Here is a 113,134-nt window from a genome sequence, read left to right as displayed (position 1 = left end):
TCGCGGACCTCCACCGACGAGTCGGCGTGCAGCACGATGTCGATGCGGTCGCCGTGGCCGGCCAGGGCCTCGTCGACCGAGTTGTCGATGATCTCCCAGAGGCAGTGCATGAGGCCCCGGGAGTCGGTGGAGCCGATGTACATGCCCGGGCGCTTGCGGACCGCCTCGAGCCCCTCCAGCACGGAGAGGTGACGGGCGGTGTAGCTGGACTCGGCGGAAGCGGTCGACACGAGTCCCGAGGGTAATCGCTCGGGCCGACACATCCGCGGCACCATGCCGCACCCGGACGCCGTTCCTCAGGACGCCGTGCGCGCGCGGTCACGATCCGGTGTCGGTCGCGTGACAGGTCGATGACGTCGGGTGATCCGGCGTACGCGGTGAGCGAACCACCCGCCCTCGACGGGAAGGATCCCGGCCCGGGATGGTTGTATGTCAACGTGACGGAGACGATCGAGACCACGAACCCGCTGACCGCAGCCGACCGCTGCGACCGCTGCGGCGCTCAGGCCTACGTCCGCGTGCAGCTGCCCGTGGGCGAGCTCCTGTTCTGCGCGCACCACGCGCGCGAGCACGCGCCGAAGTACTCGCAGGTCGCCACCCACGTGCAGGACGAGACGGACAAGCTGCTCGCCGAGCACGGAGCCGGGGCCGGCGCCGCTCGCTGAGCCGCGCCACCAGACGGGCGGCGCACCGCGGACCGGTGCCGCACGCCGCGACGACACGAAGGAAGGGGCCCGTCCGGCTGCAGCCGGACGGGCCCCTTCCGCGTGCGGTCACCGCCGCAGGACGACCTTGAGCGCGTCGTGCTGCCCTGCGGCGCCGAACACCTCGTACGCCTCGTGCATCCGGTCGAGCGCGAACGTGTGCGTCCCCATCGGGCGGATGTCGAGGGAGCCCTCCGCCACGAGGTCGAGCAGCATCGGCGCCGTGACGCCGTCGACCAGACCCATCGTGATCGTGATGTTCTCGATCCACAGCCGGTCGATCGGCAGCGTGACCGGGTGCCCGTGCACGCCGATGTTGGCGACGTGGCCGTACGGGACCACGAGGTCGAACGCGGCCTCCAGCGTCTGCGGGAGGCCGACGGCCTCCATCACGACGTCCGCGCCGCGACCGCCGCAGAGCGCCCGGACCTCGTCCTGCCAGCCTGCGGCGCCCGAGTTCACGGCGTGCGTCGCCCCGAAGTCCTGCACGGCCCGGTCGAGCCGGAACGGGTCGAGGTCGACCGCGACCACCCGGCGGGCGCCGTGCAGGTGCGCGGTCGCCATGGCCGCGAGCCCGACCGGGCCGGCGCCGATGCAGACCACCGCGTCGCCGGGCGAGACCGCGCCGTTGCGCACGCCCATCTCGTAGCCGGTCGGGAAGATGTCCGACAGGAAGATCACCTCCTCGTCGGACAGCCCCGCCGGCACGCGGTGCAGCGACGTGTCGCCGAACGGCACCCGGACCAGCTCCGCCTGGGTGCCGTCCACCAGGTGCCCGAGCACCCAGCCGATCCCGCCGACCGACTGGCAGTGGCTCGCCCGGCCGACCCGGCAGTAGCGGCACGTGCCGCACGACGTGATGGCCGGCACCACGACGCGGTCCCCCACCGCGAACTTCCCGACGCTCGCACCGACCTCGACCACGGTGCCGACGGCCTCGTGGCCCAGGACGCGCCCGGGCGTGACCGCGGGGACGTCGCCGAGCAGGATGTGCAGGTCCGTGCCGCAGATCGTGGTCGTGTCGACCTGGACGACCACGTCGGTCGCGTCGACGACGTGCGCGTCGGGCACGTCCTCCCACTCCTTGCGTCCCGGGCCGTGGTAGACGAGTGCCTTCATCGCGGGACCTCCTCCGGCGGGCACCGGCGCCCGCCTGCCTGGGTCGCCTCGCCGTCGAGGTGACCTTCGTCCCCCATCCACCTCCGGCGCGCACGGCCCCGAGTGGGACGGAGGTCCCGATCCGGACATCCTGCCCGCCCCCGGGTACGACGAAGGGCCCACCCCGTGCGGGATGGGCCCCTCGTGGAACCGGATCAGTCCAGGTAGTCGCGCAGCACCTGGGAGCGGCTCGGGTGGCGCAGCTTGGACATCGTCTTCGACTCGATCTGGCGGATCCGCTCACGGGTCACGCCGTAGACCTTGCCGATCTCGTCCAGCGTCTTCGGCTGGCCGTCCGTGAGTCCGAACCGCATCGAGACGACGCCGGCCTCGCGCTCGGACAGGGTGTCCAGCACCTGGTGCAGCTGCTCCTGGAGCAGCGTGAAGCTCACCGCGTCCGCGGGCACGACGGCCTCGGAGTCCTCGATGAGGTCGCCGAACTCGCTGTCGCCGTCCTCGCCGAGCGGGGTGTGCAGGGAGATGGGCTCGCGGCCGTACTTCTGGACCTCGACGACCTTCTCGGGGGTCATGTCGAGCTCCTTGGCGAGCTCCTCCGGCGTGGGCTCCCGACCGAGGTCCTGGAGCATCTGCCGCTGCACGCGCGCCAGCTTGTTGATGACCTCCACCATGTGCACCGGGATGCGGATGGTGCGGGCCTGGTCGGCCATCGCGCGGGTGATCGCCTGGCGGATCCACCACGTGGCGTACGTCGAGAACTTGTAGCCCTTGGTGTAGTCGAACTTCTCGACCGCGCGGATCAGACCGAGGTTGCCCTCCTGGATCAGGTCCAGGAACAGCATGCCGCGGCCGGTGTAGCGCTTGGCGAGCGAGACGACCAGGCGGAGGTTGGCCTCGAGCAGGTGGTTCTTGGCGCGGCGGCCGTCCTGCGCGATCCACTGGAGCTCGCGGCGCGCCTTCGGCTCGAGGTCGTCGCCGATCGCGGCGAGGCGCTCCTCGGCGAACAGGCCGGCCTCGATGCGCTTGGCGAGCTCGACCTCCTGCTCGGCGTTCAGCAGCGCGACCTTGCCGATCTGCTTGAGGTAGTCCTTGACCGGGTCGGCGGTGGCGCCCGCGGTCACGACCTGCTGCGCCGGGGCGTCGTCCTCGTCGCGGTCGGACACGACGAAGCCGGTGTCCGTGGTCTCCTCGGCCGCGGGGGCCTTCTTGGCGGCGGCGGCGGCGGGGGTCTCCTCGGACTCGCCGTCCTCCGTGGTCTCCTCGGCGTCGTCGCCGGCCTCGAGCTCGGCGTCGTCGATCTCGACGTCCTCGAGCTCGACGTCCTCCTCGTCGCCGTCCTCGTCCGACTTGGCCTTGGTGGCCTTCGTCGCCTTGACGGGCTTGGCGGTGGCGGCCTTGCCGGCGGTCGCCTTCTTGGCGGCCGGCTTGGCGGCGGCGCGCGTCTTGCGGGCAGGCTTCTCGGCCGCCTCGTCGCCGTCCTCGGCCGCGACGACGGCCTTGGCCGACGGGCGCGCCTTGGCGGTGGTGGCCGCGACGGCGCGGGCGGGCGCGGCGGTCGGCTCCTCGATGGTGATGCCGGCGTTGGCCAGACCGCGCACGACGGCCTTCAGCCGCCGGGCGTCCTCCACCTGAGCGGCCTCGCACGCGTGACGCAGCGCAGCGGCGTCGACGCTGCCGTTGGTGCGCCCGGCGCGCACGAGGTCCTGCAGGGCGGGGTGCTCGAACTCACGCGGGAGTGTGGGGGTGGGAGTCTGGGGCGTCACGAATGACCTTTCGGCAGCAAGGGACCCGGTTCGGCGCATCGGGTACCTCGATATTGTACCGGCCCGCACCCACCTCGGGATGCCCCCGGACGGGCGGCGAGGCCTCGGTCCGGCAGGCCGGATGACCTGTCGTAGGTGCTCAACGCACGACGCCCGCCACGGATTCCCGTGACGGGCGTCGGAGGTGCGCGGGTCGCAGGTCCCGGCGTGTCCCGGGCACCCGGGCGTGTCGGCAGCGAGGGGCCGGGGCGCGGCCGGACCCGGGTCAGCTCGGGTCGGGCTTGACCGCCAGGACCGGGCACGGGGAGTCGAGCAGGATGCGCTGGGCGTTGGCGCCGAGGATGAGCTTGCCCACCGGGCTCCGCCGGCGCAGGCCGATGACGATGAGGGTGGCGTCGGTCTCCTCCGCGGTGCCGATGAGCGACTCCGCGACGTCGCGCCCGCCGGTGATGACGCGGACGTCGTGCGGGACGTCCTCCGACTCGAGCGACGCGCGGACCTCGTCGAGCGCGGTGGCGAGCTCGGCCCGCTGCTCGTCGGTCTCGTCCCCGCGCTCGCTCACGACGACGACCAGCGGCTCGGACCGCCGGACCGCCTCGCCCGTCGCCGCGGCGAGGGCGGCACGCCCCTCGACGGTCGCCAGGTACCCGACCACGATGCTCATGTGTGCTCCTCGCACGTGCGCTGTGCGTCCTCGGGCGCGCACCGGAGCGCCGTCGCGCGGGTGCGGGCCGTGGACCGTGGTCCGACCGTACCCGAAGGGGTCGGGGGCGCACGACCGGCCGCGGGGCGCTCAGCAGCGGCGACGCACCCACCCGGGCGGGAGCCCCGCGCCGAGGGCCCGGTCGAGCAGCTCGGCGAGCCGGTGACCGGGGTCCTGGTCCAGCGCCCGCTCGACCAGGACCGAGGCCCGGACGGCGTCCCCGTCCCACCACGCCAGCAGGGCGAGCACGGTGAGCGCGGGCGCCTGCTGGTCGCGGCGCCCGTGCGCGACGACCTGCTCGAGGACGGTCCGTCCCGCCGCCGTGACGTCCTCGCGGGGCTCACGGCCCCGGGCGGGGTCGACCACCAGGTCGAGCGCGGCGCGCACCCGGTCGGACACGTCGGTGGCGTCGGGATCGGATCCGCGGTCGGCGCCGTCCCCGACCCGTCCGCCCTCCGCGCCCGGGACCCGGTCGCCGTCCTCCTCGGGCCACCGGTCCTCGCCCGGCCCCCGGGCCGCCCGGGAGGCCCGGGCCCGTCACGCCGGTGCGGAGCACCGCGTCCGGCAGCCCGGCGTCGTCCGGGTCGACGAGGGTCAGCACGACGGCGTCGCGCACGACGGGGTCGAGCAGCGCGGCCTCGAGCCGCCCGAGAACGGCGGCGGACGGGCGCGACGCCCGGAAGTCCTGGCTCGTGCCGGTCGCGGTCCGCCACGCGTCGAGCGACCGCTGCCGCCAGCGCAGGACGGCGTCCGGCCCCTCGGCGCGCAGCAGGGCGTCGAGCCAGCGCGACCGGGCGGCCGCGGCGGACCGGCGCGGGCCGGGTGCCGCCGGGCGCACCAGCCCGAGCTCCTCGCGGGAGCCGGCCATCCCTCCGCGCGCGCCGACCAGCCGACCCGCGAGCTCCCCGCCCGACAGGTCGGCGAGCGGGTGGCCGCCCACCGGGCAGCAGCCCGGGTCCCGGCAGTCCAGCCCGACGTAGCGGTCGTCGTCGACGGACCAGACGGTGAGGGGCGCGACGTCGGCGACGGCGCGCCGGAGCAGGTCCGCGGCGCGCCCGGCGCGGGTGCCGCGGGCCACCCGCAGGCCGCGGTCGGGGTCGCGCGGGTCGCCCTCCCCCGCGTGCAGCACGACGACGACCTCCGCGGCCCCGTCCGCCCGCAGGTGGCCCGCGAGCCCGTCGGCGAGCAGCGCGCCGTCCGGTCTCAGGAGGTCGTCCAGGTCGGTGCGCACGACGACCCCGAGCCGGCGGCCCGGCGGCCGGAGCGACACGAGCACGGCGGAGGCCCGCGGCGGGAAGCCGAGCAGGTACGGCACGAGCGCGAGCAGCTCGCGGGGGTGCCCGAGCCGGAGCGTGGCGCGGGGGTCGGAGGGGCCGGCGGCGGGGGCGTCGGCGGGAAGGTCGTCGGGCCGGGAGCCCGGCCGGGGCGTCGTGGTCGTCATGGCCCCACCCGATCGCACCGCGGGCAGCACACGCCGCGCCGCCGGCCCCGCCCTGGGGACGGCGCACCACCTCCGTACCTGTGGAGGGCTCGGCACCCGCTCACCGGGCGGCGCTACTGTGGCGCCCGTGCTCCGCCGCCCCCTCGCCGTCGTCCTCCTCGCGCTCGTGGCGCTCGGCACGGCGGGCTGCACCGGCGACGACGACGCCGCCCGGCCGACCGGCACCGCCGCGACCGGGACCGCTACGGCACCGGCGCCCACGGAGTCGCTCCTGCCGAGCCCGACGTCGACGGGGTCCGCGGTCGGCGACCTGGCCGCCGGGTTCCCGTCGGACCTGGTGTCCCCGCCCGAGGGCAGCGAGATCCTGGTCTCGAGCGCCGACACCGACGCGGCGACCGGGCTGACGACGATCAGCCTCAACCTGCGCAGCCCGCTCGCGACGGACCAGCTGGTCCAGGCGGTGCGGGACCAGCTGGTCGCGGCCGGCTTCGCCGAGACGGTGCTCGACCCCGGCTCCACCGGCCTGGCGGCGACGTCGACGTTCGTCCGCGGCGACGGCGCCGCGGAGCTGCTGACGCTCGGCGTGCTCGACCGCGACGGCGTCCCGCACGCTCACGCTGGGCGGGACCGTCCGGCTGTGAGGCCCTAGGCTCGCCGGGTGAGCACCGCCCCCGCACTCGTCGACGCCGAGGACCTCCGCACCCGGGTCGACGCCCTGCTCACGGAGCACGTCGAGGCGCTGCTGCCCGAGCTGGTCCGGTCGGGCGCGGGTGCGGCGCCGCTCGCCGAGGGCCTGAGCCACATGCTCGGCGGCGGCAAGCGGCTGCGGGCGGCGTTCTGCTGGTGGTCGTGGCGCGCGCACGGCGGCGACCCCGACTCCCCCGAGGCGGAGGTGGTGCTCCGCGTCGGGGCGGCGCTCGAGCTGTTCCAGGCGGCGGCGCTGTTCCACGACGACGTGATGGACGACTCCGACACCCGGCGCGGGCAGCCCGCGGCGCACCGGCTGTTCGCCGCCCGGCACGCCGAGCAGGGCTGGTCCGGCGACCCCCGACCGGTTCGGCGAGTCCGCGGCGATCCTGCTCGGCGACCTCGCCCTCGTCGCGAGCGAGCGCGAGTTCGCGCGCGCCGTGGCGGACCTGCCGGCGGACCGGCGCGTCGCCGCGCACGCGGTGTTCGAGCGGATGCGGACCGAGGTCACCGTCGGGCAGTACCTCGACCTGCTCGCCGAGGTGCTGCCCTGGGGCGAGGACCCGGCGGCGGACGAGCAGCGCGCCCGCGAGGTCATCGTCGCCAAGGCGGCGCGCTACAGCGTGGAGCACCCGCTGCTGCTCGGCGCCGTGCTCGCCGGCGCCGACGAGGGCGCGCTCGCCGCCACCGCCGCGTACGGCCTCCCGCTCGGCGAGGCGTTCCAGCTCCGGGACGACCTGCTCGGCGTGTTCGGCGACCCCGCCACGACGGGCAAGCCGGCGGGCGACGACCTGCGCGAGGGCAAGCGGACCGTGCTGGTGGCCAGGGCGATGGCCCGCGCGCTGGCCACGGGCGACGCGGGGCTCGCCGACGCGCTGCACGCCGGGCTCGGCGACCGCACGCTCGACGACGAGGCGTGCCGGTCGCTCGCCGCCCGGATCGAGGCCAGCGGCGCCGTGGCCGAGGTCGAGGGGCTCATCGCCGAGCTCAGCGCGCGCGGGTTCGCCGCGCTCGCCCGGGCGGAGCTCACCGAGGACGGCCGGGCGATGCTCGTCGCCCTCGGCCACGCCGCGGTCGACCGCCGGGCCTGAGCCCGGCGGCCGGCGCTGGCGTCAGAGCAGCGCCTGCGCCCGGCGGCGCACCTCGGTCTTGTGGCCCGCGCGCAGCGCGTCCACCGGCCGCCCCGGCAGCGACTCGTCGGGCGTGAACAGCCAGGCGATCGCCTCGGCGTCCGGCATGCCGACGTCCCCGAGCACCGACAGCGTCCCCTGCAGCGAGGCGAGCACCGCCGAGCGCGCCTCGGGCGCCTCCTCCGCGTAGCCCTCGGGCGCGGTGGCGGGGTTGCGCGCGTCGACCGGCACGAGGAAGGCGGCGGGGATGCTCAGCACGGGCGGGTCGCCGCGGCGGACGCCGGCGAGGCGGCGCTCCTTGAGCAGGCGGCGGACCTTCCCGGCGTCGACGCCGAGCTCCTCCGCCACGTCCGGCACGGTCAGCCAGGAGTCGACCAGGTCATCGGGGGTCTGCGCAGTCACGCGGGCCAGCGTACTGACGTGCGGGCCCGGCGCGCGCACCGCGGCGCGTTCACCCTGGTGGTGCAGCGCGCTCGCCCGGGGGCGTGAGGAATGCGTCCGAAATGTCCTGGTCATTGCACCAAATGGCGCCCCTGACTTCCCACGCCACAGGACGTGCACTACCGTCGCACTGGTCACTCCAGTCACACGAGTCACACCAGTCACGCGCCGCCGGCGCGTTCCGCCACCGCACCACGCCGTCTCAGCACCAGGGGTCCCCACCATGTCGCAGCCCGCCCTCGCCCTCACGGACCAGGCCGCGCGCGCCCTCGGCGCCCCGGCCCGCGCCGCGGGCCGCCGCGGTCGGCGCCTCGCCACCAGCACCGGCGCGCTCGCCATCGCCGCGGTCGCGGCCACCGCCGCGGCCCCCGCCGCGCACGCCGACGAGCAGTACACGGTGCGCTCGGGCGACACCGTCAGCCACATCGCCGCGAAGTACGGCACGAGCGTGACGGCGGTGCGCAGCGCCAACGGCCTGAACGGCAGCGCCTTCATCCGCGAGGGCCAGCGCCTGACGATCCCGACCGCCGGCGGCGCCGCGGCCACCACCACCGCCGCGCCCGCCTCCGCGGGCGGCGCGCACACCGTCGCCTCCGGGGAGACCGTCTCCGCCATCGCGAAGCGCTACGGCACCACCGTCGCGGCGATCACGTCCGCGAACGGCCTGGACTCCCGCGCGTTCATCCGCGTCGGCCAGACCCTGACGATCCCCGGCGCGTCCGGTGCCGCCGCGACGACCGCCGCCGCCCCGGCCGCGACCGGCGGCGCGCACACCGTCGCCTCCGGCGAGACCGTCTCCGCCATCGCGAAGCGCTACGGCACCACCGTCGCCGCGGTCGTCTCCGCGAACGGGCTGGACTCCCGCGCGTTCATCCGCGTCGGCCAGACCCTGACGATCCCCGGCGCGTCCGGCGCCGCCGCGACGACCGCCGCCGCGCCCACCTCCGCGGGCGGCAGGCACACCGTCGCCTCCGGCGAGACCGTCTCCGCCATCGCGAAGCGCTACGGCACCACCGTCGCGGCGATCACGTCCGCGAACGGCCTGGACTCCCGCGCGTTCATCCGCGTCGGCCAGACCCTGACGATCCCCGGCGCGTCCGGCGCCGCGGCGGCCGCCGCCCCGGCCGCGACCGGCGGCGCGCAGCTGGTGGGCAACACGTTCCTCGGCCGCACCTACGCCCCGACCGTCGTCGCCTCCGCGAACGCGAACAAGGCCGCGCTCATCGCCATGGGCGTGCCGTCCAAGGCCGCGATGCAGGCCAAGGTGGCCGCGACGGCCCGCTCGATGGGCGTCGACCCGGCGCTCGCGCAGGCGATCGCGTTCCAGGAGTCCGGCTTCAACCACACCTCGGTCTCCCCCGCGAACGCCATCGGCACGATGCAGGTCATCCCGAGCTCCGGCGAGTGGGCCTCGCAGCTCGTGGGCCGCGACCTCAACCTGCTCGACCCGGACGACAACGTCGTGGCCGGCGTGGCGATCATCCGCCAGCTCGTCCGCACGTCGCCCGACCTGTCGACCGCCGTCGCGTCCTACTACCAGGGGGCGTCCTCGGTGAAGCGGAACGGCATGTTCAGCGACACCCGCCGGTACGTCGCGAACGTCCAGACGCACATGGCGCGCTACTGACCGCGGGCCTCCGGGGTCCGGGGCGTCCTCGCCCGTAGAATGCCGCCCGTGGGAGCCACCGTCACCGATCCGCTCGTGGGCCGCCTGGTCGACGGGCGCTACGAGGTCGTCCAGCGCATCGCGCGCGGCGGCATGGCGACGGTGTACCTCGCGGTCGACCGGCGCCTGGACCGCGACGTCGCGCTCAAGGTCATGCACCCCCACCTGGCCGAGGGCCGGGCGGGCGCCGACTTCGTCGCGCGGTTCCGGCGCGAGGCGCGCGCCGCGGCCCGGCTCACCCACCCCGGCCTGGTCGGCGTGTACGACCAGGGCCTCGACGGCGACACCTCGTACCTCACGATGGAGTACGTCGACGGCGTCAACCTGCGTCGGCACCTGTCGGAGCGCGGCTCGCTGACCGTGGGCGAGGCGCTCGGCGTCGCCGAGCAGGTCCTCGACGCCCTGGGCGCCGCGCACCGCGCGGGCCTCGTGCACCGCGACGTCAAGCCCGAGAACGTGCTGATGGCGACGGACGGGCGGATCAAGGTCGCCGACTTCGGGCTGGCCCGGGCGGTCACCGAGGTCACGTCGACGACCACCGGCACGGTGTTCGGCACGGTCGCCTACCTGTCGCCGGAGCTGGTCGTCCGCGGCGAGAGCGACGCCCGCACCGACGTGTACGCCACCGGCGTCCTGCTCTACGAGATGCTGACCGGCGCGCAGCCGTTCACCGGCGAGACGCCCATCCAGATCGCGTTCCAGCACGTCAACAACGACGTCCCCGCGCCGTCCGACGCGGCCGACGCCTCCTGGCTGCCGGTCGAGGTCGACGAGCTGGTCGCCGCGCTCGCCGCCCGCGAGCCCGAGGACCGGCCCGCGGACGCCGGCGCCGCCCTGGCGCTGCTGCGCCGCACCCGCACCGCCCTGGACGACGCCACGCTGGCGCGCCGGGTGGACCGCGAGCCCGTGGTCTCGCTCCCCCAGGCCACCGACCCCGACCAGGACACCGGCTCCTCCGCGGTCGGCGCGCGCGCCGCCGTCGACCCGGCGGACGAGCCCGCGGAGCCCGGCGACGCCACCACCCGGATCGAGACGCCCGGTCGCACGGTCGCGCTGCCCATCGGCGCGGTGACCGTGTCCGGCTCCCCCGCCGCGGCGACCGCCCGGCGGCGCCGCCCGTGGCGCTGGGTCGTCGCGGCGGTGCTGCTGCTCGCCGCGGTCGGCGGCGGGACCTGGTGGTACCTGGCCGTCGGCCCGGGGGCGTACACGACGGTGCCGGCGGTCTCCGGCCTCGCCGAGGACGACGCGCTGGGTGCGCTCGACGCCGCGGACCTCGCGTCCGACGTCGTCCGCGCCTTCGACGACACCGTGCCCTCCGGCGACGTCGTCTCCGCCGATCCGGGGGACGGCGAGCGGGTCCGCAAGGACGGCACCGTCACGCTCACGGTGTCGAAGGGCGTCGACCTGGTGGCGATGCCCGCGGAGACCCTGGTCGGGAAGCTGCAGGCCGACGCCGAGGCGCTGCTCACCGCGGCCGGGCTCGACACGGACTACGTGGAGGGCGACCACTGGGACGACGCCGCCGCCGTCGGTGCCGTGCTCGCCGTGACGGAGGCGGACGGCACACCGGTGGAGCCGGGCCAGGCGCTGCGGCGGGGCTCCACCGTGCTGCTCACCCTGTCCGACGGTCCGGAGCCCGTCCGGATCGTCTCGGTCGTCGGCGCCACGCTCGACGAGGCGACCGCCCAGCTCCAGGGCCTCGGCCTGGTCGTCGCCCCCGAGGAGGCGTTCAGCGACACCGTCGAGGCCGGCCGGGTCATCTCCCAGAGCCCCGAGGGCGGCGCCCAGGGCAAGCGCACGGACACCGTCACGCTCCAGGTGTCGAAGGGCCCCGAGACCGTGGCGATGCCGAACCTGACCGGCAAGCAGTACGGCGAGGCCGCCGCCGCGCTGGAGGCGCTCGGTCTGAAGGCGGAGCGGCGCAACGTGCTCGGCGGCCTGTTCGGCACCGTCCGGGACCAGAGCGTCCCGGCCGAGCAGCAGGTGGCCAAGGGCACGACGATCACCCTGACGGTCGTCTAGACCCCCGCAGCGGCGAGCGAGGAGGCGCGGCGTGCCGAACCCGTCCCTGGACGACCTGGTCCGGCTGCGCCGCGCCCGGGACCGGATGGACCGCGACTACGCCCAGCCGCTCGACGTCCCCACGCTCGCACGCGAGGCGCTGATGTCCGCCGGCCACTTCTCCCGGTCGTTCCGCGCCGCGTACGGCGAGACGCCCTACGGCTACCTGATGACCCGGCGGATCGAGCGGGCCAAGGCCCTGCTCCGGCGCGGCGACCTCAGCGTCACCGACGTGTGCGTCGAGGTCGGCTGCACCTCCCTGGGCTCCTTCAGCGCGCGGTTCTCCGAGCTCGTCGGGATGAGCCCGTCCGCCTACCGCGCGCAGCAGCACGACGCCGGCGCGGCGGTCCCCGCGTGCGTCGCGAAGGTCCGCACCCGACCGGTCAGGAACGGAGAAGCGCCGCGCGACCCGGTCCCTCTAGCGTGACGGCCATGGACATCACGCTGCAGCAGTGCTTCATCGCCGTGCACGACCACGACCTGGCCCTGGCGTTCTACCGGGACGTCCTGGGCCTCGAGGTGCGCAACGACGTCCGGTTCGAGGGGATGCGGTGGCTGAGCGTCGGCCCGCCGAGCCAGCCGGACGTCACGATCGTGCTCGAGCCGCCGCTGGCGGACCCGGGCGCGTCCGACGCCGACAAGCAGGCGATGGCGGAGCTGCTCGCCAAGGGCCTGCTGCGCGGCGTCATCTTCCAGACGGACGACGTCGACACGACCTTCGAGCACATCCGCGCGGCGGGCGGCGAGGTGCTCCAGGAGCCGATCGACCAGCCGTACGGCGTGCGGGACTGCGCGTTCCGCGACCCGTCGGGCAACATGCTGCGGTTCAACCAGCGCGCGGCCTGACGCCCGCCCCGCACGACGACGGCCGCCGCCCCTCCGGAGGGGCGGCGGCCGTCGTGGTGCGCGGGGGTCAGGAGCGCCGGAGCAGCTCCACGACCTGGAACGCGAGCTCCAGCGACTGCTGGTGGTTGAGCCGCGGGTCGACCAGCGTCTCGTACCGGCGCGCCAGCCCGGCGTCGTCGATCTCCTCGGCGCCGCCGAGCACCTCGGTGACGTCGTCCCCGGTGAGCTCGATGTGCAGGCCGCCCGGCACGGTGCCGAGCGCGCGGTGCACCTCGAAGAACCCGGCGACCTCGTCCATGACGTCCGAGAACCGGCGGGTCTTGTAGCCCGAGGCGGACGTGATGCCGTTGCCGTGCATCGGGTCGCACACCCAGGTGACCGGGCGGCCGTCGGCCGTGACCTTCTCCACCAGCGAGGGCAGCAGGTCGCGGATCTTGCCGGCGCCCATGCGGGTGATGAACGTGATCCGGCCGGCCTCGGCGCTCGGGTTGAGCTTGTCGATCAGGCGCAGCGCGTCGTCCGCGGTGGACGTCGGGCCGAGCTTGATGCCGATCGGGTTGTGCACGCGGCTGAAGTAGTCGACGTGCGCCCCGTCGAGCTGCCGGGTGCGCTCCCCGATCCACAGGAAGTGCGCCGAGCAGTCGTACGGCAGGCCGGTCCGCGAGTCGATGCGGGTGAGCGGCCGCTCGTAGTCGAGCAGCAGCCCCTCGTGGCTCGCGTAGAAGTCGACGGTCCGCAGGGCGTCGAAGTCGGCACCGCACGCCGCCATGAACCGGATGGCCCGGTCGATCTCGGCGGCGATCTCCTCGTACCGGGCGTACGCCGGGTTGGCGGTGAAGCCCCGGTTCCACTCGTGCACCCGCAGCAGGGACGCGAAGCCCCCGGTGGTGAACGCGCGGATGAGGTTCAGCGTCGACGCCGACGTGTGGTACGCGTCGAGCAGCCGCTCGGGGTCCGGCGTGCGGGCCTCGGGGGTGAACTCGAAGCCGTTGATGATGTCGCCCCGGAACGCGGGCAGCGTGACGCCGTCGCGGGTCTCCGAGTCCGACGACCGCGGCTTCGCGTACTGCCCGGCCATCCGGCCCATCTTGATGACGGGCAGGCTGGCGCCGTACGTGAGCACGACCGCCATCTGCAGGACCGTCATGATCTTGCCGCGGATGTTGTCCGCGGTGGCCTCGGCGAAGGTCTCGGCGCAGTCGCCGCCCTGCAGCAGGAACGCCTCGCCGCGCCCGGCGGCCGCGAGCTGGCCGCGCAGCGCGTCGGCCTCCCCCGCGAACACCAGGGGCGGCAGCCCGGCGAGCCGGTCGGTCACGCGCTGGAGCGCGTCCCGGTCCGGCCACGCCGGCTGCTGCGTCACGGGCAGGTCCCGCCAGGCCTCGAGGCCCTGCAGGACCCGCGGGTCCGCCTCGACGCTCATCAGTGCGCCGTCGCGGGCACCAGGGGCTGCCCGATGCCCTCCAGGATCGCGCCGAACCACGGCTGCGAGACGTCGAACGCCTTGCCGCCGGCGATCCGCGGGAACGCGATGGCCTTGAGGCGGTCGCCGTCCTCCTCGTCGTGGCCGATCACGCCCGACTCGTTGCGCAGCGCGCACTCCACGGCCAGGTCGGTCATCGACTTGATGAGGCGCAGGTCCTCGGCGTTCGCGGCCGCGGCGCGCGAGTAGTAGCCGGACTTCTGGACCATGACCTTCTCGGCGCCGAGCTTCTCCGCGAACTGCTTCGCGAACCACTGGCCCGGGTTGATCGTGTCGAGCTTGACGTGGCCGAACGGGTCGCGCGGCACCTCGGCGCCGGACGCCTCGAGCTGCTCGACGATCTCGTGCATGCCCGCGCCCTCGGACAGGAAGATGTTGACGTTGCCCTGGGTGTCCATGATCGCCTTGAGGCGCGCGGCCTCGGCGTCGATGTCGAGCGCCAGCTCGGGCAGGAACACGGCGTGGACGTCCCAGCGCTCGCGCGTCAGGCCGAGGGCCGGGGCCCACTCCTGGCGGTCGAGCCACTTGCGGTACTCGGCGGCCGCGGCGGCGGTCAGCCACCCGCAGTGCCGGCCCATGACCTCGTGCACGATGAGCATGCGCGGGCCGGAGCGGTGCTCGCCGATGACGTTCGCGGCGAAGCCGGCGGCCTCCTCGGCGGCGGTCCACGCGCCGAGCGACTGCTTGATCGGCACCACGTCGTTGTCGATGGTCTTCGGCAGGCCGACGACGGTCAGGCCGTAGTCGTTGTCCGCCAGGTACGCCGCGAGGTCGGCCGCCGTGGTGTTGGTGTCGTCGCCGCCGATGGTGTGCAGCACGTCGACGCCGTCGGCCTTGAGCTGCTCGGCCGCGACCTGCAGCGGGTCCTGGCCCTCCTGGACCAGCCCGCGCTTGACGCAGTCGGCCGCGTTGGTGAGCTTGACCCGCGAGTTGCCGATCGGCGAGCCGCCGAACCGGTGCAGCAGGTGCGCCTGCGCGCGGCCCTCGGCGTCGATCACGATCTTGTCGCCGCGCAGGAGCCCGTGGTACCCGTGCTGGTAGGCGATGATCTCGACCTCGGGGGCGATCTCGGTGTAGCGCTCGATGAGGCCACCGACGGCCGAGGACAGGCACGGAGCGAAGCCACCCGCGGTCAGGAGCGCGACGCGACGAACCGACATGAGACACACCTCTCGATAGAACAGCACAGCTGGGTCATCCCAGCCCCGGGGCCACTGAAGGGCACCCCGCGGGACCGGACCCGGGACCGAGGTCCTCGGGTCGCGCCGCGCGGTGCGCGACGGACGCGGCTCATCCTACTGAGCCGCGGACTCCTCCTCCGGCGGGACCGGAGGCTGGACATCGGGCACGGCCCGGCCGCCGGGCGCGGTCGGCTCGGGGGCCGCCGGGCCGGTCGCCGCGGGGTGCCCGGTGGCGATCCGCGCCTTCTGGGTCGCGGCGTAGATGTCCACGTACTCCTGGCCCGACAGGGCCATGAGGGCGTACATGATCTCGTCGGTCACCGAGCGCAGGATGAACCGGTCGTTCTCCATGCCCTTGTACCGGCTGAAGTCGAGCGGCTCGCCGATGACGATGCCGATGCGTCGCGGCCGGGGCAGGCGCTGGCCGAGCGGCTGCGCCTTGTCCGTGTCGACCATCGCGACGGGGATGACCGGGGCGCCCGACTCCAGGGCCATGCGCGCCACGCCGGTCTTGCCGCGGTAGAGGCGGCCGTCGGGGCTGCGGGTGCCCTCGGGGTAGATGCCGAACAGCTTGCCCTCGGCGAGCCGGTTCAGGCCGGTGCGCAGCGCCGCCTCGGAGGCCTTGCCGCCGGAGCGGTCGACCGGGATGGTGCCGACGCCGCGCATGAAGCCTGCGGTGAGCCGGCCCTTGAGCCCGCGGCCCGTGAAGTACTCGTTCTTGCCGATGAACACGATCTCCCGGTCCAGCACCAGCGGCAGGAAGAACGAGTCGACGACCGCCAGGTGGTTGCTGGCCAGGATCGCGGCGCCGCTGCTCGGCACGTGCTCCGCGCCCCGCACCCACGGGCGGAACAGCAGGTGCAGCAGCGGGCCCACCAGGACCCGCTTCATGAACCAGTAGAACAACCTGCCACCTCTCGCCCTCGTCGTGCGGGCCGTCGGGCACCCGTCGGGTGCCCGGCGCTCCTAGCCGACTCTAGAGTGCTGCCATGGCTCCGCGTCCCGACCGCCCCGACCCGTCGCCCGACGGCGACGAGCCCGACGGCCCGCGCGCCGACCGGCAGCACGGCCCGTCCGGCGACCGCGTCACCGACGAGCAGTGGGCCGCCATCGTCGCGGAGCTCCGCGGCGACTCGGACCCGACCGGGCCGGCGGAGCCGCCGCCGGCGGCCGCCGCCGCAGGCCAGGACGACCCGCGGACGTCGTCCGGTCCCGCCGTAACCTACCCCGTCGCGCCGTGGGTGACCGACCGGCGCGTCGTGCGTCCCGCGCGTGAGGAGCCCGCGCCGCCCGCCGAGGCCGGTCCCCCGGACCCCGGCACGCCGCCGCCGCTGTCCGGCCGTGACTGGGACGCGACCGACCAGATGGACGAGGCCGAGCGGCGGGTCGACGAGGCCGAGCACTTCCGGCCCCCGGACCCGGGCCCGGTGCTGGGCGGCGACCCGCTGCTCACGATGGCGTGGCTGGCGATCGCGCTCATGCCCGTGGTGTGGCTCGTCGTGCTCGTCTTCTGGCGGGACGCGCCGCCCGTCGTCATGCAGGCGTCGGTGGTGACGTTCGTGCTGGGCCTGGTCGTCCTGCTCTGGCGGATGCCGCACCGGCGGGACACGGAGCACGACGACTCGGACGGCGCGGTCGTCTGACGCACCCGGACGCGCGACGGGCGCGCCGGACGCGGGGTCTCCCCCGGCTCCGGCGCGCCCGTCGCGGACGTGCGGGTGGCCTCAGCGGCGCGCGAGGTCCGCCGCGCCCACGATGCCCGCGTCGTTGCCCATGGAGGCGAGCGCGAACGTCGCCTCCGGGCGGTGACCGCGCGCCGACAGCTGGTCGAGGAACGCCCCGGCGGGCCGGCGCCAGCAGCAGGTCGCCCGCCGCGCTCACGCCACCGCCGATGACGACGATCGACGGGTCGAGCAGCGCGGCGACGGACGCGGAGCCCTCGCCGATCCACCGGCCGAGCTCGGCCAGCAGCTCGACCGCCAGCGGGTCGCCCTCCTGGGCGGCCTGGGTGACGTGCGGGCCGGTCAGCGCGTCGGCGTCGCCGCCGGCGAGCTCGAGCAGCCGGGTGCCGCGGGCCGGCTCGGTGATGAGCGCGGACTGCGCGTCGCGCACCAGGGCGCTGCCGGAGGCGTACTGCTCCCAGCAGCCCTCGTGGCCGCAGCCGCAGTAGTGGCCGCCGGGGACGACGCGCATGTGGCCGACCTCGGCCGCGACGCCCCAGGCGCCGAGCACGAGCTCGCCGTTGACCACGATGGCGCCGCCGAGACCGGTGCCGATCGTGAGCAGCAGCATGTCCTGCTCCTCGCGCGCCGCACCGAACCGGAACTCGGCCCAGCCCGCGGCGTTGGCGTCGTTCGCCACGACGATCTCGACCTCGTCGCCGAGCTCCTTCGCGACGATGTCGCGCAGCGGGTGCTCGCGCCACGGGAGGTTCGGGGTGAACAGCACGGTGGCCTGGTCGGTGCCGATGAAGCCGGGGGCCGCGAGACCGATCGCGCCGATCTCGTACTGCTCGGCGAGCTCCTGGCAGGCCTCGATGACGCCGCGGTCCACGCTCCCGGAGTCGCGGGGGTCGGTGTCGCGACGGGTCTTCGCGATGATCCGGCCGTCCTCGTCGACCAAACCGGCGGCGATCTTCGTCCCGCCGATGTCCACACCGATGGCGTGCATGCTTCCCTGCTTCCGCGTGAGATCTCTGCGTGGCGCACCCGCGAGGACCGCCGGACCGGGACGCTGCACCGGTGCCGCGGCGGCGACACTGCGCGCGTGCGCCCCCACGCTAGCGTGCTGGGCGGCCTTCTCTGCACACGCTCCCAGCGCGCGGGCGGTTCGGGTGGCCGGCGCCGGCGCCGGCCACCCGCTCGGGGGACGTGTCGGGCGCCGCGACCGGGACGAAAGTCCCCTATGCTCCTGACACCCTTCCGACGCCTGACAACGGAGCCAGCCATGGAGGAGTTCAGCACACCCCTGCTCATCGAGGCGGGGCCGCGGGAGAACCTGCTCGACCTGCTCGCCACACGCGTGGCCGAGACCGGCGACGGCCCGCTGATGGAGTACAAGACGCCCGGGACGACGTCCTGGCGCACGGTGAGCGCCGCGCAGTTCGACCGCCGGGTGCGCGACGTGGCGCGCGGGTTCGTCGCGCGCGGCGTCCGCCCGGGCGACCGGGTCGGCATCATGTCCCGCACCCGGTACGAGTGGACCGTCCTCGACTGGGCGCTGTGGAGCGCCGGCGCCGTCCCGGTCCCGGTCTACGAGACCTCGTCCGCCGAGCAGGTGCACTGGATCCTCACCGACGCCGCGGTGACGCTGCTGGTCGTCGAGACCGCGGAGCACGCCGCCACGGTCGCCGAGGTCCGCCCGGAGGCGCCGCTGCTGCAGGACGTGCTCGTGATCGACGGGGGCGCGGTGGACACCCTGGCCGCCGAGGGCGCCGCGGTGCCCGACTCGGAGGTGGACCGGCTGCGCCGGCACGCCGGCCGGGACGACCTCGCGACGATCATCTACACCTCCGGGACGACCGGCCGCCCCAAGGGCGTCGAGCTGACCCACGGCAACTTCGCGGTGCTCGCCCGCAACGCCGTCGAGGGGCTGCACGAGGTGGTGGCGACCCCCGGCGCCCGGACGCTGCTGTTCATGCCGCTGGCGCACGTGTTCGCCCGGTTCGTCGAGGTGCTCTGCATGCCCGCCGGCGCCGTCCTCGGGCACACGCCGGACACCAAGCAGCTGCTGCAGGACCTGGGCGAGTTCCGGCCGACGTTCATCCTCTCGGTGCCCCGGGTGTTCGAGAAGGTCTACAACTCGGCGGAGCAGAAGGCCGCCGCCGGCGGGAAGCTGAAGATCTTCCAGTGGGCCGCGCGCACCGCGATCGCGTACTCGAAGGCGCTGGACGCCGGCGGGCCGTCCCTCGGACTGCGGGTGCAGCGGGTCGTCGCCGACCGGCTGGTGTTCCACAAGCTGCGCGCCGCGATGGGCGGGCAGATCGAGTGGGCGATCTCCGGCGGCGCCCCGCTCGGCGAGCGGCTCGGGCACTTCTTCCGGGGCATCGGCGTCCGGGTGCTCGAGGGCTACGGCCTGACCGAGACCACCGCCCCCGCCACGGTGAACATGCCGGGCAAGACCCGCATCGGCACCGTCGGCCCGCCGCTGCCCGGCACCGCGGTCCGGATCGCCGCCGACGGCGAGGTCGAGGTCCGCGGCCACCAGGTGTTCGGGCGGTACCACGGCAACCCGGTCGCGACGGACGAGGCCTTCGACGACGGCTGGTTCCGCACCGGCGACCTCGGGTCCCTCGACGAGGACGGCTACCTGCGGATCACCGGGCGCAAGAAGGAGATCATCGTGACCGCGGGCGGCAAGAACGTCGCCCCCGCGGTGCTCGAGGACCGGCTGCGCGCGCACCCGCTGATCAGCCAGGTGGTCGTGGTCGGCGACGGGCGGCCGTTCATCGGGGCGCTCGTCACGCTCGACGCCGAGGGGCTGCCGGGCTGGTGCGCGGCGCACGGCCTGCCGGAGCTGTCCGTGGCGGACGCCGCCGCGCACCCGGACGTGCTCGCGTCGATCGACGAGGGCGTCGAGCGGGCCAACCGCGCGGTCTCCCGGGCGGAGTCCATCCGGCGTTACCGCATCCTCGACCGGGACCTCACGATCGCGGGCGGGTACCTGACGCCGAAGCTGAGCGTCCGGCGGACCCACGTCCTCAAGGACTTCGCGACGGACGTCGAGGCGATCTACGCGGGCGACCAGGCGGGCTGAGCGGGCGGCCGGTCGGCTGGTGACGACCTCACCGGCCGGCCGGGCGCGGTGCCGTCAGACGCGGCCGAGGCGGGCCAGCAGGGTCGCGGACGGGAGCACCCGGGCGCCCGCCGCCTCCAGGTCGGCGCCCAGCGCCCGGTCGCTCGTCACGGCCACCACCACCCGGCCCGGCGGCTCGGCCCGGACGAGGCGGCGCAGCAGGTCGTCGGCGATCTCCCCCTGCGAGAACAGCACGCGCACGCCGCGCGGGGCGGCGGGGGCACGCCCGGACGCCTCGGACTCCCGCCCGTCGAAGCAGCACGTCACCTCGGCGCCGGTGCGGCCCGCGAGCGTCGCGAGCCGCTCGGTCAGCCGGCGGCGCTGCTCGGTGAGCGGCTGGTCCGGCCACGCCAGCTTGGACACGTTGTAGCCGTCGACCAGCAGGTGCGCGCGCGGCATCGCGAGCAGGTCGTCGAGCAGCGCGGGGTCGTCCGCGAACCGGCCGCGCGACGTCGGGCGGGGCGCCGCTCCCCCGGGCGCCGGCACGGGCGGCGCGACCAGGTCGGCGGGCATGCGGCCGGCCGGCGGCAGCGCGAGCTCCTCGCGCAGCGCCGACCCGGCCTCGACGAGCGTGTCGAGCAGCAGCCGGACCCGGACCTGGGCGAGCTCCCGCAGCGCGGCGGCGTCCTCCCGGGCGACTCGCGCCAGGTCCTCGGCGCGGCGCCGGTCGTCGTCGGCCGACGCCCGCACCTTGGCCGTCTCGGCGTGCACGCGCTCGGCGGCGGCCGCGACCTCGGCGGCGTGCTCGGCGGCGCGGCGGGCCTCGGCGCGCGACCGGTCGGCGTCGGAGCGCAGCCGGCGCAGCTCGCGGCGCAGCGAGACCAGCTCCGCCTCGGCGCCGTCCGCGCGCTCGGTCTCGGCGGTCAGCCGGGCGGCCAGCCGGCGGACCTCGGCCTCGGCGCGGTGGGCGCGGTGCGCGTGGTCGGCGTCGGGCTGCGCCGGCTCGTCGTCGCCGGCGGGCGGCGTGCCGAGCGCCGAGAGCCGCGCCTCCCAGCCGTCGGGGCGCAGCAGCGCGGCCCCCACCGCGAGGTCGAGCCGGGCCTCGGGCACGCCGGGCGCGGGCGGGTCGGCGAGCAGGTCGGCCGCCAGGTCCGGGTGCGCGTGCGACCAGGCCCGCGCGACGCGGGCCCGGAACGCGTCGTCGCGCTCGACGGCGAGCCACAGCGGTCCGGCCCCGGCCGTCACCCGGCGGCGCGGGGCGAACCGGCGCACGGCGGCGAGCGACGCCGGGACGGCGCCCGGGTCGAGCGCCCCCAGCACCTCCGCCGCGAGCGGCAGCACGGCGGCGCGCACGGCCTCGGGCACGGCGTCGGGGGCGGGCTCGGGCATGCGCGTCACCCTACGGGGCCGCAGGTGGGGGGCGGGACCGCCGGGGCGTGTCGGAGGGCGCGGCTAGCGTGCGGCGCATGGTCCACCGGTCTCCCGTCCCGCCCCGACCCGACCTCGCGGCGCCGCAGACCGGCCGGCCCGTCCAGGTGACGCTGGAGGACATCGGCACCCCGCTGCACGACGTCACGTTCGTGGTGGTCGACCTGGAGACCACCGGCGCCGCGCCCGGCGCGTCCGCCATCACCGAGGTCGGCGCGGTCAAGGTCCGGGGCGGCGAGGTGCTGGGCGAGTTCCAGACGCTCGTCGACCCGGGCGGCCCCGTGCCCGCGCAGATCCAGGTGCTCACCGGGATCACGACGGCCATGGTGATCGGCGCCCCGAGGATCGCCGAGGTGCTGCCCTCGTTCCTCGAGTTCGCCCGCGGCTCCGTCCTCGTCGCGCACAACGCGCCGTTCGACGTCGGGTTCCTCAAGGCCGCCGCCGCGGAGACGGGGCACGCGTGGCCGGGCTTCCCGGTCGTCGACACCGTCCGGCTGGCGCGCCGCGTGGTGACCCGCGACGAGGCGCCGAACCACAAGCTCAGCACCCTCGCCGGCCTGTTCCACGCGACCACGACCCCCGAGCACCGCGCGCTGGCCGACGCCCGCGCCACCGTCGACGTGCTGCACGCCCTGCTCGGCCGGCTCGCGCCGCTCGGCATCACGCACCTGGAGGACCTGGCCACCGCCGCGGACGCCGTGCCGGCCGACGTGCGCCGCAAGCGCACGCTCGCCGACGGCCTGCCCGACCTGCCCGGGGTGTACCTGTTCCGGGGACCGAAGGACGAGGTGCTGTACGTCGGCACCTCGACGTCGCTCCGCAAGCGGGTGCGCTCGTACTTCACGGCCGCCGAGAAGCGGACCCGGATGCGGGAGATGGTCCGCATCGCGCAGGCGGTCACGCCCGTCGTGTGCGCGACGCCGCTGGAGGCGCAGGTGCGTGAGCTCCGGCTCATCGCCGAGCACAACCCCCGCTACAACCGCCGGTCCCGGTCCCCCGAGCGGATGCCGTGGGTCCGGCTCACCGCCGAGGCGTTCCCGCGGCTGTCCGTCGTGCGCGAGGTCCGGGACGACGCCACGCACATCGGTCCGTTCGCGTCGCGCGCGGCCGCGCAGTCGGCGGTCGAGGCGCTGCACGACGCGTTCGCGATCCGGCGGTGCACCGCGCGGCTGCCGCTCGTCCCGGCGCCCGGGGCCAGCGCGTGCCACCTCGCCGAGATCGGCCGCTGCCCCGCCCCGTGCGTGCGCCCGGAGGCCGCCGCGGAGTACGCGGAGACCGTCGCGGCCGTCCGGGACGCGATGCTGGCCGACCCGGCGGCGGTCGTCGGCGCCCACACCGCCCGGATCGACGCCCTCGTCGGCCGGGAGCGGTTCGAGGAGGCCGTCACGGTCCGCGACCGGCTCGCGGCGTTCCTGCGCGGCTCGGCCCGGTCCCAGCGCCTCGCGCCGCTCGCGGCGTGCGCGGAGCTGATCGCGGCCCGGCGCACGGACTCGGGCGGCTGGGAGGTCGTGCTCGTCCGGCACGGGCGGCTCGCCGGGACGGCGCTGGTGCCTCGGGGCAGCGACCCGATGCCCGCCGTCGAGTCGCTGCGGGTGACCGGCGAGCACGTCGCGCCGCCCGTCGCCCCGGCACCCGCCGGGCACCCCGAGGAGGCCGATCTCGTGCTGGCCTGGCTCGGCCGGCCCGGCGTGCGGATCGTGGGCGTGAGCGAGCCGTGGGCCTACCCGGTGCGCTCGGCGCAGGCGCGGACCGACCCCGCCGACGCCGTCGCGGCCGGGCGGGAGGCGGCCGCCGCGCTGGGCGAGGCGGTCGACACGGTGGACGGGGTGGCCGGGGACGGCGCGGCGGCGCCGGGGTGGGCGGAGCGCGACGCCCGGTTCACGGCCGAGGCCGCCGAGGCGGGCGCGGGGTTCGGCCTGGGTGGTGCCTCGGGGCTCGGCACGGCGCCCGGGGTCGAGGGGTTCTCCGGGCTCGGCACGGCGCCCGGGGTCGCGGGGCTCTCCGGGCTCGGCGCGGGGCCCGGGGTCGCGCGGACGGCCGACGTCGGGGCGGCCGGGGTCCCGGGGGTCGAGGCCCGCCCGGACCTCCGCGACGTCCCCGGGCTCGCCCGCGCGGCCGACCTGCACGCACCCCGCCGGACCGGCGCGGCGACGCACGGGCCCGAGGACCCCGCCGAGGGGGCCGCCGGCGCGGCATGATGGCGTCATGCTGACCGCCATCGTGCACATCGACACCGACGCCGACCGCATCCCCGAGGCCGCCGCCGCCATCGCCAACATCCCGGGCGTGAGCGAGGTCTACTCCGTCACGGGCGGCGTCGACCTCATCGCCATGGTGCGCGTCCGCGAGCACGAGGAGCTGGCCGACATCATCGCGGACAGGGTCAGCAAGGTGGAAGGCGTCGTCCGCACCCAGACGTTCATCGCGTTCCGCACCTACTCGCAGCACGACCTCGAGCAGGCGTTCGCCCTCGGCATCGAGGACTGACCGCCCGGCGTCGCCCCGACGCCGAGCGGGTAGCGGACGCGCCGAGCGAGCAGGCGACGGATGCTCGCTCGGCGCGTCGGCTGCTCGGTCAGCGTCGCGAGCCCCGACGAGCCCGCCGGGTCAGGCCGAGGCCGCGCGCCAGCGCTCCAGGACCTCTGCCGCCGCGCCCGAGTCCACGCCCGCGGCCGCGTGCGACAGCCCCGCGCGCAGCCGCGCCACGAGGTCGCCGCCGGACGCCCCGGTGCCGGGCAGGCTGCCGTCGGCGACCAGCGCCGCCGCCGCGTTGAGCAGCACGGTCTCCCGCGACGCCACCGCCTCGCCCGCGAGCACGGCCTGCGCCACGCCGGCGTTGAACGCCGCGTCGGCGCCCCGCAGGTCCGCGACCGTCACCGGCGCGAGCCCGAGGTCGGCCACGGGGTCGAGCACGTGCTCCGTCACCGCGCCGCCCTCGACGTGCCAGACGTGCGACGTCCCCGTCGGCGCGAGCTCGTCGAGCCCGTCGTCGCCCCGGAACACCAGCGCCTCGGTGCCGCGCCGCGCGAGCACGCCCGCGACCAGGCCCGCCATCCGCGCGTCGGCCACGCCGATCGCTGCCGCTGCCGGCTGCGCCGGGTTGGTGAGCGGGCCGAGGAAGTTGAACACCGTCTTGATGCCGAGGTCCCGCCGCGCGACCGCGACGTGCCGCATCGCGGGGTGGAACGTCAGGGCGAAGCAGAACGTGATGCCGACCTCGGACGCGAGCTGCGCGACGCGCTCGGGGGTCTGGTCGAGCCGGATGCCCAGTGCCTCGAGCACGTCGGCGGACCCGGAGGACGACGACGCCGCCCGGTTGCCGTGCTTGACCACGCGCACGCCCGTGCCCGCGACGACGACGGACGCCATGGTCGAGACGTTGACGGTGTGCGCCCGGTCGCCGCCGGTGCCGACGATGTCGACCGCCCGGCCCGGCACCTCGAACCGCAGGGCGTGCGCGAGCATCGTGTCGGCCAGCGCCGTCAGCTCGGCGACCGTCTCCCCCTTCGCGCGCAGCGCGGTGAGGAAGCCGGCCACGCGGGCCGGGGAGGCGGAGCCGGACATGATCTCGTCCATGGCCCAGGCGGTCTGGGCCTCGTCGAGGTCCCGGCCCTCGACGAGCGTGGTGAGCAGGTCGGACCAGGTGACCTGCTCGGTCATGCCGCGGGGGTCCGGGCGAGCAGGCCGACGACGGCGTCGTGCAGCTCGACCGGGTCGAGGGGCTGGGAGACGACGCCGTCCGCGTCGGACCAGGCGGCGAGCCACGCGTCCTGCGGCCGGCCGGTCAGCACCAGCACCGGCGGGCAGCGGAACACCTCGTCCTTGACCTGGCGCGCGAGCGCCATGCCGCCGACCTTGGCGGCCTCGCCGTCGAGCACGAGCAGGTCGTAGGTCCCGGTCTCCGCCTGCGCGAGCGCGGCCTCCGGCGTCGCGACCTCGCTCCACCGGATGTCCGGCGCACCGCGGCCGAGCCGGCGGCCGACGCCCAGGCGCACCTGCGCGCGCGTGTCGACGTCGTCGCTGTAGAGCAGGATGCGCGGGCCCTCGGCGGGCGCGGCGGGGGTGGCGTCAGCGGCCATGGTGGTCCTTCGCTCGTGCGGGGGGACGTGTCGCGCGCGTCCCTGCCCTGCATCTTGGCACGAGCGCCGACACGCCGGTCGCGACGCTCCGACCTGCCCGCGAACGCGCGGAACGAGGTGACGATGTGACAGAAACCTCGGCGACGTACGGGGACTAAGGACCCACGCACAGCCGTCATAAGCCATACTGACAGGCGTGACGACCGCAACGGCTGCCCCCGCCTCCGCTCCCCACGTGAGCGTCAACCGACCGAACCCCGTGTCGGTCGGGACGATCGTGTGGCTGGCCTCGGAGCTCATGTTCTTCGCGGGCCTGTTCGCCATGTACTTCACCCTCCGCGCGACGGTGCCGGAGGAGTGGGCGCTCCAGACGGAGAAGCTCAACGTCACGTTCGCGGCGATCAACACGACGGTGCTGCTGCTGTCGTCGGTCACCTGCCAGATGGGCGTCTGGGCCGCCGAGCGGTTCCAGCCGGTCCGCTCCGGCTCGCTGCTCAACGTGCGCGGCTGGGGCATGAACGAGTGGATGACGCTCACCTACATCATGGGCGCCTTCTTCATCGGCGGGCAGGTCTTCGAGTACGCCGAGCTCGTGCACGAGGGCCTGACCATCTCCTCCAGCCCGTACGGCTCGGTGTTCTACCTGACCACCGGCTTCCACGGCCTGCACGTGGTCGGCGGCCTCATCGCCTTCCTGTTCCTGCTGGGCCGCTCGTTCACCTCGAAGCGGTTCGGCCACCACGAGGCGACCACCGCCATCGTGACCTCCTACTACTGGCACTTCGTCGACGTGGTGTGGATCGCGCTGTTCGCGACCATCTACCTCATCAAGTGACCAGCCAGCACCACCCGCAGTCCCCCCGTAGAGCCCCCCGCACGCCCGAGACGAGGATCCATCCGTGAAGGCACTCGCCGCCCGCAGGCACCACCGGTCAGCGCCGGTCGTGCTGCTCCTGCTGGCGCTGCTGCTGACCGGAGCGGTGTACGCGATCGCCCAGCCCGCCAGCGCCGACGCGGCGCAGGCTGCGGCCAGCGAGAGCGACGTCGCCGCCGGTCAGAAGCTGTTCCAGGCCAACTGCGCCACCTGCCACGGCGTCTCCGCCGAGGGCCGGGAGGCCGTCGACGGCGGCGCCGGCGGCCCGTCCCTCATCGGCGTGGGTGCCGCCGCGGTCGACTTCCAGGTCGGCACCGGTCGCATGCCCGCGCAGATGAACGGCGCGCAGATCCAGGCCAAGCCGGTCCAGTTCGACGACGAGCAGATCGCGCAGCTCGCGGCGTACGTCGCGTCCCTGGGCGCCGGCCCGGCGATCCCGTCCGAGGAGCAGGTCGACCCGAGCAAGGGCGACGCCGCCAACGGCATGGCCCTGTTCCGCACGAACTGCGCCATGTGCCACAACGCGGTCGGCGCCGGTGGCGCGCTGTCGCAGGGCAAGTGGGCGCCCGCGCTCACCGAGACGTCCCCCACGCACATCTACGAGGCGATGCTGACCGGCCCGCAGTCGATGCCGGTGTTCAACGACGCCAACATCACCCCGGACGAGAAGCGCGACATCATCGCCTACCTCGACGAGCAGCGCGACGGGTCGCCCGGCGGCCTGACCCTCGGTTCGCTGGGCCCGGTCGGCGAGGGCCTGTGGGCCTGGGTCATCGGCATCGGCCTGCTGATCGGCGCCTCGGTCTGGATCGGAGCCAAGTCCTCGTGAGCACGCACCACGACCCGTCCACGGACGTCACGACCCGCGGCGACGGCCCGCTCCCCGAGCGGTTCGACGACCCGGGCCTGCACGAGCACCGCGCGCGTGTGGGCGACACCGACCCGAAGGCGCAGAAGCGCGCCGAGCGGCAGGTCGTCGTCCTCTTCACGATCTCGATCCTCGGCACCATCGGCGCGATCGTCGCGTACGCGCTGGTGCCCCCGGGCGAGACCGTCGGCACCATGCGGCTGTCGAACCTGCTGCTCGGCCTGGGCCTGTTCCTCGGCCTGGCCGGCATCGGCCTCGCCGCCGTGCACTGGGCCAAGGCGCTCATGAACGACCACGAGCGCGCCGAGGACCGCCACCCCACCGCGTCGTCGGAGTCCGTCCGCGTCAAGGCCGTCGAGGCCCTGCGCGAGGGCGCCAAGGACTCGTCCATCGGCCGCCGCGGCGTGCTGAAGGGCGCGATGGTCACCTCGCTGGCGCTGTTCCCGCTGGCGATCGCCGTGCCGCTCGTCGGCAACCTCGGCGGCGGCTGGGACGTCTCGCAGTCCAAGCGGACGATGTGGCGCCGCGGCACCCGCCTGACGATCGACCCGTCCGGCCGCCCGATCAAGGCGTCCGACGTCACCATCGGCTCGGCCTTCCACGTCATCCCCGAGGGCCTCGAGGAGACCGAGCACCCGCTCAACGAGAAGGCCAAGGCCGTCGTGCTGATGGTCCGCATGGACCCGCGCGACATCAAGTCCGAGCAGGGCGAGGGCTGGAGCTACGACGGCATCCTGGCCTTCTCGAAGATCTGCACCCACGTCGGGTGCCCCGTCGCCCTCTACGAGCAGCAGACGCACCACATCCTGTGCCCGTGCCACCAGTCGACCTTCGACGCCGCCGACGGCGCCAAGGTGGTCTTCGGCCCCGCGCACCGCCCGCTGCCCCAGCTGCCGATCACCGTGGACGACGAGGGCTACCTCGTCGCGCAGCACGGGTTCGACTCCCCCATCGGCCCGTCCTTCTGGGAGCGCCTCACGTGAGCACCGTCGACTCTCCCCCGGCACCGCCGACGCGCACCACGCGCGCCGCCGCGGCGACCGCGGACTACCTGGACCAGCGCACCGGCGTCGGCAACGCCGTCAAGGAGTTCGCGCGCAAGATCTTCCCCGACCACTGGTCGTTCCTCCTGGGTGAGATCGCGCTCTACTCCTTCGTGGTGCTGCTCATCTCGGGCACGTTCCTCACGATGTTCTTCGTGCCCTCCATGACCGAGGTGCACTACCACGGCCCCTGGGCCGCGATGGACGGCGTGCAGATGTCCGAGGCGTTCGCCTCGACGCTGCGCCTGTCGTTCGAGGTCCGCGGCGGCCTGCTCATGCGGCAGATCCACCACTGGGCCGCGCTGATCTTCATGGCGTCGATCGTGACGCACATGATGCGCGTGTTCTTCACCGGCGCGTTCCGCAAGCCGCGCGAGCTCAACTGGCTCGTCGGCTTCACGCTGATGATCCTCGGCCTGCTGGCCGGCTTCTCCGGCTACTCGCTCCCCGACGACGTGCTGTCCGGCAACGGCCTGCGCATCGCGGACGGCGTGGCCCGCGCGATCCCGATCCTCGGCTCGTACATCTCGTTCGCGCTGTTCGGCGGCGAGTTCCCGGGCACGGAGCTGATCCCCCGCCTGTTCACGGTGCACATCCTGCTGATCCCGGCGCTGATCCTCGCGCTGATCGGCCTGCACCTGCTCATGGTCGTGCTGCACAAGCACACCCAGTACCCGGGCTCGGGCCGCACCGACAAGAACGTCGTCGGCTACCCGCTGTTCCCCGTGTACGTGGCCAAGGCCGGCGGCTTCTTCTTCGTGGTGTTCGCGGTCATCGCCCTCATGGCGGCGACCCTGACGATCAACCCGGTCTGGAACTACGGCCCGTTCGACCCGGGCGTCGTGTCCGCGGGCGCGCAGCCCGACTGGTACATGCTGTTCCTGGAGGGCGGCCTGCGCCTGATGCCGGGCTGGGAGTTCGTCATCGGCCAGTACACGGTCTCGATGAACATCCTCGTCCCCGGCGTGGTCATCCCCGGCCTGCTGTTCACGGTCCTCGCGCTGTGGCCGTTCCTCGAGGCGTTCGCCACCGGCGACAAGCGCGAGCACCACGTGCTCGACCGCCCGCGCAACGCCCCGTTCCGCACCGCGTTCGGGGTCGCCTTCCTGACGGCCTTCATGATCCTGGTGCTCGCCGGGTCTAACGACCTCATCGCGACGCACTTCCACCTGTCGATCAACGACATCACGTGGACGTTCCGGGTGCTGTTCTTCGTGGCCCCGCCGCTGGCGTTCTGGATCACGAAGCGCATCTGCCTGGCGCTGCAGCGCAAGGACCGCGAGCTGGTCCTGCACGGCCACGAGACCGGCCGCATCGTCCGGTTCGCGTCCGGCGAGTACATCGAGGTGCACAAGCCCCTCGACGCCCACGAGCGCTGGCTCCGCGTGCAGCACGAGCCCCGTCGCCCGCTCGAGATCGAGCCGGCCGAGGACTCGCGCGGCGTGCGCCGCAAGGGCTACCGGATCGACGCCGCGCGGCGCCGGCTCTCGAAGGTCTTCTACGAGGACCGGGTCGAGCCCGTCACCCCGGCGGAGCTCGCCGCGGCCCAGTCGCACGGCGGCCACGACGCCCTGCCGCTCGCGCACGACGAGCAGCGCGAGGAGCTGACCGCCGGCGCGTCCGGCAGCCGGCACCTCGCCCCCGAGCCCGAGGACACCGAGGGCACGCAGGGCACCAAGCGCCCCTGAAACCAGCGCTGACCTGGGGAATCATCCCGCGCGCCCGGTCGTTGCACCGGGTGGGCGAGGCGATCGACAGGACGACCCCGCCCGGGTCGCACCGGCTCACCGCCGGAGCGGCCCGGGCGTCGTCGTCCCCGCAGGTCGCCGGACCCGTCGCACCACCGAGCCGGATCCCGGCCCGGGAGGCCGGGGACCACCCGGTCGTGGTACGACAGAGGAGGTGCGCCCGCCCGACGGCGGGGCGCACCGACTGCGAAGACTCCGCCGCGGCGAACCGAGCCGGGGCCTGAGCTCAGAGAGGCACTGATGGCTGACTACACCCTTCCGGACCTGCCCTACGACTACGCGGCGCTCGAGCCGCACATCTCCGGCCGCATCATGGAGCTGCACCACGACAAGCACCACGCGACGTACGTGGCCGGCGCCAACACGACGCTGGAGAAGCTGGCGGGTGCCCGGGAGTCCGGCGACTTCGCCGCCGTGGCCGGCCTGGAGAAGACCCTGGCCTTCAACCTCGGCGGCCACGTGAACCACTCGGTGTTCTGGGAGAACCTCTCCCCCGACGGCGGCGACAAGCCGGTCGGCGAGCTGGCCGCGGCGATCGACGAGTTCTTCGGCTCGTTCGACAAGTTCCAGGCGCACTTCACCGCCAACGCGACGACCATCATGGGCTCGGGCTGGTCGATCCTGGCCTGGGACTCCATCGGCCAGAAGCTCGTGATCGTGCAGCTGTACGACCAGCAGGGCAACATCCCGCTGGGCATCGTGCCGATCGTCGTGCTCGACATGTGGGAGCACGCGTTCTACCTCGACTACGTCAACGTCAAGGCGGACTACGTCAAGGCGTGGTGGAACATCGTGAACTGGGCGGACGCCGGCGAGCGGTTCGCCCGCGCGCGCACGCAGACCTCGGGCCTGATCGTCCCGTCGCTCTGAGCGCCTTCTGACGGCTGCGCGAGGCCGGTCCGCCCTCCGGGGCGGGCCGGCCTCTCTCGTGCCCGCAGCGGGCCGCCGGCAGGCACGAGCGGGCCGCCGTCGACGCCCCGCTCACCCGTGCGCCGCCCACCCAGGCGCCGGGACCGGGGCGGCGCGGGGGGCGTGGGCGGCGCGGACGGTCCGGCCGGTCGAGATCCGACCGGCATACGGCGACGGGCCGGGCACCCCGTGGGGTGCCCGGCCCGTCGTGCCGTGCGGTGCGCCTGCGCTCAGTGCGCGTGCTGGCCGCGGGAGAACTCGAAGATCCACCCGATCAGGCCGATGATGCCCAGCGCGCCGCCGATGTACAGCAGCCACCAGCCGATCGCCATGCCGAGGAACACCAGCGCGCCGGCGAACGCGATCGTGATGGGCCACCAGCTCCACGGGCTGAACACGCCCTGGTCGCCGGCGCCCTCCGCGATGAGCGCCTCCGGGTCGTCCTCCGGGCGGGCGTCGATCCGGCGGGAGAGCAGCAGCAGGTAGCCGCCGATCATGCCCACCAGTCCGCCGACCAGCGGGATGCCGACGGTGCCGACGGGCTCGCCGCCGCTCCACCAGGCGTAGATCAGGCCGATCGGGATGAAGAACAGGATCCCGCCCAGGAAGAGGTAGGGCTCCACCTTCATGGCGTGCCGCGGCCGCTCGCCGCCGGACACGGACGGCTTCGCGCCGCCGAACTCGTCGAGCCTGCTCACTTGTCCCGGCCCTCCTCGTCGTCGGTGCTGCGCGGACGGTCGTCCACGATGGTCGCGCTGGACTGCTCCTCCTGGCCGCCGCCGTGGTCGGCGCGGTCGCGGGCGACGCTCTGCTCCCCCGTGCGCTCGGCCTCCCAGTCGAAGAACCCGGGCTCGGGCTCGACGTGGTCCATGGCCGCCACCTCGGGGTGGTGCAGGTCGAACGCGGGGCGCTCGGACCGGATGCGCGGCAGCGACGTGAAGTTGTGCCGCGGCGGCGGGCAGGACGTGGCCCACTCGAGCGACTGGCCGTAGCCCCACGGGTCGTCGACGGTGACCTTCGGCGCCCGGCGCCAGGTGATGTAGACGTTCCACAGGAACGGCAGCGTGGAGATCGCGAGGATCATCGAGCCGATGGTCGAGAGCTGGTTCATCCAGGTGAACCCGTCCTCGGGCGAGTAGTCCGCGTACCGGCGCGGCATGCCGACCACGCCCAGCCAGTGCTGGATGAGGAACGTCATGTGGAAGCCGATGAACAGCAGCCAGAAGTGCACCTTGCCCAGGCGCTCGTTCAGCATGCGGCCGGTGAACTTCGGCCACCAGTAGTACATGCCGCCGAACATCATGAACACGACGGTGCCGAACACCACGTAGTGGAAGTGCGCGACGACGAAGTACGTGTCCGAGACCTGGAAGTCGAGCGCCGGGCTGGACAGGATGATGCCGGTCAGACCGCCGAACAGGAAGGTCGTCAGGAAGCCGATCGTCCAGAGCATCGGTGTCTCGAACGTGAGCTTGCCGCGCCACATCGTGCCGATCCAGTTGAAGAACTTCACGCCTGTCGGCACCGCGATGAGCATCGTCATCAGCGCGAAGAACGGCAGCAGGACCGCGCCGGTCACGTACATGTGGTGCGCCCACACGGTGACGGACAGGGCCGCGATCGCGATCGTCGCGTAGACGAGGCCCTTGTAGCCGAACACCGGCTTGCGGCTGAACACCGGGAGGATCTCGGTCGCGATGCCGAAGAACGGCAGGGCGATGATGTAGACCTCGGGGTGCCCGAAGAACCAGAACAGGTGCTGCCAGAGGATGGCGCCGCCGTTCTCGGGGTTGAAGACCTGCGCGCCGAGGCGGCGGTCGGCACCCAGCGCGAACAGCGCGGCGGCCAGCGGCGGGAACGCCATCAGCACCAGCAGGCTGGTGACGAGCGTGTTCCAGGTGAAGATCGGCATCCGGAACATGGTCATGCCCGGCGCGCGCATCGTGACGATCGTGGTGATGAAGTTGACCGCACCGAGGATCGTGCCGAAGCCGGTCAGCGCGAGGCCGAACACCCACAGGTCGCCGCCGGCGCCCGGCGAGTAGACCGAGTTCGACAGCGGCGCGTACGCGAACCAGCCGAACGACGCCGCGCCCTGCGGGGTCAGGAACCCGCCCGCGGCGATCAGGCCGCCGAACAGGTACAGCCAGTACGAGAACGCGTTGAGCCGCGGGAACGCGACGTCGGGGGCGCCGATCTGCAACGGCATGATGATGTTCGCGAAAGCCGCGAACAGCGGCGTCGCGAACAGCAGCAGCATGATCGTGCCGTGCATCGTGAAGAGCTGGTTGTACTGCTCCTTGCTCTGCACGATCTGGATGCCGGGCTCGAACAGCTCGGCGCGGATCAGCAGCGCCATGATGCCGCCGATCGCGAACCACACGAACGCGGTGATCAGGTACATGTAGCCGATCGTCTTGTGGTCGGTCGACGTGACCCACTTGACGATCGTGCGGCCCAGGGTCTGGCGGCGGGGGGCGAGCCCCGGCACGGCCTCGACGGTGGCGGCCATCAGTTCTCCTCGGGAGTGTCGGAGGAGTCGGAGCGGACGTCCTGCAGGCGGCTGTAGTCGAGCCCGAGCTGGCCGTCCTGGCCGGCGTCCCGCAGCTCGTCGATGTGCGCGTCGTACTCCTCGCGCGACACGACCTTCACGTTGAACAGCATCGACGAGTGCTCCTCGCCGCAGAGCTCGGCGCACTTGCCGACGTACTCGCCCTCGACCTGCGGGACGACCTGGAACGTGTTGGTGCGCCCCGGGATCATGTCCTGCTTGTAGAGGAACGCGGGCACCCAGAACGAGTGGATGACGTCGCGGGAGTCGAGCACGAACTCGACGCGCTCACCCACCGGGAGGTACAGCGTCGGCTGGTCCGCGAGGACGCCGGTCGCGCCGACCTCCTGGGCGTGCTGGCCAGTGTCGTACACGTCGTCGTCGACGTAGTTGAAGTCCCAGCTCCACTGCTTGCCGATGACCTGGACGGTCATGTCGGGCTCGGCAGAGGTGTCCTGGATCTCGGTCATGTCGCGCGCCGTGTAGTAGAACAGCACGCCGACCATGATGATCGGCAGGATCACGTACATGATCTCGAGCGGCACGTGGTACCGCAGCTGCACGGGGAGCTGGTCGTCGTCCTTGCGCTTCCGGTACACCGTGACGCACCAGAGGATCAGGCCCCAGACCAGGATGCCGACCAGCAGGGCGGCCACCCAGGAGCCGACCCAGAGGTTCGTGATCCGTCCGGTCTGGTTCGTGATCTCGTTGTCGGAGTCGCCGGGCAGCCAGCCTCGCTGGGCCTCGGGCGAGCATCCGGCGAGCGCCAGGGCGACGGTCGTCGCGGCGCCCGCGACGGCCAGTCGGGTCCGCCAGGGGCGGCGGGGGGTCTGCGAGCGCACCGGGGGCCTTCCACGTCGGTCCCCGTCGCGCACGACACCGCACCGTGCGTCGCCCGACAGGGAAGTCACCTAGGACCTATGTCCTCGATCCCGTGCAGCGTAGCGCGCTGGTCGGCTTGTCGTTGCCTCGGAATCGCCCGCGGACGCCACTTTGTGACGCAGTGTCATCTGGATCACGTCCCTGACCGGCCTGTGCGTCGCCTGCGGATCCGCCGCCCCGGCCGGGCGTGCCGCACCGGCCGGTAGCGTGCCCGGGTGACCGACTCCCCCGCCGCCGCCCGCCGCGTCGTCCTGGACGCCGGCGGCCGCGCGCCCGTGCTGCCCGCCGCGCGCGAGGCGTTCCTCGCCGCCCTCGACGAGGGCTGGTCGGACCCGCGCCGCCTGCACACCGAGGGGCGGCGCGCCCGTGCCCTGCTCGACGGCGCGCGCGAGGCGGTGGCGGCGCTCGTGGGCGCCCGCACCGAGGAGGTCGACCTCGCGCCGTCGCACACCGCTGCGCTGCACGGCGCGGTGCTGACGGTCGCGCGGGGACGGCGGCGGGTCGGGACGTCGGTGGTCGCCTCGGCGGTCGAGCGCCGGGCCGTGCTGGACGCGGCCGGGGCTGCGGGGTCCCTCGTCGAGGTCCGGGTCGACCGGCACGGGCGCCTCGACCTCGACGCGTTCGCCGACGCCGTGGCGCGCCCGGGCGTGGCGCTGGCGGCGGTGCAGCACGCGAACGGCGAGGTCGGCACGCTCCAGCCGGTCGCCGGGGCCCACGAGGCCGCGCGCGCCGCGGGCGTGCCGCTCCTCGTCGACGCCGGGTCCTCGTTCGGGCACACCCCCGTCGGGCCGGAGTGGGACGTCCTGACCCTGGACCCCGGCGACGTCGGCGCCCTGCCCGGCGTGGCGGTGCTCGCGACCCGCGCCGGGGTGCGCCGCTCCCCCGTGCCGCCCGCCGGCGCCGGGGACGAGGACCGCTGGTTCCCGGGCGGCGTCTCCGTCCCCGCCGCGCTGGCGGCCGCCGTCGCGCTGCAGGCGGCCGCGGCCCGGGTCGCCGCCGGGTCCGACCCGCGGCACGCCGTGGTGGAGCGACTCCGGGCCCGGGTGGCCGCGGAGGTGCCGGAGGTCGACGTCGCCGGGCCGACCGACGGGCGGCTGCCGCACGTGCTGACGTTCTCCTGCCTGTACGTCGACGGCGAGGCCGTCGTCACGGCGCTCGACCGGGCCGGGTTCGCGGTGGCGTCCGGGTCGGCGTGCACCTCGGCCACGGACGAGCCCAGCCACGTCCTCGCGGCGATGGGCGCGCTGACCCAGGGGAACGTGCGGCTGTCGCTGCCCGTCGGGACCACCGCTGCGGACGTGGACCGGTTCTGCGCCGCCCTGCCGGGCGTCGTGGCGGCGATCCGCCGCGACGCGGGGCTGACCGACCTCTGACCACTGCGCCGCCGCGGCGGCCCCGGGACGCACGAGGGCCCCGGACCGTGCGGTCCGGGGCCCTCGGGGCGTCAGGCGGTGCGGGTCAGCTGAAGGAGCCGCCGCACGCGCAGGACGAGCCCGCGTTCGGGTTGTCGATCGTGAAGCCCTGCTTCTCGATCGTGTCCGCGAAGTCGATGGTCGCGCCCTCGAGGTAGGGGACGCTCATCCGGTCCACGACGACCTCGACGCCGTCGAAGTCGCGCAGCGCGTCGCCGTCGAGCACGCGCTCGTCGAAGTAGAGCTGGTAGATCAGGCCCGAGCAGCCGCCCGGCTGGACCGCGATGCGCAGGCGCAGGTCGTCGCGCCCCTCCTGCTCGAGGAGGCTGCGGACCTTCTCGGCCGCGACGTCGGTGAGGTCGACGCCGTGCGTCGCGGTCTCGGTGGTCTCGCTCATTGCTGTCTCCTGACGGTGTCTCGGATCGGTCGCGGGCGCGCGCGGGGCGCGTGCCGCGGGACGGTCACGTCGAGCACAACCGCACTCCCGCGTGATCTGTTCCCCAATGTACGCCCGCGCACCCGCCGGGCCGCGGGACGCGCACAGGACCTGCACGCCGCGCGGCCGGTGGCGCGGGTCAGCGCGACCAGGTGCGCGCGATCCGCGGGACCCGCGCACGCAGCGCGGCCGACGGGTCCCGGCGCCACGCGTCCTCGTCCGCCGGGTGCTCCACCACGCCGAACCCCGCCGCGAGGCCGGCGGCGCCCCAGTCGCGGCGGCCGGTGCGCAGGTGCGCCGCCACCGCGATCGCCGGCACCCCGAGCGGGAGCGCGGCGTGCGCGGCGACCCCGACGACGCCGTGCTCCAGCGCGGTGGCGTCGAGGACGGACGTGCCGGTCAGCACCAGGTCCACCTCGGCGGCCCGGCCCGGCAGGTCGACGGCGTCGGCGACCCAGGACGCGCCGTCCACGAGCCGGGCGCCGAGCAGCCCGAGCGCGAACGCCGCACCCCCGCCCGCGCCCGACCCCGGGACGAGCGCGGCGCGCGACCCCGGTGCCCGCGCATCGGGCCCCGCCGGGGCGCCCGCGACGCCCCCGCCCAGCAGATCGCGCCGCCCGCCGTCGCCGGCCCGCGCCGCGGCCTCCCCGGCCGCCCGCACGAACCCGGCGACCGCCCGCTCGACGTCCTGCGCCGCGTCCGCGGCCACCCGCCCCGCCTCGGCCAGGTCCGCCGACACGCCGCCGAGCCCGAGCAGCGGGAGGTCATGGGCGTGCAGCGCCACCAGGTCCCGGCCCCGCAGCGCCTCGCGGAGCGCACCGACCTCGCTCAGGTCCTCGGCGGCCAGCCCGGCCGCCGCGTCCAGCCCGCGCGCGGCGGCCGCCGGCGCGGCCCCGAGCGCGGCCAGCAGGCCCGCGCCCGCGTCGTGCGCGACGGTCCGTCGCCCGCCCAGGCCGACGACGACCCGCCCGGCGCCGGTGTCGAGCGCCGCAGCGAGCAGCGTGCCCAGCCCCGCCGAGGTCGTCGCCCCCGGCGGGACCGCCCCCGGGTCACCGGCGCCCAGCGCCAGCGCGCCGTCGACGTAGGCGGTCCGCCCGCCGCCCGGCTCCGCCACGACCAGCACCGCGCCCGGCACGACCGCGCCGTGGGCGTCCGTCGTCGTGACCGGCAGCAGCTCGCCGCCGCGCGCCGCCCGGACCGCGTCGACCAGCCCCGCGCCGCCGTCGGACAGCGGGAGCGGGAGCAGCGTGTCGCCGGGCGCGGCCTCGAGCCAGCCGGCGGTCAGCGCCGCCACCGCCTCGTCGGCCGTCAGCACGGGCCACGGGTCGGCGCCCGCCGCGACGGACGGGCCGGCGACGCCGCGCACCGCGGAGGCGGCGGGCCCGGGGCCGTCGCCCGGGCGCGCGTCGAACCGGCCGGGGGCGACGAGCACGTGCACGGCGCGATCCTCGCACGCCGGCGCGCTCGCCCACCCGCCCCGGTCCTGGTCAGCGCCCCGGACCGCTGTGGGATGATGCCGCGCGTGACTCTCCTCGCCCCCGGGACCACGTTCGCCGAGCCCGCGTCCTCCGCGCTGCTGCTGCTCGGCCAGGGCCGCGACCTCGCGTCGGAGCGCGGCGTCGAGTGCGTCGGCGGCCTGCCCGCCGCCTCGGACCCCGACCTGGTCGAGCGCGCCCGCGCCGCTCGTGCCGCGCTCGGCGACCGGGCGTTCGTGCTGGGCCACCACTACCAGCGCGACGAGGTCATCGACTTCGCCGACGTCACCGGTGACTCGTTCAAGCTCGCCCGCGAGGCGGCCGCGCGGCCCGACGCCGAGTTCATCCTGTTCTGCGGCGTGCACTTCATGGCGGAGTCGGCCGACATCCTCACGTCCGACGCCCAGCAGGTCGTGCTGCCCGACATGGCGGCCGGCTGCTCGATGGCCGACATGGCCGCGATCGACCAGGTCGAGGACGCCTGGGACGTGCTGGTCGAGGCCGGCGTCGCGGAGGACACCGTCCCCGTGACGTACATGAACTCGACCGCCGCCATCAAGGCGTTCACCGGCCGGCACGGCGGCACCGTCTGCACGTCCTCGAACGCGCACGTCGCGCTGCGCTGGGCGTTCGACCAGGTCGGCGGCGTCGACGGCACCGGCAAGGTGCTGTTCATGCCGGACCAGCACCTCGGCCGGAACACCGCGGTGCTGGAGCTCGGCATCCCGCTGGAGCAGTGCGTGGTGTTCGACCCGCGGAAGCCGGACGGCGGCCTCACCGTCGCCGAGCTGCGCGAGGCGCGGATGATCCTGTGGCGCGGGCACTGCTCCGTGCACGGCCGGTTCAGCGCGCAGAACCTCGTCGACGTCCGCGCGGCCGTCCCCGACGTGACCGTGCTCGTGCACCCGGAGTGCAAGCACGAGGTCGTCACGGGCGCCGACATGGTCGGGTCGACGGAGTACATCATCAAGGCCCTCGACGCGGCCCCCGCGGGCTCCGCCTGGGCGATCGGCACCGAGCTCAACCTGGTCCGCCGGCTCGCGAAGGCCCACCCGGACAAGCAGATCTCGTACCTCGACTCGACGGTGTGCTTCTGCTCGACCATGAACCGCATCGACCTCCCGCACCTGGTGTGGGCGATGGAGTCGCTGGTCGCCGGCCGGGTGCCGAACCGGATCGTCGTCGACGCGGACGACGCGCACTGGGCGCGGGTCGCGCTCGACCAGATGCTGGCCCTGCCGGGGTACTGAGACCCTGGGGCGGTACGCCACCGCCGTCGGGAGGGGACGCTCGTGAGCACCGGGAACCCGTTGCGGATCGGCATCGTCGTGTTCGACGACGCCGAGGAGCTCGACGTGGTCGGGCCGTTCGACGTCCTGGCCTCCTGGGCGGCGCACTCCGCGCTGCACCCCGAGGTCGTGACGTTCTCGGCCGACGGGTCGGGCGTGCGCTGCGCGAAGGGGCTGCGGCTGGTGCCGGACGCCGCGCGCGAGGACGTCGGCCCGCTGCACGTCCTGGTGCACCCCGGCGGCCGCGGCACCCGCGCGCTCGCCCGCGACCCGGAGCACCTGGCGTGGGTCCGCGACCTGCGCCGCGAGACCGCCCTGATGACGTCCGTGTGCACCGGGGCGCTGGTCTACGCCGCGGCGGGCCTGCTGGCCGGGCGGCCGGCGACCACGCACTGGGCCGCGGTCGACGAGCTGGCGGAGCTCGACCCGAGCGTGCTGGTCGACACCGAGGCGCGGTTCGTCGACGACGGCGACGTCGTGACGAGCGCGGGCGTGTCGGCCGGCATCGACATGGCGCTGCACCTGGTGGCGCGGCTGGAGTCGCCGGAGGCCGCGCGGGCGGTGCGCCGGGGCATCCAGTACGACCCGGCCCCGCCGGTCTGAGCGGGCTCGCGCACTGACGTCCCGGACGGCGACCCGATCTGACAGTGGAAGGTCGTGACGGACACGCCGTCGGCGTGTCCGTCACGACCTTCCACTCAGGCGGCGGCAGGACCGGGCGTCAGACCGCCAGGCGCGCCAGCAGCAGGGCCTCGGCCAGCACCACGCGCTCCAGCTCGCCGAGGTGCACCGACTCGTTGGCGCCGTGGGCGCGCGAGTCCGGGTCCTCCACGCCGGTCACCAGGATCGCCGCGTCCGGGTACACCTCGAGCAGGTCGGCGATGAACGGGATCGACCCGCCGATGCCGATGTCGACCGGGTCGGTCCCCCACGCGTCGGCGAACGCGGCGCGTGCGGCCTGCATCGCGGCCGAGTCGGCGGGCGCCTGGAACGGCTTGCCGAGCTCGCCGTCCCGGACCGTCACCCGGGCGCCGAACGGGGCGTGGCCCTCGAGGTGGGCGCGCAGGGCGGCCAGCGCGGCGGCCGGGTCCTGGCCGGGCGCGATCCGCATCGACAGCTTGGCGGTGGCCTTCGGGGCGATCGTGTTCGACGCGGTGGCGACCCGCGGGGCGTCGAGGCCGATCACGGCGATCGTCGGGCGGGTCCACAGCCGCGCGGTGAGCGGGCCGGTGCCGGCGAGGGTCACGCCGTCGAGCACGCTCGCGTCGGCGCGGAACGCGGCCTCGTCGTAGTCGACGGTCGGGTCGGCGGCCGACACCAGGCCCTCGACCGCGACGTCGCCGGCGTCGTCGTGCAGCGTGGCGATCAGCCGGGACAGCAGGGTCACGGCGTCGAGCACCGGGCCGCCGAACATGCCCGAGTGCACGGCGTGGTCGAGCACGGCCACCTCGACCTCGAGGTCCACGAGCCCGCGCAGCGACGTGGTGAGGCCGGGGACGCCGATCTTCCAGTTCGACGAGTCGGCGACGACGATGACGTCCGCGCGCAGCAGGTCGGAGTACGTGTGCAGGAACCGGGTGAAGGACGGCGAGCCGACCTCCTCCTCGCCCTCGACGAACACCGTGACGCCGACGCCCAGCTCGTCGCGGAGCACGCGGAGCGCGCCGAGGTGCGCCACGACGCCGGCCTTGTCGTCCGCGGCGCCGCGCCCGAACAGCCGGCCGTCGCGCTCGGTCGGCTCGAACGGCTCGGTGTCCCAGTCCTCGCGGGCACCCGGGGGCTGCACGTCGTGGTGGGCGTACAGCAGCACGGTGGGCGCGCCGGCCGGGGCGGGGCGCCGGGCGACGACCGCGGGGGCGCCGGGCGTGCCGTCGGGGCGCTCGACCGAGAGGATCTGCACCTCCGGCAGGCCGGCCTCGCCGAGCAGGCGGGCGACGTGCTCCGCGCTGGCGGCGACGTGCGCCTGGTCGAAGTCCGCGTTCGAGACGCTCGGCACGCGGACGAGGGCCTCGAGGTCGGCACGGACGCCCGGGAAGGCGGCGGCGACGCGGGCCCGCAGGTCGGCGACGGCCTCGGGGGCGGCGGGCGTGGGGGACGCGTGGGTGGCGGTGGGCTCTGTCACGGATCGCCACGCTACTCGACTACCCTGGAGGGGTGTTCGGACGCAGCAAGGACAGCACCTCCCCCGCGGAGCAGGCCACCCCGGGTCTCGTCGAGGAGACCCCGGGCCTGATCGAGGCCGGGAAGGGCCGCCCCACCCCCAAGCGGAAGACGGCCGAGGCCGCCAACCGCCGGCCGCTCGTGCCCCAGGACCGCAAGGCCGCGGCCAAGGACGCGCGCGCCGCGCAGCGGGCCGAGCGCGACAAGCAGTACGCCGCGATGCAGACCGGCGACGAGCGGTACATGCCCGCCAAGGACAAGGGTCCCGTGCGCCGGTACATCCGGCAGTACGTCGACGCCCGGTGGAGCCTCGGCGAGCTGTTCCTGCCGGTCGCCATCGTCATGCTGCTGCTCAACATGCTGCTGACGTCGGTCAGCCCGGAGCTCGCGTTCCTGGGCCTGGTCGTGCTCTACCTGTTCATCATCGGCATGGTCGTCGACGTCATCATCATGTGGCGCAAGCTCCGCAAGCGGCTCGCCGCGAAGTTCGGCGACGCGGGCCAGCAGCGCGGGCTGATGATGTACGCCGTCACCCGGGTGTTCCAGATCCGCCGTGCCCGCCTGCCGAAGCCGCAGGTCAAGCACGGTGACTACCCCGAGTGAGCCGGCGCTCCTAGACCGTCCTAGGGTGGTGGCATGGTCAACTACCGCCACCTGGGCCGCTCCGGCCTCAAGATCTCCGAGATCACCTACGGCAACTGGCTGACGCACGGCTCGCAGGTCGAGAACGACGCCGCCACCGCCTGCGTCCGCGCCGCGCTCGACGCCGGCATCAGCTCCTTCGACACCGCGGACGTCTACGCGAACACGGTCGCCGAGGAGGTGCTCGGCGAGGCCCTCAAGGGCGAGCGCCGGCAGTCGCTGGAGATCTTCACGAAGGTCTACTGGCCGACCGGCCCCAAGGGCCCGAACGACACCGGCCTGTCCCGCAAGCACATCATGGAGTCGATCGACGGCTCCCTGCAGCGCCTCCAGACCGACTACGTCGACCTGTACCAGGCGCACCGCTACGACCACGCGACGCCGCTCGAGGAGACGATGCAGGCGTTCGCCGACGTCGTCCGCTCCGGCAAGGCGCTGTACATCGGCGTCTCCGAGTGGACCGCGGACCAGATCCGCGCCGGCCACGCGCTGGCGAAGGACCTGGGCTTCCAGCTGATCTCGAACCAGCCGCAGTACTCCGCGCTGTGGCGGGTCATCGAGCCCGAGGTCGTCCCGGCGTCCGAGGAGCTGGGCGTGTCCCAGATCGTCTGGTCCCCCGTGGCCCAGGGCGTGCTCACCGGCAAGTACAAGCCGGGCCAGCCGCTGCCCGAGGGCTCGCGCGCGACGGACGAGAAGGGCGGCGCGAACACCATCAAGCGCTTCCTGGACCAGCCGAACGTGCTCCAGCGCGTGCAGGACCTCACCCCCGTCGCGAACGAGCTCGGGCTGTCGCTCGCGCAGCTCGCGGTCGCCTGGGTGCTGCAGAACCAGAACGTCGCCGCGGCGATCATCGGGGCGTCCCGCCCCGAGCAGGTCACCGAGAACGTCAAGGCGTCCGGGGTCGAGATCCCGGCCGAGCTGATGACGCGGATCGACGAGATCCTCGGCGACGCGGTCATCGCGGACCCGGCGGAGACGGCGAAGAACTCGCCCGCCTCGCGCTGACGCCGCGGACGTCGCAGGGCCGGCACCCCCTCGGGGGTGCCGGCCCTGCTGCCGTCTCCGCGGGCGCGGCCGCTAGCGGCCCTCCCCCGGCTCGGCCGGCTCGGCCGCCGCCACGGCGGGCGGCACCGGCACGGCGAGCCGCGGCAGCAGCCAGTGGATCAGCGGCCCGATGCCGAGCGCGTACGCCAGCGTCGCGAACCCGAGCGTGCCGCCGAGCAGCCAGCCGACGGCGACCACGGTCACCTCGATCGCGATCCGCACGGGGCCCACGGGCCAGCCGGTGCGGGCGACCAGGCCGGTCATCAGGCCGTCCCGCGGCCCCGGGCCGAGCCGGGCACCGATGTACAGCGCGGACGCGAGCCCGTTGAGCACGATGCCCGCCAGCACCATGCCGACCCGCGCGGCCATCGGGAGCGCCTCGGGCAGCAGGTCGAGCAGGGCGAGGAACGGGTCGATCAGGACGCCGATCAGCACCACGTTCGCGACGGTGCCGATCCCGGGCCGCTGCCGGAGCGGCCACCAGGCCCCGAGGATCAGCACGCTGAGCACGATGGTCACCGTGCCGAGAGACCAGCCGACCTGCCGGGACACGCCCTGGCTCAGCACGTCCCACGGCATGTTGCCGAGGCCGGTGTGCACGAGGACGGCGATCGAGGCGGCGTAGAGGACGAGCCCGCCGACGAGCTGGACGGCGCGGCGGCCGGCGTGGGCGGAGCGCCGGGCGGCGGGAGCGGGGGTGGCCACCGCCGCGGCGGTGGCATCGGGCTGAGCGGTCACGGACTCATCATCGGCGCCGACCGGCCTTCCTTTCGATAGCCACTTGCGCAAGAGTGGCCCCATGTCCACGCTCCTCGTCTCCGACCGCCGGATCGGCGGCACCGGGCTGGCCGCCGTGCTCGGCAGCTGGCGCCGCCCCGGCCCGGCGTACGCCGCGCTCGCCGACGCCGTCCGCCGCGCGATCCTCGCCGGCGACCTGCCGCTCGCCACCCGGGTCCCCGGGGAGCGGGAGCTGGCCGACGTGCTCGGGGTGTCCCGCACGACGACCTCGGGAGCGTACGGGCTGCTGCGCGACGAGGGGTACCTGGTGAGCCGCCAGGGGTCCGGCACCGTGACCGCCCTCCCCGAGGACCGCGCCCGCGGCGGGGCCGCACTGCCCCTGCACCGGCCGCTCGCGACGGACGGCGTCGTGGACCTGACGATCGCCGCGTGCCCGGCGCCGCGCGAGCTGCACGAGGCCGCCCGGCGCGCTGTCGACGCGCTGCCCCGGCACGCCGGCCACGGCTACGCGCCGCTCGGCCTGGACGTGCTCCGCGCCGCGATCGCGGACCGGTACACCGCCCGCGGCACCCCGACGACGCCCGACCAGGTGCTCGTGACGACCGGCGCCCAGCACGCCATCGCGCTGCTGATGCGGACGCACGCCGGGCCGGGCGACCGGGTGGTCGTCGAGCAGCCCACCTACCCGCACGCGATCGACGCGGCGCGGTCCGTCGGCGCGCGGCCGGTGCCGGTGCCGACCGGGCGCGCCGGCACGGACCTGGACCTCCTGGAGTCGACGGTGCGCCAGGTCGCCCCGCGGCTCGTCTACCTGATCCCGGACCACCACAACCCCACGGGGGCGACGCTGGACGGCGCGGCGCGCGAGCAGGTGCGGGCGCTGGCCCGGCGCACGGGGACGGTCGTGGCCGGCGACGAGGTGCTCACCGACCTCACGCTCGACGGCCCCGAGCCCGAGCCGTTCGCCGGCGACGGCCACGCGCCGCGGGTGGTCGCGATCGGGTCGATGTCCAAGAGCCACTGGGGCGGCCTGCGGGTCGGCTGGCTGCGCGGGCCGGCGGATCTCGTGGCACGGCTGGCCCTGGCCCGGCGGAGCGCGGACCTCGGCACGGCGGTGCTGGACCAGCTGGTCGCCGTCGAGCTGCTGCGGCTCGGCGAGGCGCCCCTGGTCGAGCGCCGGGACCGGCTGCGCGCGGGGCGGGACCTGCTGGTCCGGCTCCTCGCGGAGCGGCTGCCGGGGTGGCGGTTCGCGGTGCCCCCGGGCGGGCAGGCGCTCTGGGTCGACCTCGGGGCGCCGGTGTCGTCGGCGCTCAGCGCGCTCGCGCTCGCCCACGGGGTGCGGGTGGCGCCGGGCCCCGCGTTCGGCGTCGACGGCGGCCTGGAGGACCGGCTGCGGCTCCCGTTCACCTCCGAGCCGGACGAGCTGCGCCGGGCGGTCGACGGGCTGGCGCTCGCGTGGGCGGCGCTCGGTGCGCCGGGTCGGGCGGACGCGGGGACGCCGCCGCTCGCGGGGACGACGGCCGCGCTCGTCTAGCGTCGCGTGCCGCCCGTGCGGACCCCGCGCACCGCGGCGGTCAGTCCCGCGGACGGACCGTCATCTGCTCCGGCACGGCCCCGAGGTCGTAGGCCGGCGGCACGAGCGCGCCGTCGTTCCGCAGCACCGCCGTGCGCGCGCCCTGGTCCCGCAGCGTGCGCCAGTGCGCGCCGAGCCACTCCTCGGCGTCGTACCGGGTGCCGAAGACGGGCGACAGCGGGCGGTCGAGCACCTCCCCGGACGGGCCGGTGAGCTCCCACGCCCACTGCGGGTGCAGCGCGGTCACGCGGCACCCGCCGGGGCGGCCGCGCGGGTCACGGCGTCGCGGGCGAGCGCCCGGCCGATCCGCGACGCCCAGAACGGTCCCTCGTAGATGAACCCGGTGTAGCCCTGCACCAGGTCGGCGCCCGCGGCCAGGTAGGCGCGCGCGTCGGCCGGGGTGGTGATGCCGCCGACGCCGATCACGACCCGGTCCGCGCCGAGCCGGTGCCGCAGCCGCGCGACGACCACCAGGCCGCGGTCGAGCAGCGGCGGGCCGGACAGGCCGCCGGGGCCGAGGTCGTGCGCGATCGTCGTGTTGACCGCGACCACGCCGTCGAGGCCGAGCTCGGTGACCAGGTCCGCGACCGCGTCGACGTCGGCGTCCGCGAGGTCCGGGGCGATCTTGACCAGGAGCGGGACGCGCGGCCGACCCGCGGCGGCGGCCGACTCGTCCGCGGCGGCGCGGGCCGCCTGCAGGATCGGGCGCAGCGCGTCGACGGACTGCAGGTCGCGCAGCCCCGGCGTGTTCGGCGACGACACGTTCACCACGAGGTAGTCGGCGTACGGCGCGAGCAGGCCCGCGCTCGTCGCGTAGTCGTCGGCGGCGTCCTCGGGCGCGGTGACCTTGGTCTTGCCGATGTTCACGCCGACGACGAGCGCGCGGCCCGACGCGGACGAGCGCAGGCGGCGCAGCCGCTCGGCCACCGCGGCGGCACCCTCGTTGTTGAAGCCCATCCGGTTGCGCAGGCCGCGCCGGTCGAGCACCCGCCACAGGCGCGGGGCCTCGTTGCCGGGCTGCGCGTGCGCCGTGACCGTGCCGATCTCGACGAACCCGAAGCCGAGCATCGTCAGCCCCGGCACGCCCACGGCGTTCTTGTCGAAGCCCGCGGCGAGCCCGAAGGGCGACGGGAACGTGCGGCCCAGCACCCGGACCGCCCCGGTCGGCGGCGGGGTGAGCGCGGCGCGCAGCACGCCGTTCAGGACCGGGACGCGGGAGGCGACGCGGATGGCGCGGAACGCGAGGTGGTGCGCCTGCTCGGGGTCGAGGCGGGAGAAGACCTGGCGGAAGAGGAGGCCGTACACGGCCCCCAACCTACTGGTCCGCGGGGGCGGTCGGCCGGGACCCCGCGACCGCGGCGGGCCCCGGGCGGGTGTGCCAGAGCCACGCGACGCCGAGGAACGGCAGCACCAGCGGGACGTAGCCGTACCCCTGGCCGTACACCGACCACACCGTCTGGTCCGGGAGGTCGCCGGCGTCGAGGACCGACAGGGTGCCGACCGCGAGGACGCCGACCAGCTCGACGCCGACGGCGGTCCAGGCGAGGCCGCGCCGGTCGGTCGCCAGGGCGATCGTGGCGACGACGTAGACGAGCGCCGCGAGGGCGGACAGCAGGTAGGCGAGCGGGGCCTCGTCGAACTTCGCGACGAGCTGGTAGCCCGCGCGCGCCGTGGCGGCGAGCGCGAACACGCCGTAGATCGCCACGAGCACCCGGCCGGGGCCGGACGCGGTGCTGCCGTGGGGCGCCGGGGGCGCGGGGGTCGCCGGGCTCGCGGTCACGCGCCGGCCCAGGTCTGGTCGAGCCGCAGCTGCAGGAACACCACCGCCACCGCCGCGATCAGCAGCACGACCGACGACCACCGGGTGCGCTCGGCGAACGCCCACAGCGCGGCCGCGGGCAGCAGGATGAGCTGGGTCACGACGTAGCCCCAGAACACGACGGGCTCGTCCGGCACGGTGCCGGTGGCCTGCCGGACGCCCGCGACGACCGCCTGGACCACCATCAGCCCCTCGACGACGGCCGCGCCCCACAGCTGCCGGAGCACCACGGCGCGGTCCCGGACCGCGAACACCAGGGCCCAGGCGGCCAGCGCGAGGGCCGCCACGGCGACGGCGTAGAGCAGGGGCGGGGTCACGGGGCCCCACGGTACCCGGAGGCGGCGATAGCATCGGCGGGTGCCCCGAGTGACGCTGACCTCCGCGAACCCCGCCCGCCAGACCGCCGACGCCCTCGTCGTCGCGGTCGCCAGCAGCCCCGCCGGCCCCCGGGTCGTGGGCGCCGACTGGCTGCCCGCCGAGACCGTCGAGCAGGTGACCGGCCTCGCCGGCGTGCTCGGCATCACCGGCGCCGTCGACGAGGTCCGGCGGCTCCCCGCCGCGGGCAAGCTGGCGGCGAGGACCGTCGTGCTCACCGGCGTCGGCCCGCTCGACGAGGTCGTCCCGGACGCCGAGACCCTGCGCCGCGCGGCCGGCGCCGCCCTGCGCGAGCTCACCGGCGCCGCGTCGGTCGCCGTCGCGCTGCCCGCCGAGGACGCGGAGCAGGTCGCCGCGGTCGCGGAGGGCGCCCTGTTCGGCGCCTACGCGTACACCCGGTACCGCTCGGGCGAGGACGCCCCGGCCCCGGCCGCCGAGATCACCGTGCTGACCCCGCGCGCCCGTGACAAGTCGGCCACCAAGGCGCTCGCCCGCGCCGAGGTGCTGGCCGCCGCCGTGCACGGCGTGCGCGACCTGGTGAACGCCGCCCCGAACGACCTGTACCCCGCCGCGTTCGCCGACGCCGCCAAGGCTGCGGTCAAGGACACCGGCGCCAAGGGCGTCAAGGTCACCGTGCTGGACGAGAAGGCGCTGGCCGCCGGCGGCTACGGCGGCATCCTCGGCGTCGGCCAGGGCTCGGCCCGCCCGCCGCGCCTGGTCAAGGTCTCCTACTCCCCGTCCCGCCCGGCCGCCAAGGTCGCGCTGGTCGGCAAGGGCATCACGTTCGACTCCGGCGGCATCTCGATCAAGCCGGCCGCGGGCATGGACGCGATGAAGTCCGACATGGCCGGCGCCGCGGCGGTGCTGCACACCGTGCTCGCCGCCGCGCGCCTCGAGCTGCCCGTCGCCGTCACCGGCTGGCTCTGCCTCGCCGAGAACATGCCGTCCGGCACCGCGCAGCGCCCCTCCGACGTGCTGACCATCCGCGGCGGCAAGACCGTCGAGGTGCTCAACACCGACGCCGAGGGCCGGCTCGTCATGGCCGACGGCCTCGTCGCCGCGGTCGAGGAGAAGCCCGACGTCGTCCTCGACATCGCCACGCTGACCGGCGCGCAGCTCGTCGCGCTCGGCCCGCGCGTCTCCGCCGTCATGGGCGACGACTCCACCCGCACCGAGGTCGTCGACGCGGCCGGCGCCGCGGGCGAGGCGTTCTGGCCGATGCCGCTGCCCGCCGACCTGCGCGCCGGGCTCAAGTCGAAGGTCGCGGACATCGCGAACATCGGCGACCGGTTCGGCGGCATGCTCACGGCCGGCCTGTTCCTGCAGGAGTTCGTCGGCTCGACGCCGTGGGCGCACCTCGACATCGCCGGCCCGGCGTTCAACGAGAAGGCGCCGTTCGGGTACACCCCCGCCGGCGGCACCGGCGTGGGCGTCCGCACGCTGCTCGCGCTGATCGAGGCCCGCGCGATCCGCTGACCCCGGCGCGGCGCCGTCGCGCCGCCCGCCCCGCACGACCCCGAGCGCCCGGCGCCCTCCCCGGAGGGCGGCCGGGCGCTCGTGCGTCCGCCCCGCGCGCTCCGTCCGCCGACGTCGGTGGTTGGCGTCCCGACGTCGGTGTTTCGCGCCGAGATCGGTGCCTGCCACCACCGATCTCGGCGCGAACCACCGATCTCGGCGCCCGCCCGTCGTCGAGCGGACGAGGGTCAGCGCGGGTCGGCCGCGCGGCGGGCGGCGCGCTCCCGGGCGGCGCGCTCCCGCTCGATCCGCTGCCGCGTGTTCCAGTCCCGCATCCGCTGCGGGTAGCCGGTGCGCTGCACGTCGTAGAACGGCACCCCGAGCTCCTTCGCGATGTCCCACCCGGCGCGGCCGTCGGGCACCCGGCGGCGGGTCCACTCGCCGTCGGTCGCGATGAGCATGAGCGTCGTCTGCGTGACGTTCGTCTGCGGCTCGAGGTACGCCTCGACGCCCACGCGGGTGCGCACGAACTCGCGGAGGTGCCCCACGGTCTCCTCGCGGGCGGCGCGTCCGGTCGGCGGCGCGTCCGGCGCGGCGGGGGCCGGGCGGCGGCGGCGGGAGAACAGACCCATGCCGGGAGCGTAACGGCGCATGCTGGACCCCGGCTGGGAATCACCCGGGTGCCGCGCGGGCGCGCGCCGTGCCTCGGACGGCCCGCCGACGCCCGCTGCACGGCAAGACATGGGATGACTGTTCCCAGAATCACACGCGGCCCCCGGTCATCTGGGTCGTCCGGCCTACGCGGGGATGACAAGATGGCTCGGGAACAACCGCGTTCCCCTATGTCTGCGCCGGAGGAGTCTTCACGTGTCCGACACGACCGGATCCGCTTTCGACATCGTCGTCCTGGGCGGAGGGAGTGGCGGCTACGCGGCTGCGCTCCGCGGTGCCCAGCTCGGCCTCAGCGTCGCCCTGATCGAGGGCGACAAGGTCGGCGGCACCTGCCTGCACAACGGCTGCATCCCCACCAAGGCCCTGCTGCACGCGGCGGAGCTCGCCGACAACGCCCGCGACGGCGCGCACTTCGGCGTGCAGACGCAGCTCACGGGCATCGACATGAACGGCGTGAACGCCTACAAGGACTCGGTCATCGGCCGGCTCTACAAGGGCCTGCAGGGCCTGATCAAGTCCCGCAAGATCACCGTGTTCGAGGGCTACGGCAAGCTCGTCGCGCAGGACACGGTCGAGGTCAACGGCGAGCGGGTCACCGGTCGGAACGTCATCCTCGGCACCGGCTCCTACGCCCGGTCGCTGCCCGGTCTGGAGATCGTCGGCCGCGTCATCACCTCGGACCAGGCGCTCAAGCTCGACTACGTGCCGAAGTCCGCGATCATCCTCGGCGGCGGCGTCATCGGCTCCGAGTTCGCGAGCGTGTGGAAGTCGTTCGGCGTGGACGTCACGATCATCGAGGCGCTCCCCCACCTGGTCCCGAACGAGGACGAGGCGCTGTCCAAGGCGTTCGAGCGCCAGTTCCGCAAGCGCGGCATCAACTTCAACCTGGGCGTCCGGTTCTCCGGCGTGACCCAGGACGACAGCGGCGTGCACGTCTCGCTGGAGGACGGCAAGACGTTCGACGCCGACCTCCTGCTGGTCGCCGTCGGCCGCGGTCCCCGCACCGCCGACCTGGGCTACGAGCAGCAGGGCATCACGCTCGACCGCGGCTTCGTCATCACGAACGACCGCCTGCACACCGGCGTCGGCAACATCTACGCGGTCGGCGACATCGTCCCGGGCCTGCAGCTCGCGCACCGCGGCTTCGCCCAGGGCATCTTCGTGGCGGAGGAGATCGCGGGCCTGAACCCGCAGCCGATCGTCGAGTCGGGCATCCCCCGCGTGACGTACTCCGACCCGGAGGTCGCGTCCGTCGGCCTGACCGAGGCGAAGGCCAAGGAGGTGCACGGGGCCGACGCGATCGAGACCCTGGAGTACAACCTCGGCGGCAACGGCAAGAGCCAGATCCTCGCGACGCAGGGCTTCATCAAGCTCGTGCGCCAGAAGGACGGCCCCGTGATCGGTGTGCACATGATCGGCGCGCGCGTCGGCGAGCTCATCGGCGAGGGCCAGCTCATCGTGAACTGGGAGGCGTACCCCGAGGACGTCGCGGCGCTCGTGCACGCCCACCCGACGCAGAACGAGGCTCTCGGCGAGGCGCACCTGGCGCTCGCCGGCAAGCCGCTGCACGCCCACAACTGACCACACGAACTTCGAAGGAGGCACGAGCGGTCATGTCCGACAACGTGCAGCTTCCCGCTCTCGGCGAGTCCGTCACCGAGGGCACCGTCACCCGCTGGCTCAAGAACGTGGGCGACCGCGTCGAGGTCGACGAGCCCCTGCTCGAGATCTCGACCGACAAGGTCGACACCGAGGTCCCCTCGCCGTTCGCCGGCGTGCTCGAGCAGATCCTGGTCCAGGAGGACGAGACCGCCGAGGTCGGCGCCGTCCTGGCCGTGATCGGCGACGGCTCGGGCGCCGGTGGCGACGCCGCCCCGGCCGAGGCCGCCCCCGCGCAGGAGGAGGCCCCGGCCCAGCAGACCGGCGCCACCACGCAGGGCGAGGGCTACGGCGACCCGGCCCCCGAGGTCGAGTCCGCCTCCCCCGCGACCGAGCAGCCCGCCCCGGCGCCCGCCGCCGAGGCCCAGGGCTCCGGCGACGGCCAGCAGGTCACCCTGCCGGCGCTCGGCGAGTCCGTCACCGAGGGCACCGTCACCCGCTGGCTGAAGCAGGTCGGCGACTCCGTCGAGGTCGACGAGCCCCTGCTCGAGATCTCGACCGACAAGGTCGACACCGAGGTCCCGTCGCCGTTCGCCGGCACGCTGCAGCAGATCCTGGTCGGCGAGGACGAGACCGCCGAGGTCGGCGCCCCGCTCGCCGTGATCGGCTCCGGCTCGGCGCCCGCCGCGTCGGGTCGGTCGCAGGACGGCGCGGCCCAGGCCGCCGCCCCCGCCGCGACCGAGGCCGCCCCGCAGGCCGCTGCTCCGGAGGAGGCCCCCGCGCCGACGCCGGCCCCGGTGCCCGCCCCGACGCAGTCGGCCCCGGCCGCCCCCGCCGCGCCGGCGCCGCAGCAGCAGGCCGCCCCGGCCCAGGCGCAGGGCTCCTACCTCACCCCGCTCGTCCGCAAGCTGGCCGCCGAGAAGGGCGTCGACACGTCGACCCTGACCGGCACCGGCGTCGGCGGCCGCATCCGCAAGGAGGACGTGCTCGAGGCCGCCGCGAAGGCGGAGGAGGCCGCCAAGGCCGCCACCGCCCAGCAGGCCCCGGCCGCCGCCCCGTCGGCGCCGTCGGCCCCGGCCGCGGCGAAGTCGGTGCAGCCGTCCCCGCTGCGCGGCACGACCGAGAAGGCCAGCCGCCTGCGCCAGGTCATCGCCGAGCGCATGGTCGACGCCCTGCACAGCCAGGCGCAGCTGACCTCCGTGGTCGAGGTCGACGTCACCCGCGTCGCCCGCCTCCGCGCCCAGGCGAAGGACTCCTTCAAGGCCCGCGAGGGCGTCAACCTCACCTTCCTGCCGTTCTTCGTGCAGGCCGCGGTCGAGGCGCTCAAGGTGCACCCGAAGATCAACGGCGTGCTCGAGGGCAAGGAGATCACCTACCACGGCACGGAGAACATCGGCATCGCGGTCGACACCGAGCGCGGCCTCGTCGTGCCGGTGATCCGGGACGCCGGCGACCTCAACCTGGCCGGCATCGGCCGGAAGATCGCCGACCTCGCGGGCCGCACCCGTGCCAACAAGGTCACCCCGGACGAGCTGTCCGGCGCGACCTTCACGGTGACCAACACGGGCTCGGGCGGCGCGCTGTTCGACACCCCGATCGTCCCCGGCGGCACCTCCGCCATCCTGGGCACCGGCGCGATCGTCAAGCGCCCGGTCGTGATCAAGGACGCCGACGGCGCCGAGGTCATCGCGATCCGGTCCATGTGCTACCTGGCCCTGTCCTACGACCACCGCCTGGTGGACGGCGCGGACGCCTCGCGGTACCTGATGACCGTGAAGCAGCGGATCGAGGAGGGCGCGTTCGAGGCCGAGGTCGGCCTCTGAGCACCGCCTGACGCAGCACGCGACGCCTCGGCGACCCACGTGGTCGCCGGGGCGTCGTCGCGTCCGGGGCGGGGCCGGTCACACCCCGAGTGGAACGTTGTGACGGACACGCCGACGGTGTGTCCGTCACGACGTTCCACTGGCAGAGCAAGGGTCGGTCGGGTCTGGTCGAGTGGGCCGGCGGTCCGGCGCGAGCCGTTGACCGGTCCGCGGGGGCCGACTACTGTGCTGGCGCTCTTTCGACAACGGGTGTCGAAATTTCGGCGCCCCGGACCACGAGGACGTGACCCGATGCGAGCAGCACCCCGCGCCACCGGACGGCGCCGGCCCGACTCCCCCGAGCCCCCGCCCGGGCGCCGACCCCGCCGTCGGCGGGCCGTCGCCGCGGGGCTCGCGGCCCTGCTGGCGGGCGCAGCCGCCGCGCTGGCACCGACCGCCTCGGCCGCCCCGGTCCCGGCCGGCGGCGACCAGGCCCAGGGCGGCGGGCACGGTGGCGGCCACGGCGGGGGGCGGGACGTCCGCCAGCTCCGCACGTGGCTCGCGGACACCTACCGCTCCCTCGACGCGATGACCGACCCCGGCACCGGGCTCGTCGCGGACAACATGCCCGGCGCGCTCGAGCCCGGCACCGCCAGCGCGTACACCTCGCCGACGAACATCGGCGGCTACCTGTGGTCGACCGTCGTCGCCCGGGACCTCGGCCTGCTCAGCCACCGCGACGCCCGCGACCGGATGGCGACGACGCTCGCCACCCTGGAGCGCCTGGACCGGCACGACGAGTCCGGCATGTTCTACAACTGGTACGACCCGGCCACCGGCGACCGCGTGGACACGTGGCCGGACAGCGGCGACCCGGTCGAGCACTTCCTGTCGTCGGTCGACAACGGCTGGCTCGCCGCCGCGCTGCGCGTGGTCGCGTCCGCCGAGCCGCGCCTCGCGGACGAGGCCACCGCGCTCTACGACTCGATGCACTTCGGCGTCTACTACAACCCCGAGGGCCGCGCGGACCTCGGGGTCGGGCTGATCCGCGGCGGGTTCTGGGACTCCGAGCCGTCGGGCTGCTCGGTGCCCGGGAACTACACCGGCGGCGAGACCGTCTACTACACCTGCCACCACTACGACACGACCGTCTCCGAGACCCGGATCGCGCTCTATCTGGGCATCGCCGACGGCGAGATCCCGTCCGAGGCGTACTGGGGCACCTACCGCACGTTCCCGTCGACCTGCGACTGGTCCTGGCAGGAGCAGCGCCCGAGCGGCGTGACCCGCACCTACGACGGCGTCCCCGTCTACGAGGGCGTCTACCACTACGACGAGATGGCGCTCGTGCCCGGCTGGGGCGGCTCGATGTTCGAGGCGCTGATGCCGGACATGCTGGTGCCCGAGTCCGAGTGGGCCCCGCGCTCCTGGGGCGTGAACCACCCGCTGGTCGTCGAGGCGCAGAAGCGGCACGGCCTGGACGAGACCGGCTACGGCTACTGGGGCTTCTCCCCCGCCAGCGATCCCCACGGCGGCTACGCGGAGTACGGCGTCGACGTCCTGGGCATGCGGTCGGACGGCTACCTGTCGGACGGCACGACCGACGTCGACCTCGGCTTCGCGGGCTGCCGCGAGGCGACCAACCCGGAGCCCGAGTTCGGCGACGGCGTCGTCACCCCGCACGCCGCGTTCCTGGGCCTGGAGTACGACCCGCGCGGCGTGGTCGACAACCTGCGGAACATCGCCGCCGACTTCGACGCCTACGGGCCGGGCGGCTTCTACGACGCCGTGGCCGTGCGGTCCGGGACCGTCGCCGAGCGGTACCTGTCGCTCGACCAGTCGATGATCGTCGCCGCGATCGGCAACTACCTGCGCGACGGGCTGCTGCGCGACTACGTCGTCGGGCCCGACATGGAGCAGAACCTGAAGCCGGTGCTCGCGGCCGAGGTGTTCTCGTCCGCCGCCGAGCCGGTGCCGCCCGTGCTCACCGACCCCGCGCCGGGGTCGACGGTCGACGCCGTGACCCGGCTGGCGGGCACCGGCGAGCCCGGCGCCCACCTCACCGTGACCGGGCCGGCCGGCACCGCGTGGTGCACCGCCGACGTCGACGCGGACGGGTCCTGGGCCTGCGACGTGGCGACCCCGCCCCGCGCGGGCGAGCACGCGCTGGCCCTGTCGACGACGAACGACGCCGGGATCACCGTGCCCGGCTCGGCGGCCGCGCTGACCGTCGCGGCCGGCGCGGGTCCCGGGCCGGGCGACGCCGGCGTGGTCGAGCCCGGGGCCGAGGACCCGGGCACCGGCACGGCGCCGGCGGGGGAGGAGCCCGCGGCCGGCGGGGCCGCGGAGCCCGCGCTCGCGGTGACGGGCGCGCACGCGGCGCTGGGCGTGCTCGCGACGCTCGGCGCCCTGGCGGCCGGCGCGGGCCTGCTCCTCCGGAGGCGCCTGACGCTCTGACCTCCACGCGACCACCGACGCCGAGTCTCCGGACCTGGACTCCCGCGACCCAGCGGGACGAGTCCGAGCTCGGAGACCCGGCGTCGGGGCGTGGGCGCGTCAGCGCGGTCGCGGCGCGGACGTCGACGCCCGCACGACGAGGCGCGTCGCCAGCTCCAGGTGCGCGTGCCCGCGCCCGCCGCCCTGCCGCGCCCGGTGCGCGAGCGCGACGGCGGCGTCGCCCATCTCGTCGAGCGGCTGCCGCACGGTCGTGAGCGCCGGGTCCAGCCAGGCGGCGACCGGCTGGTCGTCGAATCCGACCACCGACAGGTCCTCCGGCACCCGGACCCCGTGCTCCCGGGCCGCGCGCAGCACGCCGATCGCGGTGTCGTCCGAGGCGGCGAACACCGCGGTCGGCGGGTCCTCGGCGCGGAGCAGCACCTCGGCGGCGCGGAAGCCGGCGTCCACGCCGTACGCCCCGCCGCGGACCAACTCCTCCTCGACCACGAGGCCCCCCTGGATCAGCGCGGTCCGGTACCCCGCGAGCCGGGCGACGGCGTTGTCCTGGTCCTGGGGCCCGGTGATCGTGGCGATCCGCCGGTGGCCGAGCCCGACCAGGTGCGCCGTGGCGTCGAGGCCGCCGCGGAAGTTCGTCGCGGCGACGGCCAGCAGCTCCGGGTCGGGCCGGGTGCGCGGGTCGACGACCACGAGCGGCACCCCCGCCCGCGCGAGGTCGGCGCGCGCCGCCTCGTCCGGGACGCCGACGACGCTCACCAGCCCGTCCGTCCCGCGGCGCAGCGCGTGCCGGACCCAGGCGCCGCCCGACCCGGAGCCGGGGTCGGAGTCGACCGTCACCACCAGGTCGGCGCCCAGCCGCGCCGCGGCCCGGGCCGCCCCGCGCACCACGGCCTCCGCCCACGTGCTGTCCAGGTCGACCACCCGGAGGTCGACGAACCCCGTGCGCCGGCTGCCCGACGGCCGGACCGCGTAGCCGTGCCGGGCCAGCACGGCCGCGACCCGCTCCCGGGTGGCGCCGGCGACGTCGGGCCGGGAGTTGAGCACCTTCGACACGGTGGGCACGGAGACGCCCGCCTCGGCGGCGACGACGGCGAGGGGCGGCGGCGCCCCGGCGCCCGGGTGCTCGGCGTCCATGGCCCCCCAGCGTAGGGGTCCGCGGACGACCCCCGGCGCGCCGGGCCGCGGCGGCGCACGTAGGGTCGGCCGCATGATCGTGGTGGTGGCGGGGTCGAGCGGGCTCATCGGGACGGCGCTGGTCGCGCGGCTGCGCGCGGAGGGCCACGAGGTGCGCCGGCTGGTCCGCCGCGCACCGCGGACCCCCGACGAGCGCGCCTGGGACCCGCGGGCCGGCGTGCTGGACCCGGCGGCCCTCGCCGGGGCCGACGCCGTCGTGAACCTGGCGGGCGCGGGCGTCGGCGACAAGCGGCTCACCCCGGCCCGCAAGCAGGTCGTGCTCGAGTCGCGCACGAGCACCACGGGGCTGCTCGCCCGGACGGTCGCCGGGATGGCCGAGCCGCCACGCGTGCTGCTCCAGGGCTCCGCGACCGGCGCGTACGGCTACCGCGGTGACACCCGGGTGACCGAGGAGGAGCCCTACGGCACGTCCTACCTCGCCGAGGTCGTCCGCGCGTGGGAGGCCGCCGCGGCGCCCGCGGTCGCGGACCCGCGGGTCCGGGTCGCGTTCCTGCGCACCGGGATCGTGCTGGCGCCGTCGGGCGGGGCGCTCGGGCGGCTGCTGCCGCTGATCCGGCTCGGGCTCGGCGGACCGCTCGGGTCGGGCCGGCAGTACTGGTCGTGGATCAGCCTCGAGGACGAGGTGCGCGCGATCCTGCACCTGCTCGACGCGCCGGTCGGCGGGCCGGTGAACCTCACGGCCGAGCCGGCGACGGAGCTCGCGATCGTCCGGGCCCTGGCCGACCGCGCGCACCGCCCCGCGGTCCTGCCGGTGCCGGGCTTCGCGCTGCGGATCGCCCTGGGCCAGTTCTCGGAGGAGATCCTCGGCAGCCTGCGGGTCGTCCCGGCGGCGCTGACGGCCTCCGGCTTCCAGCACACCCACCCCACCCCGGAGTCCGCGGCGGCCTACGTCCTCCCCTGACCCGCGAGTCCCACCCGCGCCCCCGACGGCCCCGCCGAGCGGGCACTCGATGTCCCCTCGACGCCCGGGACGGGGACGTCGAGTGCCCACTCGGCGGCCCGGCCCGGTGGGCGGGCGCGGGCGCGCGCTACGCGTCCAGCGCGACCGCGCGGTGCTCGCGCGCCGAGACCCGCGCGGCGTCCAGGACGCGCGCGGTCACGACGGCGTCGGCCGGGTCGACGGGAACCGGCCCCGTGCCCCGCACCCACGCCTCGACGGCCCGGTAGAAGTCCGGGTGCCCGCCGGGCGCGCGCCGTACCGGCACCCGCTCGTCGCCGTGCACCAGCCAGCCCTCGTGCGCGTCGTCGCCCTCGTCGAGGACGGAGAACGGCGTCGCCTCGCCCTCGAAGCTCGTCACCAGGTACGCACCCCGGTCGCCGAGCACGCGGGTGCGCGGGCCGGGCGCGCCGACCAGCCCGCCGGCCTGCAGGTGGCTGATGACCGCGGACCCGTCCGGCCGCGGGGCGTGCGTGAGCGCGAGGAACACGTCGTCCTCGGCGGGGGTGGTGAGGCTGCGGAGCTCGGCGTGCACCCGCGCGACCGGCCCGAACAGCTGGACCGCGGAGTCGACCAGGTGCGCCCCGAGGTCGAGCAGCAGGCCGCCGGCGCGGGTGTCGTTCTCCTTCCACCGGTCCTGCGGCACCGGGCGCCACCGCTCCCAGCGGCGCTCGAACCGGTGCACGGTGCCCAGCTCGCCGGCCTCGAGCAGCCCGCGCAGCGTCAGCTGCTCCGGGTCCCACCGGCGGTTCTGGAACACCGTCAGCCGCCCGCCGGCCTCCGCGCCGAGCCGCGCCAGGGCGGCCGCCTCGTCTGCGGTGGTCGCCAGCGGCTTGTCGACGACGACCCACGCCCCCGCGGCCAGCGCCTGCGTGACGTGCTCGACGTGGTCGCCGGTCGGGCTGGCGACGACGACCACGTCGAGGTCGGTGGCGTGCGCGAGCAGCGACGGGACGTCGGCGTCGACCGCGACGCCCGCCCAGTCCCGGCCGGCCGCGGTGGCGCGCGCCGGGTTCCGGGTCACGACCCGGGCCACCTCGGCGCCGACCTCGCGGAGCAGCCGGGCGTGGATGCCCCGCCCCGCCGAGCCGTAGCCGACCAGTCCCACCCGCAGCGCGTCCGTCATGGCCGCCACCCTAGGCCCGGTGCACGCCCTCCTCCTGACGGGCGAGCCGGCTCGGCCACCAGGTGCGGCGGCCGACGTCGTGCACCAGCGCCGGGACGAGCAGGCTGCGGACCACGAGCGTGTCGAGCAGCACGCCGAACGCCACGATGAACGCCAGCTGCGCGAGGAACAGCAGCGGGATCACGCCCAGCGCGGCGAATGTCACCGCGAGCACCACGCCCGCCGAGGTGATCACCCCGCCGGTCACCGCCAGCCCGCGGAGCACGCCCTCGCGGGTGCCGAGGCGCGCGCTCTCCTCGCGGACGCGGGTCATGAGGAAGATCGAGTAGTCGACCCCGAGGGCCACCAGGAACGTGAAGGCGTAGAGCGGGACGGCCGGGTCGGCGCCCGGGAAGTCGAGCACGTGCTCGAAGACGAGCGCCGCGACGCCCAGGGCGGCCGCGAACGACAGCACGTTGGCGAGCATCAGCAGCACCGCGGCCACGACGGACCGCAGCAGCACCATGAGGATGAGCAGGATCACGACCAGCACCACCGGCACGATCACCCGCAGGTCCCGGGTGCCGGCGTCCTGCGCGTCCAGCGTCTCGGCGGCGGCCCCGCCCACCAGCGCGTCGGGGGCGACCTCGTGCACCGCGTCGCGCAGCCGCTCGACCGTCGCGACGCCCTCCGTGGTGTCCGCGGCCGCCTCGGTGGCGACGTCGACCAGCACGTCCCCGTCGACGACGACCGGCTCCGCGGGCTCGTCCGCTCCGGGGCCGCCGCTCCCCGTCGGCACGCCCGTCGCCGCCCCGGTGTACGGGGCCGCGGACACCACGCCGTCGACGGCCAGCGCCGCCTCGACCACGGCGTCGGCCTCGTCCTGCGCCACGATCACGGTGGCGGGCTGGACGGTGCCGGCCGGGAAGTGCTCGGCGAGCACCTCCTCGCCGGCCACCGCGTCGACGTCGGTCAGGAACACGTCGGCCTGGCTGGTGCCCGAGGCCTGGAACGTCGGCAGGAACGCCGCGCAGCCGAGCAGGATGACGGTGGTCAGCACCCACACCAGCCGGTCGCGGCGGCCGACGCCGCGGGCCAGCCGGCCCCACAGGCCCTGGGCGGGCGCAGGGTGGCCGGCCGGCGCGTGCGCGCCGTGGTGGTCGTGCTCCGGGACGGCGGGGGCGGCCGCCCCGACGGCCGCCGGCTCGTCGTGCGCCGGGCCCACCGCGTGCGCGCCCGGCTCGGCGACCCGCGGCACCCGCGGCCAGAACAGCGCCCGGGACCGGCGCCCGGCGATGAGCAGCAGTAGCGGGAGCAGGGTGAACGCCGCCAGGTACGCGGCTGCGATCCCGAGGGCGCCGACGGGGCCCAGCGACCGGTTGGACGCGAGGTCGGACAGCAGCAGGCAGAGCAGGCCGGCGACGACGGTGCCCGCGCTGGCGGTGATCGGCTCCAGGCTGCGGCGCAGCGCGCGGCGCATCGCGGCCGACGGTGCCTCGACGGTGCGCAGCTCCTCGCGGTACCGGGCGACGATCAGCAGCGCGTAGTCGACGGACGCGCCGACGACCAGGATCGACAGGATGCCCTGGGCCTGGCCGTTCAGCGTCAGCACCCCGGCGTCGGCCAGGTGGTAGACGGCGAGCGCGGCGGCGCACAGCGCGAACACCGCGGTGAGGATCACCGCGAGCGGCAGGAACGGCGACCGGTAGACCAGCACGAGGATCACGAGGACCGCCCCGAGGGCGACGAGCAGCAGCACGCCGTCGATCCCGCCGAACGCGTTCGTGAGGTCCGCGACGAACCCGCCCGGCCCGGTGACCCAGGCGCGCAGCCCGGCCTCGCCGGACGAGTCGGCGGTCGCGCCCAGCTCGTCGGCCAGCGTGTCGCGGACGGCCTGGACCGTCGCGCCGACCACGCTCTCGTCGTCGGCCAGCGAGGCGTCCGCCTGCGCGGCGTCGAGGGACAGCGGGACCAGCAGCGCCTCGCCGTCCTCCGAGGGCACGACGACCGGGTCGGCCGTGAGCACGTCACCGAGCGTGGCCGGGTCGCCCGCCGCCGGGTCGGTGCCGGGCATCGGCACGTCCGGCAGCGCTGCGACGACGGGCTGCACCGCCTCGATCGCGGCCGGGTCCAGCGCGCCGCCGTCCTCGGCCTCGAGCACCACCAGCACCGGCAGCGCCTCGGACTCCGTGAACGCCGCCGACGCCTCCGCGGCGCGCGTCGACTCCGCCGACGACGGCAGGAACGCCGCCGCGTCGTTCGTCTGCACCTGCGAGAGCTGCCCCTGGGCCATGCCCCCGAGCGAGCCCACCGCCAACCACCCCGCGGCGACCGCCAGCACGGCCAGTCCCCGCCCGATCCCCCGTGCCCCGTTCCTCAGCATGCTGAGCACTATGCGGGATGCGCCGCGTTCCGGCAACATGAGGCCGGGGCAACTGCCCAGCAGGAGGAGAGGGACGAGTGGAGCGCGACGCCGGAGGGCCGCAGGAGCACCCGCGGTGGCAGGCGATGGCCGCGCCGGAGCCGAGCGGCTGGCCGGTGGGCCGGCTGCTGTCCGCCGCCGCGCGCCGGGTCGAGCGGGACTGGAACGCGCACCTCGCGTCCTGGGACCTCAACCACGCGAGCCAGCCGGTGCTGGTCATCCTGCTGCGCGGACCACGCACCCAGGCGGAGCTCGCGGCGCTGTGCGACGTCACCGAGCAGACGATGAGCCGGGTGCTCGCCCGGCTCGAGCGGTCGGGCTACGTCACCCGGACGGCCCACGCCACCGACCGGCGCAAGCACCAGATCTCCGCGACCGACGCCGGGCGCGCGGCCGTGCTCGCGGCCTCGGACCCGGTCGCCGCCGAGGCGATGGTCACCGACGGGCTGACCGCGGAGCAGGTGGAGCAGCTGCGCGGGCTGCTGCTGCTGGTCGCGCGCCGCTGACGGGACGTCGTCGCGCGGCGGTGGCCCGGCCGGCGCGCGGCCGCGGGTCAGCCCTGCGCCACCCGGCCACCGCGCTCGATCCGCCCCAGCTCGTCCGCGACCCGCGCTGCCCAGGCGTCCACCTCGTCGAAGTCGCGGAAGTCGCCCGCCTCGGCCTCGATCATCGCGACCAGCGCGCGCTCCGCGAGCCCGAGCTCGTCGCGCTGCAGCCGGCCGCCGAACGCCGCGACGTCCCGCGCCGCCACCCGCCGGGCCACGACCCGCACGTCGTCGGGCTCGGCGGCGGGCAGCGGCGGCTCCCCCACCCGTCCGGACCAGAACAGCCACGTCGGCCGGGCGGCGAGCTGCGCGGCCTGCCGGTCGACGAGCTCGCGCAGCGCCGCCGCGAGCCGCCCCACGTAGACCGCCGAGCCGAGCACGACCGCGTCGTACCCGTCGACCGCCTCGACCTCGTCCGGGTCGGCCTCCACGACGTCGTGGCCCGCCGCCCGGAGCACCTCCGCCACCTCGACGCCGATCTCGCGCGTGCTGCCGTGCCGCGACGCCACCGTCACCAGGACCCGCATGGTCGCCTCCCCCGCGTCCCGGGGCCGGCACCGGCGCCGCGCCCGTCGTCCCAGCGTCACCCGCCCGCGACGGCGACCGCCAGGGACCTCGGTCCCGGCGTCCCCCACGGGCTCGCGGAGGGCGACGCGGCCGGGCGACGGCGACGGCCCGCGCGCCGGTAGACTCCCGGGTCATGGCCCGTGAGAAGAACCCGACCGCCGGCGCGGCCGCGAAGCCCGCGAAGGTGAAGAAGACCCGGTGGTACCACCAGGTCTGGCAGGCGTACCAGATGACCCGCCAGCAGGACCCGGCGGTGACCTGGCTGATCCTCGGGGTGTTCTTCGGCATCGTCGTGCTGGGTCAGGTGCTGGGCCTGTTCTTCCTCAGCTGGTGGTGGTGGCTGCTCGTCAGCATCCCGTTCGCGCTGCTCGGCGCCATGTTCACCCTGACCCGCCGCGCCGAGCGCGCCGCGTACGCCCGCATCGAGGGCCAGCCCGGCGCCGCGCTGTCCGCGCTCGGCACCATCCGCCGCGGCTGGACGTTCGCGCAGGAGCCGGTCGCCGTCGCGCCGCGCACCCAGGACCTCGTCTACCGCGGCGTCGGCCGCCCGGGCATCGTCCTGATCGGCGAGGGCCCCGCCAACCGCATCGGCAAGCTGCTCGAGTCCGAGCGCAAGCGCACCGCGCGCGTGCTCCAGGGCGTGCCGATCACGCTGATCGAGGTCGGCCGCGAGGAGGGCCAGGTCCCGCTGCCGCAGCTCGCCCGCAAGGTGCAGCGCCTCAAGCCGCAGCTCACCAAGGCCGAGGTCGGCGAGGTCGTCAAGCGCCTGCAGGCGCTCGGCGCGGTCAAGATGCCGGTGCCGAAGGGCGTCGACCCGATGCGCGTCCGCCCGGACCGCAAGGGCATGCGCGGCCGCTGACCCGCCGCCCCCTCCCGCACGCGCAGACGCGCCCGCACCCCTCCGGGGGTGCGGGCGCGTCCTCCTTCCCCCACCCGACCGCGCCCACCCGCACGCACTCCGCGCCGCGCCGCACCGCCCTCCCGCACGCCCGCACTCCCGCACGCCCGCACGCCCGCACGCCCGCCGAGATGGCAACTCTCGGCTGTGTGCGGACCGCACGGGACAGCCGAGAGTTGCCATCTCGGCGGACCGCGCCGCGAGGCGGGTGCGGTGCGGGTGCGGTGCGGGTGCGCCGGTGTCAGCGGCGGACGATCGCGGTGCCCGCCGAGCGGTCGTGCAGGCCGCGGCCGTCGGCGTCCCACACCACCGCGGGGATCACCAGGCAGAGCAGCACGGTGCGCACGAGCGCCAGCAGCAGGTTCGGCGGCGCGTCCGGGCCGGGGTCGGCGGGCGGCGCGTCCGGTCGGGCGACGAGCGCCGGCGGGCGCACCCGGCGCACCCGGATCCCGAGCAGCCGGTGCCCGAGCGTGCCGCCGACGGTGCCGACCAGCAGCACGTTCTCGACCGCGAAGACGGCCAGCGTGCCGAGCTGCTGCGCGTCGGCGGGGCAGGAACACGTTCGCGATGGCGAGGCAGGCGAACCAGTCGATCAGCAGCGCGATCAGCCGGCGGCCCAGCGGCGCGAGCGACCCGCTCCCCGTGGCGGGCAGGCCCAGGCGGCTGCCGCTCGGCGCGCCGTCGCCCACGGGCGGCCCCTCGAGCCACGAACCGACGTCCTCGCGATCGACCATGCGTCAACGGTAACCGCCCGCCGTGCGCGCCCCGACCGGCTCGCGTCACGCGCCCGCAACACGGATCCGGGGTCACGTAACACGGTCGAAACAATCGGTACACCGGAGGGAAATCGGGCACCCCTAGCCTCGTCGGAGCCCGGTGAGGGCACGTCAACCCGAGGAGCAGCGGATGTTCAGCACGCCAGAGGAAGTCCTGGCCTTCATCAAGAACGAGGACGTCAAGTTCGTCGACGTCCGGTTCTGCGACCTGCCCGGCGTGATGCAGCACTTCAACGTGCCGGCCGCGTCCGTGGACGAGAGCTTCTTCGTCGAGGGCCAGATGTTCGACGGGTCGTCGATCCGCGGCTTCCAGGCGATCAACGAGTCCGACATGAAGCTCCTCCCGGACGTGACGACGGCGTTCGTCGACCCGTTCCGCACGGAGAAGACGCTCGTGCTGAACTTCCACATCGTCGACCCGTACACCGACGAGCCCTACAGCCGCGACCCGCGCCAGGTCGCCGCCAAGGCCGAGGCGTACCTGCGCTCGACCGGCATCGCGGACACGGCGTTCTTCGCCCCCGAGGCCGAGTTCTACATCTTCGACGACGTGCGCTTCGAGACGAAGCAGAACGCGTCGTTCTACTCGATCGACTCCATCGAGGCCGCCTGGAACACGGGCCGCGTCGAGGAGGGTGGCAACCTCGGCCACAAGACGCCCTACAAGGGCGGCTACTTCCCCGTCCCGCCGGTCGACCACTTCGCCGACCTGCGCGACAAGATCTCGCTCCAGCTGGACGCCCTCGGCCTCGAGGTCGAGCGGGCGCACCACGAGGTCGGCACCGCCGGCCAGGCGGAGATCAACTACCGCTTCGACACGCTCGCCAAGTCGGCCGACAAGGTGCAGCTGTTCAAGTACGTCGTGAAGAACGTCGCGCACGCCGACGGCCGCACCGCGACCTTCATGCCGAAGCCGCTGTTCGGCGACAACGGCTCGGGCATGCACGTGCACCAGTCGCTGTGGAAGGACGGCAAGCCGCTGTTCTTCGACGAGAAGGGCTACGGCGGTCTGTCCGACATGGCCCGCTGGTACATCGGCGGCCTGCTCAAGCACGCCCCGTCGCTGCTCGCCTTCACCAACCCGACGGTGAACTCCTACCACCGCCTGGTCCCGGGCTTCGAGGCGCCGGTCAACCTGGTCTACTCGGCCCGCAACCGCTCCGCGTGCATCCGCATCCCGGTCACCGGCTCGAACCCGAAGGCCAAGCGCATCGAGTTCCGCGTGCCGGACCCGTCGTCCAACCCGTACCTGTGCTTCGCGGCCATGCTCATGGCGGGCCTGGACGGCATCCAGAACCGGATCGAGCCGCCAGAGCCGGTCGACAAGGACCTGTACGAGCTGCCCCCGGAGGAGCACGCGCTCATCCAGCAGGTCCCGGGTTCGCTCGGCGAGGTGCTCGACAACCTCGAGGCCGACCACGACTGGCTGACCGCCGGCAACGTGTTCACCCCGGACCTGATCCAGACCTGGATCGACTACAAGCGGTCCGCGGAGATCGACCCGATCCGGCTGCGCCCGCACCCGCACGAGTTCGAGCTCTACTACGACGTCTGATCGGCTGCTCCCGGTCAGTGCGCATGCGAGGGGCGTCTCCCGTCAGGGAGGCGCCCCTCGTGGCGTTCCCGGGCCGGACGGTCGAGAATGGACCCCAGCCGGCCGCCGGAGTCCTCCGCGCCGGCCCCACCCCCTCTCTTCGCACCCCTGGGAGTCCTGTGCTCACCGTCAACGCCTACGCCGCCCCCTCCGCGACCGAGCCGCTCGTCCCCGTGACGATCGAGCGCCGCGACGTGGGGCCGAAGGACGTGCTGATCGAGATCCGCTACGCCGGCGTCTGCCACTCCGACATCCACACCGTCCGGGGCGACTGGGGCCCCATCACCTACCCGCAGGTCGTCGGGCACGAGATCGTCGGCGTGGTCGCCGAGGTCGGCGCCGAGGTCACCCGGCACGCCGTCGGCGACCGGGTCGGCGTCGGCTGCATGGTCAACTCCTGCCGCGAGTGCGAGAACTGCCGCGCCGGGCTGGAGCAGTACTGCCTCGCGGGCAACACCCAGACCTACGCGTCCGCCGACCGCGACGGCACGATCACGCAGGGCGGCTACTCGACCCACGTGGTGGTCGACGAGGACTTCGTCCTCCGCGTGCCGGAGGCCATCCCGTTCGACAAGGCCGCGCCGCTGCTGTGCGCCGGCGTGACCACGTACTCGCCGCTCGCCCACTGGGGCGCCGGCCCGGGCAAGAAGGTGGCGGTCGTCGGCATGGGCGGCCTCGGCCACATGGCCGTCAAGCTCGCGCACGCCATGGGCGCCGAGGTCACCGTGCTGTCCCGCACGCTGAGCAAGAAGGCCGACGGCCTCGAGCTCGGCGCGGACCACTACTACGCCACCGAGGACCCGGCGACCTTCGCCGAGCTCGCGAACACCTTCGACCTCATCGTCAACACGGTGTCCGCCGTCGTCGACCTGGGCGCCTACCTGTCGCTGCTCCGGCTCGACGGCACCCTGGTGAACGTCGGCGCGCCCGGCGAGCCGCTGCCCGTCCAGGTGTTCACGCTGTTCGGCAACCGCCGCTCGTTCGCCGGGTCGAGCATCGGCAGCATCGCCGAGACGCAGGAGATGCTCGACTTCTGCGCCGAGCACGGCATCGCGCCCGAGACCGAGCTGATCGCGGCCGACGCCGTCAACGAGGCGTACGAGCGCGTGCTGCGCTCGGACGTGCGGTACCGGTTCGTCATCGACGTCGCGACGATGGCCTGAGCGCTCGGGTCCACGGCGCAGCCCCCTCCCGCGCCGCGCGGGAGGGGGCTGCGACGTTCCCGGCCCGGTCGCGCGAAACCGCCTCGCGGCCACCCGCGCGACCGTAGAGTCCCCGGTCATGGGGGCGGATCGCATGGCCGAGGTGCAGCTCGACGACGTCACGGAGCCGCAGCCGGGGCCGGTCGCGCCGTCGCTCACCGCCGCCCGCGCCCGCGCGCTGCTGCGCCGCTGGTGGCCGGCGCCGGTCGCGGTGGTCCTGGCGCTCGTCGCGGCCCAGGTGGTCGCCGACCGCCGGGACGAGGCCGCGGCGGACCGCTTCCGCAGCACGCCGGGCGTCCTCGCCGAGACCGTCACCGCTCCCCTGGAGGCGACGCCGTGGGGCACGGGCGACGCCATGGGACTGCTGATGTCCGGGACCCGCACCGCGGACGGGCTGATCGCGGGCGTGCTGACGCCGGGCAGCGGCGAGCCCGCCGCGGTGGTGGCGCTGGACCCGGGCACCGGCGAGGAGCAGTGGCGCGCCGAGATCGGGGTGCTGGTGACCGAGGACGGGTACACGCGCAGCGCGTCGTGCACCTCCGGCGCCGACGCCCCCGCGGCGACGCTGTGGTGCGCCGTCACCGACGGCCCCGCGGGTGACGGAGGCCCGGTCACCACGCGGCTCGTCGAGGTCGACCTCGCCGCCCGCGCGGTCGCCGGCGCCCGGGAGCTGGAGCCCGGCGCCGAGGCGACGGTCGTCGGGGACGTGCTCGTCGTCGGGGTCCGCCGCGGCGACGGCCTCGTCCTGACGGGCAGCGACGTCGGCGGCACGGAGCGGTGGCGCACCGAGATCGACGACCCCGTCGACCCGTCCTTCTGGAGCGGCTGGCTCGCCTCCGCCGGTGGGCACGTGATCGTCCAGGGCACCGCCGCCACCTGGGCGGTCGACCCCGCGGACGGCCGGATCGAGGCGGACGCCGGCGCGCTGTACGCGGCGCGCGGCGACGCGCTGGTGGCCGTGCCGACGACGGGCGCGCTGCGCCTGCTCGGGCCGGACGGCAGCGCGACCGCGACGCTCGACGGCTACCCGCTGTACCTGTCGCCCGACGACGGGTCCGCGCCCGGCATCCAGCCCGTCTCCGCGCCCGACGGGTCGGGGGGCGTCGTGCGCGGGGTGGAGGCCGCGACCGGGCGGACGCTGTGGGAGCGTCCCGCGGAGACGGGTCCCCGCAGCGGCTACCTCCTCCTGGACGGCGTGCTCTACGGCACCGACCTGGGCGCCGTCTGGGCCGTCGACGCGCTCACCGGGGCCGAGCGCTGGAGCGTCACCGCGCCGCCCGTCGACGGCACGGGGCTGATGACCGACGGCCGGCACCTGCTCCGCGCCGAGCGCGAGGACGGCACCGCCGACCTGGTGCTCTCGGCCTACGACCTCGGGTCCGGGCGCCGCGCCTGGACCACGCCGCTCCCGGACGGGGTCGAGTTCCTGTGGTCGTGGGACGGGGCGCTGTACGGCTACGGCTCCGACGGGCGGGAGATGGTGCTGCTGCGCTGACCGGCGGGATCCCGGCCGGGGCCGCCGCGTGGACCTACGGGGCCCGCACCGCGAGCAGGTCCTCGACCGGGGCGAGCTCGACGAGGCCCCGCGCCCGGGCGACGAGATCCGCGTCCGACGCGACGAGCACGTCCGCCTGCAGCCGGGCGACCGCGACGTACTCCGCCGGCGCGACGTCGTCCCAGCCGTGCTCGGTGGCGATCCGCCACGCGACGGCGCGGGAGACCCGGTCGCCGAGCAGCCGCACGCGCATCGTCGTCAGCCCGTCGAGCAGCCGCTCGGCCCGCGCCGCGTCGAGGGCCTCGGCGCGGACGGCGCGGTAGAGCAGGTCCATCGCCTCCGAGCGGAGCAGGTTCGGGGCGACCAGCTGGTGCCCGTCCGGCACGACGAACCCCTCCTCGACCAGGCGCACGGCCGTCGGGGCGTCGATCGCGAAGCGCGTCATCGCCGCTCCTCCCCCGCGCCGCCGAGCCGCGCCCACTCCCCCTCGGACACCACCTCGACCGTCCCGTCGGCGACGACGATCGCCGTCTGCTCGTCGATCGCGTAGGCCGGCACCCCGCCCAAGCCGGCCGCCCACCGCTCCGCGGCCGCCCTCGTGTTCGTCGGGAACGCGTCCAGGTGCGGGAAGATCGCGAACGGCACGACCCCGAGGGCGCTGTCGTCCGGGGCGTCGGCCCACTCGACGAACATCTCGCCGATCCGCGGCGCCATGACCATGCTCCCGGCGCTGACGCCGACCCACACCAGGTCGGGCAGGCCCGGGAGCAGGTCCGCCAGCCCGGACTCCCGCACCCAGTGCGCGAGGTAGGTGGCGTCACCACCGTCCACCAGCAGCACGTCGGCGTCCCGCACCCACGGCGCCCAGCGCTCGGCGCCGATCGTCGGCAGCGCGGTCAGCTCGAGCACCCCGAGCGACGCCCAGCCGAGCCCGGTGAGGTGCTCGAACCCCGGCTCGGCCGCGACGAGACCCCGCACCGAGCCGGGCCCGCAGAGCGGGTGGCCCCACTGGGCGGTCGGGACGACGAGGGCGCGGCACTCGGCCATCGGCCGGGGCAGCAGGCGGTCGAGCGCGGCGCGGATGCTGGGGTTGGTGACGCCGCCGGACGTGAGCAGGAGCTGCACGGGTCCTCCCCGGGGTCGCGGCCGTCGGTGGGCCCATCCTGCACCCGCGACGGCGGTCCGGGCACCTGTCGGGAGGACGTAGGATTCCGCATATGCGAACGATTCTCATTCCCACTGCGATGGCCCTCGCGGTCGCCGTCGCGGTCGCCGGGTGCGCGGCCCCTGCCGACCCGGCCGCCGCGCCGTCCGACGCCCCCGACGCCACCGACGGGGCCACCCTGACCAGCTGCGGCCTCGACCTCACGGTGACCGCGCCCCCGGAGCGAGCGGTGACGCTCGAGCAGGGCGCCACCGAGCTGCTGCTCGCGCTGGGCCTCGGCGACCGGATGGCCGGCACCGCGTACCTCACCGACGCGGTCGCCCCCGCGTACGCCGAGGCGTACGCCGCGGTTCCCGTGCTGGCCGACCAGTACCCGACCGCGGAGCAGCTGCGGGAGACCGCGCCGGACTTCGTCTACTCGATGCGCGCGTCCGCGTTCGCCGCGGACGGGGTCGGCGCACGGGCGGAGCTGACGGACCTCGGCGTCCCGGCCTACCTGTCGGCGAACGACTGCGAGGACCACGCGCTCGTCGCGGACGAGGTCGGGTTCGAGCAGATCTTCGCCGAGGTCACCGACCTCGCGACGCTGTTCGGCGTGGAGGACCGGGGCGCGGAGCTCGTCGCGGACCAGCGCGCGGTGCTCGACGAGGTCGCCGCGGCCGCGCCCGACGCCGGCGGCCTCGACGTGGCGTGGATCTACTCCACGATCAACGGCGCGCCGATCGTCGCCGGGAGCGCGGGGCTGCCGCAGACGCTCACCGAGCTCGCCGGCGCGAGCAACGCGTTCGACGACCTGGACGCGCAGTGGGCCGAGACGAGCTGGGACGCGATCGCCCAGCGCGACCCGGACGTCCTGGTGCTCGCGGACCTGTCCCGCGGCCTGGCGGGCGACAGCGCCGCCGACAAGACCGCCCAGCTGCGCGCCGACGCGGTGACTGCGCAGCTCTCCGCGGTGCGGGACGACCGGCTCGTGGCGATCCCGGCGACGGAGATGGACCCGTCCGTCCGCAGCATCGACGCGCTCGCGACGCTGTCCGGCGCGCTCGTCGGGTTCGCGGGGGTGGACCGGTGACCGCCGTCGCCGACTGGTCGCGCGCGCACCTCGCGGCCTGGGACCGCCAGCAGGCGGCCTACATCAACCGGCGCGAGGACCGGTTCGCCGTGATGCTCGACGTGCTCGCCGAGACCGCGCCGGCCGGCGCCCTGGTGGTCGACCTCGCCTGCGGCCCCGGCTCCGTCTCCGCCCGCGTGCTCGACCGGTTCCCCGGGATGACCTGCGTGGCGGTCGACCTCGACCCGCTGCTCGTCGAGCTCGGTCGCCAGGCGCTGGCGGGCCACGGCGACCGCGTCGAGCTCCACGAGGCCGACCTGTGGGACCCGACCTGGACGCGCGTCCTCGGCGGCCGGCGCCCGCACGCGGTGCTGTCGTCGACCGCCCTGCACTGGCTGCCCGCCGACGTGCTGGCCCGGGTCTACCGCGACGCGGCGGACGTCCTCCAGCCCGGCGGCGTGCTGCTCAACGCCGACCACCTGCGCCAGCCGTCCGGCCGCCCGCTGTTCGAGGAGCTCGGCCGACGCGACGACGCCGCGACCCAGGCCCGCGACCACGCCGCAGGCGCGCTGACCTGGGACGCCTGGTTCGCGGAGCTCGTGGCGCACCCGCACTTCGCGCCCCTGGCCCCGGAGCGCGAGCGGCGCTACGCCGACCGGCCGCCGAACCCGGACCTCGGGCTCGACTTCCACGTGGCCGCCCTGCGCGCGGCGCAGTTCCGCGAGGCGGGACCCGTGTGGCAGCACCTCGATGACTACGTCGTCCTCGCGCAGCGCTGACCTGGCGGCGCGCGCGGGGCTCACCGCTCTCGCCCCGCCCGCGGCCACGACGGCCGGTGCGGCGCTGCTGCTCGCGGTCGTCGCGTTCGCCGCGGTCGGGGTCGGCGGCGGGGACATCACCTGGGGCGAGACCGCGCGGTCGCTCGCCGGGCACCTCGGCCTCCCGGTCGCGCCGCTCCCCCCGCTGACCGACTCGGTGGTGTGGGAGCTGCGCGCGCCGCGGGTGCTGCTCGCGGCGGTGGCCGGGGCCGGGCTCGCCGTGTGCGGCGCGGTGCTGCAGGCCGTGACCCGGAACGCCCTCGCCGAGCCGTACCTGCTGGGCATCTCCTCCGGCGCGTCGACGGGCGCCGTGCTGGTGCTGGTCACCGGCCTGGGCACGGGGACGGTCTCGCTCGCGGGCGGCGCGCTGGTCGGCGGGCTCGCGGCGTTTGGGCTGGTGCTGCTCCTGCTCGGCCGCGGCACCACGGGCTCCGGCCGGCTCGTGCTGACCGGGGTGGTCGTCGGCCAGCTGTTCGCGGCCGTGACCTCGCTGGTGCTGCTCGGCTGGGGCGACGCCGACGCGGCGCGCGGGCTCACGTACTGGCTCACCGGCTCGCTCGCCGCGGCGCGGTGGCCGGCCGTCGTCCTGTGCGCGGTCGTCACCGCCGTCGCCCTCGTGGTGCTGCGGCTCGTCGCGTCCGACCTGGACGCGTTCGCGTTCGGCGCCCGGACCGCCGCCTCGCTCGGGGTCCCGGTCGCGGCGGTGCGGACGGTCGCCCTCGTCGCGACCGCGGCGGTCACCGCCGTCGTCGTGTCGAGCGTGGGCGCCATCGGGTTCGTCGGGCTGATCGTCCCGCACGCGGTCCGGGCGGTCGCGGGGCCGCTGCACCGCCGGCTGCTGCCGATCAGCGCCGTGGGCGGCGCGGTCGTGCTGATGCTGGCGGACGCCGTCGCGCGGACGGCGCTCGCCCCGCGCCAGCTGCCCGCCGGCGTGGTCACCGCGCTGCTGGGCGTCCCGGTGTTCCTGGTGATCCTGCACCGCCGGGAGCGCCCATGACCGGATCCCCCGCCCGCTCCACGGCCCTGACCGGCACCGGCCTGACCGTGCGCGTCCGCGGCCGCGCCGCGCCGATCCTCGACGACCTGGCGATCACCGCGCCCGCCGGGCGCGTCACCGGGCTGCTGGGGCCGAACGGCTCCGGCAAGTCCACGCTGCTGCACACCCTCGCCGGGGCGGTGCTGCCTCAGGCGGGCGAGGTGCGTCTCGGCGACCGGCCGCTCGCCGCGGTGCCGCGGCGCGAGCGCGCCCGCACCCTCGCCGTCATGGAGCAGAGCAGCGACGCCGACACCGACCTGACGGTCGCCGACGTGGTCGCGCTCGGCCGGCTGCCGCACCGGGGACGGCTCGCCCCCGCCGGGCCGGACGACACCGCGGCGTGCGGCCGGGCCCTGGACCTCGTCGGGATGGCCGGCACCGGGCGGCGCCTGTGGCGCACGCTGTCGGGTGGCGAGCGCCAGCGGGTGCACGCCGCCCGGGCCCTCGCGCAGGAGCCCGCCGTCCTGCTGCTCGACGAGCCGACGAACCACCTCGACGTCCGGCACCAGCACGAGCTGCTCGGGCTGCTCGGGCAGCTCGCCGGAGACGGCCTGACGGTGGTCGTCGTGCTGCACGACCTGGCGCTGGCCGCGCGGTACTGCGAGCGGGTGGTCGTGCTCCGGGACGGGCGGGTGCACGCGGCCGGCCCGACCGGTGACGTGCTGACCCCGGCGGTGGTGCGAGAGGTGTTCGGGGTCGACACCGCGGTGACGCAGGAGGCGGGGCGGCTGCGGGTCGAGGTGCTGGGGGCGGTGAGCGGCTGAGCCGGACTGACCGCCGCGGCGGCGCGTGTCGGTGCCGTGCGGCAGCATGGCCCGGTGAGCAGCGAGGTGACGGCCCCGCGCCTGCGCACCGAGCCGAGCATCGCGCACCTGGACGCGGACGCCTTCTTCGCGTCGGTCGAGCAGGCGCAGCGCCCCTCGCTGCGCGGGCGCCCGGTGCTGGTCGGCGGGACCGGGCCGCGCGGGGTGGTCGCCGCCGCGTCCTACGAGGCCCGGGCGATGGGCGTGCGGTCCGCCATGTCGATGGCGAGCGCCCGGCGCGCGTGCCCGCAGGCGACCGTCGTGGTCCCCCGGTTCGACGCGTACACCGCGTACTCGGCGCGGATCATGGCGGCGCTGCGCGAGCGGTCGGACGCGGTCGAGCCGCTGAGCATCGACGAGGCGTTCGCCGACCTCGGCGCCGTGCGTCCCGGCCCCGACGGCTGGCCCGGGGTCGCCCGGGACCTGCGGGAGCGCGCGGTCGAGCTCGCCGGTGTGCCGGTGTCCGTCGGGATGGGCCGGTCCAAGCTCGTCGCGAAGCTCGCCTCCGCGGCCGCCAAGCCCGCGGGGGTCGTGGTGGTCGCGCCCGAGGACGAGGACGCGTTCCTGCTCCCGATGCCGGTGCGGTCGCTGTGGGGCGTCGGGCCGGTGTCCGCGGAGCGGCTGGAGAAGATCGGCGTGCGCACCGTCGAGGACCTGCGCGGGCAGCCGCTCGACACCCTGACGATGGTGCTGGGCGAGGCCGCCGGGTCGAACCTGTTCCGGGTCGCGCGCGGTTGGGACGACCGGCCCGTGGCCGAGACCCGGGAGCGGAAGTCCGCCGGCGCCGAGCACACGTTCGAGCGGGACCTGCACGGCCGGGCCGAGGTCGCGGCGCAGCTGCCGGCGGTCGTCGACCAGGCCTACACCCGCCTGGAGCGGCACGGCGGCGCGGCCCGCACGGTGACGGCGAAGGTGCGGTTCGCCGGTTTCAGCACCGTGACCCGCGCGGTGTCCCTGCCGTCGCCGACCGCGGACCGGGCGGCGCTGCACGAGGCGGCTGCACGGGCGCTGGACCTGGTGGAGCTGGCCGAGCCGGTGCGGCTGCTCGGGGTGGCGTTCAGCGGCCTGTCGGAGCACGCGCAGCTGATGCTGGACCTGGCGGGGCCCCTCGACGCGGCCGGCCCGGGCGCGCCGGGCGCGGGCACGCCGGCCTCCGAGGGCACCGGGGCCGACCTCGGCACCGCCGACCCCGACGCGCTCCGCCCCGTGGCCCGGCGCCGCCGCGGCCGGCTCCGCGCCGAGGACGCCGCCCCCGGGCTCGACGTCCGGCACCCGGCGCACGGCCGGGGCTGGGTCGTGAAGGCGCGCGACGACGGCCGGGTCGCCGTCCGGTTCGAGACCGCCGCGACCGGGCCCGGCCGGCAGATCTGGCTGGACCCGGCGACGGAGGAGGTCGAGCTGGTCGGCGCGCTCGGGCCCGACGGGGCGGAGCTGGAGGACGCCGGCCCCGCGGAGGACCCCGGGCAGGCCTAGCGAGGCACCGCGCCCGTCACCGCACCACCAGGCGCGGCGGCGTCGCGGGCACCGGGTCGAAGTACCCGAGCAGCTCCCGCACCAGCGGCTCGTCGCGCACCTGCTTCGCCTGCGCGACCACGTCGTCGGCGTCCGAGAGGCGGGGGCCGAGCGCACGCACCGCCGCCGCGTCGATGGTGATCTCCGCGTCCGCGTCGTCCGGCGCCGGGTCGTGCACGACGGCGACCCCGCGCCGGAGCTCCAGGGCGACCGACCCGCCGGTGTCCGGGAACCGCCAGGCGAGCGTGCGGTGCACCCCGGCGGCGCGGGCGGCGTCGAGCCGGACGCGCAGCCCCGCCACCGTGGTGCCGGCCGGGATCGCGTCCACGACGTCGGGCGGCTGGAACTCGTACACCTGGGTGTAGTCGATCGCGTCGTCGAGCTCGTTGGCGCCGCCGATCGCCATCGTCCGCCAGTACATGTTCTTCTGGCCGTAGCCCCACGCCCGCAGTGCCTCCGCCTTGAGGTGCCGCGCCTCGGTGTCGCCGTGGTCGACGCGCACGACGTGCGTGAGCAGCTCGGCAGCCCAGCCGTGGTCGCCCGCCGCGAGCGCCGTGCGCGCCCGGTCGACCACCGCGTCCCGCCCGCCGAGCGCCTCCACGTAGCGGCGCGCCCGGTCGGCGTGCAGCGGCGCCGCGAGCTGGGTCGCGTCCCCGGTGAACCAGCCCAGCGTCCCGTCGTAGATCGCGCGCACGCAGTGCTCGGGCGCGCCGTAGTAGGGCTGCAGCCACGGGTCGTCCCGCAGGTGGTCCGGCAGCCGGCGCGCGACGAGCTCCACCAGCTCCTCGGGCGTGGCCCCGCGGTTGATGTGCCGGATCGACTGGTCGTGCAGGAACTGGATGACGTCGCGGTAGTGCGTGATGCGCTCGACGATGAAGTCGGTGCCGACCCAGGGCCGCATGTGCGACCCCGAGTACGACGTGGCACCCCGCGCGTAGTCCAGCAGCGTGTCCACGCCCTCCCGCCACGCCTCCACGTCCCGGTACGCGGTGCCGCGCAGCGTGTACAGGTTCGGGAACGTCTCGCCCTGGATCGTCTCCGAGCCGTGCACGTGGCCGAGCTCGGGCAGCCACAGGTCGATCTCGTCCTGCGCGTCGCCGTACGCGTGGAAGGCGACGATCCGGAGGCCGGCGACCTCCAGCTCCGCGGTGTCCCCGACCGTGCGGGTAGGCAGGTGCGTGCTCTTCGGCCCGTGCGGGGCGACCGGCCCGAGGCCGCCGTGCACCACCCCCGTGGGGCCGAAGCCGGCGAACGTCACCAGGCTCGTGCGCGCCGTGAGGATGGGCCCCACGACCCCGGCGTCGTTGAGCAGCCAGCGCGCGAACGACTCGTGCGCGATGATCTCGACCGCACCGGAGTCCACGTCGTCGTGCGTCACGCCGAGGCCGGCCAGCGCGTAGCAGTGGTCGGGGTGCCGGTGCGTGAACACGACCGCCCGGACCGGCAGGTCCGAGAACCGGCGGAAGTCCGCGAGCACCTCGGCCGACGCGGTGTCGGACTCGCCGGGGTCGACGATCACCACGCCGTCGTCGCCCACGAGCATCGTGGTCGAGCACAGCTGGTACCCGTGCGCCACGTAGACCCGGCCGGCCACGGGCTCGTAGATCCGTCGGGGCATCTGCCGGGCCCACGCCGTCTGCTCGGGGTGGATGGTCCCGGCCGGGTCGACCACGGTGATGCTGGGTCCCGCGTCGTGCGCGACGGGGGCGAGGTGCTCGGCGAAGGAGCCGAAGTACCGCTCCCAGTCCTCGACGGTGGACAGCTGGTCGACTGCGCTCACGGCGGACCTCCGGTGGTGGTGGCGGTGCGGGACCGGTCGGCGTCACGGACGGCGCCGTCCACCACGAGTCGATCAGGGGCGTGGACCCTGGGCCTCACCCCGGCGGGATGACACCGCCCGGGGGGCCCGGATCGGGCGCCCGCGCCACCCACGCCACGGCCTCGTCGTACGCCGCGTCCAGCGCCTCGAGCAGGACGGACGTGCCCGGCCGCACGTCCCCCGGCCGGAGCGCGGCGGTCAGCCCGGTCCGCTCGAACACCCCCGCGAGCACGTGGTCGGCCCCGACGACCACGAGCCGCGACCCGCTCGCGCGGAGCTGCCCGGCCCGGCGCAGCAGCGCCTTGACGATCGTCGACGAGGGCACGTCGGGCATGGTCCGGACGTCGAGCAGGACGACGGAGCGCCGCGCCCCGGACAGGTCCGGCCACGTCTCGTCGAGCCGGGCCATCTCGGCGAACAGGCTGACGCCCTCGTAGTGCAGCACCACCACGGACCCCGGGGCGACCTCGGCGGGCACGTCCGCGGCGCGCCAGCGGCCGTCGTCGTCGCGCTCCAGCCGGACCAGCCGGGCCTGGCGCTGGGCGTTCACGCAGAACAGCACCAGCGAGACGATCGCCCCGAGGAAGATCGCGTACTGCAGGGCGAGCTGCGTGGTGGCGAGGAAGGTCAGCACCATGCCCGCCGCGGGCAGCGCGCCCGTCCGCAGGACCAGTCGGATGTCCGGGACCCGGCCCACGATCAGCTCGCCGGCGATGACGACGACCAGGCCGCCGATCACCGGCATCGGGATCCGCTCCGCCAGCGGGCCGGCGACGAGCACGAGGACCGCGAGGAAGATCCCCGCGAAGACGCCGGCCCACCGGGTGCGGGCGCCCGCGCTGGTGGCGACGCCCGTGCGGGACAGCGAGCCGCCGGTCGGCAGCGCCCGGAAGAACCCGCCTGCGATGTTGGCGACGCCCTGGGCGGTGAAGTCGCCCGACAGGTTCGACCGGCTGCCGTCCGGGTTCGGCACCGCCGCCCCGATGCCGGCGGCCTGGGCGAGCGCGACCAGCGCGATGGCGACGGCCCCCGTGGCGAGCGCCGGGACGGCGGACACGTCGGGCAGCACCGGCAGCGGGAGCGCCCGCGGGATCGCGCCGATGTCGCCGGCCTCGCGCACGTCCACGCGCAGGACCGCGACCCCGACGCTGACCACGAGCAGGGCGATCAGCACGGCGAACGCCCGCAGCCGCCGCACCGCGTGGGCGGCCCACCAGCACAGCACGGTCGCGGAGGCGACGGCGGTCGAGGCGAGGTCCCACTGCGGCAGGTGCACCAGGCCGTCGACGACCTTCGCGATCGTGTTGTGCCGCTCGGTCTCGTAGCCGGTGGCGTCGCCGATCACCCCGGCGACGATCTGCAGCGCGATCCCGGTCGTGAACCCGGTCATCACCGCGTTCGACACGAAGCTCATCACCGAGCCCAGCCGCAGGACCCCGAGCAGCAGCATGACGACGCCCACGAGGACCGTGAGCGTGGCGAGGTTCGCCGGGTCGTCGGCGTCCAGGCCCGCGTCGGCCAGCACGCTGTGCGAGGTCAGGGCGATGGCGCTGGTGAGCGTGGTCGTCATCAGCACCGTGCGGGACAGCAGCGAGCCGACGGACGTGGGCACCATGCCCGAGTACAGGCCGACCAGCGGGTTGAACCCGCCGATCGAGGCGTAGGCCATGCCCTCCGGGATCGAGAACAGGCCCGTGACGAACCCCGACACGGCGTCCTGCCGGGTCGGCCGGCCGAGTCGCGGGCGGCGGCGTCGCGACCCGTCGGGCGGCCGGTCGGGCAGGGGACGCGTCACGGCGTCACGACGGCGAAGTCCGGGTCGAAGGAGTCGATCAGCGAGCCGTAGGTCTCCAGCACGCCGCGGTCGCCGTCGAGCGTCAGGTGGCCGGACCGCTCCAGCCCCTCGACGCTCCCCGGCGCGACCAGGGCGCTGGCGACCACGGGCTTGGGCCCGCGCAGGGTCAGCGGGGCGCCGAAGGCGCCGGGACGGGCGTTCAGCACGCCGTGCGCGATCCGGACGGTCCACGTCGCGCCCAGGTCCGTGAAGTCGACGTCGAACGCCAGGTCCACGTCGGCCGCCTTCTCCCCGATCACGTGCACCGCAGCGAAGTCGAACAGGATGTCGACCGGCATCGCCGCGATGCTGTCCGGGCTGGCCGTGGCGAACCGCGCCGGGATCGCGCCCTCGCGCAGCTCACGGGCCGCGGTGAGGAAGATGCCCCGCCACTGCGGTCCTTCCGCCTGGTAGCCCAGCTGCTCGTAGGCGTCCGCCTGGAGCTCGCGCGCCGCGCGGTGGTCGGGCTCCCCGAACACCACGGGGTGCAGCACCTGCGCCGCCCACCGGTAGTCCCCGGCGTCGAACGCCCTCCGCCCCTCCGCCACGAGCGTGTCCGCCCCGAACGCCGCGACCCACCGGCGCGCCGACTCGACCGGCGGGTGCGGGTGCAGCGACACCGGGTCGCCGTCCCACATGCCCAGCTCCTTGGTGAACACCGCGCGCACGTCGTGGTGCACCGTGCCGTGGTAGCCGCGGTTGAACCAGCGGCGGCCGAGCGCCTCGGGCAGCTCGATGACCTCGGCCGCCTCGAGCGGGGTGTACCCCTTGTTCGCCAGCCGCAGCGCCTGGTCGTGCAGGTACTTGTAGGTGTCCCGCTGCGACTCCAGGAAGTCGACCACGGCCGCGTTGCCCCACACGGGCCAGGTGTGCGGGCCGAAGTGCACCTCGACCTCGTCGCCCCAGCGGACCAGCGTCTCGTCCAGGTACCGCGCGAAGTTCCGGGCGTCCCGGGTGCGGGCACCGCGCAGCGTCTGGATGTTGTGCAGCGAGTGGTTGGCGTTCTCCGCGCAGGTGAGGGCCTTGAGCTCGGGGATCCAGATGTGCATCTCCTCGGGCGCCTCGGTGTCCGGCGCGTACAGGAACTCGAAGGTCAGCCCGGCGATCCGGCGGCTCTGGCCCGTCTCGGTGATCGGGTCCGTCGGCGACAGGTACGACACCGTGGCGCCCGCCGAGGTCGCGATCCCGATGCCGGCGCTCACGGCCTGCCGGGGGCCGTGGTCGAGCAGGCTGTTGAACGCGTACAGGCCGCGCCGGGACATCGCGTTTCCGGCGATCACGTTCTCCCCGATGGCGAACTTGTCGAACGAGGCGATCGTGCCGGGAGCGATGATCGGGACCTTCCCCGACGCGACGTCCGCGGGGTCCACGAGGCCCTTCACGCCGCCGTAGTGGTCGACGTGCGTGTGCGTGTAGATGATCGCGACCACCGGCTTGTCGGTGACGTGCTCCCGGAGCAGCGCGAGGGCCTGCCGGGACGCCTCGACCGCGGCCGCGCAGTCGATGACGACCACGCCGTCGTCACCGACGACGAACGTGACCCCCGCGATGTCGGTGTTCCGCACCTGGTAGATCCCGTCGACGACCCGGAACAGGCCGGCGCGGGTGATCAGCCGGGACTGCCGCCACAGGCTGGCGTCGACGGTGTCCGGCTCGGGGGCGCCGTCGGGGTCGTCGGGTCCGCCCGCGCCGTCGCCGAGGAAGGCGAACTCCGCCAGGTCGAGCGTCGGCTGCCCCGCGTCGTTCAGCACCCGGCCGTCGGGGATGTCGGCGATCTTGCCGCGGACGGCGTCCTCGAAGTCCCCGCGGTCGTCCAGGGCGTACCGCTCGCGGGCCGCGCGCAGCACCTCCCGCGTCGCCGGGGTCGCGTCCTTCGGGCGGTACGTCATGGCGGGTCCTCCGGTCTCGGCGCCGCGTGGCGCGGCTGTCGTCGGGGTCGGTCCGAGCGTCACCGGCGCGGGGCGCCGCCGTCGTCGTCCGGGGCGGGTGAACGGGCCCGGCGGGCCGGGTCATCCCCGCGGGGTGACGATCGCCCGCCGGGTCGCCCCGCAGGCTGGAGCGCGTCGGCTCCCGGACCGCCGACCCCGCCGCCGCACCGAGGAGGCCACCGTGGGCGAGGCCGTCGGCCAGTCGCTGCCCGTCGCCGTCGGCGTGCTCATCAGCCCGATGCCGATCGTGGCCGTCGTGCTGATGCTGCTGACGCCGCGAGCCCGGTCGAACGCCTCGACGTTCCTTCTCGGGTGGGTCGTCGGCATCGCGGTGGTCGGCGCGGTGCTGGTGCTGGTCGCCGGCGCCGCCGGTGCCGCCGGCGACGGCACGCCCCCGACCTGGGCGAGCGTGCTCAAGATCGTCCTCGGCCTGCTCCTGGTCCTGCTCGCCCTCCGGAGCTGGCGGACCCGGCCCCGCGGCGGGGCCGAGCCGCCGACCCCCGGCTGGATGCGCGCGGTCGACGGGTTCACCCCGGCCCGGGCGTTCGGCCTGGCGGTGCTGCTCGGGGTGGTCAACCCGAAGAACCTGCTGCTCGTCGTGTCCGGTGCGGCAGCCATCGCCGCGGCCACCCCCTCGACCGGCGCACGGCTCGGCGCGCTTGCGGTGTTCGTGGTCGTCGCGTCCCTGGGCGTGGCGGCGCCGCTCGTCGTCTACCTCGCGGGCGGCCCGCGCGCCGGCGCCGTGCTCGACGAGCTGAAGACCTGGATGGTGCAGCACAACGCGGCGATCATGGCGGTCCTGCTGCTCGTGATCGGCGCGAAGATGCTCGGCGACGGGATCGCCGCCCTGTGAGGCGACGGCCGGCCGGGCCCGACGGTGGGAGGCAGTGATGGCAGGTTCACCCGACGAGGGCGCCGCGCCCGCGTTCGGCCCGGTCGAGCTGATCGCGCTCGCGTTCCCCGGGGACGACGTCCCGGGGCCGGTGCTCGCGGAGGTCGCAGCGCTCGCCGGGTCTGACCGGGTCCGGGTGGTCGACGTGGTGGTGGTCCGGCCCGACGACGACGGGATCGAGATCGTCGAGGTCGCCGACCTGGACGGCCCCGCGGCCGACGGGCTCGCCGACCTCGCGGACCTCGCCGACCTCGTCGGCCGCGGGCTCGCCGGCGAGCACGACCTCGGGCTGGTCGCCGAGTCCCTGCCCCCGGGCGCGAGCGCGCTCGTCATCGTCGTCGAGCACCTCTGGGCCGCCGCGCTGGCGGCGGCCGCGCGCGAGGCCGGCGCGGTCGTCGCGCACGCCGAGCTCGTCCCGGCCGAGGTCGTCAACGCCCTCGCGGCGTCCTGACGCGTCGTCCCAGCCCCGCTGCCCCTGCCGTCCCTGCCGAGACCTGCCGTCCCTGCCGAGACCTGGAGGAACCGCCGTGCCCCTGCTCATGCCCCGCTTCGGCCGACCCGGACTGATCGGGACCGCCGCCCGCACCGCCGTCATCGCCGGCACCGCCAGCGCCACCGCCGGCGCCGTCCGCCGCCACCAGTACACCCGCGACGAGCAGTCGTTCGAGCAGCAGCAGCTCGCCGAGGCCGAGCAGCAGCGGCGCGTCGAGGACGCCGCCCGCGACGCCGCCCGGCACGCGGGGGCGCCGCCGGAGCCGGCCGACGACGCCGGGCTGGTCGAGCAGCTCCAGCGGCTCGCCCGGTTGCACGAGGCGCACGTCCTGGACGACTACCACTTCACCGCGGCCAAGGCCAAGCTGCTCGCCTGAGTCCTCCACAGGTGCCGTGGTCGTGCCGCGTCCCCAGGGCGGGGGTCGGGCACCGGGGTCGTGTCGGTGGGCGTCGGTAGTGTCGTTCCATGGCATCTGACCTGCAGGAACACCCCGACGGCGACCCGGTCGCCGCCGTGGTGCTGCCGGTCTACGGGCCCGACGGGACCTGCCTGACGGACTTCGGCCCGGGCCCCGTCGTCGCCGCGGGTGGGGCGCCGCGCACGGGCGAGCAGCGGCAGATCGAGGCGATCCGGTCCTGCGAGCCCGGACCCGAGCTGGATGCCTGGTTGCGGGGGCTGGATGCGAGCGTGCTGCCCTCGGCGATCGTGGTCGAGGTGATCGCCGCGCAGACCCGGATCGAGTCCTACCAGCACGCCCGGACCCTGGGCCTGATCGCGGAGCTGGCCTCCCGGGAGGAGATGAGCCCGGAGTGGTCGCCGCTGGCGGGTGCCCCGCCGACGCAGGCGTGCGTCGCGGGCGACGAGCTCGCGATGCGACTGGGGTGGTCGCGGGTCGCCGCGACGAAGACCGTGCACCGGGCCCTGGTGCTCGACAGCATGCTCGGCGCGACCCGGGAGGCCCTGGAGGTCGGTCACCTCGATCCCGCCAAGGCCCAGGTCCTGACCGCAGGGCTGGCGGACCTGCCCTTCCAGGTCGCGCACGCGGTCGAGGACGCTGTCCTGCCGGACGCCGATCAGTGCTCGGTCGCCGAGCTGCGCCAGCGGGTGGCGCGGGAGATCCGCCTGGTCGACCCCGAGGGCGCCGCCGCCCGCCGCGAGCGCGCCCGGTGCACCCGCAAGGTCTCCCACCCCCGGCCCCAGCCGGACGGCATGGCCTCCATGTGGTTGGTCCTGGACGCGGCGGACGCGCTGCGGGTCGACGGGGTCCTCACGCACGCCGCGAAGACCGCCAAAGCGCTCGGCGACGACCGGACGTTGGACCAGCTGCGGGCCGACGGGCTGCGCGACCTGGTGGTCGGGGACGTCCCCGCGTCGGACGGGCCGGCGTTCGAGGTCCACCTGTCCCCGGGCCTACCCATGCCGCCGGAGCCGCGACGGTCGTGGAACGGGGCGAGCCTCACCGACCGGGACGGTGTGCTGCTCACGCGCCCGGTCGAGCCGATCCCGGTCGCCACCCTCACCCCGCTCGACGACACCGCCACCGACGGAGGGCCGTGCGTGGGCCACCCTGCCTCGCCGCCCGACGCACCGACCGAAGCGACGTCGCCGACCGCACCGCCCCGAGCCACGGCGCCGGGCGCACCACCCGAAGCCACGACGCCCGACGCCCCGACCGAAGCCACGACGCCCGACGCCCCGAGCGAAGCCACGTCGCCCGACGCCCCGACCGGCACCGCTGCACCCGTCGTCGCGGTCACCGCCCCCGTACGTGCGCCGAGCGCCGTCGCGCCTGCACCCGCACCCGCGCGTCGCGGCTGCACCCGCTGCTCGGGCCGTCCTGGCGCCGAGGTCCGCATCACCATCCCCGCCTCGACCCTGCTCGGGCTTGACGACCAGCCCGCCCACCTCGACGGCCACGGCCCCATCGACGCCGTCCAGGCCCGCGCCCTGGCGATCGGCGGGGTCTGGCAGCGCGTCGTCACCGACCCCCTCACCGACCGGGTCCTGGACGTCGGCCGCGAACGCTACCGACCACCCGCCGCCCTGGCCGACCTGATCCGCACCCGCGACGGAACGTGCGCGGCACCCGGGTGCAGGGTCCCGGCCTGCAGCTGCGAGCTCGACCACACCCAGGAGTTCCGCCCTCGACCGGGTGGCGACCCCGACGCGCCCCTCGGCGGAACCGACGCCGACAACCTCGGGCCCGTGTGCCACCGGCACCACCGGTTGAAGACCGACGGCGGGTTCCGGCTGCGACAGATCAGCCCCGGGCTCTACGAGTGGATCACCCCCACCGGGCACCGCTACCTCACCCGACCCGGCACCGGGCAGACCCACGACGCCACGGCCGACCCGTACGACGCACCACCCCCGTTCTGAGGCGAGGGCACGCCCGCCGCCGACACGCGTCTCAACCACACCGTCGACCACACCGTCGACCACACCGTCGACCGCTCCGTGCCCGACCCGCGGTCCGCGACGGCACCCGGCCCGCGGCCCCGTCCTCGCCACGTCGCGCCCGTCAGCGGCCGGTGCCAGCATCGGGACATGCGGATCAGGCATCAGGTGACGGTGTTCGACACGGCCGACCTCGCGACGGAGAGCACGTTCTGGGCGGGTGTCCTCGGCGGGACGGTGGAGCCCGACGACGACTGGCACATGCTCTACGTCGACGGCGAGCCGCGGATGGGGTTCCAGCTGGCCCCGAACCACGTGCGGCCCGACTGGCCCGACGGCGAGCAGCAGCAGATCCACCTCGACCTCTATGTCGAGGACCTCGCGGAGGCGCACGCGCACGTCACCGGGCTGGGCGCCGAGCTGCTGAAGCAGGCGGACGACCCGGCCGCTCCCGAGGGCTTCCAGGTGTACGCGGACCCGTCGGGGCACCCGTTCTGCCTCTGCTGGTGACGACGTCGCGTCACGCCCCGCCGACGCCGACCAGGTGCTCGCGCTCCGCGAGGTGCCGGGCGACCGCCGCGGGGTCGGTCCGTGCCGACAGGTAGCCCAGGTAGCCGTCGGGCCGGATCAGCGCGGCGCCGTCGTGGCCGATCCCGTACCGGTCGGCGATGACGCCGCCCGGGTCGACCAGCACGGGCCCGCCGCTCGACCCGTCCGGAGCCGGGTGCGTCGGCGTCCGCGTCGACGGCGGCGGGGCCGGGACCACCGGGACGACGGTCCCGAGCCCGCCGAGCACCGCCCGCAGCCGGTCGTGCGACGTCCGGGACAGGCAGGTGGTCAGCAGCAGGTGCCCGGGTCGGCGCAGCAGGTCACCGACGTGGGCCGGCACCCCCGCGGCGTCCGACAGCCCGACCGGGTCCGGGGCGTGGTCGCCCGGGCACGCCCCGCGGACCCCGTCCCCGCCGCCGACGGCCGGGCTCCCGCGGTACCGCAGCCGCACCTCGGCGAGGCTCGCCGCGACCGCCTCCCCGACCGCCGGCAGGTGCCCGAGCAGCAGCAGCCCGACGTCGCGCAGGTGCCCCCGCGGCCCCTGCGTGGCGACGGCGTGCGTGAGCCGGGTGGTCTGCCGGACGACAGCGGCGCCGACCGGGTGGCGCTCCACGTGGTAGCTGTCGAGCAGCGCGTCCCCGGCCCGCCCGGTGCTGACGAGCGCGAGCTTCCACGCGAGGTTGACCGCGTCCTGCATCCCCGTGTTCATGCCCTGGCCACCGGCCGGGCTGTGCACGTGCGCCGCGTCGCCGGCGAGCAGCACGCGGCCGTGGCGGTACCGCTCGACCTGGCCGTGGTGCACCTCGAACCCGACGAGCCACCGGGGGTCGCTCAGCCGCCAGTGCTCGCCCATCCGCTCGTCGACGAGCCGCTGCACCTCGGCGAGCGTCGGGTCGCCGGACGGGCCCGGGGCGGGGACCTGGACCAGGAACCGCGTGCGGCCGTCCGGCATCGGGAACGCCCCGGACACGCCGTCCGCCCCGGCGAACAGCCGGATGGTGTCCGGCGGGAGCGTGGTCGCCGCGGCGACGTCGGCGAACAGGAAGTGCTCGCCGTGGAACACGCCCTCGATCCGCTCGCCCACCGCGGCGCGGACCCGGCTGTGCCCGCCGTCGGCGCCGACCACCCAGCCGACGCGCACCCGCTCGGGCCCGGCCGCGGACTCGAGGGTCACGTCGACGCCGTCGTCGTCCTGGGCCAGGTCGGTGAGCCGCACCCCGCGCTCGACGACGACACCTCGTCGCGCGGCCAGGCCCGCGAGCACCGCCTCGGTCACCGGCTGCGGGGTGTCGAGTGCGCGCGGGTACCGGGAGTCGATGCCGCGGGTGGACGCACGCAGGCGCAGCGTGCCCGCGGCGCCGGACCGGACCTCGACAGCGGTGATCTCGACCGCGCGGGCGGCGAGCTCGTCCAGCACGCCCATCGCGGCGAGGTGCTCCTGGGTGCGGGCGTGCACGATCACGGCGCGCGACTGCTCCGTGGGCTCCGGCAACGCGTCGACGAGCCGGACGCGTGCACCCTGCCGCGCGAGCTCGCAGGCGGCGGTCAGGCCCACGGGGCCCGCACCCACGACGAGCACGGCGGACGACGCTCCCCCGCTGCCGCCCATCGCGCCTCCGTCCGGCTGCCGCCCCCGCGGTGCGCGGTCCGGCCCGCGCCCACCGTGTCCGCGCGCGGCGCGCCGCGGCCTCACCCGCCGCGGATGACCCGGGCCGCCGCGCGCCCTGCGCTCAGCCCCGCTGCCGGCGGGCCACGGTCGCCGCCAGCACCGGCGCACCCTCGCCGGCGAGCCGCGCCACCGCGGACGGCCGGCCCGCCATCGCCATGACCAGGTCGAGCGTCGTGCCGGTGACCTCCGGGCCGTCGCCGGCGCGGAACCCGCCGTCGTCCGCGACCAGCCGCACGCCCCTCGCGACCGTGCGGGACGCCACGGCGAAGTCCCGCCGCGCGTAGCCCGCCGCGACCGCCTCGACGGCCTCCGGGTCCGGGGCGCCGGGCAGCCCGAGCGGCTCGCGGACGTCGGTGCCGTGCACGACGACCTCGCCGAGCCACGCCCACAGGTCACCCGTGGGCGCGACCCGGGAGTCGACGACGGACCGGAAGCCGGCCAGCGTGCCGGCGGGCGCCGGGCCGCGGTGCTCGGCGAGCCGTCGCGCGTTGTGCCGGTCGGCGTCGAACCGCGCGGCGGCGATGCTGCGCAGCCACGCCCACCGCCCCCGTGCTCGCCCCGGCGGTCAGGTGCGCGACGACGTCCTCGACGGACCAGTCGCCGCACAGCGTCGGCGCCGACCACGCCTCGGGGGGCAGGGCGGCCAGCTCCGCGGCGAACCGCGTTCGCTCCTCCCGAATCGCCGACCAGTACCGCTCGGGTGCCCAGGAGGTCATGTGCGCTCCGCGTCCTCGGTGGTCCCGCCCGGTCAGGCGGGCAGGGCGAGCTCGCCCCGCACGATGCTGTCACCCGAGTGCGCCGGATCGCCGTCGAACGGCTCGGCGGACACGTCGACGACGGGGAACTCGGCGAGGTCGAGGCCGGGCGGGAGCGCGAACCGCCCCTCGTCGCCGTCGAGCAGGCCGAGCGACACGAGGCGGGTCGCCCCGGCGTCGAGCAGCCACACCTCGCGGAAGCCGTCGGCGTCGGCGTCGGTCACGCGGACCACCAGGGTGCGCCGGCCCTGGGCGTCCTCCTCGACCTGGGCGTCGCCCGAGGCGGACCACCCCGGCAGGGCGTCCAGCCGGACCTCGGCGACGACCGTCTCGGGCTCGGTGCGCAGCGCCGCGGACACGGCCAGGCCCCCCGCCACGCCGCCGACGACGAGCCCGGCGGCCGCGGCGGCGAGCCAGGGGCCACGCCGGTGCCGGCGCGGGGCCGCGGGCGCGGGGTCGACGCCGGTCGCCGACCCCGGACCCGTCGCCGAACCCGGACCCGTCGCCGACCCCGGACCCGTCGCCGACCCCGGACCCGGCACGCCGCCGGCCGCCGCGGCGTGGTCCCCCGAGCCGTCGTCCGCCGAACGGTCGACCGCGGACCCGTCGCCGCGCGCGAGGTCCATGTCCTCCGGCACGACGTCCTCCGCGAGCCCCAGCTCGTCGCGCACCCGCCCCCACACCGCGGCGGGCGGCGGGACCAGCTCGCCCGCGTCACCGGCGCGCGCCACGGCCGCCGCGGCGGCGAGCGACGCCACCTCGCGGGCGCAGTCGGCGCACGACGCGAGGTGCGCGCGGGGAGCCGCGTCGAGCGGCTCGCCCAGCGCGGCGAGCGCGACGGAGTCAGGGTCGAGGTGCGGCACCGTCCACCTCCAACCGGTCGCGCAGCCGTTGCAGGCTACGACGGATGTGGCTCTTCACCGTGCCGAGCGGCAGGTCGAGCCGCCGGGCGATCTGGTCGTGCGTGAGGTCGTCGTAGAACGCGAGCGCCAGGATGGTCCGCTGCGGTTCGCCGAGCCGGTGCAGCTCGTCGACGACGACCACGTGGTCGGCCACCCGGGCGGCCTCCGGCTCGGGGTCCCGGCCGGCGCGGGCGGCCACGGCGCGCAGGTCCCGCGCGTCCCGGCTGCGGCGGGCCAGCGCGTCGGCGACGGCGTTCCGGGTGATGCCGGTGAGCCAGGCGCGCAGCGGGCCGCGGTCGGACCGGTAGCCGGACCGCCCGCGCCACGCGGCGACGAACACCTGCTGGGTGACGTCCTCGGCGTCGGCGCCGGACCCGAGCGCCCGCAGGGCCACCGTGTGCACGAAGGCCGACCACCGCCGGTACGCCTCGGCGAGCGCCTGCTCGTCCCCCGCCTCGAACGCGCGGGCCAGGGCGTCGTCGTCCCACTCGGGCGGCGGGCGCAGGTGCGCGACGGGGCTGGACAGGGCGCGCCTCCTCGCGGGCCGGGTCCCGCCGCGGGCTGCGGGGGTCGCGGAGGCCATCATGCGCCGACCGGGGTGGCGGTGACCAGCACGTTGTCGACGTAGTGCCGCGTGTCCCGGTCGAAGGCCCCGCCGCACGTGACCAGCGCGAGCCGCGGCGGCCCGTCCCGGGTGAACACGTCGGGCCACCGCGCCTCGTCCTTGGGGAACCGGGTCACGGCGTCGACGGCGTACGTGCGGGTGCTGCCGTCGGCGAGCGCGACCTCGACGGCGTCGCCTGGCCGGACGTCGACCAGGTGCACGAACGGCCCGGTCCCGCCGGACGCGATCGAGTCGACGTGCGCGGCGACCACCGTGGTCCCGGCCGGGTCGCCGGGGTCGGCGCCGAACCGGTACCAGCCGCCGCGCTCGGCCAGCGGCGGGATCTCCATCTGCCCGTCGGCGGCGACGCCGACCGGGTCGACGGGGACGTCGACGTCGCGGCCGGGGATCACGACCCGCACCGGCGCGGTCGGGGACGGGGCCGCGGCCGGCGGCGGCGTGGCGGGGGCGACGGGCACGGCGGGGGCGGTCGCGGGCGGGGCGGTCGCGGGCGGGGTGGTCGACGACGGCGCGGCGGTCGCCGACGGCGTCGGCGGGGACGTCACCACCTGCACCGCGCGCTGCCGCTCCGAGCCCGCGAACGCCCCCGCCACCCCCGCCGCCGCCAGCCCCAGCACGACGACGGCGAGGAGGATCCCGGCCACGCCACGGGGGCTGCGGCGTGGCCGGGGGTCGGGGTCGATGGGTGGCACGGTGCCTCCGGGTCGGGCGTCCCGGCCCGGTCCCCTCCCCTTCCTCGCGTCGCCACCCGGACGATCGGGTGGCGACGCGAGGATCCGGTGGGGACCGGGGCGGGACGCGCGGGTTGGACCGGGGCGTGGGCGGCGGGGACGACGCACCCGCGCCCCGGTCGTCTCAGCGGCGGTCGCGGGCGGTCGCGCGGGCCCGGCGCACCGGCCGCACCGCACCGACGACCGCGACCAGCGCCAGCAGCGTCGCGGCCGCGACCCACGGCGCCGCGGGCCCGGAGCCGCCCTCGGCGGCGGTGCCGAGCTCGCCGGACGGCACGCCGCCCGGGGCCGAGTGCAGCCCGCTGATGGTCTGCACCGCGAGCGCCAGGTTGCCCGCGTCCAGCGAGCCCCAGGCGTACACGATGGTGTCGGCGCCCTCGGCGACCGTGAGGTCGGTCGGGCCGAGCACCGGCGTGGTGGTCCCGGTGGCCGCGACGGCGGCGGAGACCGTCCCGGCGGGCACGGTGAGCGACTGCTCGTCCGGGTTGGACAGGTTCGTCACGACCGGGCTGCCGCCCGCGAGGACGTCGACCGCCGGCGCGGCCGCGACGTGCCGGACGGTGAGGCGGCCCTGCCCCGCCGGCACCGCGGAGGTGTCGTTGGTGAACAGCGTCGCGGTCGGGTCGCCGGTGGCGGTGAGGTGCGCGACCGCGGTGTAGCTGCCGCCCGCCTCGAGGGTGACGTCGACCGGGCCGATCGCCGGCTGGCTGTCGTCGGCGGCGTCGGCGGCGGTGATCGCGAGGGTGTGCGCGCCCGCGGGCACGTCCAGCGGTCCCGCGAGCGTGCCGGGCGTGAAGTCGTCGAGGGTGCGGGTGCCGTCGACCCAGACGTCGACGGTCAGGTCGGGGACGCCGTGCAGGACGGCGAGCGACGCCGTCCCGCCGGTGGCGGCGGAGGCGGGCAGCGCGGCGGCGGCCACCAGCAGGGCCGAGCCGATGCCGGCGGCGGCGAGGGTGACGGACGGACGATGACGCATGAGGTGCTCCTCGTTCCGGCGGGGTCGTGCTGACACCCCCTCTACCGCCGCCGCACCCCGCGCGGATGCACCCGCGCACCGATCAGCGCAGGAAGCCCGTGACCACGTCGTGCAGCGCCGCGGTGGTGAGCTCGAGGCTCGCGACGTCCACCCGCTCGTCGTTCCCGTGGAACAGGCCGCGCCACGTCCCCGCGTCCCAGTGCGGCGACAGCAGGCCGAAGCCGTACGCCGGCACCCCGCGCCGGCGGTAGAACCGGCCGTCCGTGCCGCCGGTGCCGAGCGTCGGCAGCACGGGCGCCCCGCCGGTGCGGTCGCCGACGGCCTTCTCGATCACCCGGTACAGCTCGGTGTCGGTCGGCGAGAGCGACGGCTCACCCCACCGGTCGCCCTCGACGACGACGTGCGGTGCGAGGTCGCCGACCGCCTCGGTGAGCAGCGCGTCCACGTCCGCGGGCCGCGCGCCCGGCAGCACCCGGATGTCGAGGGTGATCTCGGCGTGCCCGGGGATGACGTTCGGCTTGCTCCCGCCGTGCAGCACGGTCGGGGCGACCGTGGTGTGCGTCGTCGCGTGCGCCACCGGGGCGATCGCGCCGAGCAGCGGCAGCACCTCGTCGAGGCGGTCCGGGTCGAGGGCGGCCTCCCGGACGTCGGCGGGCAGGTCGAGCGCGTCGACGTACCGCCGCCACAGGTCACCGATCACGACCGGGCCGCGGAGCGCCGCGATGCGCCGCACGGCCTCCGCGGCGAGGACGACCGCGTTCCGGCTCCCCCACGGGCCCGAGCCGTGGCCCGGCGTGCCGACGACCCGCAGCCGCCGGCCGGCGCCGCCCTTCTCCCCCACGGCGAGCGTGCGGTGCGCACCGACGGGGACGCCGCCCGACTCGGTGAGGACGTGGTCGGCGTGCACGAGGTCCCACCGGTGCGTCGTCAACCAGTCGACCCCCCAGACGCTGCCGTGCTCCTCGTCGGCGACCGCCGCCAGCAGCAGGTCGCCCGACAGCCGCACCCCCGACGCCGCGAGCGCCCGGGTGACCACGGCGTACGCGGCCGTGAGCCCGAGCATGTCGATCGCGCCGCGCCCCCAGACCCAGCCGTCGACCAGCTCGCCGCCGAACGGGTCGCGGGTCCAGCCGTCGGGCTCGACGGGGACGACGTCGGTGTGCCCGACGAGGCCCAGCGACGGCGCCCCGGCGACACTGCCCTCGATCCGGGTCACGAGCGACGCCCGACCGGGCTGCGGCTCGACGACCTCGAGGTCCAGGCCGGCGCCGTCCAGGTAGTCGGCGATCGTCCGGGCGTTGCGGATCTCCTGGCCCGACTCGACGGTGCCCTCGTTCACGCAGGCGTTCCGGATCAGCGCCCGGAGGAGCTCGGTGGTCTCGCCTGCCAGGCGGGCGGCGTCGGGCAGGGCGGTCATCGGGCCTCCTCCGGGGCGGTGCGGGCGGTGCTGCCGGCCGGCGCGACCGGGCGTCGGCGGCGGCCCGGGATCGCCGCGACGAGCTCGCGGGTGTAGTCCTCGCGCGGGTCGAGCAGGATCGCCTCGGCGGTGCCCTGCTCCACCAGCCGGCCGTCGTGCAGCACGCCGACGTGGTCGGCGACCCGGCGGACCACCGCGAGGTCGTGCGAGATGAACAGGTAGGTCAGCCCGTGCTCCGCCTGCAGCCGGACCAGCAGGTCGAGGATCTGCGCCTGCACGGACACGTCGAGCGCCGACACCGGCTCGTCGAGGACGACGAGGTCCGGGCGCAGCGCCAGCGCGCGGGCGATCGCGACCCGCTGCCGCTGCCCGCCCGAGAGCTCGCGCGGGCTGCGCCGGGCCGCGTCGGCGGGCAGGGCGACGTCGGCGAGCAGCTCGCGCACCCGCTCGGCGCGCTCCGCCCGGGTGCCGACGCCGTAGGCGCGCAGCGGCTCGGCGATCACGTCCGCGACCGTGAACCGCGGGTCGAGCGAGGCGTAGGGGCTCTGGTAGACGACCTGGAACCCGCGGCGCAGCCGGCGCAGGGTCTCGCCGCGCGCGCCGGTGACGTCCTCGCCGCGGAACCGCACCCGGCCCGCGGTGGGCTGCTCCAGGTGCAGCGCGAGGCGGGCGGTGGTGCTCTTGCCCGAGCCCGACTCGCCGACCAGGGCGTACGTGGTCCCGCGGTCGACGCGCAGGCTCACGCCGTCGACGGCGACCAGCGAGCGCGCCCCCGCGGCGCCGCGAGGGCGCGGGAAGTCCTTGCGGACGTCGACCAGCTCCAGCACCGGCGCCACCTCGGCGGCCGGCGCCGCGGGAGCCTCTGCCGCGGACAGGCCCAGCCGCCCGTCCGCGAGGCTCGGCGCCGCCGCGATCAGCTGCCGCGTGTACGGGTGCCGCGGGTCCGCGAGCACCTCGTCGGCGGTGCCCTCCTCGACCACCACCCCGTGCTCCAGCACGACGATCCGGTCGGCCCGGTCGGCGGCGACCCCGAGGTCGTGCGTGATGAGCAGCAGCGCCGTCCCGCGGTCGCGGACCAGCGTCTCCAGGTGATCGAGGATGCGCCGCTGCACGGTGACGTCGAGGGCGCTGGTCGGCTCGTCGGCCACGATCAGCCGCGGCCCCGCCGCGATCGCGATGGCGATGAGCACCCGCTGCCGCAGGCCTCCGGACAGCTCGTGCGGGTACTGCCGGGCGCGTGCGGCCGGGTCCGGGACGCCGGCCTGCTCCAGCAGGGCCACCGCGCGGCGGCGCGCCTCCCGGCGCCGGGCGAGCCCGTGGATGACCAGCACCTCCGCCACCTGGTCGCCGACGCGCTGCACGGGGTTGAGCGAGACGGTCGGGTCCTGCGGGACCAGCCCGACCTCCCGGCCGCGGACGCCCTGCCACTCGCGCTCGGTGAGGTCGGACACGTCCCGCCCGCCGAGCCGGATCCGCCCGCCCGTGACCGACCCGCCGCGGGCGAGCAGGTGCAGCGCCGCGTGCGCGGTGGTGCTCTTGCCGGACCCGGACTCGCCGACCAGGGCGACGACCTCGCCGGGCCGGACCCGCAGGTCCACCCCGCGCACGGCCCGGTACACCTGACCGTCCCGGGTCCGGTAGCCGACCTCGAGGCCCTCGACCTCGAGCACGGGCGTCGCGCCGGCGTCGGCCCGCGCCGGGGCCCGGTCCTCCTGCAGCTGCGTCACTGGTCCTCTCCCGTCGTCTCGAGCGCCCGCGCGACCCGGTTGGCGGACAGCACGACCGCCACGATCACGAGCCCGGGCAGGGTGGTGAGCCACCAGGCGGTGGCGAGGTAGTCGCGGCCGCCGGAGATCAGCGACCCCCACTCGGGGGTGGGCGGCGGCGTGCCGTAGCCGAGGAAGCTCAGCGCGGACACCGCCAGCACCGCGCCGCCGAACTCCAGCGCGACCAGCGCGAGCACCGGCCCGGCGGAGTTGGGCAGCACGTGCCGGCCCAGCACCGACCACCAGCGGGCGCCCGACGCGCGGGCGGCCTCGACGTAGACCGAGGTCGACGTGCGCAGCACCTCGGCGCGCATGACCCGGGCGAACGTCGCCACGGCGCCCACGCCGACCGCGACGGCGATCTTGGTGGGCCCGGTGCCGAGCGCGGTGATGATCGCGAGCGACAGCAGGATGCTCGGCACCGCGAGCAGCACGTCCACAGCCCGCCCCACGACGTCGTCCACCCAGCCGCGCAGGAACCCGGCCAGCAGCCCGAGCGCCGAGCCGACCACCAGGCCGACCACCACCGCGAGCGCCGTGGTCCGCAGCGACAGCGAGGCGCCGTGCACGACCCGGGTCCACACGTCGCGGCCGAGGTGGTCGGTGCCGAGCAGGTGCTCCGCCGACGGCCCGAGCAGCCGGTCGGCGGGCACCCCAGTGATCGGGTCGCCGGACGCGAACACCGTCGGCACGGCGGCCCACGCGGCGACCAGCAGCAGCACGAGGCCCGCGATCACGAGCCCGGGCCGCCGCAGCAGGTACCGGCCCGCCCGCGCCGGCCACGGCCCGGCGGACCCGGCGCGTCGCGCCCGTCCGTGCCGCAGGATCGACCGGGCGTCCTGGCGGTCGGCGACCTCGATCTCCTCCGGCTCGCGGGTGGTGGTCGTGGTGGTCACGCGGCCACCGCCTTCCGGGTCGGGGCCCGCTCGATGCGCGGGTCCAGCAGCGGGTAGAGCAGGTCGACGACCAGGGTCGTGACGACGAACACCAGCGCCGACAGCACGACGATCGCGAGCACCACCGGCACGTCCTGGGTGTTGACCGACTGCACGGTGAGCCGCCCGAGCCCGACCCGGGAGAACACGGTCTCGGTGACGACGGCGCCGCCGAGCAGCCCGCCGACCAGGACGCCGAGCATCGTGAACGCCGGGATGGCGGCGTTCCGGAGCGCGTGCCCGAGCTGCACGCGGAGGCGGCCGGCGCCCTTGGCCCGGGCGGTCTCGACGTACGGCTCGCCGAGCGTGCCCCGCAGGCTGCGGGACAGCACCTGCGCGAGCTGGGCGCCGGGCGGGATCGCGAGGGTCACGGCGGGCAGGACCAGGCTCTGCCAGCCGGCGTTGCCGATCGCGGGCAGCAGGCCGGCGCGGAACGACAGCCACTGCAGCAGCACGAGCCCGATGACGAACGTCGGCAGCGCGACCCCCACCGGCGGCAGCGCCGACAGCGCCTGGCGCAGCCACCGGCTGCGGGGCAGCACGCTCGCCACCGCGAGCGCCGTGCCGCCGAGCACCGCGAGCGTCAGGGCGACCCCGGTCAGCAGCAGGGTCTGCGGCAGCGCCTGGGCCACCAGGGACCCGGCCGGCGCGCCCGACTGGTACGACGGCCCGAAGTCGAGCCGGACCGCACCCCACAGCGCGTCGGCGTACTGGACCAGCACCGGCCGGTCGAGCCCGTACCGGGCGCGCAGGTCGTCCAGCAGGGCCGGGTCGACCGACGCCACCTCCCCGCCCGACCCGGCGGCCAGCGCCGCCGGGTCGCTCGGGAGCAGGTAGAGCACGAAGAACGCGATGGTGAACGCGGCCCAGAGCACGAACAGCCCCTGGGCGGCGCGCCGCGCGACGTACCGGGCCATCAGGACGGGTCCACCCAGGCGCCGTAGAAGTCGAGCCGGCTGGAGCCCTCGAACGCGAGCCCGTGCACGCGGTCGGCGGCGGCGATCGTGGTGGACAGCTCGTAGACCGGGATGGCGTGGCCGTGCTCGACCAGCAGGCGGGAGGCCTCCTCGATCAGCTGCCCGCGCTCGTCGGGGTCGGTGGCCGCGGCGGACCGGTCGAGCAGGTCGTCGACCTCCTCGGCCGGGCGGTCGTTGATGTTGCGCGCGTTCGCCGAGAAGATCAGCCGCAGCACGTCCGGGTCCGACCGGGTGAGGTTGTAGTAGTCGAAGTCGAAGTCGCCGCTCTCCTTGATGGCGGTCGACTCGGCGATCTCGACGTGCTGCAGCTGCAGGTCCACGCCGATCTGGCGCAGCTGCTGCTGCACGAGCTCCAGCGGCGCCGGGTCCTGCCAGAACGTGACGGTGGTGGACAGCTTCCGACCGTCCTTCTCCCGGATGCCGTCGTCGCCGACCACCCAGCCGGCGTCGTCCAGCAGCTCCTCGGCGCCGTCGGGGTCGTAGGCGAGCAGGTCGCCCAGGTCCGCGGCGAGCGGGGTGGAGTGGGAGAGCACGCCGGACGCGGCCTGGTCGCGCTCGGTGAGCACGGTGTCGACGATCTGCTGCCGGTCGATGCCCTTCGAGATCGCGACCCGCACCGCCTCGTCGGACGCGAGCGGGCTCGACTCCTTCGGGAACAGCTGGTAGGCCACGCCGGGGTTGGCGCGCTGCTGCAGCCAGAACCCGTTGCCGTCGAACTGCGGCTGGTCGACCGCCGCGATCGCCGCCGTCGCGTCGATCTGGCCGGAGGCCAGGCTGCCGGCGCGCACCGACGACTCCGGGATGACCTGGAAGGTCACGGTGTCGAGGTAGGCCTCACCGGTGTGCCCGTCGGCCTCGGAGGACCAGTCGTACCCGTCCACCTTCGACAGCACGATCTCCTGGTCCTGGGTGTACGAGTCGACCTGGAACGGGCCGGACCCCACGTAGTCGCCGGCGCACCGCTCCTCGGGCGTGAGGTCCGCCGAGGCGGGCGACAGCAGGCCGAGCGAGAACGTCGAGGTGGCCTGGAGGAACTGGGCGCTCGGCTGGGCGAAGTCGACGGTGAGCGTCTGCGGGTCGGCGACGGTCGTCCCCTCGTAGCCCACCAGGTACTGCGAGCCGAGCGACGCCGTGGCGCCGAGCGCGACGATCGCGTCGAAGTTCGTCTTCACCGACTCGGCGTCGATCGGGGTGCCGTCGGCGTAGGTCGCGCCCTCGCGCAGGTGGAACGTGTAGCTCGACGCGTCGTCGCTCACCTCCCAGCTCTCGGCGAGCCACGGCACGATCTCGCCGGTGCCCGGGTCCTGCGCGGTGAGCGAGGCGACGGTCTGCCGGGCGACGGCGATGGCGTCGTTGTTGCCGACCTGCTGCGGGTCGATGCACCGGGAGTCGACCGTGATCGCGAACCGGAGGTCGCCGCCGGCGACGGGCTCGCCGTCGGCGCCGGTCGAGGCGTCGCCGGACCCGCCGCCGGTCCCGCCCGACGAGCAGGCGGCGAGCAGCAGGGCGGTGGTGGCGAGCGTGGCCGCGGCGGCGGGGCGGGCGCCCCGGCGTGGGGTGGGCGTGGTCATCGGTGCTCCTGGGGTGGGGTCGGGAGGGGTGGGTCGGGGTGGTCGCGGCGGGTCAGCCGGCGACGGGCACGGGGGCCCGTGCCGCGTGGTCGACGGCGGTGAAGCCGGCCGCCCGGCGGGGGTCGGCGGCGGACCACAGGTCGGTGCGCACCTCGGCGCGGACCAGCGGCGCGACCTCCTCGGCGAACCGGCGCAGGACGTCCTCCTGCTCCGCCGGGTCGAGCAGGTGGTTCACGGAGACGGACTGCAGGACGTGCCCGTAGGTCGCGTGGTAGTCGAGGATCTTCTCGGCCACCCGCTCCGGGGAGCCGACCAGGGCCGGGCCGCGCTCGACGGCCTCCTCGAGCGTGCGGAAGGACGGCGCCTTCCCCACGGCGTCGGCGCCGTAGCCCCGGCGGGCGGCCGCGTCGACCTGGCCCTGGTAGAGCGGCCGGTACTGCGCGACGGCGGCCTCGGTGGTGTCCGCGAGGAACAGCCCGCCGGAGCCGGAGCCGACGTACGCGCGGGCCGGGTCGTGGCCGTGCGCGGCGTACCGCTCGCGGTAGTGGTCGAGCAGCACGGCGTAGTTCTCCCGCGGCTGCAGGGCGTTCGCGGTGACGATCGGGTCGCCCCACTTCGCCGCCAGCTCGACGGCGAACCGGGAGGTCGCCGAGCCGTGCCAGATCCGGAACGGCCCGGCGTACGGCCGCGGCAGCGTGGTGGCGTGCTCCAGGCGGTGCCGGTGCCGGCCCTCCCAGGTCACGTCCTCCTCCGACAGCAGGAGGCGGAGCAGCTCGTAGTTCTCCGCCAGGTACTCGTACTGCTTGTCGATGTCGAGGCCGAGCAGCGGGTACTGCAGCACCTCGTTGCCCTTGCCGATGACGATCTCCAGCCGGCCGCGGGACAGCTGGTCGACGGTCGCCAGGTCCTCGGCCACGCGCACCGGGTCGAGGAGCGACAGCACGGTGACGCCCGTCGACAGCAGGATCCGGCTGGTCGACGCGGCGATCGCGCCGAGGATCACCGTGGGGGCCGACGACAGCACGTCGCCGGCGTGCCGCTCCCCCACGGCGAACGAGTCGAAGCCGAGCTCCTCGGCCAGGACGGCGTGCCGGACGGTCCGGGCGAGCCGGTCGGCCGGCGGCACCGCCTCGCCCGTGACCGGGTGCGGCGGGTTGAAGACGATGTCGAGCAGCTGGAAGCGCACGGCCGGCCCGCTCAGGCCGCGGCCGACGCGGCGGCCTCGCGGTCGCGCGCGGCGACGCCCTCGCGGACCAGCGGGATCACGTACCGGCCGAAGTCGACGGCGTCGTCCAGCAGGTCGTAGCCGCGCGCCGAGATGACCCGGACGCCCCGGTCGTAGTAAGCCAGCAGCGCCTCGGCGGCCTGCTCGGGCGTGCCGACCAGGGCGTTGGAGTTCCCCGCCCCGCCGGTGGCCTTCGCGGTCGCGGTCCACAGCACCGTGTCGAACCGGTCGCCCTGCGCCGCGATCTCCAGCAGCCGCTGCGAGCCGGCGTTCTCCGGGGCGTCGATCGGGTGCCGCTTGCTCAGCGCACCGCCGAGCGCGGCCTTGCGCGCCTCGATCGCGTCGAGGACGCGGTGCGCCTTCTCCCAGGCCAGCTCCTCGGTCGGCGCGATGATCGGCCGGAACGCGGCGTGGATCCGCGGCGGGGCGGCCCGGCCCGCGGCGGCGGCCTCGGCGTGCACCCGGTCGATCTGCTCCTGGGTGCGGTTCAGCGGCTCGCCCCAGACGGCGTAGATGTCCGCCTCGGCGGCACCCACCTGGAACGCCGCGTCCGAGGAGCCGCCGAACGAGATGGTCGGCACGTGGCCGTCGACCGGCTTCGTGTCCAGGTGGAAGTCGGCGAAGTCGTAGAACCGGCCGTGGTGGTCGAACGGCTCGGTGGCGGTCCACGCCCGCTTGACGATCTGGATGTACTCCTGGGTGCGGGCGTACCGCTCGTCCTTGGTGAGGGTGTCGCCCTCACGGCCCTGCTCGTGGTCGTTGCCGCCGGTGATGAAGTGCACCGAGAGGCGGCCGCCGGACAGCTGGTCCAGCGTGGCGAACGTCTTGGCGGCGTAGGTCGGGTACGAGACGTTCGGCCGGTGCGCGAGCAGCAGCTCGATGGAGTCGAGCCGGGACGCGACGTAGGCCGCGAGCGCTGCCGGCTCGGGCCCGGACGAGCCGTACGCGAACAGGACGCGGGTCCAGCCGTTGTCCTCGTGCGCCCGGACGATCCGCTCCAGGTAGCCGGCGTCGAACGGGCGGGTCGTGGCGGCGCGCGTCTCGGACGCGTCGTTGGTGGTGGCGATGCCGAGGAACTCGACGGGCATGGGTGTGGCTCCTTCTGCAGGGTCGGGATCAGGCGAGGTCGGCGGTTGCGCCCGAGGTCGGCGCGTGCGCCACCCCCTCGGTGGCCGGAACCGACGACCTCGGGGGCTCGGCGGGGAGGCCGGCGTCGCGCCAGGCCGGGAAGCCGCCGTCGACGTGCGAGACCGGGTAGCCGCGGGCCGCGAGGGCCTCGGCGACCGGGCGGCTGCCGTTCTCCGAGCCGCACACGACCACCACCGGGGTGTCGATCGAGATGACCGGGGCGTGCGCCGGGCCGAACAGGGCGTCGAGGTCGGTGCGGTCGAGCAGGGTGGAGCCGGGGATCTCGCCGTGGGACGCGCGGCCGCCGGCGGAGCGGACGTCGACGAGCAGGGCGCCGCGGGCGACCTCGTCGGCGGCCTCGACGGGAGCCCGGAGGGCCGGTGCCGCGGCCTCGGGGGCAGCGGTGCCGGGGTCGTCGGGCGTGCTGGCGGTGTTGGGGACGTCAGGCGTGCTGGCGGTGCTGGTCATGGCGGGCTCCTTCAGGGGACGAGGGTGAGGGCGGCGCGGTCGGCGCCGGCGGGCGGTGCCTCGGCGGCGGGGGCGACGCCCCACGCCTCGGCGAGCAGCGCGAACGACCGGCGGGCGTCGGCCGGGTCGTGCGTGGCGGTGGTGATCAGCAGCTCGTCGGCGCCCGTGACGCGCTGCAGCGTCTCCAGCCGGGCGACGACGTCCGCGGGGGCGCCGACGACCCGGGTGTCGACGCGGTCAGCGACGAGGGCGCGCTCGTCGGCGTCCCGCTCCTCCCAGGGCACGGCGTCGACGGGGCGCGGGTACGCGATCGCCCCGGCGATGCCCCGGCGGATCGACAGCACCCAGTCGGCGAACGGCGCGGCCAGCGCCCGGGCCTCGGCGGTGGTGCCCGCGACCAGCACGTCCGCCGACACGACGACGTACGGCCGGTCCAGGACGCCCGGGCGGAACGCGGCCCGGTAGGCGGCGATCGTGTCGAGCGTCGTCGCCGGGCTGACGTGGAAGTTCGCCGCGATCGGCAGCCCGAGCTCCCCCGCCACCCGCGCGCTCTCCCCTGCCGAGGAGGCGAGCACCCAGAGGTCGAAGTCGGCGCCCTCGACCGGCGGGGCCACGTGCCGGGTGCCGTCGGCCTCGGCGTAGTCGCCGGCCCGCAGGCCGAGGACCAGGCCGAGCTCGTCGCGGAACGCCGCCGGGGTGCGGGACGCGCCGACGACCCGCTTCTGGGCGAGCAGCCGCTCGCGCAGCACCGAGTCGGAGCCGTCGATCGGCGGGGCGCCGGGGACGTACAGGCCGTCGACGACGCGGGGTCCGGCCGCGGGGCGCGCGGCGGGCGGCGCGGCGGGCGCGGCGTCCCCGAGCGCGGCGTCCTTCGTCCCGCCCGGCGGCGTGAACGCGCGCCCCAGACCCAGGTCGACCCGTCCCGGGTGCAGCGCGGCGAGGGTGCCGAACTGCTCGGCGGCGACCAGCGGGCTGGTGGTGCTCAGCAGCACCGCCCCCGAGCCGACGCGGATCCGCTCCGTGCGAGCCGCGACGGCGGCGGCGAGCACGGCGGGCGACGCGGAGCCGACGCCCGGCGACAGGTGGTGCTCGGCGTACCAGACGCGGTGGTAGCCGAGCCGGTCGAGGTCGACGGCCAGGTCGACGGCCGCCCGCACGGCCTGGGTGCCGGTGCCGCCGGCGGGCACGACCGCGAGGTCGAGCACGGACAGCGGGACGCGAAGGTTCTCGGGCATGGGTTCTCCTCCTCGGGTGCGGGCGGGCCGGCGGCGCTCAGGACGTCTTCGGCAGGCCCGGCGGGTTCGTCTCGGGTGCGTCGATCGCCTCGGCCTCCAGGCCCCAGCGCTCCAGGACCTCGGTGTACGAGCCGTCGTCGAACGCGCCCTGCAGCGCGGCGGTCACGGCGTCGGCCCAGCCGCTGCCCTTGAGCGTGGTGACGGCGATCTGCGCGGTGTCCGGCCAGCCGCCGTTCAGCGTGCCGACGACGGTGAAGTCCTGCGGCGAGACCTTGGCCTTGTACGCGGCCGTCGCGTTCGGGCCGAACGAGGCGTCGATCCGCCCGGACTGCAGCGCGAGGATGGTGTCGCCGTCGTTCTCGAAGTACTCGACCTGCACGGGGTCGAGGCCGGCGGCCTGGTTCTCCTCGTCCCAGGCGAGCAGGATCTTCTCCTGGTTGGTGCCCGAGCCGACGGCCACGGTGAGGCCCGCGATGTCGGAGGGCTCGTCGATCTCCGTGATGTCGCTGCCGGCCTTCACCAGCCAGCCGAGCTCGTCGTTCCGGTAGGACGAGAAGTCGAACAGCTCCTTGCGCTCCTCGGTCACGGTGACGTTCGAGATGGTTGCGTCGACGTCGCCGGACTGGACCGCGAGCGGCCAGTCGGCCCAGGCCTTGACCTGCAGGTCGAGGTCCTTGCCGAGCGCGTCGGCGACGAGCTGGGCGATGTCCGTCTCGTTGCCGATCGGCGTGGCGTCGTCGTCGGCGAGGAACGCCAGCGGCGCGACGTAGGCGCTCACCGCGACGGTGAACGTGTCCTGCTCGGCGAGCTCCGGGGGCAGCAGCGCGATGGCGTCCGGGTTCTCGGCGGTGTGGACGCGGTCCTGGTCCGGCGAGGTGTTCACCTCGAGGCCGGCGGCCTCGGCGGCGTCCTGCAGCTCGCTGCCGGCCTCGGCCGCGTCGGACGTCCCGCCGCAGGCGGCGAGCAGGGCGAGGACGGGCACGAGCGCCAGGGCGGCGTGCGAGCGGCGGCGGCGGGCGCCGCGGCGGGCTGGTGCGGGTCGTGCGCATGGCGGGACTGCCTCTCGGGTGGGACGGGCGGCGGGCGCGGGGCGCGCCGGGAAGGGGTGGGGGTCAGCGGACCTTGTCGAGGAACGCGCGGGTGCGCGGGTGCGCGGGGCTGCCGAGCACCTGGGCCGCGGGGCCCCGCTCGACCACGACGCCGTCGTCCATGAACACGACGGTGTCGGCGACGTCGCGGGCGAACGCGACCTCGTGGGTGACGACCACGAGCGTCGTGCCGTCGTGGGCGAGGTCCCGGATCACACCGAGCACCTCCCCCACGAGCTCGGGGTCGAGCGCGGACGTCGGCTCGTCGAACAGCAGCAGGGCGGGCTTCACCGCGAGCGCGCGGGCGATGGCGACGCGCTGCTGCTGGCCCCCGGACAGCTGCCGCGGCCGGGCGTCGGCCTTGTCGGCCAGCCCGACCCGGGCGAGCAGGGTGCGCGCCTCGGCCTCCACCTCGGCCCGCGGGCGGCCCTGGGCCGAGACGGGCGCCTCGACGACGTTCTCCAGGGCGGTCAGGTGCGGGAACAGGTGGAAGTTCTGGAACACGAACCCGATCCGGGTGCGCTGCCGGAGCACGTCGCGCTCGGTGAGCTCGCGCAGCACCTCGCGGCGGCGCGGGCCCCAGCCGGCCCGGCGCCGGGCGTAGCCGATGACCTCGCCGTCTAGGGCGACGAACCCGTGGTCCGGGCGCTCCAGGTGGTTGACCAGCCGGAGCAGGGTCGACTTGCCGGAGCCCGACGGGCCGAGGATCACGGTCACCTCGCCCGGGCGGACCTCCAGGTCGACGCCGCGCAGCACCTCGAGGGTGCCGTAGGACTTGGACAGCCCCCGCACCCGGAGGTGGCCGCCGGCGGGGGCCGGTGGTGCGGCGGGGGTCGTGGCGGCGGCGGGCGCCTCGGCGGGGGCGTGCAGCACGCTGGTCATCGGGTGCCTCCGGTGCGCTCGGTGGTGCGGGCGGCGGTGCGGGTGAGGTGGCCGCGGCGGGCGCCGGCCAGGAACGTGGGCGGCAGGTCCGCGGGCAGCGGGCGGCCGGCGACGCGGGCCGCGGCGACGGCGACCGTCCAGCGCAGCCGCTGGAGCGGGGTCGGCGGCAGCGTGCGGAGCGCGCCGCGGGCGTAGTACCGCTCGAGGTAGTACTGCGCGACGGTCAGGACCGTGGTGGTGAGCAGGTACCAGATCGCCGCGACGAGCAGCAGCGGGACCACCCGCTGGTTCCGGCCGTAGATGACGCCGACGGTGTAGAACAGCTCGCCGTACGCCAGCACGTAGACGACCGACGTGCCCTTGAGCAGGCCGATGATCTCGTTCACCGACGTCGGGACGATGGTGCGCATGGCCTGCGGGAGCACGATCCGCCACTGCTGCCGCCCCCGCGGGATGCCGAGCGCGGCGGCGGCCTCGTGCTGGCCCTGGTCGACGCCGAGGATGCCGGCGCGGACGATCTCGGCGGAGTACGCCGCCTGCGACAGCCCGAGGCCCAGGACCGCGGCACCGAACTTGTCGACGACGTCGAGCGTGTCGAACCGCAGCCACTCCGGCCCGAACGGGATGCCGAGCGACAGCTGCGGGTACAGGTAGGCGAGGTTGTACCAGAGCAGCAGCTGCAGGATCAGCGGCACGGACCGGAACACCCACGAGTACGCCCAGGACACCGACTGCAGCAGCGGCGACCGGGACAGCCGCATCAGGGCCAGCACCGTGCCGAGGCCGAAGCCGATCACCGCGGCGACGGCGGTCAGCCGGACGGTGGCCCACACGCCCTCCAGCACCGACGGCCAGGTCAGGTACTGCGCGACCACGTCCCACTCCCACTGCGGGTTGGTGAGCAGCGAGCTGAGCACCATCGCGAGCAGGACGGCGACGCCGGCGGTGGCGACCCAGCGGCCGGGGTGCCGCGCGGGCAGCACGGGCAGGTCGGCGAGGACCTCGGGGCGGTCGACGTCGGGCGCGGTGCCCGGCTCGGGCGCGGCGGCCGCGGGAGCCGTGGTGGCGGCGCTCACCGGGCGAGCCACTTCTCGAACGCGTGCGGGACGAGGTCGCCCGGGTACGCGGCGGGCTCGAACAGCGGGGTGTAGCCGGCCGCGAGGTACAGGCCGACGGCCTCCGGCTGCTTCGGCCCGGTGGTCAGGTAGACCCGCGGGTAGCCGGCCGCAGCGGCGCGCGCCTCCAGCTCGGCGAGCACGACCCGTGCCAGCCCGCGGCGGCGGTGCGCCTCGTGGGTCCAGATCCGCTTGAGCTCCACCGTCGGCACCGCGGGCGCCCCCTCGGCGTCCCGGGCGCCCGGGTCGGCGAGCCGCACGGCGTCGCCGTGCTCCGGCTCCCACCGCCGGCGGAACGCGCCGCCGGCCACCGGCTCGCCGTCCTCCAGCACGAGCACGAGGGCGCCGTGCGGCGGGGCGAACTCCTCGACCCCGTAGTGCTCCAGCTCGCCGCGGAGCTCGGCGGGGGTGAGCAGGCCGGTGTACCGGGTGCTGTACTCGTGCGCCAGGCCGTCCAGCAGCGGTCCGACCAGCGGGTCGTGCAGCCGGGCGTCGCGCACGGCCAGCCGCGCGGGGTCGAGCGGGGCCGGACGCGTCGGCGCCGGGTCGGGCGGGGCGGGGTCGCGCCGGGTCGGGTCGAGCGGTGCCGCCCGCAGCGGGGTCGTGGTCATCGGGGTCACCTCGGGGTCGGTCGGTGGGGTGCGGGTGCGGTGCGGCTGCGGCGGCCGCGCGGCCGTCAGGTCAGGGCGAACGGGGCGGCGGACCACGCGCCCTCGGCGGGGACGGTCCGCCCCCTCGGCTCGTCCCGGCCCGTCGGCTCGTCCTCGTCACCGGGCCGGAGCCGGAAGGCCCCCGCCTGCTGCAGCGCGGGGACCGTCCGGTCGACCAGCGCCGCCAGGTCCGCCTCCACGGCGGTCGGGCGCACGACGAACCCGTCGACCGCGCCGTCGCGGACGGCGTCGGCGAGCACGGTCGCCAGGTCGGCCCCGGTGCCCGCGACGACCGCTCCGGAGACGCCGAGGTCCGGCCGGTCGACGGAGCGCACCAGGTCGAGCCGCGCGAGGGCGGCGTCCCGGTCGTCGGCGAGGGCCACGTCGACGTCGAGCAGGACGCGCACCGCGTCGGCGGGCCGGCCCGCGGCCACCGCCGCCGCGCGCACCCGGGCCCGCGCCGCGGCGGCCGACTCGAGGTCGGGCGAGGCGAGGCGGGCCACGTCGGCGTACCGGCCGGCGAGCGCCTCGGCCGCCGGGCCCGCGACCGGGACCACCACGAGGGGGCGGTCCGCACCCGCGGTGCCGCTCGCACCGCGGGACGCCGACCGGCCCCGGACCGCGAACCGGATGCCGTCGTGGTCGACGCGGAACCGGCCGTCCCCGCCGCGGCGCACCGCGCCGGGCTCCCCCGCGTCCCACGCGGCGAGGACGGCGTCGAGGGCGGCGGCGGCGCGGTCGGCCCACGCGCGCTCGGCGGCGGCAGCGGCAGCAATGTCCGCGGGAGCGGCGGTTCCCGCGGCAGCGACTGCGGCAGCGACTGCGGGAGCAGCAATGCGAGAGACGGCCCCGGCCCCGAGAGCCCCCTGCTCGGCGAGGTCGGCGCCACCGCCGGTCGCCCCCGGGCCGGACAGCTGCCAGCCCGCGAGGGCGCCGGCCGCGCTCTGCACGCCGCGGACGGCCCCCGCGAGGTAGCCCGGCTCGACCTGGTCGTGCGGGACGCCCGCCACCAGCGCGGCGGTCCGGACCAGCGGGGCGACCCGCGCCGCGGCGACGGCGGCGTCCAGCCGGCCGGGCACCCGCCGACGCCCGGGGTGCAGCAGCAGGGCGTCGCCGAGCACGACGAGGTCGAGCAGGCCGCGGTCGGCGCGGTGCACCAGGCGGGCGAGCCGCTCGCCGTCGAACGCGCGGGCGGCGACGGCACCGTGGGCGCCGACCGCGCCGGGCCTGGCGCCGGCCGCGGTCAGGTCGACGCCGAGCAGCGCGCGACGGCCGGCGCGGGGGGACGAGAAGGGCATGACGGCTCCGTTCGGGGGCGGGTGGTGAGGCGGTCGCGGGCGCGCCGCGGCGACGCCGCGGTCGCGGGCGCGCCGCGGCGCGCCGCGGCGACGCGCGGGCGGCGGATCGACGACGCGGGGGGGGGGCGGGTTCCGGCGTGCCGAGATAGGACCCTCGCGCCGAGATCGGACCGTGGAGGGTCCTATCTCGGCCCGCGCGTCCTATCTCGGCGCGGCCGGCGCGCCCGGCGCGGGCCGGGCGCGCCGCTCGGGCAGGCCGGCCGGCCACGTCGGCGCGGCGGGCGTCCCGGGGCGTGGCCGGGCGCGCGGCTCGGGCGCCGCGCGGGGCCCGGCTCAGGCGCCGCGCAGGGCCGGGGTCAGGCGCCCCGGGCGGGGCGCCGGGTCGGCGGCTGCGCCGTCAGCGGCGACAGCAACAGCGGCCGCCGGGCGCGGCGGCGGTGGTCGGCAGGGCGGGTGCCGAGGGCGCCCACGGCGCCTGCACGGTCCGGCTCATGCGTTCTCCTCGTGTGCCCCCGCCCGGTCGGGCGGGTCCGCGTGTTGTCCGTCGCCGGCGGCGGCGGACCTGGTCCTCACCCGGGGCACCCACCCGCGCGGGGGGTTGCCGTCCGACCAGCCGGGGCTTCGCGTCGGAGCTCATGACCACCCGGCCCGTCCCCCGGGGCCCGCCCTGCGGCGCGCCCCGGTGGCGAACCGGTGCCCGGAACCTACGAACCGGACCCGGGGGCGTCAACGCCCGGACCGCCGCGTCTCGCATGCCGGAGCGATGTCACAGGACGAAGGTCCCAGACGTTCGCACGGTCCCGGATCGTGAGAACTCCCCCGCGGCCGAGCCCGCACGGGGCGGACCGGTGCTAGACCTCCGCCCCGAGGTCACGAGTCCCAGCGCCAAGCCCCGGCTGGCTGGGCAGCAACCCCACGTCACGGCGGGGTGCTCCGGGAGATGACCTGGCCGTCGGCCGGCACGCGCCGCTCCGCCGCACGGCAACCGTGATCGACCCCCTTGCGAGGCCACCATGTCGTCCCCGTCCGTCGTCGCCGTCTCCGGGAACCCGCGCGCCGGGTCCCGCACCCTGGGCGCCGCGCGCGCCGCCGCCGAGCGCCTGGCCGCGCTCACGTCGACCGACCCCGCCACCCCCGCCGACGTCGAGGTCGTCGACCTCGCGACCCTCGCCGGCGAGCTGCTCGCCCCGGCGCACCCCGCCGCCGACGCCGCCCTCGCGCGGGTGGCCGCCGCCGACGTCGCGCTCGTCGCGACCCCGGTCTACAAGGCGTCCTACACCGGCCTGCTCAAGGCGTTCCTCGACCTGTACGGCCCGGACGGGCTGGCCGGCGTCGTGGCGGTGCCGCTCGTGGTGTCCGGCAACCCGGCGCACGCGCTCGCCGGCGAGGTGCACCTGCGCCCCGTGCTCGTCGAGCTGGGCGCGGTCGTCCCCGCGCGCTCGCTGACCCTGACCGAGGCCCAGCTCGCCGACCTCGACCCCGCGCTGGACGCGTGGCTGGCCCGGGCCGCCGCGCCGCTCCGCCGGGCGCTCGGGCACGCGCCGGCCGCGGAGCCCGCCGCGTCCGCCGAGCCCGCCGCCGCGCTCGCCGGGGCGACCCGGTGACCGCCGAGCGCACGGACCTGGGCCCGCTCGAGCGGCTGCTCGCCGAGCAGGACGAGCCCCAGCTCGACCCGCAGCAGTTCAAGCGGGTGTTCCGCCGGCACCCCGCCGGGGTCGCCGTGGTCGCGCTGCGGCACGCCGGCCGGCCGGTCGGGTTCACCGCGACCTCCGTCATCTCGGTGTCCGCGGCCCCGCCGCTGCTCGCGTTCTCGCTCGCGTCGACGTCGTCCTCCTGGCCCGCCGTGTCCGCCGCGCCCACGCTGGCGGTCAGCTTCCTCGCGGACCACCAGGACGACGTCTCCGCGCGGTTCGCCACCAGCGGCCTGGACCGGTTCGCCGCCGGCGGCTGGTCCTCGCTCCCGACCGGCGAGCCCGTGATCGACGGCGCCGTGTCCTGGGTGCGCGCCCGGGTCGTCCAGCGCACGCCCGTCGGCGACTCGTACCTCGTGTCGCTGCGGGCGCTGGACGCGGGCGGCCCGGACGACGCCGAGCCCGGCGACGGCGCCTCGCCGCTGGTCTACCACGACCGCACCTACCACCGGATCGGCGCGCACACCGCGCTGTGACTCCGCGCGGGCGCGCGCCGCACCGCTTGCCGCACGCGCCGCGCCGCGCCGCCCGATCCCCGCCGCTCCCCGACCCCCGGAGACCACCGTGACCGTCCCCCCGCTCCTCACCGCCCTCGACGTCGACGGCGCCGGCGCGCACCCGGCCGCCGCCGCGCTGTTCGGCCTCGCGCCCGCCGACCTCGTGTCCGGCGCCCGCCTGGCGCGCGCCGTCCGGCACGCCGAGCACGCCGGCCTGACCTTCGTCACCTTCGCCGACGCCGCCTCGCCGTCCGTCCCGGGCGACCCCGCCCAGGCCCGGCTCGACGCCGTCACCCGCGCCGCGTTCGTCGCCCGCACCACCACGGCGATCGGCCTGGTGCCCGAGGTGCCGACCACCTACCCCGAGCCGTTCCACGTCGCGACGCAGCTCGCCTCCCTCGACCTCGCCGCGTCCGGCCGCGCGGGCTGGTTGGCCGCGGTGACGCCCGGCGACGCCGCACCGGCGGCGTACGGTCGCGCGCCGGTCGCCGACCTCGGCCGCGAGGCCCGGGACGTGGTCCAGGTCGTCCGGGACCTCTGGGACTCCTGGGAGGACGACGCGGTGATCCGCGACGTCGCCACCGGCCGGTACGTCGACCGGGACCGGATCCACCGGGTGGACTTCGCCGGTGAGTCGTTCTCCGTCGTGGGCCCGCTGATCACGCCGCGGCCGCCGCAGGGGCAGCCGGTCGTCCTGGCGCGGGCCGGGGACGTCGCCGGTCCCGGCCGGGACGGCGAGCGCCTGGTGGACGTCGTGCTGGTGGGCGGGTCCGGCGCGGCGGAGGCCCGGGCCGCGGCGCGCGCGGTCGTCGACGGCGACCCCGGCGCTCGGGCGGTGGTGGAGGTGCAGGTGGTCCTCCATGCGGCGGGGCGCTCGGGCGCCGACCGCCTGGCCGAGCTCGACGCCGGCGCCGCCGGGCCGTGGGCCGCGGGCGCCGCGCTGCGGCACGTCGGCACGCCGGCCGGGCTGGTGGCGCTGCTCGCCGAGCTCGCGGACGACCCCGCCGTCGCCGGGGTCCGGCTGCTCGCCGCCGAGCTCGACGCCGACCTGCCGGTGCTGGCCCGGGACGTGCTGCCCGCCCTGCGCGCCGACCGGCGGACCGCCGCCCCGCGCGGGGGCGCCACCCTGCGCGACCACCTGGGCCTGACCCGGCCCGAGAACCGCTTCGCGGGCGCGGCCCGCGCGACCGCCTGAGGAGCCCGCCGTGACCACCACCGACCGCACCCCCGACCGCGCCGCCGACGCCGACGCCGCGCACCCGATCACCCGCCCCGACGCCCAGGTGCACTTCGGTGTCTTCTTCCAGGGCGTCAACCACACGACGATCTGGTCCGACCCCGAGTCCGGGTCGCAGACCGACTTCGCGTCCTTCGAGCGGGTCGCCCGCACCGCGGAGCGCGGGCTGTTCGACGCGTTCTTCCTCGGGGAGGGCCTCCGGCTCCGGGAGAGCCGGGGCCGGCTGCACGACCTCGACGTCGTCGGCCGACCCGACGCGATCACGCAGCTCGCCGCGCTGGCCGCGGTCACCGAGCGGATCGGCCTGGTCGCCACCCAGAACACCACGTACAACGACCCGGTTGACCTGGCCCGGCGGCTCGCGAGCCTGGACGTGCTGTCCGGCGGGCGGGCTGCCTGGAACGTCGTGACCACCGACAACGCGTGGACCGGCGAGAACTTCCGCCGCGGCGGCTACCTCGACCACGCCCGCCGCTACGACCGAGCCGAGCAGGTCCTCGCGACGGCCCGGCGCATCTGGGACGCGTGGCCGCAGGGCCCCGACGGGCGGGTCGCGCGCGTCGAGGCGCACGGGGACCTGGTGGACGTGACGATCGACCCCACCACCCCGCGCAGCCCGCAGGGGCACCCGGTGATCTTCCAGGCCGGCGACTCGCCGCAGGGCCGGGACTTCGCCGCGCGGTCGGCGGACGTGATCTTCTCCCGGCACGGGTCGGTGCTCGCCGACGCGCTCGAGTTCGCGGCGGACATCCGGGCGCGCGCCGTCGCGGCGGGCCGGCCGGAGGACGACGTGAAGGTCTTCCCGGGCACGGCGATCGTCGTGGGCGACACCCCCGCGGAGGCCGAGGAGAAGGCGCGCTGGGTGGCCCGGCAGCAGGTCACGCCCGCCACCGCGCTGCACGTGGTCGGGACCATCTGGGGCGAGGACCTGGACGGCTACGACCCCGACGGCCCGCTGCCCGCGCACGACCCGGCCGTGGCCGAGCTCGGCGGGGAGGGCGGCTCGTCGACCACCGGCGCCCGCACGCACGAGGTCGCGGCGCGGTGGCGCGCGCTCGCGGAGGCCGAGGGCCTGTCGATCCGCGACCTGGTGATCCGCGTGTCCGGCGAGCGCGGCTTCGTCGGCACGCCGTCCGCGGTCGCCGACCGGCTGGTGCAGTTCGTCCGCACGGGCGCCGTCGACGGGTTCAACCTCAGCCCGTGGCTCGTCCCGTCGGGGCTGGACGACGTCGTCGACCGGGTCGTGCCGGAGCTGCAGGAGCGCGGGGCGTACCGCACCGCGTACGCGGGGACCACGCTGCGCGAGCACCTGGGCCTGCGGGCCGTTGCGCGGCGGGCCGGGACCGGCGCGGCCGGCGCGCGGGAGGCGGCGCTGGCGCGGGTGTGACGGGTGCGGTCCCGGCCGGCGGGATCAGCCCTCGGCCGGGACCAGGTCCAGCACCGCGTCGAGCCCCGTCACCTGGAGCGTCATGAGCGGCGCCCCCGTCGCCCCGCGGACGCGCAGCCGCTCCGGGCGCCGGTGCGGCGCGATGGAGACCAGCAGCGCGATCGCCGACGAGTCGATGAACGTCGCCCCGCTGAGGTCGACCTCCTCGACGCCCGCCGCCGCGAGCGTCCGGCCGGCGGCGATCTCGTCGACGCCGAGCTGCTCGGCGAACGTGTGCACCACGTCGATGTCGATCTCGCCCTCGGCGCGCAGCACCGTCGGGCGGTCCGGGTCGACGTGCAGGCGACCGCCGTGCGGCTGGGCGCCCGCGGGCGTCGGGAGCGTGGTCACGGGGTCAGTATGGGGGCGGTACCCCGCTGCGTCGCGCCGAGCGCCCGCGCCGGCCGGGGCGGGGCCCGGGTGAGGGCCGGGGTGAGGTCGCGGGCGACGGGGCCGTGTCGGCGCGACCTCGGGCGCTGCGCCGGGTACGGTCGGCGGGTGCACGGGACGAGTCGCGGTGACGAGCGCGCGTTCCCGTCGTCGGCGTCGTCCCTGGCGCGAGCCCGGGCCTGGTCCATGGAGCGGGCGTCCGCGGCCGGGGCGCCCGTCGAGGTGGTCGACGCCGTGCAGCTCGCCATGAGCGAGGCCTTCACCAACGCCCTGCGGCACGCGCCCGGGACCCGGACGATCACCGTGAGCGTGGTCGGCGCCCGCCGCCAGCTGACCTACGAGGTGGGCGACGCCGCCGCGGCCGTGCTCCCCCGCCGGCGCAGCAACCGCGACGGGCTGCCCGGCGGGCACGGGCTGCACATCCTGGACGCCGTGACGTCGGCGTGGGGTTGGCGGCCGGCACCCGACGGCGGCAAGGTCGTCTGGTTCAGCCTGCGCTGGTGACCACCCGCGGCCCCGTCGCTGGTGAGGGCGCCGGACGTGAGGCGCGCCGGCGCGCCGGACTGCCGTACCGTCGGGGACCTCAGTCCGCTCCAGCACCGGGGCGGGCGCCGGGGCGAGGGGTGAAGCAGGTGCACGGCACGAACGAGGAGCAGCGCTCCCTCGTGTCCGCGGTGGCCGCCCGGCTCGGCCGGACGATGGACGCCGACGAGGCGGTCGAGCGGCTGACCCGGCTCCTCGTGCCCGCGCTCGGCGACTGGTGCCTGGTGACGCTCGTCGACGACGACGAGTCCCGGGCGCCGCGGCGGCGGCTGCGCGACGTCGGCTGGTGGCACGCCGACCCGGCCCGGCGCGACCTCGTCGCCGCCTACGCGCGCGCCCGGATCGGGGCCCTGGTCCCGGGCTCGATGCTCATGCGCGCGATCGACTCGGGCGACGTGGTGCACGTGCACGACGCCGCGGTCGAGGCGCTCGACCTGGTGCTGGCCCCGGGCCCGGCCCGCGAGCTGGTCGAGGAGCTCGCCCCGACCTCGCTCACCGTCGCGCCGCTCAAGAGCCGCGGCCGCACCCTCGGCGCCCTCACCCTGTTCAACGGCCCGCACCGCCCGCCGCTGTCCCCGGCGGAGGTCGCGTCGGTCGTGGAGGTGGCCGCGACGGCCGCCCTCGCCCTCGACAACGCGCGGCTCTACCGGCGCCAGCGCGACGTCGCCGCGACCTTCCAGCGCACCCTGCTCACCGCTCCGGTCGAGCCCGCCCACATGCAGGTCGCGGTCCGGTACCAGCCGGCCGCGGAGGCCGCCCGCGTCGGCGGCGACTGGTACGACGCCTTCCTGCAGCACGACGGCGGCACCGTGCTGGTCATCGGCGACGTCGTGGGGCACGACGTCGAGGCGGCCGCCCTCATGGCGCAGCTGCGGTCGATGCTCCGCGCGATCGCCGTCGTGACCCGGAACAGCCCGGCCGACGTGCTCGCGCTGCTGGACGCGGCCGTCCGCACGCTGCGGATCCCCGCGCTGGCGACGCTCGTCGTGGCGCGGGTCGAGCAGACCCCCGCGGAGCGGGCGGCCGGCGTCACGCGCCTGCGGTGGTCGAGCGCGGGCCACCCGCCGCCGATGGTCGTCGGCGCCGACGGCGCCGTGCGCGTGCTCGACGACCAGCGCCCCGGGCTGCTGCTCGGCCTCGACCCGGACCGGCCGCGTGTCGACCACGAGACGGTGCTCGGGCACGGCGACACCGTCCTGCTCTACACGGACGGTCTGGTCGAGCGCCGGGACCGCCCGCTGCGAACCGGGCTGGCCGACCTGCGCGCGGCGCTCGGCCGGCACGCCGGCCGCGAGCTCGGCGACCTGTGCGACACCCTGCTCGCGGAGCTGCCGGGCGGGCCGGGCGAGGACGACGTGGCGCTGGTCGCGGTCCGGCTGCAGCCGCGGGACGAGCCACCGCCCGCGGGGGCGCAGCCGGGCGTCGTGCCGCCGGACGGGCCGGCCGAGCCGGGCTGACGCGCCGTCCGGTCGTCGGGTGCGCCGCCTGCGGGCGGGCGCCTACCCTGCGGAGCGTGCCCCCGATGACCCAGGCCCACCCGCTCGACGTCCTGCGCCGCCGCGGCAGCGAGAAGTGGGCGGCCCACCCGGACGACGTGCTCCCGCTGTTCGTGGCGGAGATGGACT

At 75.9% G+C, this 113,134-nt stretch carries 105 protein-coding genes, 3 pseudogenes and 2 riboswitches (2 of these 110 running past the window's edge); of the genes and pseudogenes, 50 read left to right on the top strand and 58 right to left on the bottom strand.

Annotated elements, in window-relative coordinates:
* Nucleotides 1-263, bottom strand: partial view of a DNA topoisomerase IV subunit B gene (locus FKM96_RS18410; RefSeq protein ID WP_147796473.1) — the beginning only. 1,918 nt of this gene lie to the left of the window's left edge; 263 of the gene's 2,181 nt are visible here — the first part of the coding sequence; its start codon is at nucleotides 261-263; its stop codon lies off the left edge, out of view.
* Between the two features lie 162 nt (nucleotides 264-425).
* On the opposite strand from FKM96_RS18410, the gene FKM96_RS18405 reads away from it, so the two are divergent.
* On the top strand, nucleotides 426-665 hold the full coding sequence (locus FKM96_RS18405; protein WP_147796472.1) for a hypothetical protein: 240 nt from the start codon (nucleotides 426-428) through the stop codon (nucleotides 663-665).
* A gap of 108 nt (nucleotides 666-773) precedes the next feature.
* Here FKM96_RS18405 and FKM96_RS18400 read toward each other — a convergent pair whose 3' ends face one another.
* From FKM96_RS18400 to FKM96_RS18380, 5 genes are all read right to left on the bottom strand, one after another.
* On the bottom strand, nucleotides 774-1,823 hold the full coding sequence (locus FKM96_RS18400; protein ID WP_147796471.1) for a zinc-binding dehydrogenase: 1,050 nt from the start codon (nucleotides 1,821-1,823) through the stop codon (nucleotides 774-776).
* Between the two features lie 194 nt (nucleotides 1,824-2,017).
* The gene (locus tag FKM96_RS18395) at nucleotides 2,018-3,622 is read right to left on the bottom strand and encodes an RNA polymerase sigma factor (protein WP_147796470.1); all 1,605 of its coding nucleotides are present in this window, start codon (nucleotides 3,620-3,622) and stop codon (nucleotides 2,018-2,020) included.
* A 226-nt stretch (nucleotides 3,623-3,848) separates the two neighbouring features.
* Entirely contained in the window at nucleotides 3,849-4,247 is a 399-nt protein-coding gene (locus FKM96_RS18390) for a universal stress protein (RefSeq protein WP_147796469.1), read from the bottom strand.
* Between the two features lie 129 nt (nucleotides 4,248-4,376).
* Entirely contained in the window at nucleotides 4,377-4,685 is a 309-nt protein-coding gene (locus tag FKM96_RS18385) for a DUF4192 family protein (RefSeq protein ID WP_147796468.1), read from the bottom strand.
* Nucleotides 4,627-5,727: a DUF4192 family protein gene (locus tag FKM96_RS18380; RefSeq protein WP_147796467.1), complete on the bottom strand. Its 1,101-nt coding sequence runs from the start codon at nucleotides 5,725-5,727 to the stop codon at nucleotides 4,627-4,629. The genes FKM96_RS18385 and FKM96_RS18380 overlap by 59 nt, the downstream gene beginning before the upstream one ends.
* 127 nt (nucleotides 5,728-5,854) lie before the next feature.
* Between FKM96_RS18380 and FKM96_RS18375 the strand changes: the two genes are divergently transcribed.
* From FKM96_RS18375 to FKM96_RS22345, 3 genes and pseudogenes are all read left to right on the top strand, one after another.
* A complete protein-coding gene (locus tag FKM96_RS18375; RefSeq protein ID WP_147796466.1) occupies nucleotides 5,855-6,376 on the top strand; it encodes a hypothetical protein in 522 nt (173 codons plus the stop codon).
* A gap of 153 nt (nucleotides 6,377-6,529) precedes the next feature.
* A pseudogene (locus FKM96_RS22350) lies at nucleotides 6,530-6,685 on the top strand (polyprenyl synthetase family protein); the annotation flags it as partial.
* Between the two features lie 169 nt (nucleotides 6,686-6,854).
* Nucleotides 6,855-7,505, top strand: a complete 651-nt coding sequence (locus FKM96_RS22345) for a polyprenyl synthetase family protein (RefSeq protein ID WP_371300450.1) — start codon at nucleotides 6,855-6,857, stop codon at nucleotides 7,503-7,505.
* Nucleotides 7,506-7,526: 21 nt separating this feature from the next.
* On the opposite strand, the gene FKM96_RS18365 is transcribed toward FKM96_RS22345, so the two are convergent.
* Nucleotides 7,527-7,946, bottom strand: a complete 420-nt coding sequence (locus FKM96_RS18365; RefSeq protein WP_147796465.1) for an Rv2175c family DNA-binding protein — start codon at nucleotides 7,944-7,946, stop codon at nucleotides 7,527-7,529.
* Nucleotides 7,947-8,208: 262 nt separating this feature from the next.
* Between FKM96_RS18365 and FKM96_RS18360 the strand changes: the two genes are divergently transcribed.
* From FKM96_RS18360 to FKM96_RS18345, 4 genes are all read left to right on the top strand, one after another.
* The gene (locus FKM96_RS18360; protein WP_147796464.1) at nucleotides 8,209-9,612 is read left to right on the top strand and encodes a lytic transglycosylase domain-containing protein; all 1,404 of its coding nucleotides are present in this window, start codon (nucleotides 8,209-8,211) and stop codon (nucleotides 9,610-9,612) included.
* A gap of 48 nt (nucleotides 9,613-9,660) precedes the next feature.
* Nucleotides 9,661-11,673, top strand: a complete 2,013-nt coding sequence (gene pknB, locus FKM96_RS18355; RefSeq protein WP_147796463.1) for a Stk1 family PASTA domain-containing Ser/Thr kinase — start codon at nucleotides 9,661-9,663, stop codon at nucleotides 11,671-11,673.
* Between the two features lie 85 nt (nucleotides 11,674-11,758).
* On the top strand, nucleotides 11,759-12,139 hold the full coding sequence (locus FKM96_RS18350) for a helix-turn-helix transcriptional regulator (protein WP_147797221.1): 381 nt from the start codon (nucleotides 11,759-11,761) through the stop codon (nucleotides 12,137-12,139).
* Between the two features lie 5 nt (nucleotides 12,140-12,144).
* A complete protein-coding gene (locus FKM96_RS18345) occupies nucleotides 12,145-12,558 on the top strand; it encodes a VOC family protein (RefSeq protein WP_147796462.1) in 414 nt (137 codons plus the stop codon).
* A gap of 67 nt (nucleotides 12,559-12,625) precedes the next feature.
* On the opposite strand, the gene FKM96_RS18340 is transcribed toward FKM96_RS18345, so the two are convergent.
* From FKM96_RS18340 to FKM96_RS18330, 3 genes are all read right to left on the bottom strand, one after another.
* Nucleotides 12,626-13,978, bottom strand: a complete 1,353-nt coding sequence (locus FKM96_RS18340) for a class II 3-deoxy-7-phosphoheptulonate synthase (RefSeq protein ID WP_147796461.1) — start codon at nucleotides 13,976-13,978, stop codon at nucleotides 12,626-12,628.
* A complete protein-coding gene (locus FKM96_RS18335; protein WP_147796460.1) occupies nucleotides 13,978-15,198 on the bottom strand; it encodes a pyrophosphate--fructose-6-phosphate 1-phosphotransferase in 1,221 nt (406 codons plus the stop codon). The genes FKM96_RS18340 and FKM96_RS18335 overlap by 1 nt, the downstream gene beginning before the upstream one ends.
* A gap of 135 nt (nucleotides 15,199-15,333) precedes the next feature.
* The gene (locus FKM96_RS18330) at nucleotides 15,334-16,125 is read right to left on the bottom strand and encodes a 1-acyl-sn-glycerol-3-phosphate acyltransferase (protein ID WP_240934046.1); all 792 of its coding nucleotides are present in this window, start codon (nucleotides 16,123-16,125) and stop codon (nucleotides 15,334-15,336) included.
* Between the two features lie 83 nt (nucleotides 16,126-16,208).
* Between FKM96_RS18330 and FKM96_RS18325 the strand changes: the two genes are divergently transcribed.
* Nucleotides 16,209-16,862: a hypothetical protein gene (locus FKM96_RS18325; protein ID WP_147796459.1), complete on the top strand. Its 654-nt coding sequence runs from the start codon at nucleotides 16,209-16,211 to the stop codon at nucleotides 16,860-16,862.
* On the opposite strand, the gene FKM96_RS18320 is transcribed toward FKM96_RS18325, so the two are convergent.
* Entirely contained in the window at nucleotides 16,753-17,889 is a 1,137-nt protein-coding gene (locus FKM96_RS18320; protein ID WP_147796458.1) for an ROK family protein, read from the bottom strand. The two genes, FKM96_RS18325 and FKM96_RS18320, sit on opposite strands and share 110 nt — an antisense overlap.
* 276 nt (nucleotides 17,890-18,165) lie before the next feature.
* Here FKM96_RS18320 and FKM96_RS18315 point away from each other — a divergent pair, with 276 nt between their 5' ends.
* On the top strand, nucleotides 18,166-19,974 hold the full coding sequence (locus FKM96_RS18315) for a long-chain fatty acid--CoA ligase (RefSeq protein WP_147796457.1): 1,809 nt from the start codon (nucleotides 18,166-18,168) through the stop codon (nucleotides 19,972-19,974).
* A 54-nt stretch (nucleotides 19,975-20,028) separates the two neighbouring features.
* Here FKM96_RS18315 and FKM96_RS18310 read toward each other — a convergent pair whose 3' ends face one another.
* Entirely contained in the window at nucleotides 20,029-21,342 is a 1,314-nt protein-coding gene (locus FKM96_RS18310) for an NYN domain-containing protein (RefSeq protein ID WP_147796456.1), read from the bottom strand.
* Between the two features lie 77 nt (nucleotides 21,343-21,419).
* Between FKM96_RS18310 and FKM96_RS18305 the strand changes: the two are divergent.
* Nucleotides 21,420-23,171 (top strand): annotated as a pseudogene (locus tag FKM96_RS18305) (DEDD exonuclease domain-containing protein); the annotation flags it as partial.
* A gap of 415 nt (nucleotides 23,172-23,586) precedes the next feature.
* Nucleotides 23,587-23,868: an Lrp/AsnC family transcriptional regulator gene (locus tag FKM96_RS18300; protein ID WP_147796454.1), complete on the top strand. Its 282-nt coding sequence runs from the start codon at nucleotides 23,587-23,589 to the stop codon at nucleotides 23,866-23,868.
* A 120-nt stretch (nucleotides 23,869-23,988) separates the two neighbouring features.
* Here the strand turns inward: FKM96_RS18300 and trpD are convergent, their stop codons facing one another.
* Nucleotides 23,989-25,041 (bottom strand): anthranilate phosphoribosyltransferase, encoded by a 1,053-nt coding sequence (trpD, locus tag FKM96_RS18295; protein ID WP_147796453.1) that lies wholly within the window; start codon nucleotides 25,039-25,041, stop codon nucleotides 23,989-23,991.
* A complete protein-coding gene (locus FKM96_RS18290; protein WP_147796452.1) occupies nucleotides 25,038-25,460 on the bottom strand; it encodes a two-component system response regulator in 423 nt (140 codons plus the stop codon). The genes trpD and FKM96_RS18290 overlap by 4 nt, the downstream gene beginning before the upstream one ends.
* Nucleotides 25,461-25,647: 187 nt before the next feature.
* Here FKM96_RS18290 and FKM96_RS18285 point away from each other — a divergent pair, with 187 nt between their 5' ends.
* The 5 genes from FKM96_RS18285 (at nucleotide 25,648) to FKM96_RS18265 (ending at nucleotide 30,863) form a co-directional block, all read left to right on the top strand.
* The gene (locus FKM96_RS18285; protein WP_210417475.1) at nucleotides 25,648-26,295 is read left to right on the top strand and encodes a heme-copper oxidase subunit III; all 648 of its coding nucleotides are present in this window, start codon (nucleotides 25,648-25,650) and stop codon (nucleotides 26,293-26,295) included.
* Between the two features lie 64 nt (nucleotides 26,296-26,359).
* Nucleotides 26,360-27,163 (top strand): c-type cytochrome, encoded by an 804-nt coding sequence (locus tag FKM96_RS18280; protein WP_147796450.1) that lies wholly within the window; start codon nucleotides 26,360-26,362, stop codon nucleotides 27,161-27,163.
* A complete protein-coding gene (locus tag FKM96_RS18275; protein WP_147796449.1) occupies nucleotides 27,160-28,185 on the top strand; it encodes a ubiquinol-cytochrome c reductase iron-sulfur subunit in 1,026 nt (341 codons plus the stop codon). Before FKM96_RS18280 ends, FKM96_RS18275 begins: the two co-directional genes overlap by 4 nt.
* Nucleotides 28,182-29,933, top strand: a complete 1,752-nt coding sequence (locus tag FKM96_RS18270; protein ID WP_147796448.1) for a cytochrome bc complex cytochrome b subunit — start codon at nucleotides 28,182-28,184, stop codon at nucleotides 29,931-29,933. The genes FKM96_RS18275 and FKM96_RS18270 overlap by 4 nt, the downstream gene beginning before the upstream one ends.
* Before the next feature lie 300 nt (nucleotides 29,934-30,233).
* A complete protein-coding gene (locus tag FKM96_RS18265; RefSeq protein WP_147796447.1) occupies nucleotides 30,234-30,863 on the top strand; it encodes a superoxide dismutase in 630 nt (209 codons plus the stop codon).
* A 269-nt stretch (nucleotides 30,864-31,132) separates the two neighbouring features.
* Here the strand turns inward: FKM96_RS18265 and FKM96_RS18260 are convergent, their stop codons facing one another.
* The 3 genes from FKM96_RS18260 to coxB all read right to left on the bottom strand — a co-directional run bounded on the left by FKM96_RS18260 (nucleotide 31,133) and on the right by coxB (nucleotide 34,295).
* Nucleotides 31,133-31,531: a cytochrome c oxidase subunit 4 gene (locus tag FKM96_RS18260; protein ID WP_147797219.1), complete on the bottom strand. Its 399-nt coding sequence runs from the start codon at nucleotides 31,529-31,531 to the stop codon at nucleotides 31,133-31,135.
* Nucleotides 31,532-31,596: 65 nt separating this feature from the next.
* Complete coding sequence (gene ctaD, locus FKM96_RS18255) at nucleotides 31,597-33,414, bottom strand: cytochrome c oxidase subunit I (RefSeq protein WP_147796446.1); 1,818 nt, start codon at nucleotides 33,412-33,414, stop codon at nucleotides 31,597-31,599.
* Nucleotides 33,414-34,295: a cytochrome c oxidase subunit II gene (gene coxB, locus FKM96_RS18250; protein ID WP_147796445.1), complete on the bottom strand. Its 882-nt coding sequence runs from the start codon at nucleotides 34,293-34,295 to the stop codon at nucleotides 33,414-33,416. Before coxB ends, ctaD begins: the two co-directional genes overlap by 1 nt.
* Nucleotides 34,296-34,550: 255 nt before the next feature.
* Here coxB and FKM96_RS18245 point away from each other — a divergent pair, with 255 nt between their 5' ends.
* The gene (locus FKM96_RS18245) at nucleotides 34,551-35,708 is read left to right on the top strand and encodes a cysteine desulfurase family protein (protein ID WP_147796444.1); all 1,158 of its coding nucleotides are present in this window, start codon (nucleotides 34,551-34,553) and stop codon (nucleotides 35,706-35,708) included.
* Between the two features lie 85 nt (nucleotides 35,709-35,793).
* Here the strand turns inward: FKM96_RS18245 and erpA are convergent, their stop codons facing one another.
* Nucleotides 35,794-36,144 (bottom strand): iron-sulfur cluster insertion protein ErpA, encoded by a 351-nt coding sequence (gene erpA / locus FKM96_RS18240; protein WP_147796443.1) that lies wholly within the window; start codon nucleotides 36,142-36,144, stop codon nucleotides 35,794-35,796.
* 178 nt (nucleotides 36,145-36,322) lie between these two features.
* A complete protein-coding gene (locus tag FKM96_RS18235) occupies nucleotides 36,323-37,621 on the bottom strand; it encodes a glycerate kinase (protein ID WP_246855060.1) in 1,299 nt (432 codons plus the stop codon).
* Nucleotides 37,622-37,696: 75 nt separating this feature from the next.
* Here FKM96_RS18235 and nadA point away from each other — a divergent pair, with 75 nt between their 5' ends.
* Together nadA and FKM96_RS18225 are read left to right on the top strand one after the other, a co-directional pair.
* Nucleotides 37,697-38,908 carry a quinolinate synthase NadA gene (nadA, locus tag FKM96_RS18230; RefSeq protein WP_246855059.1) on the top strand — a complete coding sequence of 404 codons (1,212 nt, stop codon included), beginning with the start codon at nucleotides 37,697-37,699 and terminating at the stop codon, nucleotides 38,906-38,908.
* 42 nt (nucleotides 38,909-38,950) lie between these two features.
* Entirely contained in the window at nucleotides 38,951-39,550 is a 600-nt protein-coding gene (locus FKM96_RS18225; protein WP_147796441.1) for a DJ-1/PfpI family protein, read from the top strand.
* 118 nt (nucleotides 39,551-39,668) lie between these two features.
* Here FKM96_RS18225 and FKM96_RS18220 read toward each other — a convergent pair whose 3' ends face one another.
* Nucleotides 39,669-41,069, bottom strand: coding sequence for a dipeptidase (locus tag FKM96_RS18220; protein WP_147796440.1), 1,401 nt, complete (start codon nucleotides 41,067-41,069; stop codon nucleotides 39,669-39,671).
* Between the two features lie 32 nt (nucleotides 41,070-41,101).
* Here FKM96_RS18220 and FKM96_RS18215 point away from each other — a divergent pair, with 32 nt between their 5' ends.
* Nucleotides 41,102-41,710, top strand: a complete 609-nt coding sequence (locus FKM96_RS18215; protein ID WP_147796439.1) for a DUF3043 domain-containing protein — start codon at nucleotides 41,102-41,104, stop codon at nucleotides 41,708-41,710.
* Nucleotides 41,711-41,743: 33 nt separating this feature from the next.
* Nucleotides 41,744-42,754, top strand: a complete 1,011-nt coding sequence (locus FKM96_RS18210; RefSeq protein WP_147796438.1) for an aldo/keto reductase family protein — start codon at nucleotides 41,744-41,746, stop codon at nucleotides 42,752-42,754.
* Between the two features lie 72 nt (nucleotides 42,755-42,826).
* Here FKM96_RS18210 and FKM96_RS18205 read toward each other — a convergent pair whose 3' ends face one another.
* Complete coding sequence (locus FKM96_RS18205; protein ID WP_246855058.1) at nucleotides 42,827-43,531, bottom strand: YitT family protein; 705 nt, start codon at nucleotides 43,529-43,531, stop codon at nucleotides 42,827-42,829.
* A gap of 61 nt (nucleotides 43,532-43,592) precedes the next feature.
* Between FKM96_RS18205 and FKM96_RS18200 the strand changes: the two genes are divergently transcribed.
* Nucleotides 43,593-45,065 (top strand): PLP-dependent aminotransferase family protein, encoded by a 1,473-nt coding sequence (locus FKM96_RS18200; RefSeq protein ID WP_147796437.1) that lies wholly within the window; start codon nucleotides 43,593-43,595, stop codon nucleotides 45,063-45,065.
* A gap of 40 nt (nucleotides 45,066-45,105) precedes the next feature.
* Here FKM96_RS18200 and FKM96_RS18195 read toward each other — a convergent pair whose 3' ends face one another.
* From FKM96_RS18195 to FKM96_RS18180, 4 genes are read right to left on the bottom strand one after another with little or no spacing between them, the layout of a single operon-like run.
* Nucleotides 45,106-45,351: a hypothetical protein gene (locus tag FKM96_RS18195; RefSeq protein ID WP_147796436.1), complete on the bottom strand. Its 246-nt coding sequence runs from the start codon at nucleotides 45,349-45,351 to the stop codon at nucleotides 45,106-45,108.
* Nucleotides 45,348-46,409, bottom strand: coding sequence for a quinone-dependent dihydroorotate dehydrogenase (locus FKM96_RS18190; RefSeq protein ID WP_147796435.1), 1,062 nt, complete (start codon nucleotides 46,407-46,409; stop codon nucleotides 45,348-45,350). The genes FKM96_RS18195 and FKM96_RS18190 overlap by 4 nt, the downstream gene beginning before the upstream one ends.
* 10 nt (nucleotides 46,410-46,419) lie before the next feature.
* Complete coding sequence (locus FKM96_RS18185) at nucleotides 46,420-46,884, bottom strand: hypothetical protein (RefSeq protein WP_147796434.1); 465 nt, start codon at nucleotides 46,882-46,884, stop codon at nucleotides 46,420-46,422.
* Complete coding sequence (locus FKM96_RS18180) at nucleotides 46,881-47,240, bottom strand: hypothetical protein (protein ID WP_147796433.1); 360 nt, start codon at nucleotides 47,238-47,240, stop codon at nucleotides 46,881-46,883. The genes FKM96_RS18185 and FKM96_RS18180 overlap by 4 nt, the downstream gene beginning before the upstream one ends.
* Nucleotides 47,241-47,280: 40 nt before the next feature.
* Here FKM96_RS18180 and FKM96_RS18175 point away from each other — a divergent pair, with 40 nt between their 5' ends.
* Nucleotides 47,281-48,774 carry a leucyl aminopeptidase gene (locus FKM96_RS18175; protein ID WP_147796432.1) on the top strand — a complete coding sequence of 498 codons (1,494 nt, stop codon included), beginning with the start codon at nucleotides 47,281-47,283 and terminating at the stop codon, nucleotides 48,772-48,774.
* Between the two features lie 227 nt (nucleotides 48,775-49,001).
* Here FKM96_RS18175 and FKM96_RS18170 read toward each other — a convergent pair whose 3' ends face one another.
* Nucleotides 49,002-49,385 carry an oxidoreductase gene (locus FKM96_RS18170; RefSeq protein WP_147796431.1) on the bottom strand — a complete coding sequence of 128 codons (384 nt, stop codon included), beginning with the start codon at nucleotides 49,383-49,385 and terminating at the stop codon, nucleotides 49,002-49,004.
* Nucleotides 49,386-49,620: 235 nt separating this feature from the next.
* Here FKM96_RS18170 and lpdA point away from each other — a divergent pair, with 235 nt between their 5' ends.
* The 3 genes from lpdA (at nucleotide 49,621) to FKM96_RS18155 (ending at nucleotide 55,283) form a co-directional block, all read left to right on the top strand.
* Nucleotides 49,621-51,006, top strand: coding sequence for a dihydrolipoyl dehydrogenase (gene lpdA, locus FKM96_RS18165; RefSeq protein ID WP_147796430.1), 1,386 nt, complete (start codon nucleotides 49,621-49,623; stop codon nucleotides 51,004-51,006).
* Nucleotides 51,007-51,038: 32 nt separating this feature from the next.
* Complete coding sequence (gene sucB, locus FKM96_RS18160; RefSeq protein WP_147796429.1) at nucleotides 51,039-52,847, top strand: 2-oxoglutarate dehydrogenase, E2 component, dihydrolipoamide succinyltransferase; 1,809 nt, start codon at nucleotides 51,039-51,041, stop codon at nucleotides 52,845-52,847.
* Nucleotides 52,848-53,138: 291 nt separating this feature from the next.
* Nucleotides 53,139-55,283 carry a glucoamylase family protein gene (locus FKM96_RS18155; protein ID WP_168217042.1) on the top strand — a complete coding sequence of 715 codons (2,145 nt, stop codon included), beginning with the start codon at nucleotides 53,139-53,141 and terminating at the stop codon, nucleotides 55,281-55,283.
* Nucleotides 55,284-55,382: 99 nt separating this feature from the next.
* Here FKM96_RS18155 and FKM96_RS18150 read toward each other — a convergent pair whose 3' ends face one another.
* Nucleotides 55,383-56,414, bottom strand: coding sequence for a LacI family DNA-binding transcriptional regulator (locus FKM96_RS18150; RefSeq protein WP_147796428.1), 1,032 nt, complete (start codon nucleotides 56,412-56,414; stop codon nucleotides 55,383-55,385).
* Between the two features lie 73 nt (nucleotides 56,415-56,487).
* Here FKM96_RS18150 and FKM96_RS18145 point away from each other — a divergent pair, with 73 nt between their 5' ends.
* Entirely contained in the window at nucleotides 56,488-57,375 is an 888-nt protein-coding gene (locus FKM96_RS18145) for a TIGR01777 family oxidoreductase (RefSeq protein ID WP_147796427.1), read from the top strand.
* A 127-nt stretch (nucleotides 57,376-57,502) separates the two neighbouring features.
* Here the strand turns inward: FKM96_RS18145 and FKM96_RS18140 are convergent, their stop codons facing one another.
* Entirely contained in the window at nucleotides 57,503-58,537 is a 1,035-nt protein-coding gene (locus FKM96_RS18140) for a Gfo/Idh/MocA family oxidoreductase (protein ID WP_147796426.1), read from the bottom strand.
* Nucleotides 58,538-58,547: 10 nt separating this feature from the next.
* The gene (locus tag FKM96_RS18135) at nucleotides 58,548-60,899 is read right to left on the bottom strand and encodes an MMPL family transporter (protein ID WP_147796425.1); all 2,352 of its coding nucleotides are present in this window, start codon (nucleotides 60,897-60,899) and stop codon (nucleotides 58,548-58,550) included.
* 77 nt (nucleotides 60,900-60,976) lie between these two features.
* On the opposite strand from FKM96_RS18135, the gene FKM96_RS18130 reads away from it, so the two are divergent.
* Nucleotides 60,977-61,444 carry a MarR family winged helix-turn-helix transcriptional regulator gene (locus FKM96_RS18130; protein WP_246855057.1) on the top strand — a complete coding sequence of 156 codons (468 nt, stop codon included), beginning with the start codon at nucleotides 60,977-60,979 and terminating at the stop codon, nucleotides 61,442-61,444.
* A gap of 47 nt (nucleotides 61,445-61,491) precedes the next feature.
* Here FKM96_RS18130 and FKM96_RS18125 read toward each other — a convergent pair whose 3' ends face one another.
* Entirely contained in the window at nucleotides 61,492-62,010 is a 519-nt protein-coding gene (locus FKM96_RS18125) for a flavodoxin domain-containing protein (protein WP_147796424.1), read from the bottom strand.
* A gap of 173 nt (nucleotides 62,011-62,183) precedes the next feature.
* On the opposite strand from FKM96_RS18125, the gene FKM96_RS18120 reads away from it, so the two are divergent.
* A complete protein-coding gene (locus FKM96_RS18120; RefSeq protein ID WP_147796423.1) occupies nucleotides 62,184-62,909 on the top strand; it encodes a DUF4191 domain-containing protein in 726 nt (241 codons plus the stop codon).
* Between the two features lie 280 nt (nucleotides 62,910-63,189).
* Here the strand turns inward: FKM96_RS18120 and FKM96_RS18115 are convergent.
* A pseudogene (locus FKM96_RS18115) lies at nucleotides 63,190-63,682 on the bottom strand (RDD family protein).
* Nucleotides 63,683-63,854: 172 nt separating this feature from the next.
* On the opposite strand from FKM96_RS18115, the gene glnA reads away from it, so the two are divergent.
* The 3 genes from glnA (at nucleotide 63,855) to FKM96_RS18100 (ending at nucleotide 68,015) form a co-directional block, all read left to right on the top strand.
* On the top strand, nucleotides 63,855-65,279 hold the full coding sequence (glnA, locus tag FKM96_RS18110; protein WP_147796422.1) for a type I glutamate--ammonia ligase: 1,425 nt from the start codon (nucleotides 63,855-63,857) through the stop codon (nucleotides 65,277-65,279).
* A 158-nt stretch (nucleotides 65,280-65,437) separates the two neighbouring features.
* Nucleotides 65,438-66,481, top strand: coding sequence for an NAD(P)-dependent alcohol dehydrogenase (locus tag FKM96_RS18105; protein ID WP_147796421.1), 1,044 nt, complete (start codon nucleotides 65,438-65,440; stop codon nucleotides 66,479-66,481).
* Between the two features lie 118 nt (nucleotides 66,482-66,599).
* Nucleotides 66,600-68,015: a PQQ-binding-like beta-propeller repeat protein gene (locus tag FKM96_RS18100; protein WP_147796420.1), complete on the top strand. Its 1,416-nt coding sequence runs from the start codon at nucleotides 66,600-66,602 to the stop codon at nucleotides 68,013-68,015.
* A 34-nt stretch (nucleotides 68,016-68,049) separates the two neighbouring features.
* On the opposite strand, the gene FKM96_RS18095 is transcribed toward FKM96_RS18100, so the two are convergent.
* Entirely contained in the window at nucleotides 68,050-68,460 is a 411-nt protein-coding gene (locus FKM96_RS18095) for a type II toxin-antitoxin system VapC family toxin (protein WP_147796419.1), read from the bottom strand.
* Nucleotides 68,457-69,140 (bottom strand): Type 1 glutamine amidotransferase-like domain-containing protein, encoded by a 684-nt coding sequence (locus tag FKM96_RS18090; RefSeq protein ID WP_147796418.1) that lies wholly within the window; start codon nucleotides 69,138-69,140, stop codon nucleotides 68,457-68,459. The genes FKM96_RS18095 and FKM96_RS18090 overlap by 4 nt, the downstream gene beginning before the upstream one ends.
* 92 nt (nucleotides 69,141-69,232) lie before the next feature.
* Between FKM96_RS18090 and FKM96_RS18085 the strand changes: the two genes are divergently transcribed.
* Genes FKM96_RS18085 through FKM96_RS18065 form a run of 5 tightly spaced genes read left to right on the top strand, consistent with a single transcriptional unit; the run spans nucleotide 69,233 to nucleotide 74,361 of the window.
* A complete protein-coding gene (locus FKM96_RS18085; RefSeq protein WP_147796417.1) occupies nucleotides 69,233-70,252 on the top strand; it encodes an ABC transporter substrate-binding protein in 1,020 nt (339 codons plus the stop codon).
* Entirely contained in the window at nucleotides 70,249-71,010 is a 762-nt protein-coding gene (locus FKM96_RS18080) for a trans-aconitate 2-methyltransferase (protein ID WP_210417304.1), read from the top strand. The genes FKM96_RS18085 and FKM96_RS18080 overlap by 4 nt, the downstream gene beginning before the upstream one ends.
* Nucleotides 70,982-72,046 carry an iron ABC transporter permease gene (locus FKM96_RS18075; RefSeq protein ID WP_147796416.1) on the top strand — a complete coding sequence of 355 codons (1,065 nt, stop codon included), beginning with the start codon at nucleotides 70,982-70,984 and terminating at the stop codon, nucleotides 72,044-72,046. Before FKM96_RS18080 ends, FKM96_RS18075 begins: the two co-directional genes overlap by 29 nt.
* Complete coding sequence (locus FKM96_RS18070) at nucleotides 72,043-72,849, top strand: ABC transporter ATP-binding protein (protein ID WP_147796415.1); 807 nt, start codon at nucleotides 72,043-72,045, stop codon at nucleotides 72,847-72,849. Before FKM96_RS18075 ends, FKM96_RS18070 begins: the two co-directional genes overlap by 4 nt.
* Nucleotides 72,850-72,903: 54 nt before the next feature.
* Entirely contained in the window at nucleotides 72,904-74,361 is a 1,458-nt protein-coding gene (locus FKM96_RS18065) for a DNA polymerase IV (protein WP_168217041.1), read from the top strand.
* Nucleotides 74,362-74,377: 16 nt separating this feature from the next.
* Here the strand turns inward: FKM96_RS18065 and FKM96_RS18060 are convergent, their stop codons facing one another.
* From FKM96_RS18060 to FKM96_RS18050, 3 genes are all read right to left on the bottom strand, one after another.
* Complete coding sequence (locus FKM96_RS18060) at nucleotides 74,378-76,180, bottom strand: alkyl sulfatase dimerization domain-containing protein (protein ID WP_147796413.1); 1,803 nt, start codon at nucleotides 76,178-76,180, stop codon at nucleotides 74,378-74,380.
* A 94-nt stretch (nucleotides 76,181-76,274) separates the two neighbouring features.
* Entirely contained in the window at nucleotides 76,275-78,014 is a 1,740-nt protein-coding gene (locus FKM96_RS18055) for a SulP family inorganic anion transporter (RefSeq protein ID WP_210417303.1), read from the bottom strand.
* Entirely contained in the window at nucleotides 78,011-79,942 is a 1,932-nt protein-coding gene (locus FKM96_RS18050; RefSeq protein WP_147796412.1) for an alkyl/aryl-sulfatase, read from the bottom strand. Before FKM96_RS18050 ends, FKM96_RS18055 begins: the two co-directional genes overlap by 4 nt.
* A gap of 220 nt (nucleotides 79,943-80,162) precedes the next feature.
* On the opposite strand from FKM96_RS18050, the gene FKM96_RS18045 reads away from it, so the two are divergent.
* The 5 genes from FKM96_RS18045 (at nucleotide 80,163) to FKM96_RS18025 (ending at nucleotide 84,273) form a co-directional block, all read left to right on the top strand.
* A complete protein-coding gene (locus FKM96_RS18045) occupies nucleotides 80,163-80,834 on the top strand; it encodes a GAP family protein (protein ID WP_147796411.1) in 672 nt (223 codons plus the stop codon).
* 37 nt (nucleotides 80,835-80,871) lie between these two features.
* A complete protein-coding gene (locus FKM96_RS18040) occupies nucleotides 80,872-81,324 on the top strand; it encodes a DUF6325 family protein (RefSeq protein WP_147796410.1) in 453 nt (150 codons plus the stop codon).
* Between the two features lie 76 nt (nucleotides 81,325-81,400).
* Entirely contained in the window at nucleotides 81,401-81,742 is a 342-nt protein-coding gene (locus FKM96_RS18035) for an SHOCT domain-containing protein (protein ID WP_147796409.1), read from the top strand.
* A gap of 89 nt (nucleotides 81,743-81,831) precedes the next feature.
* Nucleotides 81,832-83,745: a DUF222 domain-containing protein gene (locus FKM96_RS21980; protein ID WP_147796408.1), complete on the top strand. Its 1,914-nt coding sequence runs from the start codon at nucleotides 81,832-81,834 to the stop codon at nucleotides 83,743-83,745.
* A gap of 168 nt (nucleotides 83,746-83,913) precedes the next feature.
* A complete protein-coding gene (locus FKM96_RS18025) occupies nucleotides 83,914-84,273 on the top strand; it encodes a VOC family protein (protein ID WP_147796407.1) in 360 nt (119 codons plus the stop codon).
* Between the two features lie 10 nt (nucleotides 84,274-84,283).
* Here the strand turns inward: FKM96_RS18025 and FKM96_RS21145 are convergent, their stop codons facing one another.
* From FKM96_RS21145 to FKM96_RS17920, 21 genes are all read right to left on the bottom strand, one after another.
* On the bottom strand, nucleotides 84,284-85,921 hold the full coding sequence (locus FKM96_RS21145; RefSeq protein ID WP_147796406.1) for an FAD-dependent monooxygenase: 1,638 nt from the start codon (nucleotides 85,919-85,921) through the stop codon (nucleotides 84,284-84,286).
* Nucleotides 85,922-86,042: 121 nt separating this feature from the next.
* On the bottom strand, nucleotides 86,043-86,345 hold the full coding sequence (locus FKM96_RS20875) for a hypothetical protein (RefSeq protein ID WP_168217040.1): 303 nt from the start codon (nucleotides 86,343-86,345) through the stop codon (nucleotides 86,043-86,045).
* A 28-nt stretch (nucleotides 86,346-86,373) separates the two neighbouring features.
* Nucleotides 86,374-86,697, bottom strand: coding sequence for a maleylpyruvate isomerase family mycothiol-dependent enzyme (locus tag FKM96_RS22340; protein WP_147796405.1), 324 nt, complete (start codon nucleotides 86,695-86,697; stop codon nucleotides 86,374-86,376).
* A 32-nt stretch (nucleotides 86,698-86,729) separates the two neighbouring features.
* Nucleotides 86,730-87,599, bottom strand: coding sequence for an anti-sigma factor (locus tag FKM96_RS18005; protein WP_147796404.1), 870 nt, complete (start codon nucleotides 87,597-87,599; stop codon nucleotides 86,730-86,732).
* Nucleotides 87,580-88,224, bottom strand: a complete 645-nt coding sequence (locus tag FKM96_RS18000; RefSeq protein WP_246855056.1) for an RNA polymerase sigma factor — start codon at nucleotides 88,222-88,224, stop codon at nucleotides 87,580-87,582. Before FKM96_RS18000 ends, FKM96_RS18005 begins: the two co-directional genes overlap by 20 nt.
* Nucleotides 88,221-88,907: a class F sortase gene (locus FKM96_RS17995; RefSeq protein WP_168217039.1), complete on the bottom strand. Its 687-nt coding sequence runs from the start codon at nucleotides 88,905-88,907 to the stop codon at nucleotides 88,221-88,223. Before FKM96_RS17995 ends, FKM96_RS18000 begins: the two co-directional genes overlap by 4 nt.
* A 211-nt stretch (nucleotides 88,908-89,118) precedes the next feature.
* Nucleotides 89,119-89,970: a DUF4397 domain-containing protein gene (locus FKM96_RS17990; RefSeq protein WP_147796402.1), complete on the bottom strand. Its 852-nt coding sequence runs from the start codon at nucleotides 89,968-89,970 to the stop codon at nucleotides 89,119-89,121.
* A gap of 82 nt (nucleotides 89,971-90,052) precedes the next feature.
* Nucleotides 90,053-91,387: a M20/M25/M40 family metallo-hydrolase gene (locus FKM96_RS17985; RefSeq protein ID WP_147796401.1), complete on the bottom strand. Its 1,335-nt coding sequence runs from the start codon at nucleotides 91,385-91,387 to the stop codon at nucleotides 90,053-90,055.
* Nucleotides 91,384-93,105, bottom strand: a complete 1,722-nt coding sequence (locus FKM96_RS17980; RefSeq protein WP_371300538.1) for a dipeptide ABC transporter ATP-binding protein — start codon at nucleotides 93,103-93,105, stop codon at nucleotides 91,384-91,386. The genes FKM96_RS17985 and FKM96_RS17980 overlap by 4 nt, the downstream gene beginning before the upstream one ends.
* 5 nt (nucleotides 93,106-93,110) lie before the next feature.
* Nucleotides 93,111-94,049: an ABC transporter permease gene (locus tag FKM96_RS17975; RefSeq protein ID WP_168217037.1), complete on the bottom strand. Its 939-nt coding sequence runs from the start codon at nucleotides 94,047-94,049 to the stop codon at nucleotides 93,111-93,113.
* A complete protein-coding gene (locus FKM96_RS17970) occupies nucleotides 94,046-95,005 on the bottom strand; it encodes an ABC transporter permease (RefSeq protein WP_147796400.1) in 960 nt (319 codons plus the stop codon). The genes FKM96_RS17975 and FKM96_RS17970 overlap by 4 nt, the downstream gene beginning before the upstream one ends.
* Nucleotides 95,005-96,636, bottom strand: a complete 1,632-nt coding sequence (locus FKM96_RS17965; protein WP_147796399.1) for an ABC transporter substrate-binding protein — start codon at nucleotides 96,634-96,636, stop codon at nucleotides 95,005-95,007. Before FKM96_RS17965 ends, FKM96_RS17970 begins: the two co-directional genes overlap by 1 nt.
* A 52-nt stretch (nucleotides 96,637-96,688) precedes the next feature.
* Nucleotides 96,689-97,822 carry an LLM class flavin-dependent oxidoreductase gene (locus tag FKM96_RS17960; protein ID WP_147796398.1) on the bottom strand — a complete coding sequence of 378 codons (1,134 nt, stop codon included), beginning with the start codon at nucleotides 97,820-97,822 and terminating at the stop codon, nucleotides 96,689-96,691.
* An 11-nt stretch (nucleotides 97,823-97,833) separates the two neighbouring features.
* On the bottom strand, nucleotides 97,834-98,949 hold the full coding sequence (locus tag FKM96_RS17955) for an LLM class flavin-dependent oxidoreductase (RefSeq protein WP_147796397.1): 1,116 nt from the start codon (nucleotides 98,947-98,949) through the stop codon (nucleotides 97,834-97,836).
* 28 nt (nucleotides 98,950-98,977) lie between these two features.
* Nucleotides 98,978-99,457 carry a rhodanese-like domain-containing protein gene (locus FKM96_RS17950; RefSeq protein WP_147796396.1) on the bottom strand — a complete coding sequence of 160 codons (480 nt, stop codon included), beginning with the start codon at nucleotides 99,455-99,457 and terminating at the stop codon, nucleotides 98,978-98,980.
* An 11-nt stretch (nucleotides 99,458-99,468) separates the two neighbouring features.
* Nucleotides 99,469-100,692: an LLM class flavin-dependent oxidoreductase gene (locus FKM96_RS17945; protein WP_147796395.1), complete on the bottom strand. Its 1,224-nt coding sequence runs from the start codon at nucleotides 100,690-100,692 to the stop codon at nucleotides 99,469-99,471.
* A 37-nt stretch (nucleotides 100,693-100,729) separates the two neighbouring features.
* Entirely contained in the window at nucleotides 100,730-101,674 is a 945-nt protein-coding gene (locus FKM96_RS17940; RefSeq protein ID WP_246855055.1) for an ABC transporter substrate-binding protein, read from the bottom strand.
* A gap of 130 nt (nucleotides 101,675-101,804) precedes the next feature.
* Entirely contained in the window at nucleotides 101,805-102,662 is an 858-nt protein-coding gene (locus FKM96_RS17935) for an amino acid ABC transporter ATP-binding protein (RefSeq protein ID WP_147796393.1), read from the bottom strand.
* Nucleotides 102,659-103,738 (bottom strand): amino acid ABC transporter permease, encoded by a 1,080-nt coding sequence (locus tag FKM96_RS17930; RefSeq protein WP_246855054.1) that lies wholly within the window; start codon nucleotides 103,736-103,738, stop codon nucleotides 102,659-102,661. The genes FKM96_RS17935 and FKM96_RS17930 overlap by 4 nt, the downstream gene beginning before the upstream one ends.
* Nucleotides 103,735-104,388: a GNAT family N-acetyltransferase gene (locus tag FKM96_RS17925; protein WP_147796391.1), complete on the bottom strand. Its 654-nt coding sequence runs from the start codon at nucleotides 104,386-104,388 to the stop codon at nucleotides 103,735-103,737. Before FKM96_RS17925 ends, FKM96_RS17930 begins: the two co-directional genes overlap by 4 nt.
* A gap of 65 nt (nucleotides 104,389-104,453) precedes the next feature.
* Nucleotides 104,454-105,725, bottom strand: coding sequence for an LLM class flavin-dependent oxidoreductase (locus FKM96_RS17920; RefSeq protein WP_147796390.1), 1,272 nt, complete (start codon nucleotides 105,723-105,725; stop codon nucleotides 104,454-104,456).
* Nucleotides 105,726-106,252: 527 nt separating this feature from the next.
* A riboswitch (SAM riboswitch) is annotated at nucleotides 106,253-106,366 on the bottom strand.
* A gap of 227 nt (nucleotides 106,367-106,593) precedes the next feature.
* Nucleotides 106,594-106,697, top strand: a riboswitch (SAM riboswitch).
* 41 nt (nucleotides 106,698-106,738) lie between these two features.
* Between FKM96_RS17920 and FKM96_RS17915 the strand changes: the two genes are divergently transcribed.
* The 4 genes from FKM96_RS17915 (at nucleotide 106,739) to FKM96_RS17900 (ending at nucleotide 110,537) form a co-directional block, all read left to right on the top strand.
* The gene (locus FKM96_RS17915; protein ID WP_147796389.1) at nucleotides 106,739-107,329 is read left to right on the top strand and encodes an NADPH-dependent FMN reductase; all 591 of its coding nucleotides are present in this window, start codon (nucleotides 106,739-106,741) and stop codon (nucleotides 107,327-107,329) included.
* A complete protein-coding gene (locus FKM96_RS17910; RefSeq protein ID WP_147796388.1) occupies nucleotides 107,326-107,892 on the top strand; it encodes a flavin reductase family protein in 567 nt (188 codons plus the stop codon). Before FKM96_RS17915 ends, FKM96_RS17910 begins: the two co-directional genes overlap by 4 nt.
* Before the next feature lie 88 nt (nucleotides 107,893-107,980).
* On the top strand, nucleotides 107,981-109,108 hold the full coding sequence (locus tag FKM96_RS17905) for an LLM class flavin-dependent oxidoreductase (RefSeq protein ID WP_147796387.1): 1,128 nt from the start codon (nucleotides 107,981-107,983) through the stop codon (nucleotides 109,106-109,108).
* A gap of 10 nt (nucleotides 109,109-109,118) precedes the next feature.
* Nucleotides 109,119-110,537 (top strand): NtaA/DmoA family FMN-dependent monooxygenase, encoded by a 1,419-nt coding sequence (locus FKM96_RS17900; protein ID WP_371300447.1) that lies wholly within the window; start codon nucleotides 109,119-109,121, stop codon nucleotides 110,535-110,537.
* A gap of 24 nt (nucleotides 110,538-110,561) precedes the next feature.
* On the opposite strand, the gene FKM96_RS20870 is transcribed toward FKM96_RS17900, so the two are convergent.
* On the bottom strand, nucleotides 110,562-110,927 hold the full coding sequence (locus tag FKM96_RS20870; RefSeq protein ID WP_168217036.1) for an STAS domain-containing protein: 366 nt from the start codon (nucleotides 110,925-110,927) through the stop codon (nucleotides 110,562-110,564).
* Between the two features lie 147 nt (nucleotides 110,928-111,074).
* Here FKM96_RS20870 and FKM96_RS20865 point away from each other — a divergent pair, with 147 nt between their 5' ends.
* The 3 genes from FKM96_RS20865 to FKM96_RS17885 form a co-directional block, all read left to right on the top strand.
* Nucleotides 111,075-111,470 carry an ATP-binding protein gene (locus tag FKM96_RS20865; RefSeq protein ID WP_168217035.1) on the top strand — a complete coding sequence of 132 codons (396 nt, stop codon included), beginning with the start codon at nucleotides 111,075-111,077 and terminating at the stop codon, nucleotides 111,468-111,470.
* Nucleotides 111,471-111,598: 128 nt separating this feature from the next.
* Nucleotides 111,599-112,966, top strand: a complete 1,368-nt coding sequence (locus tag FKM96_RS17890; RefSeq protein WP_246855053.1) for a PP2C family protein-serine/threonine phosphatase — start codon at nucleotides 111,599-111,601, stop codon at nucleotides 112,964-112,966.
* 65 nt (nucleotides 112,967-113,031) lie between these two features.
* Nucleotides 113,032-113,134, top strand: partial view of a MalY/PatB family protein gene (locus FKM96_RS17885; protein WP_147797208.1) — the 5' portion only. Its footprint extends 1,052 nt past the window's final position; only the first 103 of its 1,155 coding nucleotides appear in the window; the start codon lies at nucleotides 113,032-113,034; its stop codon lies beyond the right edge, outside the window.

Source organism: Cellulomonas sp. Y8 (genome assembly GCF_008033115.1).
Lineage (GTDB): Bacteria > Actinomycetota > Actinomycetes > Actinomycetales > Cellulomonadaceae > Cellulomonas.
This window is presented reverse-complemented; position numbering and strand designations above follow the sequence as displayed.

Bases quoted from the DNA above. Each gene is read 5' to 3' on its own strand.
- FKM96_RS18310 (WP_147796456.1), bottom strand. From the start codon at position 21,342: ATGCCCGAGCCCGCCCCCGACGCCGTGCCCGAGGCCGTGCGCGCCGCC.
- FKM96_RS17990 (WP_147796402.1), bottom strand. From the start codon at position 89,970: ATGCGTCATCGTCCGTCCGTCACCCTCGCCGCCGCCGGCATCGGCTCG.
- FKM96_RS18155 (WP_168217042.1), top strand. From the start codon at position 53,139: ATGCGAGCAGCACCCCGCGCCACCGGACGGCGCCGGCCCGACTCCCCC.
- FKM96_RS18390 (WP_147796469.1), bottom strand. From the start codon at position 4,247: ATGAGCATCGTGGTCGGGTACCTGGCGACCGTCGAGGGGCGTGCCGCC.
- FKM96_RS18265 (WP_147796447.1), top strand. From the start codon at position 30,234: ATGGCTGACTACACCCTTCCGGACCTGCCCTACGACTACGCGGCGCTC.
- FKM96_RS18200 (WP_147796437.1), top strand. From the start codon at position 43,593: ATGTCCACGCTCCTCGTCTCCGACCGCCGGATCGGCGGCACCGGGCTG.
- FKM96_RS18040 (WP_147796410.1), top strand. From the start codon at position 80,872: ATGGCAGGTTCACCCGACGAGGGCGCCGCGCCCGCGTTCGGCCCGGTC.
- FKM96_RS17915 (WP_147796389.1), top strand. From the start codon at position 106,739: ATGTCGTCCCCGTCCGTCGTCGCCGTCTCCGGGAACCCGCGCGCCGGG.
- FKM96_RS17945 (WP_147796395.1), bottom strand. From the start codon at position 100,692: ATGCCCGAGAACCTTCGCGTCCCGCTGTCCGTGCTCGACCTCGCGGTC.
- FKM96_RS18315 (WP_147796457.1), top strand. From the start codon at position 18,166: ATGGAGGAGTTCAGCACACCCCTGCTCATCGAGGCGGGGCCGCGGGAG.
- FKM96_RS17985 (WP_147796401.1), bottom strand. From the start codon at position 91,387: ATGACCGCCCTGCCCGACGCCGCCCGCCTGGCAGGCGAGACCACCGAG.
- FKM96_RS18340 (WP_147796461.1), bottom strand. From the start codon at position 13,978: ATGAGCGTCGAGGCGGACCCGCGGGTCCTGCAGGGCCTCGAGGCCTGG.
- FKM96_RS18325 (WP_147796459.1), top strand. From the start codon at position 16,209: ATGGCTCCGCGTCCCGACCGCCCCGACCCGTCGCCCGACGGCGACGAG.
- FKM96_RS18125 (WP_147796424.1), bottom strand. From the start codon at position 62,010: ATGCGGGTCCTGGTGACGGTGGCGTCGCGGCACGGCAGCACGCGCGAG.
- FKM96_RS17920 (WP_147796390.1), bottom strand. From the start codon at position 105,725: ATGCCCTTCTCGTCCCCCCGCGCCGGCCGTCGCGCGCTGCTCGGCGTC.
- nadA (WP_246855059.1), top strand. From the start codon at position 37,697: ATGCCGCGCGTGACTCTCCTCGCCCCCGGGACCACGTTCGCCGAGCCC.
- FKM96_RS18075 (WP_147796416.1), top strand. From the start codon at position 70,982: ATGACTACGTCGTCCTCGCGCAGCGCTGACCTGGCGGCGCGCGCGGGG.
- FKM96_RS18170 (WP_147796431.1), bottom strand. From the start codon at position 49,385: ATGGGTCTGTTCTCCCGCCGCCGCCGCCCGGCCCCCGCCGCGCCGGAC.
- FKM96_RS18400 (WP_147796471.1), bottom strand. From the start codon at position 1,823: ATGAAGGCACTCGTCTACCACGGCCCGGGACGCAAGGAGTGGGAGGAC.
- FKM96_RS17935 (WP_147796393.1), bottom strand. From the start codon at position 102,662: ATGACCAGCGTGCTGCACGCCCCCGCCGAGGCGCCCGCCGCCGCCACG.
- FKM96_RS18335 (WP_147796460.1), bottom strand. From the start codon at position 15,198: ATGTCGGTTCGTCGCGTCGCGCTCCTGACCGCGGGTGGCTTCGCTCCG.
- FKM96_RS18000 (WP_246855056.1), bottom strand. From the start codon at position 88,224: ATGATGGCCTCCGCGACCCCCGCAGCCCGCGGCGGGACCCGGCCCGCG.
- FKM96_RS18395 (WP_147796470.1), bottom strand. From the start codon at position 3,622: ATGCGCCGAACCGGGTCCCTTGCTGCCGAAAGGTCATTCGTGACGCCC.
- FKM96_RS17925 (WP_147796391.1), bottom strand. From the start codon at position 104,388: ATGACCACGACCCCGCTGCGGGCGGCACCGCTCGACCCGACCCGGCGC.
- FKM96_RS18210 (WP_147796438.1), top strand. From the start codon at position 41,744: ATGGTCAACTACCGCCACCTGGGCCGCTCCGGCCTCAAGATCTCCGAG.
- FKM96_RS18120 (WP_147796423.1), top strand. From the start codon at position 62,184: ATGGCCCGTGAGAAGAACCCGACCGCCGGCGCGGCCGCGAAGCCCGCG.
- FKM96_RS18350 (WP_147797221.1), top strand. From the start codon at position 11,759: ATGGACCGCGACTACGCCCAGCCGCTCGACGTCCCCACGCTCGCACGC.
- FKM96_RS18140 (WP_147796426.1), bottom strand. From the start codon at position 58,537: ATGACGGACGCGCTGCGGGTGGGACTGGTCGGCTACGGCTCGGCGGGG.
- glnA (WP_147796422.1), top strand. From the start codon at position 63,855: ATGTTCAGCACGCCAGAGGAAGTCCTGGCCTTCATCAAGAACGAGGAC.
- FKM96_RS18085 (WP_147796417.1), top strand. From the start codon at position 69,233: ATGCGAACGATTCTCATTCCCACTGCGATGGCCCTCGCGGTCGCCGTC.
- erpA (WP_147796443.1), bottom strand. From the start codon at position 36,144: ATGAGCGAGACCACCGAGACCGCGACGCACGGCGTCGACCTCACCGAC.
- FKM96_RS21145 (WP_147796406.1), bottom strand. From the start codon at position 85,921: ATGGGCGGCAGCGGGGGAGCGTCGTCCGCCGTGCTCGTCGTGGGTGCG.
- FKM96_RS18290 (WP_147796452.1), bottom strand. From the start codon at position 25,460: ATGGCCGCTGACGCCACCCCCGCCGCGCCCGCCGAGGGCCCGCGCATC.
- FKM96_RS22340 (WP_147796405.1), bottom strand. From the start codon at position 86,697: ATGACCTCCTGGGCACCCGAGCGGTACTGGTCGGCGATTCGGGAGGAG.
- FKM96_RS18360 (WP_147796464.1), top strand. From the start codon at position 8,209: ATGTCGCAGCCCGCCCTCGCCCTCACGGACCAGGCCGCGCGCGCCCTC.
- FKM96_RS18095 (WP_147796419.1), bottom strand. From the start codon at position 68,460: ATGACGCGCTTCGCGATCGACGCCCCGACGGCCGTGCGCCTGGTCGAG.
- FKM96_RS18260 (WP_147797219.1), bottom strand. From the start codon at position 31,531: ATGAAGGTGGAGCCCTACCTCTTCCTGGGCGGGATCCTGTTCTTCATC.
- FKM96_RS18345 (WP_147796462.1), top strand. From the start codon at position 12,145: ATGGACATCACGCTGCAGCAGTGCTTCATCGCCGTGCACGACCACGAC.
- FKM96_RS18025 (WP_147796407.1), top strand. From the start codon at position 83,914: ATGCGGATCAGGCATCAGGTGACGGTGTTCGACACGGCCGACCTCGCG.
- sucB (WP_147796429.1), top strand. From the start codon at position 51,039: ATGTCCGACAACGTGCAGCTTCCCGCTCTCGGCGAGTCCGTCACCGAG.
- FKM96_RS17965 (WP_147796399.1), bottom strand. From the start codon at position 96,636: ATGACCACGCCCACCCCACGCCGGGGCGCCCGCCCCGCCGCCGCGGCC.
- FKM96_RS21980 (WP_147796408.1), top strand. From the start codon at position 81,832: ATGGCATCTGACCTGCAGGAACACCCCGACGGCGACCCGGTCGCCGCC.
- FKM96_RS17955 (WP_147796397.1), bottom strand. From the start codon at position 98,949: ATGCCCGTCGAGTTCCTCGGCATCGCCACCACCAACGACGCGTCCGAG.
- FKM96_RS17970 (WP_147796400.1), bottom strand. From the start codon at position 95,005: ATGGCCCGGTACGTCGCGCGGCGCGCCGCCCAGGGGCTGTTCGTGCTC.
- FKM96_RS18380 (WP_147796467.1), bottom strand. From the start codon at position 5,727: ATGACGACCACGACGCCCCGGCCGGGCTCCCGGCCCGACGACCTTCCC.
- FKM96_RS17950 (WP_147796396.1), bottom strand. From the start codon at position 99,457: ATGACCAGCACCGCCAGCACGCCTGACGTCCCCAACACCGCCAGCACG.
- FKM96_RS18050 (WP_147796412.1), bottom strand. From the start codon at position 79,942: ATGACGTACCGCCCGAAGGACGCGACCCCGGCGACGCGGGAGGTGCTG.
- FKM96_RS18300 (WP_147796454.1), top strand. From the start codon at position 23,587: ATGCTGACCGCCATCGTGCACATCGACACCGACGCCGACCGCATCCCC.
- FKM96_RS18070 (WP_147796415.1), top strand. From the start codon at position 72,043: ATGACCGGATCCCCCGCCCGCTCCACGGCCCTGACCGGCACCGGCCTG.
- FKM96_RS18150 (WP_147796428.1), bottom strand. From the start codon at position 56,414: ATGGACGCCGAGCACCCGGGCGCCGGGGCGCCGCCGCCCCTCGCCGTC.
- FKM96_RS18320 (WP_147796458.1), bottom strand. From the start codon at position 17,889: ATGCACGCCATCGGTGTGGACATCGGCGGGACGAAGATCGCCGCCGGT.
- FKM96_RS18100 (WP_147796420.1), top strand. From the start codon at position 66,600: ATGGGGGCGGATCGCATGGCCGAGGTGCAGCTCGACGACGTCACGGAG.
- FKM96_RS18145 (WP_147796427.1), top strand. From the start codon at position 56,488: ATGATCGTGGTGGTGGCGGGGTCGAGCGGGCTCATCGGGACGGCGCTG.
- ctaD (WP_147796446.1), bottom strand. From the start codon at position 33,414: ATGGCCGCCACCGTCGAGGCCGTGCCGGGGCTCGCCCCCCGCCGCCAG.
- trpD (WP_147796453.1), bottom strand. From the start codon at position 25,041: ATGACCGAGCAGGTCACCTGGTCCGACCTGCTCACCACGCTCGTCGAG.
- FKM96_RS18135 (WP_147796425.1), bottom strand. From the start codon at position 60,899: ATGCTGAGGAACGGGGCACGGGGGATCGGGCGGGGACTGGCCGTGCTG.